The 110076-nt window shown below is 66.7% G+C and carries 113 protein-coding genes and 3 tRNA genes (2 of these 116 cut by a window edge); 47 read left to right on the top strand and 69 right to left on the bottom strand.

All coding sequences use genetic code 11. The annotated features are described in order from the left end of the window. From rpsA to FHY05_RS05655, 5 genes are all read left to right on the top strand, one after another. Window positions 1-1468: the 3' portion of a 30S ribosomal protein S1 gene (gene rpsA, locus FHY05_RS05675; RefSeq protein ID WP_183943404.1), read on the top strand. The gene continues 239 nt to the left of window position 1, outside the view; the window shows 1468 of its 1707 coding nt (coding positions 240-1707); the start codon falls outside the window, past its left edge; it ends in the stop codon at window positions 1466-1468. 194 nt (window positions 1469-1662) lie between these two features. Further along, a complete protein-coding gene (locus tag FHY05_RS05670) occupies window positions 1663-1947 on the top strand; it encodes an integration host factor subunit beta (protein WP_183943403.1) in 285 nt (94 codons plus the stop codon). A gap of 49 nt (window positions 1948-1996) precedes the next feature. After that, a tRNA-Leu gene (locus tag FHY05_RS05665) sits at window positions 1997-2080 on the top strand. A 179-nt stretch (window positions 2081-2259) separates the two neighbouring features. Continuing rightward, window positions 2260-3540 (top strand): ABC transporter substrate-binding protein, encoded by a 1281-nt coding sequence (locus FHY05_RS05660; RefSeq protein ID WP_311732376.1) that lies wholly within the window; start codon window positions 2260-2262, stop codon window positions 3538-3540. Between the two features lie 5 nt (window positions 3541-3545). After that, window positions 3546-3968, top strand: coding sequence for a DUF4112 domain-containing protein (locus FHY05_RS05655; RefSeq protein WP_183943402.1), 423 nt, complete (start codon window positions 3546-3548; stop codon window positions 3966-3968). Between the two features lie 2 nt (window positions 3969-3970). On the opposite strand, the gene FHY05_RS05650 is transcribed toward FHY05_RS05655, so the two are convergent. Beyond that, complete coding sequence (locus tag FHY05_RS05650) at window positions 3971-5065, bottom strand: anhydro-N-acetylmuramic acid kinase (RefSeq protein ID WP_183943401.1); 1095 nt, start codon at window positions 5063-5065, stop codon at window positions 3971-3973. Between the two features lie 94 nt (window positions 5066-5159). On the opposite strand from FHY05_RS05650, the gene rimO reads away from it, so the two are divergent. Together rimO and FHY05_RS05640 are read left to right on the top strand one after the other, a co-directional pair. Continuing rightward, window positions 5160-6497: a 30S ribosomal protein S12 methylthiotransferase RimO gene (rimO, locus tag FHY05_RS05645; RefSeq protein ID WP_183943400.1), complete on the top strand. Its 1338-nt coding sequence runs from the start codon at window positions 5160-5162 to the stop codon at window positions 6495-6497. A gap of 52 nt (window positions 6498-6549) precedes the next feature. Continuing rightward, window positions 6550-6626: transfer RNA gene (locus FHY05_RS05640), tRNA-Met, on the top strand. Window positions 6627-6735: 109 nt separating this feature from the next. Here FHY05_RS05640 and FHY05_RS05635 read toward each other — a convergent pair. Together FHY05_RS05635 and FHY05_RS05630 are read right to left on the bottom strand one after the other, a co-directional pair. Next, entirely contained in the window at window positions 6736-7263 is a 528-nt protein-coding gene (locus FHY05_RS05635; RefSeq protein ID WP_183943399.1) for a 2'-5' RNA ligase family protein, read from the bottom strand. After that, window positions 7260-9182, bottom strand: a complete 1923-nt coding sequence (locus FHY05_RS05630; RefSeq protein ID WP_183943398.1) for a potassium transporter Kup — start codon at window positions 9180-9182, stop codon at window positions 7260-7262. The genes FHY05_RS05635 and FHY05_RS05630 overlap by 4 nt, the downstream gene beginning before the upstream one ends. A gap of 134 nt (window positions 9183-9316) precedes the next feature. On the opposite strand from FHY05_RS05630, the gene FHY05_RS05625 reads away from it, so the two are divergent. Next, entirely contained in the window at window positions 9317-9538 is a 222-nt protein-coding gene (locus FHY05_RS05625) for a DUF3072 domain-containing protein (RefSeq protein ID WP_183943397.1), read from the top strand. 16 nt (window positions 9539-9554) lie between these two features. On the opposite strand, the gene FHY05_RS05620 is transcribed toward FHY05_RS05625, so the two are convergent. The 6 genes from FHY05_RS05620 to guaB all read right to left on the bottom strand — a co-directional run bounded on the left by FHY05_RS05620 (window position 9555) and on the right by guaB (window position 14696). Further along, window positions 9555-10196 (bottom strand): hypothetical protein, encoded by a 642-nt coding sequence (locus tag FHY05_RS05620; RefSeq protein WP_183943396.1) that lies wholly within the window; start codon window positions 10194-10196, stop codon window positions 9555-9557. Then, a complete protein-coding gene (gene ccmE, locus FHY05_RS05615) occupies window positions 10196-10633 on the bottom strand; it encodes a cytochrome c maturation protein CcmE (RefSeq protein ID WP_183943395.1) in 438 nt (145 codons plus the stop codon). The genes FHY05_RS05620 and ccmE overlap by 1 nt, the downstream gene beginning before the upstream one ends. Window positions 10634-10730: 97 nt before the next feature. Continuing rightward, window positions 10731-11456 carry a heme ABC transporter permease CcmC gene (ccmC, locus tag FHY05_RS05610; RefSeq protein ID WP_183943394.1) on the bottom strand — a complete coding sequence of 242 codons (726 nt, stop codon included), beginning with the start codon at window positions 11454-11456 and terminating at the stop codon, window positions 10731-10733. A gap of 72 nt (window positions 11457-11528) precedes the next feature. Continuing rightward, entirely contained in the window at window positions 11529-12050 is a 522-nt protein-coding gene (locus FHY05_RS05605) for a M48 family metallopeptidase (RefSeq protein WP_183943393.1), read from the bottom strand. 33 nt (window positions 12051-12083) lie between these two features. Further along, complete coding sequence (locus tag FHY05_RS05600; RefSeq protein WP_183943392.1) at window positions 12084-13238, bottom strand: RsmB/NOP family class I SAM-dependent RNA methyltransferase; 1155 nt, start codon at window positions 13236-13238, stop codon at window positions 12084-12086. Beyond that, window positions 13239-14696 (bottom strand): IMP dehydrogenase, encoded by a 1458-nt coding sequence (gene guaB, locus FHY05_RS05595; RefSeq protein WP_183943391.1) that lies wholly within the window; start codon window positions 14694-14696, stop codon window positions 13239-13241. A 131-nt stretch (window positions 14697-14827) separates the two neighbouring features. Between guaB and FHY05_RS05590 the strand changes: the two genes are divergently transcribed. Together FHY05_RS05590 and FHY05_RS05585 are read left to right on the top strand one after the other, a co-directional pair. After that, the gene (locus FHY05_RS05590) at window positions 14828-15790 is read left to right on the top strand and encodes an SPFH domain-containing protein (protein WP_183943390.1); all 963 of its coding nucleotides are present in this window, start codon (window positions 14828-14830) and stop codon (window positions 15788-15790) included. Further along, window positions 15787-16236, top strand: a complete 450-nt coding sequence (locus FHY05_RS05585) for an NfeD family protein (protein WP_183943389.1) — start codon at window positions 15787-15789, stop codon at window positions 16234-16236. The genes FHY05_RS05590 and FHY05_RS05585 overlap by 4 nt, the downstream gene beginning before the upstream one ends. Window positions 16237-16468: 232 nt before the next feature. On the opposite strand, the gene FHY05_RS05580 is transcribed toward FHY05_RS05585, so the two are convergent. The 13 genes from FHY05_RS05580 to rpsB form a co-directional block, all read right to left on the bottom strand. Next, entirely contained in the window at window positions 16469-16792 is a 324-nt protein-coding gene (locus FHY05_RS05580) for a PilZ domain-containing protein (protein WP_183943388.1), read from the bottom strand. 36 nt (window positions 16793-16828) lie between these two features. Then, on the bottom strand, window positions 16829-17059 hold the full coding sequence (gene rpmE / locus FHY05_RS05575; RefSeq protein ID WP_183943387.1) for a 50S ribosomal protein L31: 231 nt from the start codon (window positions 17057-17059) through the stop codon (window positions 16829-16831). A gap of 233 nt (window positions 17060-17292) precedes the next feature. After that, window positions 17293-17802, bottom strand: a complete 510-nt coding sequence (gene fabZ / locus FHY05_RS05570) for a 3-hydroxyacyl-ACP dehydratase FabZ (protein ID WP_183943386.1) — start codon at window positions 17800-17802, stop codon at window positions 17293-17295. Next, window positions 17799-18455, bottom strand: a complete 657-nt coding sequence (locus tag FHY05_RS05565) for an OmpH family outer membrane protein (protein WP_183943385.1) — start codon at window positions 18453-18455, stop codon at window positions 17799-17801. Before FHY05_RS05565 ends, fabZ begins: the two co-directional genes overlap by 4 nt. Next, a complete protein-coding gene (bamA, locus tag FHY05_RS05560; RefSeq protein WP_183943565.1) occupies window positions 18455-21121 on the bottom strand; it encodes an outer membrane protein assembly factor BamA in 2667 nt (888 codons plus the stop codon). The genes FHY05_RS05565 and bamA overlap by 1 nt, the downstream gene beginning before the upstream one ends. A 124-nt stretch (window positions 21122-21245) precedes the next feature. After that, entirely contained in the window at window positions 21246-22379 is a 1134-nt protein-coding gene (locus FHY05_RS05555) for an RIP metalloprotease (protein ID WP_183943384.1), read from the bottom strand. Further along, window positions 22376-23533: a 1-deoxy-D-xylulose-5-phosphate reductoisomerase gene (locus FHY05_RS05550; RefSeq protein ID WP_183943383.1), complete on the bottom strand. Its 1158-nt coding sequence runs from the start codon at window positions 23531-23533 to the stop codon at window positions 22376-22378. The genes FHY05_RS05555 and FHY05_RS05550 overlap by 4 nt, the downstream gene beginning before the upstream one ends. Continuing rightward, complete coding sequence (locus tag FHY05_RS05545) at window positions 23530-24342, bottom strand: phosphatidate cytidylyltransferase (RefSeq protein WP_183943382.1); 813 nt, start codon at window positions 24340-24342, stop codon at window positions 23530-23532. The genes FHY05_RS05550 and FHY05_RS05545 overlap by 4 nt, the downstream gene beginning before the upstream one ends. A 10-nt stretch (window positions 24343-24352) precedes the next feature. Beyond that, window positions 24353-25084, bottom strand: coding sequence for an isoprenyl transferase (locus FHY05_RS05540; RefSeq protein WP_183943381.1), 732 nt, complete (start codon window positions 25082-25084; stop codon window positions 24353-24355). A gap of 28 nt (window positions 25085-25112) precedes the next feature. Next, complete coding sequence (gene frr, locus FHY05_RS05535) at window positions 25113-25670, bottom strand: ribosome recycling factor (protein ID WP_183920028.1); 558 nt, start codon at window positions 25668-25670, stop codon at window positions 25113-25115. Next, window positions 25657-26400, bottom strand: coding sequence for a UMP kinase (pyrH, locus tag FHY05_RS05530; protein WP_132907758.1), 744 nt, complete (start codon window positions 26398-26400; stop codon window positions 25657-25659). Before pyrH ends, frr begins: the two co-directional genes overlap by 14 nt. A 328-nt stretch (window positions 26401-26728) precedes the next feature. Next, the gene (tsf, locus tag FHY05_RS05525; RefSeq protein WP_183920024.1) at window positions 26729-27664 is read right to left on the bottom strand and encodes a translation elongation factor Ts; all 936 of its coding nucleotides are present in this window, start codon (window positions 27662-27664) and stop codon (window positions 26729-26731) included. A gap of 144 nt (window positions 27665-27808) precedes the next feature. Further along, a complete protein-coding gene (gene rpsB, locus FHY05_RS05520) occupies window positions 27809-28594 on the bottom strand; it encodes a 30S ribosomal protein S2 (RefSeq protein WP_183943380.1) in 786 nt (261 codons plus the stop codon). A gap of 328 nt (window positions 28595-28922) precedes the next feature. On the opposite strand from rpsB, the gene FHY05_RS05515 reads away from it, so the two are divergent. Then, window positions 28923-29153: a hypothetical protein gene (locus FHY05_RS05515; protein ID WP_221191011.1), complete on the top strand. Its 231-nt coding sequence runs from the start codon at window positions 28923-28925 to the stop codon at window positions 29151-29153. Here FHY05_RS05515 and FHY05_RS05510 read toward each other — a convergent pair. Genes FHY05_RS05510 through FHY05_RS05500 form a run of 3 tightly spaced genes read right to left on the bottom strand, consistent with a single transcriptional unit; the run spans window position 29089 to window position 31048 of the window. Further along, window positions 29089-29901 carry a phosphatidylcholine/phosphatidylserine synthase gene (locus FHY05_RS05510; RefSeq protein ID WP_183943379.1) on the bottom strand — a complete coding sequence of 271 codons (813 nt, stop codon included), beginning with the start codon at window positions 29899-29901 and terminating at the stop codon, window positions 29089-29091. The genes FHY05_RS05515 and FHY05_RS05510 overlap by 65 nt on opposite strands. Before the next feature lie 2 nt (window positions 29902-29903). Continuing rightward, window positions 29904-30626 (bottom strand): phosphatidylserine decarboxylase, encoded by a 723-nt coding sequence (locus FHY05_RS05505; RefSeq protein WP_183943378.1) that lies wholly within the window; start codon window positions 30624-30626, stop codon window positions 29904-29906. Between the two features lie 59 nt (window positions 30627-30685). After that, window positions 30686-31048, bottom strand: a complete 363-nt coding sequence (locus FHY05_RS05500; RefSeq protein WP_183943377.1) for a hypothetical protein — start codon at window positions 31046-31048, stop codon at window positions 30686-30688. Window positions 31049-31239: 191 nt separating this feature from the next. Between FHY05_RS05500 and FHY05_RS05495 the strand changes: the two genes are divergently transcribed. Further along, window positions 31240-32460, top strand: coding sequence for an NADP-dependent isocitrate dehydrogenase (locus tag FHY05_RS05495; protein WP_183943376.1), 1221 nt, complete (start codon window positions 31240-31242; stop codon window positions 32458-32460). A 43-nt stretch (window positions 32461-32503) separates the two neighbouring features. On the opposite strand, the gene FHY05_RS05490 is transcribed toward FHY05_RS05495, so the two are convergent. Continuing rightward, the gene (locus FHY05_RS05490) at window positions 32504-32977 is read right to left on the bottom strand and encodes a hypothetical protein (protein ID WP_183943375.1); all 474 of its coding nucleotides are present in this window, start codon (window positions 32975-32977) and stop codon (window positions 32504-32506) included. A gap of 140 nt (window positions 32978-33117) precedes the next feature. Between FHY05_RS05490 and FHY05_RS05485 the strand changes: the two genes are divergently transcribed. Continuing rightward, window positions 33118-34893 carry a cation:proton antiporter gene (locus FHY05_RS05485; RefSeq protein WP_183943374.1) on the top strand — a complete coding sequence of 592 codons (1776 nt, stop codon included), beginning with the start codon at window positions 33118-33120 and terminating at the stop codon, window positions 34891-34893. Between the two features lie 55 nt (window positions 34894-34948). After that, window positions 34949-36127, top strand: a complete 1179-nt coding sequence (locus FHY05_RS05480) for a glycosyltransferase family 1 protein (protein WP_183943373.1) — start codon at window positions 34949-34951, stop codon at window positions 36125-36127. Window positions 36128-36227: 100 nt separating this feature from the next. Here the strand turns inward: FHY05_RS05480 and FHY05_RS05475 are convergent, their stop codons facing one another. Together FHY05_RS05475 and FHY05_RS05470 are read right to left on the bottom strand one after the other, a co-directional pair. Next, complete coding sequence (locus FHY05_RS05475; protein ID WP_183943372.1) at window positions 36228-36518, bottom strand: DUF2218 domain-containing protein; 291 nt, start codon at window positions 36516-36518, stop codon at window positions 36228-36230. Beyond that, complete coding sequence (locus tag FHY05_RS05470; RefSeq protein ID WP_183943371.1) at window positions 36515-37120, bottom strand: PadR family transcriptional regulator; 606 nt, start codon at window positions 37118-37120, stop codon at window positions 36515-36517. The genes FHY05_RS05475 and FHY05_RS05470 overlap by 4 nt, the downstream gene beginning before the upstream one ends. A gap of 120 nt (window positions 37121-37240) precedes the next feature. On the opposite strand from FHY05_RS05470, the gene FHY05_RS05465 reads away from it, so the two are divergent. The 5 genes from FHY05_RS05465 (at window position 37241) to FHY05_RS05445 (ending at window position 41667) form a co-directional block, all read left to right on the top strand. Next, window positions 37241-38557, top strand: coding sequence for a replication-associated recombination protein A (locus tag FHY05_RS05465; RefSeq protein WP_183943370.1), 1317 nt, complete (start codon window positions 37241-37243; stop codon window positions 38555-38557). After that, a complete protein-coding gene (locus FHY05_RS05460; protein ID WP_183943369.1) occupies window positions 38541-39902 on the top strand; it encodes a serine hydrolase in 1362 nt (453 codons plus the stop codon). The genes FHY05_RS05465 and FHY05_RS05460 overlap by 17 nt, the downstream gene beginning before the upstream one ends. Beyond that, on the top strand, window positions 39899-40762 hold the full coding sequence (locus tag FHY05_RS05455; protein ID WP_183943368.1) for a hypothetical protein: 864 nt from the start codon (window positions 39899-39901) through the stop codon (window positions 40760-40762). Before FHY05_RS05460 ends, FHY05_RS05455 begins: the two co-directional genes overlap by 4 nt. A 17-nt stretch (window positions 40763-40779) precedes the next feature. Continuing rightward, window positions 40780-40855, top strand: a tRNA-Thr gene (locus FHY05_RS05450). Window positions 40856-41196: 341 nt separating this feature from the next. Further along, window positions 41197-41667, top strand: a complete 471-nt coding sequence (locus FHY05_RS05445) for a Panacea domain-containing protein (protein ID WP_183943367.1) — start codon at window positions 41197-41199, stop codon at window positions 41665-41667. A 545-nt stretch (window positions 41668-42212) separates the two neighbouring features. On the opposite strand, the gene FHY05_RS05440 is transcribed toward FHY05_RS05445, so the two are convergent. The 3 genes from FHY05_RS05440 to FHY05_RS05430 form a co-directional block, all read right to left on the bottom strand. Further along, window positions 42213-46745: a thermonuclease family protein gene (locus tag FHY05_RS05440; protein ID WP_183943366.1), complete on the bottom strand. Its 4533-nt coding sequence runs from the start codon at window positions 46743-46745 to the stop codon at window positions 42213-42215. Continuing rightward, window positions 46742-47782, bottom strand: a complete 1041-nt coding sequence (locus FHY05_RS05435; RefSeq protein WP_183943365.1) for a hypothetical protein — start codon at window positions 47780-47782, stop codon at window positions 46742-46744. Before FHY05_RS05435 ends, FHY05_RS05440 begins: the two co-directional genes overlap by 4 nt. 86 nt (window positions 47783-47868) lie before the next feature. Beyond that, the gene (locus tag FHY05_RS05430; RefSeq protein WP_183943364.1) at window positions 47869-48732 is read right to left on the bottom strand and encodes a hypothetical protein; all 864 of its coding nucleotides are present in this window, start codon (window positions 48730-48732) and stop codon (window positions 47869-47871) included. Window positions 48733-48940: 208 nt separating this feature from the next. Between FHY05_RS05430 and FHY05_RS05425 the strand changes: the two genes are divergently transcribed. After that, window positions 48941-49138 (top strand): hypothetical protein, encoded by a 198-nt coding sequence (locus tag FHY05_RS05425; protein ID WP_183943363.1) that lies wholly within the window; start codon window positions 48941-48943, stop codon window positions 49136-49138. A gap of 597 nt (window positions 49139-49735) precedes the next feature. On the opposite strand, the gene FHY05_RS05420 is transcribed toward FHY05_RS05425, so the two are convergent. The 4 genes from FHY05_RS05420 to FHY05_RS05405 all read right to left on the bottom strand — a co-directional run bounded on the left by FHY05_RS05420 (window position 49736) and on the right by FHY05_RS05405 (window position 52780). After that, window positions 49736-50662 (bottom strand): hypothetical protein, encoded by a 927-nt coding sequence (locus FHY05_RS05420; protein ID WP_183943362.1) that lies wholly within the window; start codon window positions 50660-50662, stop codon window positions 49736-49738. A gap of 85 nt (window positions 50663-50747) precedes the next feature. Continuing rightward, entirely contained in the window at window positions 50748-50930 is a 183-nt protein-coding gene (locus FHY05_RS05415; protein ID WP_183943361.1) for a hypothetical protein, read from the bottom strand. A gap of 91 nt (window positions 50931-51021) precedes the next feature. Beyond that, complete coding sequence (locus FHY05_RS05410; RefSeq protein ID WP_183943360.1) at window positions 51022-51921, bottom strand: phosphatase PAP2 family protein; 900 nt, start codon at window positions 51919-51921, stop codon at window positions 51022-51024. 253 nt (window positions 51922-52174) lie between these two features. After that, window positions 52175-52780 carry a hypothetical protein gene (locus FHY05_RS05405; protein WP_183943359.1) on the bottom strand — a complete coding sequence of 202 codons (606 nt, stop codon included), beginning with the start codon at window positions 52778-52780 and terminating at the stop codon, window positions 52175-52177. Between the two features lie 788 nt (window positions 52781-53568). Between FHY05_RS05405 and FHY05_RS05400 the strand changes: the two genes are divergently transcribed. After that, window positions 53569-53727: a hypothetical protein gene (locus FHY05_RS05400; RefSeq protein ID WP_183943358.1), complete on the top strand. Its 159-nt coding sequence runs from the start codon at window positions 53569-53571 to the stop codon at window positions 53725-53727. A gap of 32 nt (window positions 53728-53759) precedes the next feature. Here FHY05_RS05400 and FHY05_RS05395 read toward each other — a convergent pair whose 3' ends face one another. Together FHY05_RS05395 and FHY05_RS22860 are read right to left on the bottom strand one after the other, a co-directional pair. Next, a complete protein-coding gene (locus tag FHY05_RS05395) occupies window positions 53760-54269 on the bottom strand; it encodes a hypothetical protein (RefSeq protein WP_183943357.1) in 510 nt (169 codons plus the stop codon). A gap of 892 nt (window positions 54270-55161) precedes the next feature. Then, the gene (locus FHY05_RS22860) at window positions 55162-55413 is read right to left on the bottom strand and encodes a helix-turn-helix transcriptional regulator (RefSeq protein ID WP_183943356.1); all 252 of its coding nucleotides are present in this window, start codon (window positions 55411-55413) and stop codon (window positions 55162-55164) included. 431 nt (window positions 55414-55844) lie between these two features. On the opposite strand from FHY05_RS22860, the gene FHY05_RS05385 reads away from it, so the two are divergent. The 4 genes from FHY05_RS05385 to FHY05_RS05370 are packed head-to-tail and all read left to right on the top strand — an operon-like array spanning window position 55845 to window position 57116. After that, entirely contained in the window at window positions 55845-56381 is a 537-nt protein-coding gene (locus FHY05_RS05385) for a hypothetical protein (protein WP_183943355.1), read from the top strand. After that, entirely contained in the window at window positions 56378-56698 is a 321-nt protein-coding gene (locus FHY05_RS05380; RefSeq protein ID WP_183943354.1) for a helix-turn-helix domain-containing protein, read from the top strand. The genes FHY05_RS05385 and FHY05_RS05380 overlap by 4 nt, the downstream gene beginning before the upstream one ends. Then, window positions 56695-56949: a hypothetical protein gene (locus FHY05_RS05375; RefSeq protein ID WP_183943353.1), complete on the top strand. Its 255-nt coding sequence runs from the start codon at window positions 56695-56697 to the stop codon at window positions 56947-56949. Before FHY05_RS05380 ends, FHY05_RS05375 begins: the two co-directional genes overlap by 4 nt. After that, window positions 56946-57116: a hypothetical protein gene (locus FHY05_RS05370; protein ID WP_183943352.1), complete on the top strand. Its 171-nt coding sequence runs from the start codon at window positions 56946-56948 to the stop codon at window positions 57114-57116. The genes FHY05_RS05375 and FHY05_RS05370 overlap by 4 nt, the downstream gene beginning before the upstream one ends. 289 nt (window positions 57117-57405) lie before the next feature. Here FHY05_RS05370 and FHY05_RS05365 read toward each other — a convergent pair whose 3' ends face one another. Both FHY05_RS05365 and FHY05_RS05360 read right to left on the bottom strand, forming a co-directional pair. After that, entirely contained in the window at window positions 57406-57792 is a 387-nt protein-coding gene (locus tag FHY05_RS05365) for a hypothetical protein (protein WP_183943351.1), read from the bottom strand. Between the two features lie 59 nt (window positions 57793-57851). Continuing rightward, the gene (locus FHY05_RS05360) at window positions 57852-58373 is read right to left on the bottom strand and encodes a hypothetical protein (protein WP_183943350.1); all 522 of its coding nucleotides are present in this window, start codon (window positions 58371-58373) and stop codon (window positions 57852-57854) included. Window positions 58374-58850: 477 nt separating this feature from the next. Here FHY05_RS05360 and FHY05_RS05355 point away from each other — a divergent pair, with 477 nt between their 5' ends. The 4 genes from FHY05_RS05355 to FHY05_RS05340 all read left to right on the top strand — a co-directional run bounded on the left by FHY05_RS05355 (window position 58851) and on the right by FHY05_RS05340 (window position 62411). Further along, window positions 58851-60341, top strand: coding sequence for a recombinase family protein (locus FHY05_RS05355; RefSeq protein ID WP_260181230.1), 1491 nt, complete (start codon window positions 58851-58853; stop codon window positions 60339-60341). A gap of 639 nt (window positions 60342-60980) precedes the next feature. Further along, window positions 60981-61598 (top strand): hypothetical protein, encoded by a 618-nt coding sequence (locus FHY05_RS05350; RefSeq protein WP_183943348.1) that lies wholly within the window; start codon window positions 60981-60983, stop codon window positions 61596-61598. Between the two features lie 51 nt (window positions 61599-61649). After that, window positions 61650-62066: a hypothetical protein gene (locus tag FHY05_RS05345; protein WP_183943347.1), complete on the top strand. Its 417-nt coding sequence runs from the start codon at window positions 61650-61652 to the stop codon at window positions 62064-62066. 117 nt (window positions 62067-62183) lie between these two features. After that, window positions 62184-62411 (top strand): hypothetical protein, encoded by a 228-nt coding sequence (locus FHY05_RS05340; RefSeq protein WP_183943346.1) that lies wholly within the window; start codon window positions 62184-62186, stop codon window positions 62409-62411. Window positions 62412-62562: 151 nt separating this feature from the next. Here the strand turns inward: FHY05_RS05340 and FHY05_RS05335 are convergent, their stop codons facing one another. The 9 genes from FHY05_RS05335 to FHY05_RS22775 all read right to left on the bottom strand — a co-directional run bounded on the left by FHY05_RS05335 (window position 62563) and on the right by FHY05_RS22775 (window position 68014). Next, complete coding sequence (locus FHY05_RS05335; RefSeq protein WP_183943345.1) at window positions 62563-62763, bottom strand: DNA-binding transcriptional regulator; 201 nt, start codon at window positions 62761-62763, stop codon at window positions 62563-62565. A 249-nt stretch (window positions 62764-63012) separates the two neighbouring features. Continuing rightward, window positions 63013-64221, bottom strand: a complete 1209-nt coding sequence (locus tag FHY05_RS05330) for an AAA family ATPase (protein WP_183943344.1) — start codon at window positions 64219-64221, stop codon at window positions 63013-63015. Then, on the bottom strand, window positions 64211-64729 hold the full coding sequence (locus FHY05_RS05325) for a hypothetical protein (protein ID WP_183943343.1): 519 nt from the start codon (window positions 64727-64729) through the stop codon (window positions 64211-64213). Before FHY05_RS05325 ends, FHY05_RS05330 begins: the two co-directional genes overlap by 11 nt. 25 nt (window positions 64730-64754) lie before the next feature. Next, window positions 64755-65102, bottom strand: coding sequence for a hypothetical protein (locus FHY05_RS05320; protein ID WP_183943342.1), 348 nt, complete (start codon window positions 65100-65102; stop codon window positions 64755-64757). Further along, the gene (locus FHY05_RS05315) at window positions 65099-65299 is read right to left on the bottom strand and encodes a hypothetical protein (RefSeq protein ID WP_183943341.1); all 201 of its coding nucleotides are present in this window, start codon (window positions 65297-65299) and stop codon (window positions 65099-65101) included. The genes FHY05_RS05320 and FHY05_RS05315 overlap by 4 nt, the downstream gene beginning before the upstream one ends. Further along, window positions 65296-65487, bottom strand: a complete 192-nt coding sequence (locus tag FHY05_RS05310; RefSeq protein ID WP_183943340.1) for a hypothetical protein — start codon at window positions 65485-65487, stop codon at window positions 65296-65298. Before FHY05_RS05310 ends, FHY05_RS05315 begins: the two co-directional genes overlap by 4 nt. A 209-nt stretch (window positions 65488-65696) precedes the next feature. After that, window positions 65697-65939, bottom strand: a complete 243-nt coding sequence (locus tag FHY05_RS05305; RefSeq protein ID WP_183943339.1) for an AlpA family transcriptional regulator — start codon at window positions 65937-65939, stop codon at window positions 65697-65699. Window positions 65940-66008: 69 nt separating this feature from the next. Beyond that, the gene (locus tag FHY05_RS05300; protein WP_183943338.1) at window positions 66009-66641 is read right to left on the bottom strand and encodes a hypothetical protein; all 633 of its coding nucleotides are present in this window, start codon (window positions 66639-66641) and stop codon (window positions 66009-66011) included. Then, the gene (locus FHY05_RS22775) at window positions 66638-68014 is read right to left on the bottom strand and encodes a site-specific integrase (RefSeq protein WP_183943337.1); all 1377 of its coding nucleotides are present in this window, start codon (window positions 68012-68014) and stop codon (window positions 66638-66640) included. The genes FHY05_RS05300 and FHY05_RS22775 overlap by 4 nt, the downstream gene beginning before the upstream one ends. 300 nt (window positions 68015-68314) lie before the next feature. On the opposite strand from FHY05_RS22775, the gene FHY05_RS05290 reads away from it, so the two are divergent. Next, complete coding sequence (locus FHY05_RS05290) at window positions 68315-69964, top strand: tyrosine-type recombinase/integrase (protein ID WP_183943336.1); 1650 nt, start codon at window positions 68315-68317, stop codon at window positions 69962-69964. A 121-nt stretch (window positions 69965-70085) separates the two neighbouring features. Here the strand turns inward: FHY05_RS05290 and FHY05_RS05285 are convergent, their stop codons facing one another. The 5 genes from FHY05_RS05285 to FHY05_RS05265 all read right to left on the bottom strand — a co-directional run bounded on the left by FHY05_RS05285 (window position 70086) and on the right by FHY05_RS05265 (window position 76406). Next, a complete protein-coding gene (locus tag FHY05_RS05285) occupies window positions 70086-70397 on the bottom strand; it encodes a hypothetical protein (RefSeq protein ID WP_183943335.1) in 312 nt (103 codons plus the stop codon). A gap of 84 nt (window positions 70398-70481) precedes the next feature. After that, the gene (locus tag FHY05_RS05280) at window positions 70482-70805 is read right to left on the bottom strand and encodes a ribonuclease E inhibitor RraB (protein WP_183943334.1); all 324 of its coding nucleotides are present in this window, start codon (window positions 70803-70805) and stop codon (window positions 70482-70484) included. Window positions 70806-71029: 224 nt separating this feature from the next. Then, window positions 71030-72913, bottom strand: a complete 1884-nt coding sequence (locus tag FHY05_RS05275; protein ID WP_183943333.1) for an AAA family ATPase — start codon at window positions 72911-72913, stop codon at window positions 71030-71032. A 234-nt stretch (window positions 72914-73147) separates the two neighbouring features. Beyond that, the gene (locus FHY05_RS05270; RefSeq protein WP_183943332.1) at window positions 73148-74932 is read right to left on the bottom strand and encodes a hypothetical protein; all 1785 of its coding nucleotides are present in this window, start codon (window positions 74930-74932) and stop codon (window positions 73148-73150) included. An 889-nt stretch (window positions 74933-75821) separates the two neighbouring features. Beyond that, window positions 75822-76406, bottom strand: a complete 585-nt coding sequence (locus tag FHY05_RS05265; protein WP_183943331.1) for a recombinase family protein — start codon at window positions 76404-76406, stop codon at window positions 75822-75824. A 664-nt stretch (window positions 76407-77070) separates the two neighbouring features. Here FHY05_RS05265 and FHY05_RS05260 point away from each other — a divergent pair. The 3 genes from FHY05_RS05260 to FHY05_RS05250 all read left to right on the top strand — a co-directional run bounded on the left by FHY05_RS05260 (window position 77071) and on the right by FHY05_RS05250 (window position 78292). Continuing rightward, window positions 77071-77583: a PEPxxWA-CTERM sorting domain-containing protein gene (locus FHY05_RS05260; protein WP_183943330.1), complete on the top strand. Its 513-nt coding sequence runs from the start codon at window positions 77071-77073 to the stop codon at window positions 77581-77583. Window positions 77584-77802: 219 nt separating this feature from the next. Next, window positions 77803-77970 carry a hypothetical protein gene (locus FHY05_RS05255; protein ID WP_183943329.1) on the top strand — a complete coding sequence of 56 codons (168 nt, stop codon included), beginning with the start codon at window positions 77803-77805 and terminating at the stop codon, window positions 77968-77970. A gap of 142 nt (window positions 77971-78112) precedes the next feature. Beyond that, window positions 78113-78292 carry a hypothetical protein gene (locus FHY05_RS05250; RefSeq protein WP_183943328.1) on the top strand — a complete coding sequence of 60 codons (180 nt, stop codon included), beginning with the start codon at window positions 78113-78115 and terminating at the stop codon, window positions 78290-78292. Window positions 78293-78318: 26 nt separating this feature from the next. On the opposite strand, the gene FHY05_RS05245 is transcribed toward FHY05_RS05250, so the two are convergent. Then, window positions 78319-78474, bottom strand: a complete 156-nt coding sequence (locus tag FHY05_RS05245; protein ID WP_183943327.1) for a hypothetical protein — start codon at window positions 78472-78474, stop codon at window positions 78319-78321. A gap of 174 nt (window positions 78475-78648) precedes the next feature. On the opposite strand from FHY05_RS05245, the gene FHY05_RS05240 reads away from it, so the two are divergent. After that, complete coding sequence (locus FHY05_RS05240) at window positions 78649-78876, top strand: hypothetical protein (protein WP_183943326.1); 228 nt, start codon at window positions 78649-78651, stop codon at window positions 78874-78876. Window positions 78877-78889: 13 nt separating this feature from the next. Here the strand turns inward: FHY05_RS05240 and FHY05_RS22240 are convergent, their stop codons facing one another. Next, entirely contained in the window at window positions 78890-79141 is a 252-nt protein-coding gene (locus FHY05_RS22240) for a hypothetical protein (RefSeq protein WP_221191010.1), read from the bottom strand. A 219-nt stretch (window positions 79142-79360) separates the two neighbouring features. Here FHY05_RS22240 and FHY05_RS05235 point away from each other — a divergent pair, with 219 nt between their 5' ends. Then, the gene (locus FHY05_RS05235) at window positions 79361-79564 is read left to right on the top strand and encodes a hypothetical protein (RefSeq protein ID WP_183943325.1); all 204 of its coding nucleotides are present in this window, start codon (window positions 79361-79363) and stop codon (window positions 79562-79564) included. A 6-nt stretch (window positions 79565-79570) separates the two neighbouring features. Continuing rightward, entirely contained in the window at window positions 79571-80308 is a 738-nt protein-coding gene (locus FHY05_RS22855) for an HNH endonuclease signature motif containing protein (protein ID WP_183943324.1), read from the top strand. A 1181-nt stretch (window positions 80309-81489) separates the two neighbouring features. Here the strand turns inward: FHY05_RS22855 and FHY05_RS05225 are convergent. Continuing rightward, window positions 81490-81729: a hypothetical protein gene (locus FHY05_RS05225; protein ID WP_183943323.1), complete on the bottom strand. Its 240-nt coding sequence runs from the start codon at window positions 81727-81729 to the stop codon at window positions 81490-81492. Between the two features lie 479 nt (window positions 81730-82208). Here FHY05_RS05225 and FHY05_RS05220 point away from each other — a divergent pair, with 479 nt between their 5' ends. The 7 genes from FHY05_RS05220 to FHY05_RS05190 all read left to right on the top strand — a co-directional run bounded on the left by FHY05_RS05220 (window position 82209) and on the right by FHY05_RS05190 (window position 86871). Next, window positions 82209-82523 carry a hypothetical protein gene (locus tag FHY05_RS05220; protein WP_183943322.1) on the top strand — a complete coding sequence of 105 codons (315 nt, stop codon included), beginning with the start codon at window positions 82209-82211 and terminating at the stop codon, window positions 82521-82523. A 462-nt stretch (window positions 82524-82985) separates the two neighbouring features. Further along, the gene (locus tag FHY05_RS05215; protein WP_183943321.1) at window positions 82986-83627 is read left to right on the top strand and encodes a hypothetical protein; all 642 of its coding nucleotides are present in this window, start codon (window positions 82986-82988) and stop codon (window positions 83625-83627) included. A gap of 8 nt (window positions 83628-83635) precedes the next feature. After that, window positions 83636-84625 (top strand): hypothetical protein, encoded by a 990-nt coding sequence (locus tag FHY05_RS05210; protein ID WP_183943320.1) that lies wholly within the window; start codon window positions 83636-83638, stop codon window positions 84623-84625. After that, the gene (locus FHY05_RS05205) at window positions 84622-85542 is read left to right on the top strand and encodes a hypothetical protein (protein ID WP_183943319.1); all 921 of its coding nucleotides are present in this window, start codon (window positions 84622-84624) and stop codon (window positions 85540-85542) included. Before FHY05_RS05210 ends, FHY05_RS05205 begins: the two co-directional genes overlap by 4 nt. Then, window positions 85542-86276 carry a hypothetical protein gene (locus FHY05_RS05200; protein ID WP_183943318.1) on the top strand — a complete coding sequence of 245 codons (735 nt, stop codon included), beginning with the start codon at window positions 85542-85544 and terminating at the stop codon, window positions 86274-86276. Before FHY05_RS05205 ends, FHY05_RS05200 begins: the two co-directional genes overlap by 1 nt. 145 nt (window positions 86277-86421) lie before the next feature. Beyond that, on the top strand, window positions 86422-86646 hold the full coding sequence (locus FHY05_RS05195) for a hypothetical protein (RefSeq protein WP_183943317.1): 225 nt from the start codon (window positions 86422-86424) through the stop codon (window positions 86644-86646). Window positions 86647-86700: 54 nt separating this feature from the next. Continuing rightward, window positions 86701-86871 carry a hypothetical protein gene (locus FHY05_RS05190; protein ID WP_183943316.1) on the top strand — a complete coding sequence of 57 codons (171 nt, stop codon included), beginning with the start codon at window positions 86701-86703 and terminating at the stop codon, window positions 86869-86871. 238 nt (window positions 86872-87109) lie between these two features. On the opposite strand, the gene FHY05_RS05185 is transcribed toward FHY05_RS05190, so the two are convergent. Together FHY05_RS05185 and FHY05_RS05180 are read right to left on the bottom strand one after the other, a co-directional pair. Continuing rightward, window positions 87110-87292, bottom strand: coding sequence for a hypothetical protein (locus tag FHY05_RS05185; RefSeq protein WP_183943315.1), 183 nt, complete (start codon window positions 87290-87292; stop codon window positions 87110-87112). A 183-nt stretch (window positions 87293-87475) separates the two neighbouring features. Then, window positions 87476-87616, bottom strand: a complete 141-nt coding sequence (locus FHY05_RS05180) for a hypothetical protein (protein ID WP_221191009.1) — start codon at window positions 87614-87616, stop codon at window positions 87476-87478. Window positions 87617-87862: 246 nt separating this feature from the next. On the opposite strand from FHY05_RS05180, the gene FHY05_RS05175 reads away from it, so the two are divergent. Together FHY05_RS05175 and FHY05_RS05170 are read left to right on the top strand one after the other, a co-directional pair. Then, entirely contained in the window at window positions 87863-88576 is a 714-nt protein-coding gene (locus FHY05_RS05175; RefSeq protein WP_183943313.1) for a hypothetical protein, read from the top strand. 219 nt (window positions 88577-88795) lie between these two features. Next, the gene (locus tag FHY05_RS05170; protein WP_183943312.1) at window positions 88796-88963 is read left to right on the top strand and encodes an antibiotic biosynthesis monooxygenase; all 168 of its coding nucleotides are present in this window, start codon (window positions 88796-88798) and stop codon (window positions 88961-88963) included. 302 nt (window positions 88964-89265) lie between these two features. Here the strand turns inward: FHY05_RS05170 and FHY05_RS05165 are convergent, their stop codons facing one another. The 6 genes from FHY05_RS05165 to FHY05_RS05140 all read right to left on the bottom strand — a co-directional run bounded on the left by FHY05_RS05165 (window position 89266) and on the right by FHY05_RS05140 (window position 95715). Further along, window positions 89266-89733 (bottom strand): hypothetical protein, encoded by a 468-nt coding sequence (locus tag FHY05_RS05165; RefSeq protein WP_183943311.1) that lies wholly within the window; start codon window positions 89731-89733, stop codon window positions 89266-89268. Window positions 89734-89911: 178 nt separating this feature from the next. After that, the gene (locus FHY05_RS05160; protein WP_183943310.1) at window positions 89912-90343 is read right to left on the bottom strand and encodes a BLUF domain-containing protein; all 432 of its coding nucleotides are present in this window, start codon (window positions 90341-90343) and stop codon (window positions 89912-89914) included. A 9-nt stretch (window positions 90344-90352) separates the two neighbouring features. Beyond that, window positions 90353-91936, bottom strand: coding sequence for a bifunctional diguanylate cyclase/phosphodiesterase (locus tag FHY05_RS05155; RefSeq protein WP_183943309.1), 1584 nt, complete (start codon window positions 91934-91936; stop codon window positions 90353-90355). A gap of 116 nt (window positions 91937-92052) precedes the next feature. Continuing rightward, window positions 92053-93834: a GGDEF and EAL domain-containing protein gene (locus FHY05_RS05150; protein ID WP_183943308.1), complete on the bottom strand. Its 1782-nt coding sequence runs from the start codon at window positions 93832-93834 to the stop codon at window positions 92053-92055. Between the two features lie 73 nt (window positions 93835-93907). Next, on the bottom strand, window positions 93908-94303 hold the full coding sequence (locus tag FHY05_RS05145) for a hypothetical protein (RefSeq protein ID WP_183943307.1): 396 nt from the start codon (window positions 94301-94303) through the stop codon (window positions 93908-93910). After that, complete coding sequence (locus FHY05_RS05140; protein WP_311732375.1) at window positions 94303-95715, bottom strand: methyl-accepting chemotaxis protein; 1413 nt, start codon at window positions 95713-95715, stop codon at window positions 94303-94305. Before FHY05_RS05140 ends, FHY05_RS05145 begins: the two co-directional genes overlap by 1 nt. A gap of 512 nt (window positions 95716-96227) precedes the next feature. On the opposite strand from FHY05_RS05140, the gene FHY05_RS05135 reads away from it, so the two are divergent. Both FHY05_RS05135 and FHY05_RS05130 read left to right on the top strand, forming a co-directional pair. Continuing rightward, window positions 96228-98579, top strand: a complete 2352-nt coding sequence (locus FHY05_RS05135; RefSeq protein WP_260181225.1) for an EAL domain-containing protein — start codon at window positions 96228-96230, stop codon at window positions 98577-98579. A 147-nt stretch (window positions 98580-98726) separates the two neighbouring features. Then, window positions 98727-99860: a GGDEF domain-containing protein gene (locus FHY05_RS05130; protein WP_183943304.1), complete on the top strand. Its 1134-nt coding sequence runs from the start codon at window positions 98727-98729 to the stop codon at window positions 99858-99860. Between the two features lie 1466 nt (window positions 99861-101326). Here the strand turns inward: FHY05_RS05130 and FHY05_RS05125 are convergent. From FHY05_RS05125 to FHY05_RS05105, 5 genes are all read right to left on the bottom strand, one after another. Continuing rightward, window positions 101327-104200: a TonB-dependent receptor gene (locus FHY05_RS05125; RefSeq protein WP_183943303.1), complete on the bottom strand. Its 2874-nt coding sequence runs from the start codon at window positions 104198-104200 to the stop codon at window positions 101327-101329. A gap of 59 nt (window positions 104201-104259) precedes the next feature. Further along, window positions 104260-106404 (bottom strand): endo-beta-N-acetylglucosaminidase, encoded by a 2145-nt coding sequence (locus tag FHY05_RS05120; protein ID WP_183943302.1) that lies wholly within the window; start codon window positions 106402-106404, stop codon window positions 104260-104262. Between the two features lie 710 nt (window positions 106405-107114). After that, window positions 107115-108092 carry an SGNH/GDSL hydrolase family protein gene (locus FHY05_RS22405; RefSeq protein ID WP_183943301.1) on the bottom strand — a complete coding sequence of 326 codons (978 nt, stop codon included), beginning with the start codon at window positions 108090-108092 and terminating at the stop codon, window positions 107115-107117. Window positions 108093-108211: 119 nt separating this feature from the next. Further along, window positions 108212-109837 carry a cation acetate symporter gene (locus FHY05_RS05110; RefSeq protein WP_311732374.1) on the bottom strand — a complete coding sequence of 542 codons (1626 nt, stop codon included), beginning with the start codon at window positions 109835-109837 and terminating at the stop codon, window positions 108212-108214. Then, window positions 109834-110076: the 3' portion of a DUF485 domain-containing protein gene (locus tag FHY05_RS05105; RefSeq protein ID WP_183943300.1), read on the bottom strand. Its footprint extends 72 nt past the window's final position; only the last 243 of its 315 coding nucleotides appear in the window; its start codon lies beyond the right edge, outside the window; the stop codon is at window positions 109834-109836. Before FHY05_RS05105 ends, FHY05_RS05110 begins: the two co-directional genes overlap by 4 nt.

The raw sequence follows: 110076 nt of genomic DNA, 5'->3' as shown, positions 1-110076 counted from the left end.
CGACCGCGTCGAGAACATGCACGGCGAGGCGATGCTCAGCCGCGACCGCGCGCGCCGCGAGGCCGCCTGGGACAAGCTCGAGCTCGAGTTCAGCAAGACCGCGCGCGTCGAGGGCGTGATCTTCGGCCGCGTCAAGGGCGGCTTCACCGTCGACCTCAACGGCGCCGTGGCGTTCCTCCCCGGCTCGCAGGTCGACATCCGCCCGGTGCGTGACGTCACGCCGCTGATGGACATCCCGCAGCCGTTCCAGATCCTCAAGATGGACCGCAAGCGCGGCAACATCGTGGTGTCGCGCCGCGCGGTGCTGGAAGAGACCCGCGCCGAGCAGCGCTCGGGCCTGATCCAGTCGCTCCACGAGGGCCAGATCATCGACGGCGTGGTGAAGAACATCACCGACTACGGCGCCTTCGTCGACCTGGGCGGGATCGACGGCCTGCTGCACGTGACCGACCTCAGCTACAAGCGCGTCGGCCACCCGAGCGAGATGATCAACATCGGCGACACCGTGCGCGTCCAGATCATCCGCATCAACAAGGACACGCAGCGCATCTCGCTCGGCATGAAGCAGCTCGAGAGCGATCCGTGGGACGGCGCGTCGTCCAAGTACCCGGTCGGCGCCAAGCTGTCGGGCCGCGTCACCAACATCACCGAGTATGGCGCGTTCGTCGAGCTCGAGCCGGGCATCGAGGGCCTCGTCCACGTCTCCGAGATGTCGTGGACCAAGAAGAACGTCCATCCGGGCAAGATCGTGTCGACCTCGCAGGAGGTGGACGTGGTGGTGCTCGAGGTCGACGAGGACAAGCGCCGCATCTCGCTGGGCCTGAAGCAGGCGCAGGCCAACCCGTGGGAGGCGTTCGCCGCCGCGCACCCGATCGGCTCGACCGTCGAGGGCGAGGTCAAGAACGCGACCGAGTTCGGTCTCTTCATCGGCCTGGACAACGATGTCGACGGCATGGTCCACATGTCCGACATCGCCTGGGGCGTGTCGGGTGAGGACGCGCTCAACCTGCACCGCAAGGGCGAGACCGTCCAGGCGGTGGTGCTCGACATCGATCCGGAGAAGGAGCGCATCTCGCTCGGCATGAAGCAGCTCGAGCGCGGCGGCCCCGTCGCGGCGGGTGCGGGCGACCGTCTGGGCAAGAACCAGGTCATCACGGTCACCGTGCTCGAGGTCCGCGACGCCGGCCTCGAGGTGCAGGCGGGCGACGACGGCGCGACCGGCTTCATCAAGCGCACCGACCTCGGCCGCGACCGCGACGAGCAGCGCCCGGAGCGCTTCCAGGTCGGCCAGAAGTTCGACGCGATGGTGACGGGCTTCGACCGTTCGAAGAAGCCGACCTTCTCGGTCAAGGCGATGCAGATCGCCGAGGAGAAGCAGGCGGTGGCGCAATATGGCTCGTCCGACTCGGGTGCGTCGCTCGGCGACATTCTCGGCGAGGCGCTCAAGGCGCGCGACACCAAGAAGTAAGCCATCGTCGTCACCGCGAGGTGAGTTCGAGGGGATCGGCCGCGAGGTCGGTCCCCTTTCGCGTTCGGTCGCAGCGCTGCAACCGTCCGTCATTGACCCATAATGCGTAAAAGCGACCAGATCGGTGCTATCGCACGCCGGGCCTTATCTGTATCAACCCGGCTTGTTTGGTATACGCCGGAAGTGGACGCAGGATGATACGCTCTGAGTTGGTGCAGCAGTTGGCCGCCGGTAATCCGGAGCTGGCGCAGCGCGACGTCGAGGCGATCGTGGCCACCTTCTTCGACGAGATCACCGCCCGACTCGCCGACAACGGCCGGGTCGAGCTGCGCGGCTTTGGCGCTTTCTCCACGCGGGGGCGCGGCGCGCGCGTCGGCCGCAACCCGCGCACCGGCGAGACCGTCGAGGTCGACGCCAAGCGGGTGCCCTTCTTCAAGCCGGGTAAAGAGATGCGCGTCCGCCTCAACGTCGGCGAGTGACGCGCCGGGTTGACGCGGTCCGTCGCAACCGCTTCGTGGGCGGCGATGGGCGGACGTGGCGGAATCGGTAGACGCTGGGGACTTAAAATCCTCTGCCATCGGCGTGCGGGTTCGAGTCCCGCCGTCCGCACCATCCTCGGGCGAGCGACCGCGACGGCGCTGCTGCTGACCACCGCCGGCTGCGGCCGGCGCGCCGACGTCGGGCCCGTCGTCGTCAGCGTCATCGGCGGCGCGCCCCAGCTCGCCGGGCGCGCGCGCGCCACGCTGACCGAGCCCGATCGGCTGCTCACCGACTCTCTCGCCGAGGGCCTGGTGCGGCTCGACGCCACGGGTCAGGTCGAGGCCGGCGTGGCCGAGCGCTGGATCGTCACCGACGAGGGACGCAGCTATATCTTCCGCCTGCGCGACGCGCACTGGGCCGATGGCGCGCCGGTGCGGGCGGCCCAGATCGTGGCGCTGCTGCGGCGCGAGATCACCGCCCGCTCGGGCAACCGGCTGGCGCCGTATCTCACGGCGGTGTCCTCGATCGTGGAGATGACCCCCGAGGTCATCGAGGTCGAGCTGGCGCGGCCGCGTCCCGACCTGCTCAAGCTCTTCGCTCAGCCCGAGCTCGCGCTGGTGCGCGACCGGCCACGCCCGCCCGGCGGCGCGGGCCCGTTGCGCCGCCGGGCCGAGCGCGGTGGCGGACTGCTGCTCACCCCGGCGCTCGACCCCGACCGCGACCCTGAGGAGCCTGGCCCCACGCCCGAGGACGAGGTGCTGCTGCGCGGCGAACGCGCCGCGACCGCGATCCTGCGATTCGTCGAGCGTCAGTCCGACCTCGTCGCTGGCGGCACGATCACGGACTGGCCGCTGCTGCGTGCCGCCAATCCCGCGCCGATCAACGTCAAGCTGGATCCCGCCGCCGGGCTGTTCGGGCTCGCGGTGGTGCGCCGCGACGGCTTCCTCGCCGACCCGGCGAACCGCGGCGCGGTGGCGATGGCGTTCGACCGCGGTGACCTGGTGGCGAGCGTCTCGAGCGACTGGGCGGCACGGGAAACCTTGCTGCCCGAGCAGCTCGACTCGGCCGCGCCGCCTGCCAATCCAGGGTGGAGCACCGTGCTGCCCGAGCAGCGCCAGGCCGCGGCGCGCGCGCGTGTCGGGGCATGGCGGCTCGCCAGCGGCGCGGCGCCGTCGCTGCGAGTGGCGCTGCCCGGGGGGGCGGGCGGCACCTTGCTCTGGGCACGACTGGCGCGCGACCTCTACGCCATCGGTGTGCGCCCGGTCCGAGTCCCCGCCGACGCGCCCGACGCCGACCTGCGCCTGGTCGACGAGGTCGCGCCCTATGACAGCGCGCGCTGGTATCTGTCCGAGGCCTGTGTCGCCTGCTCGGACCCGGCACGCGCGGCGATCGAGGCGGCGCGGCTCGCCGACACGCTCGACGCGCGCGCGCGCGCCAGCGCCACCGCCGATCGGCTGCTGACCGAGGACGTCGCTTTCATTCCGCTGGCGCGACCGTTCCGCTGGTCGCTGGTGGCGCTGCGGCTGCGCCAGTGGCAGCCCAACGCGCGGGCCTGGCACCCGTTGAACCGCCTGCGCGCCGACACCAACTAACGTCCATGAACGCTCGCCCCACCCCGCTGACCGCGTCGCTGCTCAACTCACTGCCGACCGGCAGTGACCCCGCCTCGGTGCGCCGCCGAGTCGAGGCAATGGAGCAGCTGCTGGAGGGGCTGTTCGTCATTCCCGGCCTCAATCGTCGCGTCGGGCTCGACGCCGTCATCGGGCTGGTCCCCGTGGTGGGCGACCTGGTCACCGCGGCGATGGGTCTGTGGATCGTCTGGGAGGCACGCAACCTGGGCATGAGCCGCGTCGCGCTGCTGGGCATGACCGCGCGGATCGGCTTCGACACCGTACTCGGCGCGGTCCCGCTGATCGGCGACGCGGCCGACCTGATGTATCGCTCGAACACGCGCAACGTGAAGCGGATCAAGCGTTATCTCGACAAGCACCACCCCGCGACGGTGACCGTTACGCGCTGACCTCAGCGCGAGCGGGGCCGGAACACGGTACCGCCGCACAGCGGGCGCGATGCGCCGGTGGTGCCGGGGAAGCTGATCGGCAGCCCGCGCAGCGTGCGCACCGCCATGAAGGCGAAGCCCTCCGCCTCGAGCGAGTCACCGTTCCAGCCCAGCACGTCGACCGGCTCGGTGAGTAGCCCGGTCTGCTCGGCGATCATCCGCATGAGCGTCGGGTTGAGCCGCCCGCCGCCGCCGACCAGCAGCCGCCGCGGCACGCGCGGCAGCAGCCGCAGCGCCACCGCGACGCTCGCGGCGGTGAAGGCGGTCAGCGTCGCCGCGCCGTCCGCCAGGCTCAGCCCACGCGCCGGCTGGATCGTGAAGTCGCTGCGGTCGAGCGACTTGGGATAGGGCGCGTCGAAGAAGGGGTGGTCGAGCATCGCGCCGAGCACGCTCTCGTCGACTCGACCGGACGCGGCGGTGGCGCCGTCGCGATCGAAGCGCTCGCCCGCTTCCTGCTCCATCCAGCTGTCGATCAGGCCGTTGGCGGGGCCGGTGTCGAAGGCGGCGAGCGGGGCGCCGTCCGCCACGAGCGTAATATTGGCGACGCCGCCGAGGTTGAGCACCGCCACGGGCTCGTCGAGCGCGGCCGCGCGCGCGGCGTGATAGACCGGCAGCAGCGGCGCGCCCTGTCCGCCCGCGGCGACGTCGGCGGAGCGGAAGTCGCCGACGGTCGTGATACCGGTGACGTCGGCGAGCGTCTGCCCGTCGCCGATCTGCCAGGTCCAGCCGCGGTCGGGGCGATGCGCGACGGTCTGACCGTGGAAGCCGATGACGTCGACCTCGCCCGCCGTCACCCCGGCGTCGCGCAGCAGCTTCTGCACCGCGAGCGTGTGCGTCCGCGTGATCAGCTCGGCCGCGGCCACGAGCGGCGGGCTGGCGCGCGGGCGCTGGAAGCCGAGCGCGAGCTGGGTCGCGGCGGCGAGCTGCGCGCGCGCCGGATCCGAATAGGGCTCGCCGCGGAACGCCAGCAGCCGCGCGGCGCGCTCGCCGTCGGTCTCGATCAGCGCCGCGTCGATGCCGTCGAGCGAGGTGCCCGACATCAGCCCGATCGCCAGCATCCTGTCTGTCTCCCGCCCGTTCACTTCGCGTTCCTATCGCTACGTCAGCGGTGCTGGCAAATCGGGCCGTCGCGCATTATGTGCGCGGCGTCTCATGGCAACTTTACTCCCCTCCCCGCCGCGCGTCGGCATGGTCTCGCTCGGCTGTCCGAAGAATCTGGTCGATTCCGAGCGGATCCTGACGCAACTGCGCGCCGACGGCTACCAGATGTCGCCCGACTATGCCGGCGCCGACGTCGTGCTCGTCAACACCTGCGGCTTCCTCGACTCGGCGAAGGAAGAGAGCCTCGAGGCGATCGGCGAGGCGATCGCCGAGAACGGCCGCGTGATCGTCACCGGTTGCATGGGCAAGGAAGCGGAGGCGATCCGCCGGCGCTTCCCCGACGTGCTCGCGATCACCGGCGCGCATGAATATGAGCAGGTGGTCGAGGCGGTCCATGAAGCCGCGCCGGTCGCGATCAGCCCCTATGTCGACCTGATCCCCGACGCCGGGCTCAAGCTGACCCCGCGCCACTACAGCTACCTGAAGATCTCGGAGGGCTGCAATCACCGCTGCTCCTTCTGCATCATCCCGTCGCTGCGCGGCGACCTCGTCAGCCGCCGCCCCGACGCGATCCTGCGCGAGGCGGAGAAGCTGGTCGCGGCGGGGACGCGCGAGCTGCTCGTGATCAGTCAGGACACCTCCGCCTACGGGATCGACATCCGCGACCAGCCGCGGCGCTGGAAGGACCGCGAGGTGCGCCCACACATGACCGACCTCGCGCGCGAGCTCGGCCAGATCGCGCCCTGGGTCCGGCTCCACTACGTCTACCCCTACCCGCACGTCGATCAGGTCATACCGCTGATGGCGGAGGGGCTGGTGCTCCCCTATCTCGACATCCCCTTCCAGCATGCCGCGCCCGCGGTGCTGCGCCGCATGAAGCGGCCGGCCAACGACGCCAAGGTGCTCGGCCGTATCCGCGCCTGGCGCGAGATCTGCCCCGATATCGCGATCCGCTCGACCTTCGTGGTCGGCTTCCCGGGCGAGACCGAGGCCGACTTCCAGTATCTGCTCGACTGGCTCGACGAGGCGCAGCTCGATCGCGTCGGTGCTTTCCGCTTCGAGCCGGTCGCGGGCGCCTCGGCGAACGACCTGCCCGACCCGGTGACCGAGGCGGTCAAGGAGGAGCGCTACGCCCGCCTCATGGAGAAGACCGCGGCGATCTCGACCGCCAAGCTCGCCGCCAAGGTCGGGCGCACGCTCGAGGTGATCGTCGACGCGGTCGACGCGGCGAGCGGCGGCGCGACCGCGCGCTCGCAGGCGGACGCGCCCGAGATCGACGGCGAGGTACAGCTGCGCGACGCCGGTCATCTCGTCCCCGGCGACATCGTGCGGGTGGCGATCGAGGATGCCGACGAGCATGATCTGTACGGCGTGCCGGTTGCCGCTTGACGGCACCGCGCGCCCTGCTAAGAGGCGCCCTCGCTTCGGCGAATGCCCGTGGGGCGGAGTAGCTCAGCTGGTTAGAGCAGCGGAATCATAATCCGCGTGTCGGGGGTTCAAGTCCCTCCTCCGCTACCAACACGATCGTCCATGACGTCGGTTCCTCCCGTCGGCAGTCGTCACGGTCTGCGGCGGGTCGTGAGACGTCGTGACGTGATGCGACGGCTTCTCTGGCATCGATCCGCGCTCAGCCGTCGAACAGGTGGCGCGACAGCGGCTCCCACGGACCACCCCGGTACCAGTGAGCCGCAAGCCCGGCGATCGTCACCGGCCGCGCGACGAACGCCGCCTTGAGCCGCTCGAGCAGCGCGCGCGCCTCGCTCGGCTCGACCTTGTTCTGCACCGTCACGTGCGCGCGCCAACCGGACTGGTCCTGTGGTGTCAGGAGCCCGCGGAACGACTCGGCAAGGCGCGCGCGGATCGCCTCCAGCTCGGCGCTCTCGACGCGATAGGCGACGCCGCGTCCGAGCGATATCACACCCGCCAGCCGCGCGCGCGGCGGCGGCACGCCGCGGGTCTCCGTCACCAGCCGCTGGCGCAGCTCGGCCGCGCCGCTTGGCGGCAGATGGTGGAACATGGTCAGGTGCGCGGCGAGCTGGTTGCGCTCGGGCGGGAAGAAGGCACGCCGCTGCGAGTCGAGGAAGTCCTGGTCCGCCGCGCCGAACAGAGCGGTGACGATGATCGGTGCCGGAAGCGGGGCGGCGTGCGCGCTCAAATCTCGATCTGACTGCCGAGCTCGACCACGCGGTTGGTCGGCAGGCGGAAGAACTCCATCGCGCTCTCGGCGTTGCGCAGCATCCAGCTGAACAGCTTCTCGCGCCAGATCGCCATCCCCGGCCGGTCCGAGGCGAGCAACGTCTGGCGGCTGAGGAAGAAGCTGGTGTCCATCATGCGGAACTCGGCCCCGCAGCCGTCATAGGCGCGCAGGTGCGCCGGCACGTCGGGCTCCTCCATGAAGCCGTAGCGCAGCACCACCCGGTGGAAGCCCTGCCCGAGATCCTCGTGGAGGAAGCGATCCTCCTCCGGGAAGTAGGGCATGTCGGTGACTCGCACGGTCAGCAGGATCACGCGCTCGTGCAGCACGCGATTGTGCTTGAGATTGTGGAGCAGCGCGTGCGGCACGCCCTCGGGGGTGGAAGTCATGAACACCGCGGTGCCCGGCACGCGCGTCGCGGAGGTCGCGGCCGAATCGATGAAGATCTTGATCGGCATCGCCGCCTCGCGCATCCGCTCGAGCATCAGCTTGCGGCCCTGCGACCAGGTGGTGAGCAGCACGAAGACGATCACCGCGACCAGCAGCGGGAACCAGCCGCCGTCGGGCACCTTGGTCAGGTTCGACGCGAAATAGAGTCCGTCGATCGACAGGAAGGTGATCTCGAACAGCGCGGTCGCCCAGATCGGCCAGTGCCACACGCGGCGGATCAGCACCCCGACCATGCAGGTCGAGATGAACATCGTCCCCGTCACCGCGATGCCGTAGGCGGCGGCGAGGTTGGACGACTCGCCGAACCCGAACACCAGCAGGAGCACCATGATCATCAGCGCCCAGTTGACCGCCGGGATGTAGATCTGGCCTGCCTCCGAGGCGCTCGTATGCGTGATGCGGATGCGCGGCATCAGCCCGAGCTGCACCGCCTGCTGCACCACCGAATAGGCGCCGGTGATCACCGCCTGGCTCGCGATCACCGTCGCCATCGTGGCGAGGATCACCAGCCACAGCCGCCAACTCTCCGGCGCCATCAGGAAGAAGGGATTCTCCGCCGCGGCCGGGTTCTCCAGCAGCAGCGCGCCCTGGCCGAGATAGTTGATCATCAGCGCGGGCAGCACGAAGCCGAGCCAGGCGTAGGAGATCGGCTTGCGCCCGAAATGCCCCATGTCGGCGTAGAGCGCCTCCGCGCCGGTGACCGCCAGCACCACCGAGCCGAGCGCGAGAAAGGCGAGCGTCCCGTCGTTGGCGGCGAAGCGGACCGCGTACATCGGGTTGAGCGCGTAGAAGATGTCGGGCCGCTCGACGATATGGATCCCGCCCATGACCGCGAGCACGATGAAATAGACCAGCATGATCGGCCCGAACAGCCGACCCACCTTCTCCGTCCCGATCGACTGGAGATAGAAGAGCGCGATCAGGATCGTCACCGCGATCGGCAGCACGAACGAGTCGAAGCCCTGCTCGACCGTCGCCAGCCCCTCGACCGCGGACAGCACGGAGATCGCGGGCGTGATCATACAGTCGCCGAAGAACAACGCGGTGGCGAGCACGCCGAGGATGACGAGGCTCGGACCCCAGCGTTTGCCCGCGCCCGAGCGGCGCTGGATCAGCGCCAGGAGCGCGAGGCTGCCCCCCTCGCCGTTGTTGTCGGCGCGCAGGATGATCAGCACGTATTTGAGGGTCACGATCAGCATCAGCGACCAGAAGACGAGGCTGATCACGCCGAAGATATGGAGCGGGTCGACCGCGAGCGGGTGATGCCCGACGAACACCTCTTTCATCGCGTAGAGCGGGCTCGTGCCGATGTCGCCGTACACCACGCCGATGGCGCCGAGCGCGAGCCGCGCGAGCCCGTCGCCGCTGCCGTGATGGTGACCCGACTGGGCCTGCGCCCGGACCGCCGGGTCGTCGGTGTTCACGCTCATGCGTTGCCGACCGTGCTCAAGGCGTCGCCCGCGTGTCTACCCATCGTGCTGGCGCGCCTAGCACGCGCGTCGGGGGCCGGCAACGCGGAACAGAGATGGAACAGCGGGGTTATAAACACGGTAAGGAGATGGTGATGAGCGACGACAACCCCAAGACCCACCCCTTCTCGAACGCGGAGAAGGATCCCGACGACTGGACCACCGGCGACGAGCCGATGACCGGCGCGCAGGCGAGCTATCTCAAGACGCTCAGCGAGGAGGCTGGCGAGTCGTTCGACGACACGCTGACCAAGGCCGACGCGTCGAAGAAGATCGACTCGCTGCAGGAGCAGACCGGGCGCGGCAAGGCCGACTGAGCCGATCGCGCGGGCGTCACCCCCCGTTCGAGGGGGCGACGCCCGCCGCGATGAACTGGTCGAGCACCAGCACGCGCCGCACCAGCTCGCGGCGATAGTCGGTGCCCGGCGTGGAGAGCGCCACCGCGCGCAGCCACAGTGCGCGCGCCTGGGCGAGTTGGCCCGCCTTCAAATACGCCATGCCGAGGTAATAAGGCGGCGCCGGATGCTCGGGCGCGAGCCGCGCCGCCTGGCGGAAGGCGAGCAGCGCCGGCGGCGAGAGTCGATCGCCCGCGTCGGCCGCGAGCGTCACGCCCGCCCAGGTCCACAGGATGAAGCTCTTCGGAAGCTTCGAGAGGCCCCCCACCACCACCCGCGCGGCGGCGCGACTGTTGCCGCTGCGGGTCATGGCGTCGGCGGCGACGAGATAGGCGGTGTCGGCGGTGTAGCGGCCGAGCAGGCTGTCGCGCAGCGCGATCTCGTCGGGGTCGATCGGCGCGGTCTCGGTGCGCGGCGACGCCGGCCGCGCGCCGAGCAGCGGCGAGCCCTGCCAGGCATAGCCGGCGCCGCCCAGGCACAGGGCCGCGGCGAGCAGCGTCCACAGCGCCCGCTCCGCGCGCAGCAGCGCCAAGGCACCGAAAGCGCCGGCGCCGAGCAGCAGCAGCGCGACGAAGCCCATCACTGCTTCTCCAGCGTGCGGGTCTCGTGCATCTTCCCCGCCATCTGCGGCGGCATGTATCTCTCGTCGTGCTTGGCGAGCAGGTTGGTCGCGCTGAACGAGCCGTCGGGGTTGAAATGCCCCTCGGCGACCACGCCGGAGCCCTCGCGGAACAGGTCGGGCGCGATGCCGCTGAAGCGCACCGGCGTCGTCGCCTGCCCGTCGGTCACCGTGAAGGCGATCGACACGCCGTCGCCCGCGCGTCGGATGGAGCCGCGCTCGACCATGCCGCCGAGCCGCACCGCGCGGTCCGGCGCGGGCAGGGCGCCGCGCACGTCGCTCGGCGCGTAGAAGAAAGCGGCCTGCCCGCGCAGCCCCGACAGGGCCAGCAGCGCGGCCGCGGCGAGCGCGACGAGGCCGAGCACCACCAGCGTCATCCGCTGCGACTTGGGCGTCACTTCTCGTGCTTCCGCATCGCGCGGTAGCTCAGCCAGCCGACCATCGCGCCCGCGCCGAGGACCAGCACATACGCCGCGGTGACGAAGGGCCAGGGGTTCACGCCAGCGCCCTCCGCCGCAGCCGCGCCTCGGCCTTGGCGGCGGCGAGGATCGCGCGCATCCGCATCAGCACGATCGCGCCGAACAGGCAGGAGAAGCCGATCAGCATGATCGGCAGCGGCCACAGCAGCGAGCGGTCGATCGTCGACGAGGTCAGCCCGATGCTCGCCCCCTGGTGCAGCGTGTTCCACCACACCACCGAGTAGCGGATGATCGGCAGCAGCACGGTGCCGGCGATGCCGTAGATCGCGGGCACGCGCCCGTCGCCGCCGCGCTCGCGGTCGGCGTTGGAGAGCGCGATGAAGCCGAGATAGACGAAGAACAGCAGCAGCATCGAGGTCAGCCGCCCGTCCCACTGCCACCACGTCCCCCAGGTCGGGCGCCCCCAGATCGCGCCGGTGACGAGGCACAAAGCGGCGAAGGTCGCTCCCGGTACCGCGGCCGCGCGCGCGGCGACCTCGGCGAGCGGGTGGCGCCACACCAGGAAGGCCGCGCTGGCGATCGCGATCGCGCTCCACCCGCCCATGCCGAGCCACGCCGCCGGCACATGGACGTAGAGGATCCGCACCGTCTCGCCCTGGAGATAGTCGGGCGGCGTCTGGGTCAGCCCGGCCCAGCTGCCGAACGCGACCAGCGCCACCCCCAGCCACCACAGCCAGGGGGTGAGCGGGCGCGCGATCCGCAGGAAGCGGGCGGGGTTGGCGAGGGCGTGAAGCGTCGGCAAGAGGCGGTCAGACGTGTGATTAGGCCAGGTGATGCAGCAGCTTAGCGACTCTCACCCGGCGACGCGAGCGGGTCAGTCGTGCGAGGACGGCGGCGCCGCGGGCGGCACGGTGCTGGGCGCGCTGACCTGCGCGGTGGTGACCGGCGGGCCCTTCGCGATCACGCCGGCGAGCTCGGTCGCCTGCGTGCACTGGCCCTGGCACAAGCTGCGCACGCGCGCGAGATTCTGCTTGGCGCGCTCCACCGCGCCTTTCGCGACCATCGCCTCGCCCTGCCCCGCCAGCGCGGCGATATCGTTGGGCTCGAGCAGCAGCGCCTCGCGATACAGCCGGATCGCCTTGCCCGGAAGCTGACGCGCCTCGGCCACCTGGGCGAGCGCGATGAAGGCCTGGCGGTTGCGCGGATCGACCGTCACGGCGCTCTCGAACAGGTCGGTGGCGCCGTCGAGGTTGCCCGCGGCGCGCGCCGCCTTGCCCTGCTGGAGCAGCGCCAGGCTGCGCGGATCGATCTGGTCGTCCGGGCGCTGGCCGTGCAGCGAGGTCGAGATCGACACCAGCGCCAGCGCCGCCGCAGTGGCGACCGAGGTGAAACGCATGAACGGCTCCAGCTTCGACACGATCGCCGTCGCCTAGCATGGTGCCCGCAGCCGCGCGACGAAAAAACCGTCGGTGCCGTCGTGCGCTGGGGTGAGACGGACGCCGGGACCGCGCGTGCGCCCGAACGGCAGCGCGAGCGGCTCGGCGGCCCACCCGCGATGGTCGGCGAGGAAACGCTCGACCTGGTCGGCGCCCTCGGCGTCGAGCAGCGAGCAGGTGACGAAGACCAGCGCGCCGCCGGGACGCACCGCCGACGCCCCGAGGGCGAGCACGTGGCGCTGCATCGTCGCGTAGCGCTCGAGCCGCTCGGGGGTGAGCCGCCAGCGCGCCTCGGGGTTGCGCCGCCACGTGCCGCTGCCCGAGCAGGGCGCGTCGACGAAGACGACGTCGGCGCTGACGTCGGCGAGCGCGGCGGCCTCGCGGCCCCCGTCGAGCAGGCGAGTCTCGATGATCGTCACCCCGGCGCGTTCGGCACGCGGCGCGAGCCGGGCGAGCCGAGCGCGGTCGACGTCGCTGGCGATGATCCGCCCCTCGTCCGCCATCGCGGCGGCGAGCGCGAGACTCTTGCCTCCGGCTCCGGCGCAGAGGTCGAGCACCGTCATCCCCGGCGCGGCACCGGCGGCGAGCGTCACCGCCTGGCTGCCGGCGTCCTGCGGCTCGACCAACCCGGCGAGCGGCGCGAGGTCCGTGCCCGCGGGTAGCCGCAGCGCGTCCGGGAGGCCGGCGATCGGTGAGGCGCCGTCGATCACGGGCGCCTCTCCGCGCCGCCGATTGACGCGAACGTCGAGTGGCGCGCGCTGCACCAGCGCGGCCTGCTCGTCGTCGCCGAGCCCCGATGCCATCAACCGCTCCGCGAGCCAGCGCGGCAGCACCCCGGGCGCCGCCGCGGGCTCGTCGCCGATCGGCGCAGGGCCGTGCGCCGAGCCGTCGAAGGTGGCGGCGAGCGCCGCGTCCTGGCGGGCGAGCGCGACCAGCGCCGCTCGCCCGCTCGCCGGCCGCTCGCCGAGCGCGCGGATCGCGGCATAGACCAGCTCACGCACCGCGCGGCGGTCCTTCGATCCGGCGTAGCGCCGCGCGGCGAAATAGCGCGCGATCAGCGTGTCCGCCGCGGCCCCGCCCTGTTCCGCGGCGATGACGATCGAGTCGAGCAGCTCGATCGCCGCCTGGGTGCGCGCCGCGGGAGTCACTCAGCGGGTCGGGTAGTTGGGCGCCTCGCGCGTGATCGTGACGTCGTGGACATGGCTCTCCTTGAGCCCCGCGCCGGTGATCTGGACGAAGCGCGCGCGCTGCTGCAGGTCGCGGATCGTCGCCGAGCCGGTATAGCCCATCGCCGCCTTGATGCCGCCGACCAGCTGGTGGATCACGTCGCGCGCCGGGCCCTTGTACGGCACCTGCCCCTCGATTCCCTCGGGGACGAGCTTGAGCTGGTCGCGCACCTCGCCCTGGAAATAGCGGTCGGCCGACCCGCGCCCCATCGCGCCCACGCTTCCCATCCCGCGATAGGACTTGTACGCACGCCCTTGATAAAGGAAGGTTTCTCCCGGCGCCTCCTCGGTGCCGGCGAGCAGCGAGCCGACCATGCAGGTCGACGCGCCGGCGGCGAGCGCCTTGGCGAGATCGCCCGAGGTGCGCAGTCCGCCGTCGGCGATCACGGGCACGCCCGCGACGGCGCCGGCCTCGGCGCAGTCCATCACCGCGGTGAGCTGGGGCACGCCGACGCCGGCGACGACTCGCGTGGTGCAGATCGAGCCCGGGCCGATGCCGACCTTGATGCCGTCCGCGCCGGCGTCGATCAGCGCGCGCGTCGCCTCGGCGGTGGCGACGTTGCCGGCGACGACCTGGACCGCGTTGGAGAGCTTCTTCACCCGCTCGACCGCGCGCGCGACGTCGCGGTTGTGGCCGTGCGCGGTGTCGATGACGATGAGGTCGCACTCGGCGTCGACCAACGCCTCGGTGCGCGCGAAGCCCTTGTCGCCGACGGTGGTGGCGGCGGCGACGCGCAGGCGACCGGCGGCGTCCTTGGTCGCCTCCGGGTACATCACCGCTTTCTCGATGTCCTTCACGGTGATCAGCCCGACGCAGCGATAGGCGTCGTCGACCACCAGCAATTTCTCGATGCGGCGCTGGTGGAGCAGCCGGCGCGCCTCTTCCTTCGCGACGCCGGTCGAGACGGTGACGAGGTTCTCGCGCGTCATCAGCTCGGCGACGGGCTGGTTGGGGTTCTCGGCGAACCGCACGTCGCGGTTGGTGAGGATGCCGACCAGCTTGCCGTCGCGCTCCACCACCGGGATCCCGCTGATCCGGTTGGCCTTCATCAGGGCCTGCGCCTGCGCCAGCGTCGCCTCGGGCGCGATCGTGATCGGGTTGACCACCATGCCGCTCTCGAAGCGCTTGACCTGGCGCACCGCGGCGACCTGCTCGTCGACGGTGAGGTTGCGGTGGAGCACGCCCATGCCGCCCAGCTGCGCCATCACGATCGCCATGTCGGCCTCGGTGACGGTGTCCATCGCCGAGGACAGGATCGGGATGTTGAGCGCGATGTCGCGCGTCAGCTTCGTGCGCGTGTCCGCCTCGCCGGGGAGCACCGCGGACTCGGCGGGCGTCAGCAGCACGTCGTCGAAGGTGAGGCCGAGGCGGATGTCCATGGGGCGCCGAATCCTTGGGAGCGAGGAGTGGCGCGCCATGTAACCGCGTTCCCCGCATCTCGCTAGGCCCCCCGCCCCGCACCGGCTATGATGGCGGCGTGAACCTGGTTCGATCGAGGGGGAGAGAGACGGTGACGGTGACGCTGGCCTTGTTGTTCCTGGCGCTGGTCGTCTTCTACCTGCTGACGAGCATCAAGATCGTCCGCCAGGGCTACCAATACACGATCGAGCATTTCGGCCGCTACACCGGCACCGCCGCGCCCGGCTTCAACTTCTACCCCGCCTTCTTCTACCGCGTCGGCCGGCGCGTCAACATGATGGAGCAGGTGATCGACATCCCCGGGCAGGAGATCATCACCAAGGACAATGCGATCGTCTCGACCGACGGCGTCGTCTTCTTCCAGGTGCTCGACGCCGCCAAGGCCGCCTATGAGGTGTCCGACCTCTATGTCGCGCTGCTCCAGCTGACGACCACCAACCTGCGCACCGTGATGGGGTCGATGGACCTCGACGAGACGCTGTCGAAGCGCGACGAGATCAACGCGCGGCTGCTCTCGGTGGTGGATCACGCCACCGTGCCCTGGGGCGTCAAGATCACCCGCGTCGAGATCAAGGACATCCGCCCGCCCGCCGACATCGTCGCCGCGATGGGCCGCCAGATGAAGGCCGAGCGGGAGAAGCGCGCCAACATCCTCGACGCCGAGGGATCGCGCGCCTCTGAGATCCTCCGCGCCGAGGGGCAGAAGCAGGCGCGCATCCTGGAGGCCGAGGGCCGCCGCGAGTCGGCCTACCGCGACGCCGAGGCGCGCGAGCGGGCGGCGGAGGCCGAGGCCAAGGCGACGCAGGTGGTGTCGGACGCGATCGCCTCGGGCGGGACGCAGGCGATCAACTATTTCGTCGCGCAGAAATATGTCGAGGCGGTCGGAAAGTTCGCGACCAGTCCGAACGCGAAGACCATCCTCTTCCCGGTCGAGGCGACCCAGCTGATCGGCACCCTGGGCGGGATCGGCGAGCTGACCAAGAGCGTGCTCGCGCCCAAGGACTCGCCCGAGCCGCCGCTCGACCTGCCGCGCTCCGCACTCGACCCGCGGTGACGGGCTGGGACTGGCCGGGCGACCCCGGCGCGGCGTGGCTCGCCGCGGCGCTGGTGCTCGGCATCGCGGAGCTGGCGGTGCCGGGCGTGTTCCTCGTCTTCCTCGCGCTCGCGGCGGCGGTGACCGCGGCGATCAGCTACGCGCTCGCGCCGCTGCCGCTCGCGGCGCAGCTCGTCTGCTTCGCGCTCTGGAGCGGGGTCGCGGTCGTGGTCGGGCGGCGTTGGTACCGCGACTATCCCGTGGGCGGCGGTGACGAGCGGCTCAACGACCGGGGCGCGCGACTGGTCGGCGAGGTGACCCGGCTGGAGCGCGCGATCGTCGATGGCCACGGTCGCGTCGCGGTGGGCGATGGCAGCTGGCCCGCGAGCGGTCCCGACCTGCCAGCGGGCACGCGGGTGCGGATCGTCACCGTGCGCGACGGCGTGGTCATCGTGGAGGAAGCGTGAGCGCTTCGGCGCGAGCGCACCTTATGCCGCGCCCGCTCCCCGCGCCGCGGAGGAGCAAGCAGTGACGTCGGCGTCTTCCTGGACCCGCTTCAGCATCCGGGACGCTGCTGGACCAGCGGCGGGAGGCGCCCGCGGTCCCGTGGGCGCTGCGACGAGTTCAGGATCACGCCAGAGAAAGCCGTCGCGCACTGACGCGAAGGCCGGGCCGCTCACTCGCGGCCCGCACCGCACCTCAGTGCGGCAGCCCGTAGCGAGTCACCAACGCCTCGAAGGTCTCGTCGGTCAGCGGCGAGAGGAACTGGCAGCCCGCCACCAGATCGTCCGCCCAGACCACGATCGCGGCGACCACGCCGAGCCCGGGGATCGTCAACCAGATCGACTCGTCGCGGGCCATGGCAGAGAAGGTCAGCAGCCGGCAGCCGTGCAGCGACAGGTCCATGACCTTGCACAGGGTGCGCGCCATGCCGCTCTGCTCGACCGGCGCCTGGACGGCGACGGGGGCGCGGCGTCCGCGACGGACGGGGCGCTCGGCAGGGGCATATTCGGCAGCGAACATGGCGGCGATGCTACGCCGCCATGCCTAACAACAGGTTTACTTACGCAGCGTGAGACCGCCGCCGAAGCGCTTGTTGAAGCGGGCGACCTGACCACCCTGGTCGAGCATCTGACCCTTGCCGCCGGTCCAGGCCGGATGCGCGAGCGGATCGATCTCGAGCGTCATCACGTCGCCTTCCTTGCCCCAGGTGGAGCGAGTCTCGTACACGGTGCCGTCGGTCATCTGCACCTTGATCATGTGGTAGTCGGGGTGGGTGTCTTTCTTCACGGTCACGCTCCTGTGCGGCTGGTTCCGACCAGCCTGGTATAGCAAGCCGCGCGCCCTACAGCGCGCGCGCAACAAAGTCAAAGCGCGGCAAGGCGGGCGACCGCACGATCCAGCGCGATCGACCCGCCACCATGCTCCGGCCGGAGCAGGAGCCCGAAGCCGCGAGCATCGTCCCCCACCGCCCTGCGCTCCGGCGTTCGCTGGGTCGCGGTCCGGATGGGAGGGATCGGCCGCTAGGCCGCCGGCGGGTCGGCGATCATCGCGGTGAAATTGGCCTCCGCGGCGACCGCGCCGTCGATCTTCGCCACGCCGGCGAACTTGCACACCGCGCTGCGCTTCTGGACGAACTCGACCTCGAGCGACAGCAGCACGCCCGGCTCCACCGGCTTGCGGAACTTGGCGCCCTCGATCGCCATGAAATAGACCAGCTTGCCCGAACCGGCGAGGCCGAGGCTCTCGACCGCGAGTACGCCCGCGGCCTGCGCCAGCGCCTCCACGATCAGCACGCCCGGCATGATCGGACGACCGGGGAAGTGCCCCTGGAAGAAGCCCTCGTTGATCGATACCGCCTTGGTGGCGCGGATCGAGCGGTCGCGCACCAGCGTCTCGACCCGATCCACCAGCAGCATCGGATAGCGATGCGGCAGCAGCGCCATCACTCGGGTGACGTCGAGCGGGCCGATCGGCCCGCCCGACTCACTGCCCGCCCCGCCGGGCGACTGACCGAGCGGGGCGTCGCTCATCGGCCGGTCGGCGCGCGGTTGTTGGTCGCGGGAGCGGCGGCGGCCGGCGCGGCAGCGGCACCGCCGTCCTGCTGCCCCGGCTGCCAGTTGGCCGGCGGCGTGATGCCGACGGTCGGCACGGTACGGTCGAGCTCGGCGGTGATCGCCGAGGTGATGTCCGCGGTCGGGTTGGCGAACAGCGCCGCGTTGGGGCGCAGCAGCAGGCTGACGTTCTTGGCGCGCGCCGCGGCGCTCACCGCGTCCTGCAGCTTGGCCGAGATCTGCTCGATCGCGTACGACTGCGCGCGCGAGGCGGGCGCGGTGAGGCGCTGCAGCTCGGCGTTGGCGGTCTGCTCGCGGGTCTGGATCGCCTGCGCCTGGGTACGCAGCGAGGCCTCGGTCGCGCCGGGGGCGGCGGCGGCCTTCTGATAGGCGGCGACGAGCGGCTGCAGCTCGGTCTGGATCGCCTGGCGGCGCGTGTTCGCCTGATCGAGCTGCGCCTTATACTGGGTCTGGATCTGGGTACGCGCGGTCGCCCAGGCCTTGGAGTTGGCGACCGCGGCCTCGGGATCGGCGACGGCGACGCCGCCGACCTGCGCGGTCGCGGCCGGGGCGGTCAGGGCCGCCGGCGCGACGAGCGCGGCGGCGAGCAGGAGGTGCTTGAAGGTAGTCATCAGAACTGAGTCCCTACGTTGAAGGTGATGAGCTTCTTGTCGTCGCCGGGCTGGGTCACCAGCGCCTTGGCGAGATCGATGCGGAGCGGTCCGAACGGCGAGTTCCAGTTGACGCCGATACCCACCGAGAGACGCGGACGCGCCGAATCGCCGAGGAACGTCTCCTGGAACGGTTGCGACGCGATCTGCGCCGTATTGGGCACCACGCCGTTGCACGCGCCGTTGGCGCCGGGGATGCCGGCGGCGCAGGTGGTGGAGACGCTGAGACCATCGGCATTGGTGTAATAATAGAGCGGAATCTTGTCGGTGCCGTTCGTGTACACTGGCAGCGGCAACACCACGGTGTTGCCGTTCGCGTCGGTCGTGGTCGGGAACACCGCGGTCGGCAACGGGCGGGTGATGTTGAAGAGGCTGCCGACCTGAGCGTAGATCGACGGGCGCAGGCCGAGCTCGCGGGCGCCCGAGCCGAGCGGGATCTCGATCTCGAACCGGCCGAGATAATAAGCCGTGCCGCCGAGCGCATCGTCGATCACCTGATCGCGGTCGGTGACGAGCACCTGTGCGCCGTTCGCGTCGGTGGTGTAATATTGACGCTTCACCCGCGGGCCGACGCCGCGGATGTCGAAACCGCGGAACTGCGGCTCGCCGAGGTAGAAGCGGTCGGTGATGCGCACCCGGTCGACGCCCTCGCCGCGCGACTTCTCGAGCGAGCGGATATAGCCGCCCTCGCCCACGATCGAGGCGATGAACCCGCCCCCGATGTTCCAGAACTTCGACCCCTCGACGCGGCTGCGGATATAACGCACCGAGCCGCCCAGTCCGGCGAAATCCTGGCTGAAGACGAAGCGCTGGCCCGCCGTCGGGCGCAGGCGGCTGTTGAGGCTGTCGTAGATCAGCGAGTAGCCGACCATCGAGGTCAGGCGGTTGCCCAGCGCCTCGCAGAGGTAGCGCCCGGCCTTGAGCGGGTCGCACGCGCCGTTGGTGAAGAAGGAGTTCTCGTCGAGCCCCACCTTGTCGTAGGAGAAGGTGTAGCGGCCGGCGAGCTGCCAATATTCGGTCAGCGGCACGCCGGTGCGGATCTGGAAGCCGGTGGAGACCTGACTGTAGGTGGTGCGGCGATCGGTGCCGTAGAAGTTGAACGAGTTGTAGTCGCGGCGGAACAGGTCGACGCCCAGCGCGATATTCTTGTCGAACACGTAGGGCTCGGTGAAGCCAAGCTCGATCGACTTGGAATAGCTGGAATAGTTCACGCCGGCGCGGAGCGTCTGCCCCTTGCCGCGGAAATTGTTCTGCGTGATGTTGGCCTGGATGATGAAGCGTTCCAGGCTCGAGAAGCCCGCCGAGAGCTGGAGCTCGCCCGTCGATTTTTCCTCGACGTTGGCCTCGAGCACGACCCGGTCGGCAGCGCTGCCGGGCGTCTGCTTGATCTCGAACTTGTCCTGGAAATAGCCCAGGCTGTTGATGCGATCCTGTGACCGCTTGACCTGGAAGCTGTTGAAGGCGTCGCCCTCGGCGAGGCGGACCTCGCGGCGCACCACCTTGTCCTGCGTCTGGGTGTTGCCCGTGATGTCGATCCGCTCGACGTAGGTGCGCTGCGCCTGGCCGATGTGGAAGTTGATCGACATCGTGTGCGCTTCGGAGTCGCGCTGGAAGTCGGGCTGCACCTCGGTGAAGGCATAGCCGAACAGACCGGCGGTCTCGCTGAGATGCTCGACCGTGTCCTCGACCAGTTTGGCGTTGTACCAATCGCCCTTCTTGATGCCGAGCGTGGTCGCCATCTTCTTGCCGTCGAAGTCGCGGATGTCGCTGTCGACCGTGACGTCGCCGAACTTGTAGCGCTCGCCTTCCTCCACCACGTAGGTGATGATGAAGTCCTTGCGGTCGGGCGTCAGCTCCGCCACCGCCGAGGTGACGCGGAAGTCGGCGTAACCCTCGGTCAGGTAGAACTGTCGCAGCTTCTGCTGGTCATAGGCGAGCCGGTCCTGGTCGTAGGACGTACCCGAGGAGAGGACGCGGAAGAAGCGCGCCTCCTTGGTGGCCATCTGCGCGCGCAGCTTGCCGTCGTCGAACACCTTGTTGCCGATGATGTTGATCTGGCGGACCTTGGACTTCGGCCCCTCGCTCACCTCGAAGATCACGTCGACGCGGTTCTGGTCGAGGCTGACCATCTTGGGCTGCACCGTCGCGGCGAAGCGGCCCTGGCGGCGGTACAGCTCGATGATCCGCGCGACGTCGGCGCGCACCGCCGAGCGGGTGAAGATCTGGCGCGGCTTGAGCCGGACCTCCTTGCCGATCTTATCCTCCTTGAGGCGCTTGTTGCCCTCGAAGATGACTCGGTTGATGATCGGGTTCTCGCGCACGCGGATCACGATGTTGCCGGTCGCGGCGCCGTCGATCGTCACGTCGGCGAACAGGTCGCTGGCGTAGAGATCCTTGATGGCCTGATCGAGCGTCTCGTTGGTATAGGGCTGGCCCTGGCGCAGCTTGGTGTAGCTCAGCGCGGTCTCGGGCTCGATCCGCTGCGTCCCCTCGACGCGCAACGTGGTGATCGTGCGCGCCGCCTGCGGCGCCGTGGTGGCGGCGGACGGCTGCGCCGGGGTCGCCGGGGTCGCGGCGGCGGCGGGGCGGGTCTGCGCCGCGGCGGCGAGCGGCACGCCGGCCAGCATCGTGCAGCCCAGCAAGGTCGCCGAGGCACGCGCCCGCGAAGTTGAAACGTTCAGCACCGTCACCTAAATCCCACCCGAGAGTAACCGCCGCGCGTGCGGGCCGCGCCGCCCTGCCCCACCTTGCTCACCCGATCAAGCCGGCCAGCTGCTGCCACAGCCCGCGGTTGCTGAGGTCGTTGAAGGTCACCAGCAGCATCAGCGCCAGCACCGCCGCCAACCCGCCGCGGAACGCCCATTCCACCAGCTGCGGCGGCGCCGGTTTCCGCCGCACCGCCTCGATCGCGTAGAAGAGCAGGTGACCGCCATCGAGCATCGGCACTGGCAAAAGATTGATGAACCCGAGATTGATCGACACGAGCGCGATCAGGAAGACGAACTCGTCGGGCCCCAGCGTGAGCTGCTCGCCCGAGGCCTTGGCGATCGAGAGCGGCCCGCCCAGCTCCTTGACCGAGCGCCGCCCGGTGACGATCTGGCCGATCGTCTCGACCATCATGCCGACGATCTGCCCGGTGCGTCGCACCGCAACGACCGGTGCCTCGAACACGCCGACTTCGGTGATGACCGGCGTGGTCGGCGCGATGCCGAGCAGGCCGACGCGGTATTCGTTGCCGAAACGGTCGCGCTGCAGCTGCGTACCGATGGTCGCGTCCACCGCGGCGGCGCGGTCGGCGCGGACATAGTCGACGCGGACGCGCTCGCCGGCGCGGATCTTCACGTAGCGGACCATGTCCTCGAACGTGTCCATCTCGCGCCCGCCGAGCGCGGTGACCCGGTCACCCGCGCGCAGGCCGGCGGCCGCGGCGGCGGTGCCGGGCAGCGCCTCGCCCACCACCGCGGGCGTACGCGCGTCGCCGTACGCCAGCGCGAAGCCGGCGAGGATCAGCACCGCCAGCGCGAAATTGACGATCGGCCCGGCGGCGACGACGATCGCGCGCTGCCACACCGGCTTGGCCTGGAAGGTGCGCGCGCGCTCCTCGGCGGGCAGCGCGAGCCACTCGGGCCCGGGCTGGCTCGCCGGGTTCATGTCGCCGGCGAAGCGGACGTACCCGCCGAGCGGCAGCCACGCGAGCTTCCACCGGGTGCCGCGGCGATCGGTCCAGCCGGCGATCTCGCGCCCGAAGCCGATCGAGAAGGCCTCGGCATGCACGCCGAACCAGCGGCCGGCGAGATAATGGCCCATCTCGTGGACGAAGACGAGCGGGCCGATCACCAGGACGAAGGCCAGAGCGGTGATCAATACGCCAGGGGTCTGGATCAAGCGACGCAATCCTTCACGCGCTCGCCGGCTCTCCTTCGCGCTTCCGCGTCGATCGCGAGCACCGCGTCGAGCGTCTCCGGCGCGGCCGGGTCGTAGCGTTGTAGCGTATCGTCCACGATTGCGGCGATTTCAAGAAAGCCGATCGCCCCGGCCAGGAAAGCGGCCACTGCCACCTCGTTCGCCGCGTTGAGGATCGCCGGCCGCGCCCCGCCCGCCTCGGCGGCATCGCGCGCCAGCGTCAGCGCGTGGAACCGCAGCGCGTCGGGCGCCTCGAAATCCAGCCGGCCCAGCTTGACCAGGTCGAGCGGCGCCATCGGCGTCGCCATCCGCTCGGGCCAGGCGAGGCAGTGCGCGATCGGCACGCGCATGTCGCTCGGGCCGAGCTGCGCCAGCATCGAGCCGTCCACGTAGTCGACCATGGAGTGGATCACCGACTGGCGGTGGATCACGATCTCGATCCGTTCGGGCGGCACCGGGAACAGCCGCGCCGCCTCGATCAGCTCCAGCCCCTTGTTCATCATCGTCGCGCTGTCGACGGAGATCTTGGCGCCCATCGACCAGTTCGGGTGCGCCACCGCCTGCGCCGGCGTCACCGCCGCCATCTGCTCGAGCGTCCAGTCGCGGAACGGTCCGCCGCTCGCGGTCAGGATGATCCGGCGGACGCTCTCGGGCCGGGTCGGGTCGAGGCACTGGAACACCGCATTATGCTCGCTGTCGGCGGGCAGCAGCGTGGCGCCGTGCGTCGCCGCGGCGGCGGTGATGATGTCGCCGGCGGAGACCAAGGGCTCCTTGTTGGCCAGCACCACCGTGCCGCCGCGCTCGATCGCCGCCAGCGTCGGCCGCAGCCCGGCGCAGCCGACGATCGCGCCCATCGTCCAGTCCGCGCCCGAGGCGGCGGCATCGCACACCGCCTGCGCCCCGCCGGCGACCGCCGTAGCGGTGTCGGCGAGCGCGTCGCGCAGCGCGGGCAGGCACGCCTCGTCCGCCACCACCGCCAGCTCGGCACCGGTGCGGCGCGCCGCCGCGGCGAGCCGTTCGACGTCGCAGTTGGCGGTCAGCGCGAGAACGCGGAAACGGTCGGGCTCGCGCTCGACGAGGTCCAGCGTCGAGGTCCCGACCGAGCCGGTCGCCCCCAGGATCGAGACGGTCCTCACCCGAACGCGCCGAGCGCGACGACCAGCAACGCCGCGACCGGCGCCACCGGCACCAGCCCGTCGAGCCGGTCGAGCACGCCGCCGTGGCCCGGCAGGATGTTGCCCGAGTCCTTCACGCCGGCGCGGCGCTTGAGCCAGCTCTCGTAGAGGTCGCCCGTCTGCGCCAGCACCGCGAGCAGCGGCGAGGCGAGCGCCAGCACCAGCGGCAGCCCGGCGGCCGCGTGCAGCAGCGCGCCGAGCAGCGTCGCCGCGGCGGCGCCGCCGATCAGGCCGGCCCAGGTCTTGTTGGGGCTGAGCCGCGGTGCCAGCTTGGGCCCGCCGATCGAGCGGCCGGCGAAGAACGCGCCGATATCGCAGGCCCACACAAGCGACATCGCCCAGAAGGTCTCGAGCAGTCCCTCGCCCTGCCGCCGCAGCACGACCAGCGCCAGCACGGGCAGCGCGCAATAGACCACGCCGAGCGCGAGCTGCGGCAGCCGCGTCACGATCGCGACGAAGAAGGCCGCCCCCGCGATCAGCCCGAGCGTGAAGAAGGGCCGCGGCTCGATGATCAGCCACGCCGGCGCCATCGTCGCCAGCGGCACGCTCAGCGCGAACTGCGCCAGCCGCTTGGTCTTGGCGGGCACCTTCTCCAGGTCGGCCCATTCCGCCATCATGAACAGCGAGATCACCACCGCGAGCAGCCAGAAGGCGATGTCGCCCAGCACCAGCGCGACACTCGCCACCGCGATCATCGCGACACTGGCGATCATCCGCAGCCGCAGGTTGGACGGGGTACGCAGCTTGGCGTCGGGGGTCGGCTCGGTCATGCCGTGACGGTCACAGCCCGCCGTAGCGGCGCTGGCGCTTGCCGAACGAGTCGAGCGCGGCGGCGAGCGCGGCGGCGTCGAAGTCGGGCCACAGCGTGTCGACGAACAGCAGCTCGGCATAGGCCGCCTGCCACAGCAGGAAATTGGACAGGCGCTGCTCGCCCGACGTGCGGATCAGCAGGTCGAGCGGCGGCAGGTCGCGCGTCTCCAGCTCGGCCTCGATCGCGGCGGCGTCGATCGTCTCGGGCACGAGCCCGTCGCGCGCGGCGCGCTCGGCGAGGCGGCGAGCGGCGGCGACCAGCTCGGCCTGTGCGCCGTAGTTGAGCGCGATCGCGAGGATCGGCCCGGTGTTGGCGGCGGTGCGCGCCAGCGCGTCGTCGACCAGCTCGACCACGTCGGCGGGAAAACGGCGATAGTCGCCGAGCACGCGCAGCCGCACGTTCTCGCGCACCAGCTCGGCCAGGTCGTTGCGGATGAAGAACTTCAGCAGCTTCATCAGCGCGCCGACCTCGTCCTCCGGGCGACGCCAGTTCTCCGAGGAGAAAGCGTAGAGGGTCAGCGCCTCCAGGCCCATCGCGCGCGCCGCGCGGGTGACCGAGCGCACGGCCTCGACCCCCGCGCGATGCCCGGCGGCGCGCGGCAGGTGGCGCTGCGCGGCCCAGCGACCGTTGCCGTCCATGATGATGGCGACGTGGCGCGGCAGCGCCGCCGGCGCCTCGCGCGGCATCGCGGCGGTCGCCATCACCCCTCCCCCCCAGGCGCGAGCGACGTCACTTGTTGAGGATTTCCTTCTCCTTGGCGGCCGAGACCGAGTCGATGTCGGCGATCGTCGCGTCGGTCAGCTTCTGCACCTCGGTCTCGAGCCGCTTGCGCTCGTCCTCGGAGATCACGCCCTTCTTCTCGTCGGTCTTGAGCGCGTCCATGCCGTCGCGCCGGACGTTGCGCACCGCGATCTTGGCCTTCTCCGAATATTGCCCCGCGAGCTTGGCGAGCTCCTTGCGACGCTCCTCGGTGAGGTCGGGGATCGGCAGGCGGAGCGTCTGGCCGTCGTTGATCGGGTTGAGCCCGAGCCCGGCGGAACGGATCGCCTTCTCGACCGGGCCGACGTTGGTCTTGTCCCACACCTGCACCGACAGCATGCGCGATTCCGGCACCGACACGGTCGCCACCTGGTTGAGCGGCATGTGCGCGCCATACACCTCGACCGTCACCGGGTCGAGCAGCGAGGTCGAGGCACGGCCGGTGCGCAACCCGCCGAGATCCCCCTTGAGCGACTCCACCGCGCCGTGCATCCGGCGCTCGAGGTCGGCCTTGTCATACGCGGGCATCGGTCGTCTCCACTTCCTTCTGCACCACCGTCGAGACGCCCTCACCGCGCAGCACGGCGGCGAAATTGCCGTGCTCGCGGATGTTGAACACGACGATGGGAATGTTCGAGTCCCGGCACAGCGCCACCGCGCTGGCGTCCATCACCTTGAGGTTCTTGGCCAGCACCATGTCGTAGCTGACCGTCTCGTAGCGGGTCGCCTGCGGGTCCTTCTTCGGGTCGGCGTCGTAGACGCCGTCGACCGAGGTGCCCTTGAACAGCGCGTCGCAGTTGAGCTCGGCGGCGCGCAGCGCGGCGCCCGAGTCGGTCGTGAAGAAGGGCGAGCCGACTCCGGCGGCGAAGATCACGACGCGCCCCTTCTCGAGGTGGCGCTCGGCGCGGCGACGGATGAACGGCTCGCACACCGACTGCATCGGGATGGCCGACTGGACGCGCGTGTCGACGCCGATCTGCTCGAGCGCGTTCTGCACCGCGAGCGCGTTCATGACCGTGGCGAGCATCCCCATGTAATCGGCGGTGCCGCGCTCGAAGCCCTTGGCCGCGGCGGCGAGCCCGCGGAAGATATTGCCACCGCCGACGACGATGCACAGCTCATAGCCCTGCGCCTTCACGTCCGCGATCTCCTCCGCGACGCGCGCGGTGACCGCCGGATCGATCGCGAGACCGCCCTCGCCCATCAGCACTTCGCCGGAAAGTTTCAGCAGGATGCGTTTGTAGCGGGGCTGGGTCATCGGGTCTCGTGATATAGGGGAGCGGAGCGGCGCGGACCCTAGGCGGCGGGTCGGCGGCTGGCAATGGGTTGACACAGTCGGGGAGACGAGTGGGAGAGGCCGTCGCGCCCCCAAGATTCTCCCCGCTCACGCGGAGGGGGACCATGCGCAGCATGGTGGAGGAGGGCTATCCGCGAAGGCCGCGCTGCGTGGAGAGCCCCCTCCACCACCCGGCTGCGCCGGCCGGTCCCCCTCCGCGTGAGCGGGAAGAGTTCGCCCAAAACGCCAACCGCCGCCCCGGCACGTGGGCCGGGGCGGCGGCGCATTGTCCTAACCGGACGGTCCGGCGTCAGACCGGCTGCGGCACGCCCGAGGCGGCGGCGACTTCCGCGGCGAAGTCGGAGACCTCCTTCTCGATGCCCTCGCCGAGCTGGAAGCGGACATAGTCCACCAGCTTGATCTCGGCGCCGGCGTCCTTGCCCGCCTTGGCGACGACGTCGCTGATCTTGGTCTTGCCGTCCATCACGAACAGCTGGCTGACCAGCGCATGCTCCTTGCGGTACTTGGCGATCGAGCCCTCGACCATCTTGGCGATGATGTCGGCCGGCTTGCCCGACTCACCCGCCTTCTCGGCCGCGATCGCGCGCTCGCGCTCGATCTCGGCCTCGTCGAGGTCCTCCTCGTTGAGCGCCTTGGGGAAGGCCGCCGCGATGTGCATCGCCAGCTGCTTGCCGAGGCCCTGCAGCACCTCGTCCGACGCCGCGCTCTCGAGCGCGACGAGCACGCCGATCTTGCCCAGGCCCGGCGCCTGCTGGTTGTGGACATAGGCCACGACCGCGCCCTGGCTCACCGACAGCGAGCGCGCGCGGCGGATCGACTGGTTCTCGCCGATCGTCGCGATGTTGTTGGTCAGCGCCTCGGCGACGGTGGTGCCCGACGGCATCTGCGCCGCCTTGATCGCCTCGACGTCGCCGCCGCTGGCGAGCGCGATCTGGGTGACCTCGCGGACGAAGTTCTGGAACTGCTCGTTCTTGGCCACGAAGTCGGTCTCCGAGTTGACCTCGACCGCGGCGCCCTTGGTGCCGCTCACCGCGACGCCGACCAGGCCCTCGGCCGCGGTACGGCTCGACTTCTTCTGCGCGGCCGCGAGGCCCTTGGTGCGCAGCCAGTCCAGCGCGGCGTCCATGTCGCCCGAGGTCTCGCTGAGCGCCTTCTTGCAGTCCATCATGCCCGCGCCGCTCTTCTCGCGCAGGTCCTTGACCATCGCTGCCGTGATATCGGCCATCGTCTTGTCCTCAGCTGTTTTTGCATCGACGCGCGACGATCGGTGAATCGCCGCGCGCCGAGGGGAAATGAGGGAGGCCGCGGCTTAGGCAGCCTCCGTGACAATCGTGCGTCCGCGCGAGGGCTGCCCGCGCGGACACCCGGGTCAGGCGGCGGCGGGCTCGGCCGCGGGCGTCTCGACCGTGAGCGCCTCCTCGGCGGGCGGCTCGCTCATCGCGCCCAGGTCGACGCCACGGCCGGCCTGCTGCTGCTGGCTGCCGCGCGTCGCCGCGATCGCGATCGCCTCGCAGTACAGGCGGATGGCGCGCGCCGCGTCGTCGTTGGCGGGCACCGGGAAGGCGATGCCGTCGGGCGACACGTTCGAGTCGAGGATCGCGACGACCGGGATGCCGAGCGTGTTAGCCTCCTTGATCGCGAGCTCCTCCTTGTTGGCGTCGATCACGAACATCACGTCCGGGATGCCGCCCATGTCGCGGATGCCGCCGAGCGACAGCTCGAGCTTGTCGCGCTCGCGGGTGAGCTGCAGCACCTCCTTCTTGGTGAGGCCGGCGGTGTTGCCCGACAGCTGCTCCTCGAGCGCCTTGAGGCGCTTGATCGAGTTGCTGATCGTCTTCCAGTTGGTCAGCATGCCGCCGAGCCAGCGGTGGTTGACGAAATGCTGGCCGGCGCGGCGCGCCGCCTCGGCGACCGGCTCCTGCGCCTGGCGCTTGGTGCCGACGAACAGCACCTTGCCGCCCGAGGCGACCGAGGAGCTGACGAAGTCGAGCGCGCGCGCGAACAGCGGCACGGTCTGCGACAGGTCGATGATGTGGACGCCGTTGCGCTCGCCGAAGATGTAGGGCTTCATCTTCGGGTTCCAGCGGTGCGTCTGGTGGCCGAAGTGAGCGCCGGTCTCGATGAGCTGCTGCATCGTGACGACAGGTGCCGCCATAGTCTGTGTTCCTTCCGGTTAAGCCTCTGGGGAGCGAGTGACGCGGCCTCGAAGGCAGCGCACCGGTGGCTGATGCTCCCCATGCGGGGTTGAGGGGCGCGCCCTAGCCGATCCTTCCCGTCGCCGCAACCCCGGAACAAAGGCTTGACAGCTGCGAACATAGATGGAACAAGACGTAGGAACACAGAGTGAACAGCGACGACACACCACCGTCGTTTCGGTACCGGTTCGGACCAGTACCGATCTGACGCTGATCCCGGAACCCTCTGGAGTCGGAGAGGTTCTACTGGCCAGGTCGCGGAACGGGAGTCGAACGATGATGAATGTGATGACCTTCGCGATCTTCGCCGGCGCGCTCTCGACCGCGAGCTACGCGCTGCACGCGACGCTGGCACCCAATCTCGAGAAGATCCTCGGCGCGCTGCGCGGCGAGATGGCGCCGGCGCGAGCAGCCCCGCTCGCCGCGCTGGTGCGCGCCGAGCGCCGCATCGCGGTCAGGCGCTGGGCGGGTGCGGCGGCGCCGGCAGTGGCGCCGCTCCGCCAGCGCGGAGCCGCCTGACCCGCGCGTAGCTGGCGACGCTGAACGGCATGGCGAGCAGATAGGCGATGCCCGCCGCCGCCGCGGTCTGCCACGGCGCGCTCACCGCGGCGGCACCCACCGCCACCACGACCGCGATTGCCTCGAAGCGGATGTTCGGGCGCAGCCGCAGCGACGTCCAGGAGAAGGTCGCGAGGCTGGATACCATCAGCAGTGCGATCAGCACGGTCCATGGGGCGACCAGCCGCGGATCGCGCAGCAGCGGCGCGTCGGTGACGAACCACAGGAACAGCGGCAGCATCGCCAGCCCCGCGCCCGCGGGCGCGGGCACGCCGGTAAGGAAGCCGGCGGACTTGTGCGGTTGGTCGTCGGCGTCGATGTTGGCGTTGAAGCGCGCCAGTCGCAGCGCGCAGAACACCGCCAGCACCAGCGCCGCCATCCAACCGAACCTCGGCAACGCGTGGAGCGACCATAGGTACAGGATCAGCGCGGGCGACACGCCGAAGGAGATCGCGTCCGAGAGCGAGTCGAGCTCGGCACCGAAGCGGCTCTCGCCGTGGAGCATGCGCGCGACGCGCCCGTCGAGCCCGTCGAGCACGCCCGCGAGCAGCACCATCGTCACCGCCAGCTCCCAGTGGCCGGAGATCGCGAACCGGATCCCCGACAGGCCGGAGCAGAGCGCCAGCGCGGTGACCGCGTTCGGCGCGACCGCCCGCAACGGTAGTCCGCCGGGCGGGCGACGCAGCGGGCGGCGGACGGGGCGGCGCATGATTATTGCGCGACGCCGCTGACGCGCTCGGCGCCGAAGCGCGCCAGCACCGTCTCGCCCGCGATCGCGCGCTGGCCGAGCGCCACCTGCGGCGCGTAGCCCTCCGGCAGGTAGACATCGACGCGGCTGCCGAAGCGGATCAGGCCGACGCGCTGCCCGGCGGCGACGATGTCGCCGATCTTGGCGAAGCCGACGATGCGGCGTGCCACGAGGCCCGCGATCTGGGTGAAACCGACGCGGCGCCCGTCGAAGCCCTCGACCACGAAATGCTGGCGCTCATTCTCCTCCGACGCCTTGTCGAGGTCGGCGTTGAGGAACTTGCCCGAGATGTACACGACCTGGCGGATCGTCCCCGCGATCGGCGAGCGGTTGATGTGGACGTCGAACACCGACATGAACACCGACACGCGCACCATCGGCATCTCGCCGAGGTCGCCGATCAGCTCGCGCGGCACGGGGACTCGCTCGATCATCGTGATCAGCCCGTCGGCCGGGGAGACGATCAGGTCGTCACCGATCGGGGTGGTGCGCACGGGATCGCGGAAGAAGGCGGCGACCCAGAGGGTGAGGCCGAGGAACGGCCAGAAGAACACCTTGGACACGATCGTCATCAGCAGCGTGATGCCGAAGGCGATCGCGGTGAACTTCTGTCCCTCGGGGTGGACGGCGGGAAAGCGCCACTTCACGGTCGTGGTGACGACCGGCGGCTTGTCGAGCGAAGTCATCGCTTCGTCCTATCGACCGGCGCGCGCGGTGACAACGCGCTTGCTGGCCGGCGTCACCGTCACAGGTTAGTCGTCCGGCACCAGCGGTAGTGCGCGCCGGCGCGCAGGTCGGTGTAGCTGGTGCGGCTGTCGACGCGGATCTTGAGCCGCTCGGCGGCGCGGTACTGGCGTGGGCCGCCATATTGCACGCAGCTCTGCCGAAGCGTGTAGCGCTGACCGATGCGGGCGAGAACGCGCGCGTGACACTGGCCGGCCTTGCTCGAGCCGATCCCGTCGCCCTGATAGTCACGCAGCGCCACGTTGGGGGCGCCGCGGCACGGCGTGCCGCTCTCGACATAATAGCCGCGCGTGAGCGGCAGCGTATCGGCGAGCGCCGGCGCCGGCAGCAGCGCGAGGACAGCGGGGTAGCGGATCGTTCGCATCGCGACACGAACGGCGGCGCGGGCGAAAGGGTCCCGCGCGCCGCGGCCGGCCCCTCCTGCCTCCTGGCTCGGGCGACATCCTCGCCCTCCCCGGCGAGAGGCCATCGGCGACCTCTCTCCCCGCCGCCGGTTGATCCCCCGCGCCCTTGCCCCTATCGACCGCGGCAACGCTTCTCAGCAAGGACACCGGCATGGCCAAGATCAAGGTGAAGACGCCCGTCGTGGAGATCGACGGCGACGAGATGACTCGCATCATCTGGGAGTGGATCCGCGAGCGCCTGATCAAGCCGTACCTCGACATCGACCTCGACTATTACGACCTTGGCATCGAGCATCGCGACGCCACCGACGACGCCGTCACGGTGGAGAGCGCCAAGGCGATCCAGAAGTATGGCGTCGGCGTGAAGTGCGCCACCATCACCCCCGACGAGGCGCGCGTCGAGGAGTTCGGCCTCAAGAAGATGTGGCGGTCGCCCAACGGCACGATCCGCAACATCCTCGGCGGCGTGGTCTTCCGCGAGCCGATCGTGATGAAGAACGTGCCCCGCCTGATCCCGGGCTGGACCCACCCGATCGTGGTCGGCCGTCACGCCTTCGGCGACCAGTACAAGGCGACCGACTTCAAGGTGCCCGGCAAGGGCAAGCTGACGATGAAGTGGGAAGGCGAGAACGGCGAGACGATCGAGCACGAGGTGTTCGACTTCCCCTCGGCCGGCGTCGCCATGGGCATGTACAACCTCGACGAGTCGATCCGCGACTTCGCGCGCGCCTCGCTCAACTACGGCCTCGGCCGCAACTGGCCGGTGTACCTCTCGACCAAGAACACCATCCTCAAGGCCTATGACGGCCGCTTCAAGGACATCTTCGCCGAGGTGTACGAGAGCGAGTTCGTCGACCAGTTCAAGGCCGCGGGCATCGTCTACGAGCACCGCCTGATCGACGACATGGTCGCCAGCGCGCTCAAGTGGAACGGCGAGTTCGTCTGGGCCTGCAAGAACTACGACGGCGACGTCCAGTCCGACCAGGTCGCGCAGGGCTTCGGCTCGCTCGGGCTGATGACCTCGGTGCTGATGACTCCCGACGGCAAGACGATCGAGGCCGAGGCGGCGCATGGCACCGTCACGCGCCACTATCGCCAGCATCAGCAGGGCAAGGCGACCTCGACCAACCCGATCGCCTCGATCTTCGCCTGGACCGGCGGGCTCAAGTATCGCGGCAAGTTCGACGGCACGCCCGACGTCACCCGCTTCGCCGAGACGCTGGAGCAGGTCTGCGTCGAGACGGTGGAGAGCGGCGACATGACCAAGGACCTCGCGATCCTGATCGGCCCGGACCAGAAGTGGATGACCACCGAGCAGTTCTTCGAGGCGGTGCGCGTCAACCTCGAGAAGAAGATGGCCAGCTGGGCCTGATCTGCGTGGGGGCGGTCGAGCGTCGCCCCCATGCAGCGCCGCTTCAGCGCCGTCGCAGTTCCACGATCAGACCGGCGTCGCCGCGCAGTACCGTCGCGGCGGCGTCCGGCATCGGCACCGTCTCGCGCAGCTCGATCGTCCTCGCGCCGCCGCAGGCGCCTTCGCCCGGACGTACCCAGCGGGCCGTCACCGACAGCGAGGACGCCTCACCCGATCCCTGCGGCACGAGCTGAACGCTCACCTCGTTCTGCGCGGCATAGGGATAGGCCGCGGCGCGCGGACAGGCGACGGGCTGGGCCTCCTGGATCGACTGGCGAAAGCTACTGATGTTCCGCGCCGACACCCACAAGGTCCCGTCCCACATGGTCGTGTTCCCCGCGCGCATCACAACGCCGAGCCGGACACGCTCACCGTTGCCCCTCCCGCGCTCGCGCTGCGGCTCGTCGATCATCACGTAGACGGGCGGGGGCGGCGGGGCGGTCGCGAGCACCTGCGCGACGAGCAGAAGCGAGAACATGGGAGCGATCCTTCCGGCGAAGCCGTCGGTCCTGGCCCAGCGCCGCTTAAGGAAGCGTGACCGGGCACGCGCCCCGGCGACTCACTTTTTCTCCGGGCACGACGCGACAAGCGCGCTCCATCCCGCTTACAACCCCTATCATGGCAATCGGACTTCAGAATGAGGGCTTCAGCGACGCGCTCGTGATCCTCGGCGCGGCGGGGCTCGTCATCCCGGCGTTCGCGCGCTTTCGCATCAGCCCGGTGATCGGCTTCATCCTCGTCGGCGTGCTCGTCGGTCCCGCCGGGCTCGGCGCGCTCGTGCCGCGCGCGCCCTGGCTCTACTACCTCACCATCTCCGATCCAGAGGCGATCGAGCCCTTCGCCGAGTTCGGCATCGTGCTGCTGCTGTTCTCGATCGGGCTCGAGCTCTCGTTCCGGCGCCTCTGGGCGATGCGACGCCTCGTCTTCGGCACCGGGCCGATGCAGCTGCTCGGCTCGGCGCTGCTGATCGGCGTCACGCTCCACTATCTCGGCCAGAACTGGAGCGGCTCGGCCGGGCTCGGGCTCGCACTCGCGCTGTCGAGCACCGCGCTGGTGCTGCCGCTGGTCGGCACGTCCAGCCCGGTCGGGCGCGGCGCTTTCGCCATCCTGCTGTTCCAGGACCTCGCGCTGGTGCCGATCATCTTCTCGCTCGGCGCGATGGCGCCGACCGCGGCGGCAGGCTGGGTCGGTATCGCCGGCGTGGCGCTGCGCGGCGCGCTCACGGTGGTGGCGATGTACGTCGGCGGCCGGCTGGTGCTGCCCCGGCTGTTCGCGCAGGCGGCGCGCACCAAGAGCCCCGAGCTGTTCCTCGCCGCCTCGCTGCTGGTGGTGATCGTCGCCAGCGTGGCCACCACCGCGGCCGGGCTGTCGCCGATCGTCGGCGCGCTGCTCGCCGGGCTGCTGATCGCGGAGACCGAGTATCACAGCGAGGTCGAGGTGATGACCGCGCCGTTCAAGGGCCTCGCGCTCGGCGTGTTCCTGATCACCGTGGGGATGAGCCTCGACCTCAAGCTGATCCTCGCCAACTGGGGGTCGCTGCTCGCCGCGGTGATCGGGGTGGTGAGCGCCAAGACGATGGTGACCTACCTGCTGCTGCGGGTCGCCAACGCGCGCCGCGGCATCGCGCTGGAGACCGGCCTGCTGATGGGCAGCCCGTCGGAGACGACGCTGATCGTGCTCGCCACCGCGGCGCAGGCGCAGCTGATCCTCGGCTCCACCGCCGCCTTCTGGCAGACCGTCACCGCCATCGGGCTGACGATCACGCCGCTGCTCGCCAAGCTGGGTCGCGTCGTGTCGCGCCGGATCGAGGGACGCGACCCTCTGCCCGACGCGGTCTCGGCCGAGCAGGGCACGCGCGCGGTGGTGTTCGGCTTCGGTCGCGTCGGTCAGCTCGTCGCCGACATGCTGGCGCGCCACCAGCAGCCGTTCGTCGCGGTGGAGGCCGATATCGACGCGGTCGCGGAGGCGCGCGCCGCGGGCTATCCCGTGGTGTTCGGTGACGTCTCGCGCGCCGAGCTGATCGATCGGCTCGATCTCGCCAGCGCGCGCGCGCTGATCCTGACGATGGACGACCCCGTGCTGACGGTGCGGCTGGCGCGGCGGCTGCGCGAGGCTTTCCCCGAGCTGCCGATCATCGCGCGCGCGCGCGACACCGTCCATGCCGCCGAGTTGTACAAGGCCGGCGTCACCGACGCGGTGCCCGAGACGCTGGAGAGCTCGCTCCAGCTGTCCGAGGCGGTGCTGGTCGATCTCGGCGTGGCGATGGGTCGGGTGATCGCGTCGATCCACGACAAGCGCGACGAGCTGCGCCAGACGATCCGGCGCGTCGCGATGCTCGATCGCGAGCCGCGCATCCGCCGGCTGCGGCGCAGCGACGAGATCGAGCCGGCCTGACCCGCGATGCCGATCAGCCGCGATTTTGCCGCAGAATCGGGCTAGCGGGCGCGCGATGAGCTCGCCTCCCGCCCCCTCTGCCGCCGACGGCAGCGCCCCGTCGCCGCGCGTCGCCTTCTTCAGCGGAAACTACAATTACGTCCGCGACGGCGCCAACCAGGCGCAGAACCTGCTGGTCGGCCACCTGCTCGACCGCGGCGTGGCGGTGCGCGTCTACTCGCCGACCACGCCGACCCCGGCGTTCGAGGCGCGCGGCACCGTCGTCGACGTGCCCGCCATCCCGATGCCCGGCGGGCGCGGCGAATATAAGCTCGGGCGTGGCCTGCCCGCGCGCCCGCGCCGCGACCTGGAAGCGTTCGCGCCCAATATCGTCCATGTCTCGTCGCCCGAGTTCCTCGGCCACGCCGCGGTGACCTGGGCGCGGCGGCACGGCATCCCGGTGGTGTCGGCGGTGCACACGCGCTTCGAGACCTATTTCGAATATTACGGCCTCGCCGCGGTGCAGCCCGCGATCAAGTGGATCCTGCGCCGCTTCTACGATCGCGCCGACCGCGTGCTGGTGCCGACCCCGTCGATGGCGGAGGTGATCCGCGGGCTGGGCGTGACCACGCCGGTCTCGCTCTGGGGTCGCGGCGTCAACCACCGCCGCTTCCATCCTTCCGCGCGCGACCTGGCGTGGCGACGCTCGCTCGGCATCGCCGACGACGAGCTGGCGATCGGCTTCCTCGGGCGGCTGGTGCTGGAGAAGGGGCTCGGCGTCTTCGCGGACGTGCTGGCGCGGCTCGACGCCATGGGGATCCGGCACCGCGTGCTGATCGTCGGCAAGGGCCCCGCGCGCGACTGGTTCGCCGAGCGCGTGCCGCAGGCCGCGTTCGCCGGCTTCCAGAGCGGCGACGACCTCGGCCGCGCGGTGGCGTCGATGGACCTGCTGTTCAACCCGAGCGTCACCGAGACCTGGGGCCAGGTGACGTCGGAGGCGATGGCGGCGGGCGTGCCGGTGGTGGCGGCGCGCGCGACCGGCGCGGTCGACCTGCTCGACGACGGCGTCACCGGGCTGCTGGTGACGCCGCGGGACGTCGAGGGCTATGCCGCCGCGATCGCGACGCTGGCGCGCGACCCGGCGCGGCGCCGCGCGATGGGCGCGGCCGCGCACGAGCACGCCAAGAGCTTCCGCTGGGACACCGCCAACGAGGCGGTGCTCGACGTGTATCGCGAGCTGCTCGCGGGGCGGTGAGGTGATTTGAGGCCCGTGTTCCTGCGCACGCAGGAACCCAGGGCCGCGGACGTCACGCTCGCTACCCTGGGCTCCTGCGTCCGCAGGAGCACGGCTGATCTCACCCCTCGTGCCAGTCGAAGGTGAGCGGCGCCTCGCGGAAGGCGAAGCGGTCGAGGTGGCTCGACACCACCTCGCGCATCCGCGCCACGTCCTCGCCCTCGGGCACGGTGAGCACCACGTCGAGCGTGTCGCTGTCGGCGCGCATCGCCAGGCGCGCGCCGTTGGGGAAGTCGATCTCGCCCGCTTCCGCCGAGTAGCGGACCGTCATCTTGTGGCTCCAGTGCTTGGCGAGCTGCTGGAGATAGCGGCTGGCCGAGTGCGTCGGCACGCGCGCGACCGAGACGCTCACTTCCGCCGCTCGATCGTCTGCGCCAGCTCGTCGATCAGCGCGGCGACCTGGAACATCTCCTCCTCGTCCGGCGCGCCGTGCAGCCGGTTCTGCACCGCGTAGCGCAGGTTGTGGAGCGCGCGCCGCACCGGGGCGTGGTCGCCGCGCGAGCGCTCGGCGCCCAGCCCGGCGAGCCGCTCGAGCAGCGCGGTTACCTGCGCCTCATGCTCGGCGAGATGCGCGCGCCCGGCCGCGGTGGCAGCGAAACGCTTGCGCGCGCCCTCGCTCGCCTGCTCCTCGATCTGCTCCATCTCGGCCAGCATCGACAGCGCCGGATAGACCACGCCCGGGCTGGGCGCATAGGCGCCGCCGGTGAGATCCTCGATCGCCTTGATCAGCTCGTAGCCGTGGCGCGGCTCGTCCGCGATCAGCTTCAGCAGCACGAGGCGCAGCTCGGCGCCGTCGAACATCCGCCGCCGCCCGCCGCCGCCGCGCGCGGCCTCGTCCCAGCGCGTCGCGAACTCCGCCGCGACCCGCTCCCAGCCGCCGCCGCGGCCACCGCGCGGCCCGCAGCCGCGCCCCATGCCGCCGTGGCGGCCGTGCCCATACATATGTCCGAACATCATCGACTCCTTGTCACGATGCCATCAAGATATATCGCAGTTCGCGGTCGTCAAGATGCTTTGCGATATATCTTGCGGTTGCGAGATGACGCGTCGGCCGCGTGCCCCTACATGCGCGTCATGGCCGACCTGTTCGCCGGGCTCGACCCGGCCGCTCCCCCTGATCCGCCCGCCGACGCGCCGCTCGCCGACCGGCTGCGCCCGCGCGCGCTCGACGAGGTCGTCGGGCAGGACCATCTCACCGGCGCGGAGGGCGCGATCGGGCGGATGGTGGCCGCGGGTCGGCTCTCGTCGATGATCCTGTGGGGGCCGCCCGGCACCGGCAAGACCACGATCGCGCGGCTGCTCGCGCAGGCGGTGGGGCTGCGCTTCGCCGCGATCTCGGCGGTGTTCTCCGGTGTCGCCGACCTCAAGAAGGCGTTCGCCGAGGCGCGCGATCACGCCCGGCTGGGCAAGCGCACCCTGCTCTTCGTCGACGAGATCCACCGCTTCAATCGCGCGCAGCAGGACGGCTTCCTTCCCTACGTCGAGGACGGCACGGTGACGCTGGTCGGCGCCACCACCGAGAACCCGTCGTTCGAGCTCAACGCCGCGCTGCTCAGCCGCGCGCAGGTGCTGATCCTCCACCGGCTCGACCGCGCCGCGCTCGAGCAGCTGATCGCGCGCGCCGAGGCCGAGGTCGGCCGCCCGCTCCCGCTCGACTCCGCCGCCCGCGACGCGCTGGTGGCGAGCGCCGACGGCGACGGTCGCTTCCTGCTCAACCAGGTCGAGACGCTCTTCTCGGTCGACCTCCCTGTTCCGCTCGACCCCGCCGGCCTGTCGAGCTTCCTCCAGCGCCGCGTCGCGGTCTATGACAAGGATCGCGAGGGCCATTACAACCTCATCAGCGCGCTGCATAAGTCGATCCGCGGCTCGGACCCGCAGGCGGCGCTCTACTATCTCGCGCGGATGCTCACCGCGGGCGAGGAGCCGCTCTACCTGCTGCGGCGGCTGACGCGCGCCGCGGTGGAGGATATCGGGCTGGCCGACCCGCAGGCGCTGGCGCAATGCCTCGCCGCCAAGGAGGCCTATGACTTTCTAGGGTCACCCGAGGGCGAGCTGGCGATCGCGCAGGCCTGCGTCTATCTCGCCACCGCGCCGAAATCGAACGCGGTCTATGCCGCGCAGAAGGCGGCGTGGAAGGTGGCACGCGAGACCGGCTCGCTGATGCCGCCCGCCAACATCCTCAACGCGCCGACCAAGCTGATGAAGCAGATCGGCTACGGCACGAACTACGAATATGACCATGACAGCGAGGGCGGCTTCTCGGGCGCGAACTACTGGCCCGACGAGCTGCCGCCGCAGCGCTTCTACGCGCCGACCGACCGCGGCTATGAGAAGCGCGTTGCCGAGCGGCTCGCCTGGTGGGATGAGCGGCGGCATGCGCACCGCGACTAAGCTCCTCCCCTTCGCCCTGCTCGCCCTCCCCGCCGCGGCGCAGTCGCCGCAGTCGGTGCGGTACGACGACCACCAGCGCTACGCGCGCGCGATCGCGGCGGGGTACAAGGCCTATAACCTGTGCGACGGTCTGTTCACCGCGGGGCGCAGCGAGCGCCAGGTCGAGGCGCTCGAGCTGCGCGGCATCTACCCGGAATATGACTCGATCGTGCCCACACTGGCGGCGCGGGTCGATCGTCCCGGCCGAACGGTGAGCGTCGCCTTCGATCCCGCGCAGCCGCCGCGGCACGCCAGCTGGGCGGTGGGCGCGGGCTGCACGCTCGCGCCGATCGGTGCCGAAGCGGTCGCGCGCGCCCCCGCGCCCGGCCTGCCGCGCGCGCCCGGCCCCGACCCGCGGCGCTGGCCGCTCGGCGACGCGGGCATCGCGCCCCGCCCCGCGCCCGCGCTCGCCGCCGCGGTGGCGCGCGCGTTCGAGGGTGGGTACGGCCGCGGCACCGAGACGCTCGGCGTCGTCGTGCTGCGCGACGGTCAGGTGGTCGCCGAGCGCTACCGCGAGGGCTTCGGCCCCTATGTCCCCAACCGCACCTGGTCGGTGGCGAAGAGCATCACCGGCACGCTGGTCGGGATGAGCGGGGTCGACCCGCTGCGCCCAGCGACCGTGCCCGAGTGGCGCCGCCCCGGCGATCCGCGCGCGCGGATCACGCTCGACCAGCTGCTGCGGATGAGCTCGGGGCTCCACAGCGACACCGCCGGCAACCGCACCGACGCGCTGTATTTCGGCGGCACCGCGGTGACCGAGCAGGCCACCGGCTGGCCGTTGTCGGCGCGCCCGGGCACGCACTTCCGCTACGCCAACAACGATATCCTGCTCGCGGTGCGGGCGCTGCGCGCGTCGCTCGGCGAGGCGCGCTATCGCGCGCTGCCGGCGCGGCTGCTCGTGCCGCTCGGCATGCGGCACACGGTGGTCGAGAGCGACTGGCAGGGCAATTACCTGCTCTCCAGCGCGGTGTGGACCACCGCGCGCGACCTCGCCCGGCTCGGCCAGTTCTGGCTGCAGGACGGCGTGTGGCAGGGGCGGCGCCTGCTGCCCGCCGGCTGGATGCGCTACCTGACGACCCCGCGCCTGCCCCAGCCCGAGCGCGACGAGGGCTATGGCGCCTCGATCTGGCTGTTCGGCGCGCGCCAGGGGCTGCCAGCGGGGAGCTACTCGGCGCAGGGCAACCGCGGCCAATATGTCATGGTGGTGCCGTCCGAGCGGCTGGTGGTGGTCCGCCGCGGCGAGGACCCGACCGGGGCGCGCTTCGACGTCGCGCGCTTCACCGCGGACGTGATCGCGGCGCGGTGAGCGCGCCGCCGCCCGGCCGTTTCACCGAGTTCGTCGCGATCGACTGGTCGGGCGCGCGCGGGCGTCGGCATCGCGGCATCGCAGTGGCGCGCTGTGGCCCCGGGAGCGACGCGCCCGCGCTGGTCGCGCCGTCGAGCCGTGACTGGTCGCGCGCCGAGGTGCTCGACTGGCTCGTCACGCGCCGCGACCGCGCCATGCTGGTCGGGTTCGACTTCAGCTTCTCCGCCCCCTTCGTCGCGCGCGGCGCGCATCTGCCCGGCGAGACCGAGACGCGCGACGCGCCCGCGCTGTGGCGCTACGTCGACGCGGCGAGCGCGGACGAGGACCTCGGCGCCGCGTCCTTCCTCGAGGCGCGGCGCGGACGCCATTTCTACCTCGGCGCGGCCGACGGCGCCAAGCGCGACTTCCTGCACTGGCGTGTGTGCGAGGTCGCGCATGACGGCAGCACCAAGCCCTCCACCGTCTATGACGCGATCGGCGCCGCGCAGGTCGCCAAGGCGAGCTTCGCGGGCATGCGGCTGCTCCACCAGCTCGGCGGGCGTATCGCCGTCTGGCCCTTCGACCCGGTCCCGCCGGCAGGCGCATTGGTGGTGGAGATCTATACCGCGATCGCGGCGCGTGCCGCGGGGTTGCGCAAGGGGCGGAGCAAGCTGCGCGACGCGGCCGCGCTCGACGCCGCGCTGACGGCGCTCGGCAGCGCGCCCCATGCGCCGCTCGCGCGCTACGACGATCATGCCACCGACGCGATCCTCGCCGCCGCCTGGCTGCGCGCGCGGGTGGGCAGTGCCGCTCTGTGGCAGCCGCGCGGGCTCACCGCGGCGGTGGCGCGGAGCGAGGGCTGGACCTTCGGCGTCGCCTGACGCATGAGGGCCGCCGCGCCGGTTTAGCTCAGCTGGTAGAGCAGCGGTTTTGTAAACCGAAGGTCGCGGGTTCGATCCCTGCAACCGGCACCAAATTTCCGCGGTTTGAACCCTTTACACAGTGGGTGGTGAAGGCGCGTCGAGATCTGGATAAGCACCAGCTAAGCGCCGCGTGATTGGTCCTGCGGCTACTCTCTTGCCCAGCCAACTCGTGGGAGCGTTAGGGCTTCGGCGCCTCGGCCGCGATCTTAATGCCCTCCAAGGCCCGCTCGGTTGCATATCGGAGCCTCAGCTCGCTTCGAACCGAGCCGTCTCAGTTTGCAACGCGCGAATTGAGTTGAATGAGACCGATGTCAGTGCCATTTAGGCAGCCGCAGCGGCAGTCGCGTCGCGGCATCGCATGCCGGCAGCAGCGGCCGTCCTGGAGAGATAGGATGCCCTACAGCGCAGCGAAAATCGCCAACGAGATGCTTGCTATCGCGCGGGAGCGTGGCGAAGAGCTATCGCCGTTGAAACTGCTCAAGCTCGTCTATATCGCGCACGGATGGGCGTTTCCGCTCTTAGAAGAGCAACTGCTGGACGAGCAGCCTCAGGCTTGGCAGTACGGACCGGTCGTTCCCTCATTGTATCGAGCGATTTCGGGGTATAGAGCTGGTCCGGTAACACGACCCATTCCGGACCATGATCCTCAGCAGTTGAGCGCTGACGAGCACGCCCTGATACGAAGCGTGTACGACACATACTCGCGCTATTCAGCAGTCCAGCTTTCTAATTTGACACACCTTCCTGGATCGCCTTGGTACGAGGCTTGGAATGAGCGCGGTCGAAACGCTGTGATCGGAAACGATCGGATCAGCGAGCACTATCGACAGCTATGGCGTGAGCGTGGCGCGGCCGCCGCGTAGAGTACCGACGCAACTTCCGGAACCAAGAGCTTCCGAAGTTGAAGAAGGCTCTTCAGCAATAGCTGAGGCGAACGCTGTTGCGCGTGGCGTCGATCTGTCGAGTCGCCGGGATCTTAACCGAGTTAATCAACTTCAGCGCCGTGATCGAATGGACGAAAATGTCCACAATCTGCTTACAGCGGGGCTATGGATAATAGGTCTTTCCATAGTCGCTTTAATCGTCGTTATCTTTTGGAACATGGCAGCTCCGGAGGCGGCTAGGTTTCTGACGCTGGATGAGACTAACCGCTTAAAAGATTTCATATTTAGCGGCGCAATTGGTTCCGCATTAGTCGCGGCGGGTCGACGGGTTTCCGGCCGGGAGGATAACTCCGAAGACGTTTAAAACGTCCTCGGCAAGCTATCTTTGCATCTACATCCTTCTATTTTAGGCTAGCCTTGCGAGGCTGTCGACGGTGCTTAAGGTGCGCCCAGCGCCTGCACTTTCGCGTCAGCCGGAGTCGCCTTCATCAATGGGCTAGAGCGCGGGCCGTAGCGGAGGGCCATCACTGCACCGCCTCGAACCCCGCCCATTCGTCCACGTCCGCCTTCATCGGCGCGCCAAAGACATTGCGGCGCACTCTCGCCTTCGCCTCCGCGCGCGCCTTCTTCATGACCTTGCCGACTGCCTCCTGACGATCGTCATGCGACATGGACCGCCACGGCCGGGCTCGCACCAGCGTGTCGAGATCGGGCTTCGCAAGCTGCCCGGTGATCTCCTGTAGACGATCGTACTGCTCCGGCGTCCACTCCACGCGCTTGCCAGCGTCGTTGTAGGCGCGCTGCGGTCGGCTGATCGCCACGCCAGCCTCCGACAGGCCGGTGAGCGTCGGATCATTGCGCGCTGTGCCGGTCCAGATTGGCGAAATGATGTCGGGACCGATACCTCCCTCGGCTTCCATGACGCGTCCCATCACGTCACGACGGGGCATCAGGTCGTTCGAAAGCCCCGGCACGCGCGAGCGGATGCGGTCCATGGGGCCGCGCGCCTCGCGCAGGATCGGGTCCGTCTCACGAGTAGCCTGCGCCAGGATCGAAGGCACCGCGATGGCCCCAGCAGTACGGGCCAGGAAGTTGGGGAGGTAGCGGTCAGGGTCGTTCACCGCTTCGATCGCCGAGCTGAGACCCGACAGCCACGTCTTGGATGACAGGTTGTTGAGGATGGCAGCAGCGAGCATCGTGGCCGAGCCGTCCTTCTCCTCGTCGGTCATGCTGTTCGACAGCTCGTGCAGGTCTGCCGCGGTGCCGATCGTCGTCGAGAACGGATCGAGGCGGGCATAGCTGTAGTAGCGGTCGCCGATGCGCAGGCTGTACGGCTGCCAGCCGTTCGCCAGCAGCAGGGCGCGCTGCGCCGGATCTGCCGGGCCACCACCCGTGATCTGCCCGTCGGCTGCCATCTCGTACATGGCCGCGCCCATGCCCGTGCCCATCGCCATGCGGGCAAGCGCCAGGTCACGGCGAGCACCACCCGCAGCCACTTCCTTGCGCCACGACTTCATCACGGGCGCGACCGGTGAGCGTTCCGCTGCGAACTTGAGGAGGTTCATCGGCGTACGGACAAACGGCAGCAGCAGCTTCAGCTCAGGCCGGCGCTGGGTGGCTCGCGATACACCCGCCGCGAAGCTGTCGTGTGCCAGCGGCGTCTGGAACGTCAGGTAACGCGCGTAGTCGAACGACTGCTTCAGCATGTCGTCGGGCGGGTTCAGGACGAGGTCGGCCGCTCGATCCCGAGCCGCCCTGCCCTTCAGCCCCTCTGCCGAGGCTTGGCGGATCGCTAACCCGCTTAGCTCCATGCGGCGCGCTACACCTTTGAACAGCTCGTCCTCTGCCGTGAGCAGGCGCGTCGGCGTCCGGATGATGCTGCCGGCCATACCTGGAATGGCGTTCATCTGCTGCGACTCGACCTTGCTGGCGGCGTCAGCAGCGTCGCCAGAGAGGAGTGAGCGAGCCGCAGCCCTCATGCCTTCCTTGGCCCCGCTGATCATGCCAGCAGCACGTGCTCCGATCTCAGAGAAGAGCACGCGATCCGTGTCGGCCTGCCCTGGCAGCAGACGCCGGGCCGCTCCTACGCCGGCCGCGGCAGCGTGTTCAGGCAGCTGAGCCAGTGAGGTGAGTGTATTGGACAGGATGTTGACCGCATGCGTCTGCGGCCCGGACAGTAGGCTGTTGATGTAAAGCTCGACCGCCCGGTCCTTCCAGGTCGGCGAGAGCGCCTTGACGACGAAGCGGTTCAGCCCGCCCGGCGTGGTGCCGGCAGCCTCAAGATCAACGATGCGCTCCGCGACGTCCTTCAGGCGCCCGCTTCCGCCGAGCGTCTCGCCCAGAGAGGCGAGCACACGCCCAGCGTCGCGGCTGTCGGCGGTCTGGCGGAACTGCTGGAGCGCACGGCCAGCCTCCGCGGTCATGCCGGAAACCTGCTCCTGGATGGCGGCATGGCGCAGCCACGCCTCGCGGAAAGCGGCCTCGGCCTCGTCGCCAGCGTTCTCGGTACGCGCGATCCGCTTGGCCATGTTGACCAGATCGGTCGCCGAGCGAGCGAGGATCTGGCGGGCAGCCAGCGCTTCCTCTGCGTTGAACGCCTGTCCCTTGCGGCGCTTCAGCAAATCGTCCGCGGTCATGCCCAGCTCGGCAGCCAGGCTCTGCGTCTCTGCCTGGGTGATCCGGCCACGGCGAGCGGCGTCGAAGCCGCCAGCTACCTTGTCCGTCTGCGACAGCGCTCGCTTGATCGCCTGAGGGCTGTCGAGCTTGTCGAGGCGGATGTTGCCGGCGAGGTTCGGCGCGTTCTCGCCCCATTCTTCATAGGCCCGCACAGGCGGTACGTTGGCGTCGAGATCGTCCAAGCCAACAGGCTGGCTACGATCGGAAGTGAGCGGCGCCCCATCCGTCTGCGCCTGCTCAACGTCCCAGCGCTGTCGCCGAGTTGCGTTGAACGCCTCCACTTCAGGAAGATCGTCAGGTCGGAAAAGCCGCTCACGTCCCGAGTGCGTGCCTGCGAGCGCATCGACAAACTCGTTTATGCTCGGCGGCTCGGTGCGGTCGGGAAAGAAGCCAGCCTCCCATGCACGATCGGCGGCGTCGTCATAGGACAGGCCGTCCTCTGTCACGAGCGGGCCCAACCGATCGCCGCCTGTCAGGTCCATACCTTTGCGCGGCGCATTGGTGATGCCAAGGTGTTCAAGCTCGCTGCCGGTCGGCTTGATGCCACCTTCCATCCGCAGCCACGACGAGAGGTCTAGCGGCCCGCGTACGTTGATCGGGCTGCCGGTCCGGGCATGCGGGATGGCGCGAGAGGCCAGCTCTCCGGCTTCGTTAGGCGCACGCACCGTGTGATAACGGCCGCCCTCAATGCGAGCGGCTTCTTCAACGCCGTCGACCGTGTTGGCGGAGATCGGGAGGACGTCGCCGGACAGGAAGCGGTTGGCGGCGGCAAGCCGATCCGAGTTGGTGACAGGCGTGGCCGACGAACCAGTGGATGCAACGTTGATCACGTCCAGCGTGCGCGGCTCGTCGAAGTCCGGTGCGTAGATGGACGGCTGGTCGATCTCGGACGGCATCGCACGAGAGGCACCGTGGGCCATTGGAGCGCCGAAGCTATTCGGCGCTGGTAGGTCAAGCGCATCGTTGTTCCCGATCGCCTTGCCCGCATCGACAGCGCCCGACGCGAAGTCGTCAGCCGTACGCTCCCCAGCGCGACCCGTGAGACGCGAGAACGGGCGCCCGACAAGCTGAGCGACGCGCGGCGCCAACACGCCCGCACCAACGCCCAGAGCGCCACCAGCAGGCGCACCGATGGCGGCGCCCTGCGCACGTTCAGCCCAGCTCTCGCCCTGACCAGCGCCAGCCAAGCCGCCCTCGATGGCGCCAGCTAGGGCGAGGCGACCCACGAAAGCGCGACGAGCTGCCTGCTCAGCGGCATAGCGGCTTCCACCACCGCGCAGCGCTGCACGGGCCGCGTTGAAGCCGACGCCCTCGACCGACGCTCCGGGCAGGGCCAGCCCGCTCGCGAGCTGCCCGCCAAAGCGAGCCCACTCGTGCTGCTTCTCGTCGTTGTCGAGGATGGAGCGGTTCTGCTCCAGGTTGTTGGCGTACACGTCGCCGAAGCGCCGGTTGCTGCCCCAGACGTTCTCACGTTCGCTGCCCGGCAGCAGACTGTCGACCACGGCGCCAGCTTCGTCGAGAACGTTGAGCGGGTCCGCGAAACCGCGCAGCGCCGCGCCGGTCCGCCCGTCGCCCAGGTCGGTGAGCACGCGCGGACGCGCGGCGGTCGGGATGCCGTTGCCGCCTGCGTTACGGTCGCGGTTGCGCTTGGCGAACTGCGTAGCCGCTGCCTCGGGATCGACCTGAATGCCGTTTGCCTTGGCGTAGGCGGCGTAATCGGCAGGACCTTTGCTGAAGTCCTGCCAGATGGACATGAGCCCCTTCTCTTGCGCCTCAGGCAGCCCCTGCGACGGAGTTGGCTCGTCCCAGAACACCGCCTGCGCGTTACCGTACTCACCCGACTTCGGTCCCTGGTGACGGTAATCGGCAGGCGTCTGAAAGGTGCCTGCGAACGCACCGCGACGATTGAGCCGCGCCAGCCGCTCTTCCTGCATGTACCGCGCGAGCAGCGGCATGTTGCCCTTGAGGTACTCGGGCGTGGTCACCGCCATGCCGTCATGCAGGAGGCTGGCACCAGCATCGCGCCCGCCCATTGCCACAGAGGCGACCGGGCGACCGTACGTCATGGCACCCGTGGGCGTGACCGTGGCACCAGGTTGGACAAACGGCAGGAAAGCCGAGCGCGCCTGCTGCCCAAGCGGCACCGGTTGACCCGCGGCGTTGCGGCCCTGTTGGCTCAACTCGAAGGCATCAACACCGTACAGGCGAGCGTTGCGGCCATCCTGGAGGCGGAAGGTGTCACCATCGTGCGCCTGACCCGTTGCTCGCAGAGGCGCGGCAGGAGCGGCGGGGTGAGCAGCCGGCTCGAAGCCGGCCCACTCGTCAGCGGCAGGCTCACGGCGGACTTCGCGAAAGCCGCTCCACTCGTCACGATCGCTCACCGGCGCATCACCTTGCCCTGCGGGTTGCGGAAGTAGGTGCCAGCCGGAAGGCGCATGGCTTCATCGCGTGTCGTGACCGGCACGGGATTGTCGGCGCTACCCTGCTGCGCCTGTCCGCCCTTCGCCGCCCGTCGCGGGCGGTACATGCTCCACGCCTGCTGCTCGCCAGGCGTCAGCGCCTCACCGCGCGATACCTTCGCCAGGATAGGCGCCATGGTGCCAGCCATCGTCTGGCGAGGAGGCGAGCCATTCCCAGCCCGCGAAGCTGGCGAACGAGGGTGTAGATCTCGGTAGGTCGGCACACCGCGCATCTGCACGCGGTTGGCCTGTCGCACGCCTTCCAGCGCCTCGCGCCCGGCCATGGCGGTAGGCCCGCCGCTTCGCAGAACGAAGTCCTGCAACGCGGTGTCGTAGCCATCGTCGCCGGGCTGGAGACCAAGCGATCCGGCATAGGCCTCGTAATCCTCCGGGCCGTCATAAACGACCGAGCTGTCGCCCGTGGCGGGATTGTACTGCACGCGGTCACGGCCACTCATGAAGTATTGCGGCGCGTTCTGCCGCGCGTCGCGATCCTCGACCTGCCACTGGCGATCCTCGGCGCGCTGAGCATCCTGGCGGGCCCACGAGGCCTGCTGCTGCTGCTGTTCGAAGCGCTGCCGCTGCCGATCACCGAGGCGCTGGTAGATCGACTGCGCGCCCATCGGGTTGCCACCAGCATTCATCAGTGATGCGGCAAGGAGCTGGATGCGCTCTCCCCAGCCGCCGGGTTCGTTGAAGCCGGGGCCGCGAACCTTCGTCTTGCTGATGTCGAGCGGCGTTTGAAGGGCGGCGGTGTCCACCTGCGGGGTAGCAAACGACATAGGCTCAGCCCCGTCGAAGCCGGGTATGATCTCCGGCACGACACCTGGCGTGCGGGTGTCACCCGACATGGGCGCACCGAAGATCGGGCGCGACTTGCGCGATGCTAGGTCGACCCGATTGGCAGTGCTCAGCTTTGGCCCGCCAGGCGCTCCGGTCGGGTTGGCTGCCAGCGCCATTATCGCCGCGGGCGACATACCCTCCTCATCAGGCACGTTCACGGGCGCGAACCCGCCGCCCGGCTGTCGGCGACCAACAAGCATCCTCAGCAACTCCCCTCAGGTTCAACATATGTCAGCGTGGGCGGGAAGGCGGTCGCCGCCAGGGCCCGCACGTCGGCTGGCAGCTCATCCACCATGCGCAGGCACTCGACCGTCGCCGTTGCGTCACCGACACTCGACCACTCGTGCGCGATGGAGATCGCCTCAACGACCCACCAGGATCGCACCTCGGCAGTTTCGTGCGCATTGCAGGGATCGGTCGCCCGCACGAAAAGAACGTCGACAAGGCGGAGCGCTGAGCCGGGAGTGCCGCTCGCAGCGCCGAGGCGGGCATACTGCTCGGCCTCAACCAGACGACGAGCGCGGCACACCTCACCGCCGTTCAAACAGCCCCTAACCATCACGGCGATGGCGCCGTCATCCCCGTTAGCAGCGTCGTGGTGCAGACCTTCGATGGCCACCAGCAGCCTTGCCGTGTCGTCATCTGGCGGCGTGAACGCAGGGTCGCGCAGCACATCGACATACCGCTCCGCCGCCTCGGTGATCCCGCACTTGGCGGCATGGCCGAAGCGAGCTGCGGCTTCCTGAAGGTAGAGCGTCGCCGGCTCAGAGGCGCCGTGCTGGGCGGCTTCTATTGCGCGATCGAGCAGGAGGGTGCCGAGCGCCAGCGCTTCCGCCGCACCGCCCACGGCAGCGGCAAGGCGAGCGTACACGACTGCGGCAGCGATGCTCTCATCCGCGGATGCGCGCCCTTCCTGCGCCGCCTCAAGGCACATGTCACGAAGGATAGAGAGCGCAGCTGGCGAGCCGAACGCCTGTAGGTGCTCATCGCCCACGACAGGACGAGCCTTAAGCTCAACTTGGGGGAGTCCGCCTTCGCCGCTGTTCTCGATCACGCGCACCACCATTGTCAGGTTGTGTCGCGGTGTTCGAAGAATGGGCGAGAAGCTTCCTTCGTCTACCAGACAGGGCGCTGCTAACAGATCCTAGGCAGAAAGTCCAGAGAGGTCAGGACGTCGATGATGTACGATTGACCCAGATCTATGCGCAGATCGAACGGGAGACATACTCGTGTCGATGCGACTACCTCGCTGTGTTCCTGCCCGGGGACCCGCTATGCTTCGCCTCGCAACTAAGCGGCTCGCCGCACAAGGCAGTCACGCGGTCGCTCGCCTCGCCGCCATCCACGCCTCCATCGTGGCGCTGGATGACGAGGATCTGCTCGACATCGCTGACATCTTCCGCGAACGCCGAGATACGCCTCTGGCGGCTTATGCGTTCGCGGAGGTCGAGCGGCGAAGGCTAAGTCTTTGACACGAGTGGCAAGAGGCCACGCTTTGGTGGTATCGGTTGGGCCGCACGCTGAAGGGTGAGGACCAAACGTTTCGGGGAAGCCACATCGCAGCACTGCTGCCTGCCTTGAGCTTTCTACCCTCCTGCCAGCAGAGTCCGAAAACTTGCAGCGCGGGCGAGACTTCCGGACAGCTGCTTCTAGAGCGAGCCGCAGAAAGGATATTCGCACGGGCCGCGAGCCGTCATGAGCCAAACGGCTTTAACGCGCAGGCTATCAAAGCGGGTTGCTGTTCCGTCACCAAGAGGGCTCCCAGCATCACCGACCGCTCAACGTACCACGTCACGATCTACTGGCGGAACGAGCGGCGCAGCACGTCACATGGCTTTGAGCAGAAGCTGGATGAGTGCGGCGGTGTGCTAGACGAGCGAGGCTACTGAAGGCCGGAGATGATGCCTACCAAGCACGGGGCGCGCCACCGACGCGCTCCGCTGCCGCAGCCTTCAGATCATGGAAAGCTCCGCATCGCTTAGGCGAACCTGCCCGAGGTTGGGCCGGATTGGGTAGGCGATCAAGCACCAAACACCGCTACTGCCCGCTATAAAGTGTCGCAGACGCGATCACACAGTGTCGCTAGGCATCGGAATGGCGTCGTGCCAAACATCCAGCACAATTGAGCTCAGCACCCAGTACCTAAACGCCTCCTCGTGTTGGCGACCAAAAACATCCACGTACGTCACGATGACATTTACTCGAAGGTCGTTCTCATGAACGGCGCCGCGATCAGGTTTGCGAACCTCATATTTCCACCATCCTTTTCCAAATTCCACCTCAGCAGGAGGAGCCGACGACGAAACCGTCTCCGGATAGTGCGTAAGGGCATTACCAGCTGGCAGTCGAATTTGCGGTGTAGCAGCTACAGACGCAGTACACACAATCTTAGCTTGCCGGGCAGGAGACTGGCCGACATTCTTATATGTTAGCTTAGCACGCAGCTGAAGGTCAGAACTTATCAGGATGGAGACGCTTAAAACGGACAGGTATGCACGGACTTGCGCCTCTCCAATCCTCTGGGTCTCAAGTATCGACCTCTCAGCCGCATCGGCACTTCTTTTCGCCTCGTCTGCTGCCCGCTTAGCAAAAATAGCCGCAGCTGCCGCCGCTGCGAGTGTGTACAAACCTACGATCAGACCGAAGACGGTAGCCTTGGATTGCCACTCAGCGATCCACACGGCCGCGGCGGCGGCATCAGCCGCCCTGGTCTGCTGTTTAAGATCGTTAGTACTGATACGATGCTGCTCAATGAGCGCTGCGCATTCATCCTGTCGACGCGAGCGCTCATCGTCTGACTTGAGGCGCCGGAGGGCGCCAAGCTTACATGCCTCACCTCCTGGTTCGAAATCCGACTCGGAGGTTTGCTGCCAGCTATAGGTTGGGAGGCTAGGAGAGCCCGGCCAGAGCACCCATGCGATAGCCGATCCCGCAACCAAAACTGCTACCAGAAAACCGACCAGGAAGAATGCGACACGTCTTCTAATCGCAATCATCAAGCCGCTCCCGAACAAATCGAGCTTCCCTCACCAGCGGAGTTTAAGACCGGGTTCTGATAACCAGTGCCTCGCCTAACGCACGTCACCAAGCGCGAGGCACACCGCCGACCCGCTTCGCCGCAGCCTCCTCGACCTCGTTCAATTGAGCTTGCGTCAGCACGCCGGCTGCAAGCACCTTGCGCATCAGCTCGTCCAGCAACGCGGCAAGAAAGTGAACCTCGGCGCGCTCTGACTCGGTGTCTTCACCCTCAGCGTTAACCTGCATGCCGCGACTCCCTCGATCGTTGGATGCGATGACGGCATGATCACGGCGGGGATGACCGCGCAAGAGGGACGCTCCAAGGTGGATCAAGCTGTCACTTGCGAGCACATGCACGCGCAGCCATGATGGACGTGACCGCCACCAGGGCGCCTGCGGGCAAATCCACCAGGTAATGGCCGCCAACGACCAGCGCGGACGCAAACATCGCGACGTTGAGCGCGACCATAGGCCAAGCCCGGCGGCCGAACGTGAGGAAACCCCACCCGAGCATCGTAGCGGCGGCAGCATGGAAGCTTGGAAAGGTGATGATCCCGGTAAGGGCACCGATCCCCAACAGGCGCAGATTGCCGTTTCGTGCCCCTTTTAGCACGTCGACGAAGTCGAGCACGTAGGGCGGTGTGCCGAAGGCTGGGAATAGAGGAAAGATGGTGAGTGACAGAAACAGCGCTGCTCCCCACGCGGTGAGTAGCGTCCAGGCTCGATGGCTGCGCCTGCTTAGGAACAAGGCGCCGAGTAGCACGATGGGCTGGAGTGTGAGGCTATTGTAGATCAAACCCCAGCTGCGTGAGGCGGTTGACCTTGGTTCGAGCCACGATGCCACCACGATGCGATCGAAACCGAAGAGGTAGGCGTCGGCCCGACGTAGCGCATCATCGGCCAGCGGTAGGTTAGTAGATGCCATGACGACCGCGCAGAGCGGAGCCAGGATCGCGAGACCGCAGAAGATGGCGAGCGCTTCGACGAAGCCTGCGATGCGCGGAAAATCGGTGCGTCGCAGCAGCCACGCAAACGCCACCGAGAGCGCCCATACGCCTGCAAGATCAGTCGCCCAGCTCGCATCGAGAGAGAACCGGCCGGACAGGACCACAACGCCAACGATGCAGGTGAGCAAACCCGTGATCAGGTAGGCTGGAGCGCTCGCCGTGTCATAGAACGCGGGCTTAGCGCGCATTCGCGGACTCAGGGCTAGGCCGGTGGCGCTGAGCATGACCATGACGGTGCTCGTAGCCGAGGCTGGTTGAGCACGCGTTAAGGGGGATTGCGGGCAATGAAGCATGACCCGACACACCTCGCAGCCGCTGCACCCCGCAGACCTGCGCACGTGTCACGCAACGTCACGCGACTGTCCGCGGACAGTTCATGGACTGCACTGTAGCGCCACCGTGACGTAACGCGTGACGCTCCCTCAAAGCAATCCAGTGTTCCGGTAGAACGGCCAAGTAACTTGCCGCGGAAAGCTACATGTCTCAGTCGGCGGCTTGTGACCTCATACGCGCCAATCCAGAAGCAGTCGCGATCACGAAAGAGAGTGCGTACAGCGCAGTAAGGAGGTTGAGCGCTGTGAACCTTACTGGCAAACCTATCTGGGCTAAGCCCGCCCACGCCAGCAGTAGCGGGCCGCCCACGCGAGAAGTGCGGAGCGCGAGTTGATCGTTCCTAAGCCGGCGCTCGGCTGAATAGCCGCGCCTCATCAGGTGCTCGGCCGCTGTCGTGCCAACCACGGCTACGATCAGGATGGCAATCGCGATGTTCTGGCCAAGCGGACCACCCGGGTAGGCCGCTCCAAGCGCAATCAGCATTATTCCTGCCAGCAGCCCGCATAGGCCACCGAGCGCCATGTTGAGCCGACCACGTGCAGGGGTCGTGCCCCACGTTGTTGCCTCCTTGCTGAAAGCATAAAGCAGACTCGCAGCGCCTATAAGACAGAGGCACAACCCTACGAAGTTCGCGTCGGCTTGGCCGCAGCCGCACGGCCGTGCGAACACGGACACGTGAGACACTGCCGTTCCCAAGGCGAATGATGCCGCCGTAACCAGAATGGCGATGAGCAGCTGTTTCACCCACTTACGCATCAACCAACAACCCCTTGCTATGACGCACGCGGCGCATAGGAAGCGGCAGCTTACGATCGGGTTGACACCCTCACAGCGTGCTTCGCTACGGAGGTAACTACCAAGCCTCCGCCCGCAAGGCCTTGAGCAAGCCCGCCCTGAATGAGCACCTCGTCCGAGCCATCTCTAAAGAGTGCGGTGAAGCGGACAGGCGTCGACACCTGCACTCGCGAGCCTCGCGTGACAAACGTAACGGCGTTACACCGTTTCCGAAACGGAAGAGGCAACGAGGCGTCTTCGTTCCACTTCAGCCGACAGCGTCTCCCATTCTCGGTCACCAGCACAGGGCTCGCACTCGGATAAGGCCGCCAGAAGGTCGGAGTTGCGACGAGGCACGAACGCCTGCGTGCCACCTGGAGCGTCCACGAGGACATACTCGTAAGGTAAAAGCCGGCCGCGGCGCCTGCTTTCCGCGCGTATGGTCGTGACGCCAAGCGACACGCTTACGATTGACCGGCTGTCGGAGCCACCGAACACACTGTAGTGCCGAAGACGGGTCATCGAAACATGGAACGAGCGGAGCCTCCCGGCGTGGATGAGGGCGCCGCCGATAATCGACTGGATTGATGGGGATCAAGGATCTCGCCGTTATGCGTCCATAACGAGAAGCCATCATCTGGACCGTCGTAGGAAAACCGGGTCATTTTGGACCTATCTGGACACCGGCGTTTAGCTCAGGTTAAGCGGCCGTGCCGCACCGCTGCTTCGAGCCAATCGGGTCCGATGGAAAACAACGGCCGGGATGCAGCATGAATGACAAACCTACAATTGAAGATTGGGTCGCGCTTGCGGAAGCTGCGCTAGCCGCCGCCAAAAAAGCCACCAGCGAGGAAGAACGGCGGCATCTACTAGAGCGCGCTGCAATCTACGCGGAGCTTGCTGAACACGCTCGCTGGCCACGTGCCTGATTGCCATCTTCATAGCTTGGGATAGGTGGTAACTACCGATCGCCCAATCCGCCCATTTCCTTAATCCACCTTAGTATTTGGTCTGCGCACCCGCTCGCGCTCAGGCGCGTGTTATCGATCGAGAGTCGGTGATCGGCTCCGTCATCAAACAATCTTCGGCTCTCTCGCAGCGTTTGGATCACACTTGGATCCGTCATCTTCATCCGTGACTTGCGGTCTGCGGCAACCATCCTGCGGGCCTGCTCACCGGGCTCACAGTCCAGTGTTACGGATAGAAGAGGAACCTTCCGCTCGGTCGCAAGGGCACGAATGGCCTGCCAATGCTCAAATGCGTAGTCGCTTGGCCCTCCTGAAGCTAAAACGTTGGTGAGGATGATCGACACATCGCGGGGAAGCCGGGCAGCAGATCGAAATGCAGCCTTCCGCACGCCTTGGATCAGCTCATAGTAATCCGGGCTACCATACGCGAATAGCGCCTTCGCTGGATTAATCAGCGTGTGATTGTCTAGAAGCCGCGCATGTAGGCGAGTGGAAATCTTCATGCCGACTGTATGCTTACCGACTCCAGGCCACCCATTCAAACTGAGTATCACAGCAGCACCTCCAGCGCGTTACCTCCGCCCAAGTGGGATCTTGAGCCGCACCATGCCCCTGTTGCTGACAAAGCCGCCTACGCCCGCCTGCTCGGTCTCCGCAGCGAGCTTCGCACGACCACCTAGGATCGAGGTTTCAGCTTTCGGCAGCGCTGCTGGGTTCGAGTCATAGCGCTCTGGTATCGCTCGCAGCCGGAATGCCTCCTGGTCGGGAACACGACCACAAACCACCACCTCGCTCCCGGCTGCGACACTCTCGCAGGGACGAGCGGGCGGTCGAGGCTTCTCGAGCGCTGGACCTGCGATGGCCGCTTGTAGAACGAGCCACATCAGCATCGCTGCATCCGCTCCACTTGGCCGGTTGACGTCGAGAGCGTACCATTATGCAGCGCAGAAGCATATGCGTCAGTCAGGCGCCCTCCTTGCACTGCAACAAGGTCCTGCTGTGACCCGGCCCACGAGGCGGTGTGTGTTCGACCGCCCAGCTGGCGTGTTGCCGTTTGAAGGTCGCTCTGCACCGTAGACGATCCGGCGCGGTCTGACCCCGAACGTCCTTAGGTCCACCATCCCTGATGAGGTCGAAGGCGCAGCGCCGCTTTCCTCGACCGTCGTCACAGACCAAGTTACGTATGTGTAGGTCTGGCACGCCATCCTCTCCTGCCTGATACCAGAGAGATGCGAGCAAGCTGCCGTTGCCGATCCATGAGTTAACTTCGAGATCGTACCAGATCGCGGCTTGAAGCTCGCCCTTCAACGGCTCAGCAGACGGCTGCATGGAGCCGAGCGCAAGCGCGAGAGCTACCGGTAGGGTGAGCAACTATGTAGCCCCAAGCATGCAGCATCACGCCCGAAGACGGACACCGGGCCCCGCCGCCGACTTACCCGGCCGCATCGTTGCGCCAGCCTCTACAAATTCGACGCCGCCGGTCTCAAGCGCACCTTGGATCGCGATGCTCGTCTCAGCTCGGATTTCGGCGCCTGTCTCAAACCTACGGATCGTGGCGACCCCTATGGACGCGGCCTTCGCGAGATCCTCAGCGGTCCAGTCGAGAAGTGCTCGCGCGGCCTTACACAGGCGATCGTTGAATTGCATACGATAGGAATAATATCGAAAGGGGCTTGACGCAAGCAGCTTGCGCGATATGTTTCATATCACCGCTTGAAGCGGAAGCGGCTCGGTGAGGTGCTACCAACACCACCACCGAGCCTGATCGCAGACCCTCCGTCGAAGGGATACGACTATGGAACGTGCTATCACGTCCGGGCGTGCGGTTCTACGCGCCCTCATCATTGTCACCGCCTACATCGCTGGCGCCGCTGCTGCGGGTGCTGGCCTGGCTGTCGTCAGCGAAGCGCACGCCGCTCCGATCGTGGAGGGTCGCTGACATGGCCGCTACCAACCGCCGGCAGCTCCTCACCGGGGCTGCCGCATACGCCGCTGGCGCCGCTATCGTTGCCGGGGGCGCCGCCCTCGCCAGCGAGGCTAAGGGCGCCACTGTCGATCGCTCAGCGTGGGAGCGTGCCATGCGCGAGTACGAGCGAGCTGAGGCCGCCGTCGATGCGGCGGCAACCGCGAGCCGACCAGCGCATGACGAATGGCTGGCAAACGAGCCCAGCGGCGACAACGTCGCGATGGAGGTGTTCTTCCCTTATACCCGGAACCACGTCCTGGAGCGGCTCGATCCCGACGAGTTTGAGCACAACCTGTTCGCCAGCGTCGGTGAGAACTGGTTCCCGCTTGAGGCTGACAAGGCCAAGGCGCTTGCTCAGATCCAGACGCTGCGCGATTATCACGCGGCCAAGCAGGCGAACCGCGACCGCTTCGGGATCGACGCCACGTACCATCGAGAAATGGTGCTGGATGAGGCGCTGTGTGGCGCGATCGACGCGCTGCTTCAGATGCCTGCCCCCGATGCGGAAGCACTCGCCTGGAAGTTCAACGAGCTGTTCTCTCCGACTGGAACCGGCGAGATCGCGGGCTGGGATCACGCCTACGTCAAGCAGACCCTCGCCGACGCCATCCGGCTGGCGGGCGGCACGCCTTCGGGGGTGCTGGCATGACGGTCTCCGTCTACTCCGTCGCCACCCTTGCGGCGCGTTGGGGCTGTGGTACCGACACGGTCTACGCGCTGGTCCGCAGCGGCGAGCTGCGTCATTTCAAGCTCGGTGGAAAGCTAATCCGCATCCGAGCGGATGAGGTCGAGCGCTACGAACGCCGGGAGCCCTCACCCGCCAGCGGCATCGACCAGGACGTGCGAGCGGCCGAGGTCCAGGCGCGGAAGAGCGACGCCGCCGACCTTCGCCTCGAGCGTCTGATCGATCGGCCTAGCCGTCCGAAGCTGGTGCACTCTAGCTCACGTCGGCGAGGTGACGCATGACGGCGCTGCTCGACAAGGCGGCGGCCTCGACCGATCCCGCTTTCGACGCGGCCGCATGGCTGACATCGTGGCAGGCGCACGGCGGTACCGTCCTGCTCACGGGCGAGCGCCTGTGGCTCGGGCGTGCCGCTCCGGTCGATACGAAGGCCGCCAAGGCGCTGAACGCGCTCAAAGGCGCCCTGCACGCGCCGGGCGCCTCAAACGCGCTGGCTGACCTCCTGAGGGCAAATACGGGGGCGCCGAAGCTATGATCACTCGCTTCGTCATCGGCTTTGCCGCTCTCACCTCCCTGGTCGGCGTTGGCATCCTCCTGCTGCTGGCCTTTCAGCGCAGCCCAGGCGTGGCATACCTCGGTGTCATGCTGATCGGCATCGGTAGAGCTTCGCGGATCGCACTCGCCATTCACGGTGACGGGTGATGCGGCCCCGCTACTCAGACGGGAGGGCTTCGGCTCTCCCGCTCCATGTTCTGCTGTCGACCATCCCTAGCCCGCCTCGAGCGCTACTCGCCCACCGTCTCGGCCGACTCATCCATGTGCAGGCTGACAGGCCTCACCAGCGGGGCGCATCGTCGGCCTGCCCGTCGCAAGCAGGATTGACGAAGCCGGCGCAGCGAGGGAGCTTCGACGACACAGACTGGTGAGGTGTCCGACGTCACGCAAGCAGGTTAGCTTACCGCAAATGCAGCCGCGACCATCGTGTTTGCTCTCAAGCGCGCGTCCTTTTGGCCACAGAAACAACAATAGCGACCAGCATCACAATAAGTACGGTCCAGATGGAGGTCGGCGAGGCCATAAGCCCCCATCTATCAACATCATAATATCCGACCGCTACTGTTAGGACCCAAATGGCCCACGCAACTGAGGGTGCCCAACGCTGGCTGAATGCCGACGTCAACACAGCTGCGATTGCACCTGCCGAAAGCAGCAGGTGAACGGCTGCGCGCCAGGCCGGAAAATCGAAGTGCTTTATCTCGACGGGATAGCCTTCCATCGCGAAGGCGAGTGAATATCCACGCTCGATGTAGATCCATCCGCTTACGGCAAACCATGCGAGAGAAAGGCTAGCTGCGCCCGCAAGAACCATCCGCTTCATGCAAGGAGCATGACTCGCGGGCGCCGCTGTATCAATCCTTCGTGCGCACCTGGCCGGGCTCAGTCGTCGTGCTCGTCCGTGTCACGATCGCTGAGGCCAACGCCGTACTGAGCCCGCCTGAACTGCTCTGGCGCATCGACCTCGATCGTCCGCATGTGCTCGACCCATTCTTCCGGCGTCAGGTCGCTCTTGCGCAGCTCGTCTGAAGGCGGCTCGTCGGGCTCCTCTTCCAGCAAGAACGTAGGCGCGGCGTGAAACTCGCCCTCGAACGTGCCCAAGTCGGTGTAGCCGAAGCTGCCGGCGCCACGCAACTCGACACGCTGGCCGTCGCAGTCGCCCTCGATGACGATCTGGGCACGCGACATCTCGACCATGTCGGGCACCTTCGAGTCAGCCACCGAGAACGACCAGATCGGCGCGAGGTGGATGATGTCGCCGTCGCGGCCAGATATCGAGAGCGAGCGGCCCTCCATGTAATCGACGTCGCGCGTCTCGACGACAGCGCCACCGCCATCCTCTAGGAGCGCTACGACACGGGCGTTCGTGAGTCTGTAGGTGCGAAGGCTGCTGGCGAGGGTCATGAATGTGGCTCCCAAAGGCTCCGCATCCTGCGCGCCTGGGAGCGCGGAGCTAGAGGCTTGGGCAGCAAGTGCGCTGAAGCGAGTCCTTCCTGAGTCCGCCTGTTTGCAGAGGATCGTAAAGCTTGAGTTGCGCCGCGTTCAGCCGGTGCGGCGGCTCAACGCGAAGCGCGTCGCACGCAGTTCCTGAGTCGCGACCTGCGCATCGCGCCGTTGTCGTACGATCCTGTCAGCTCGCATTTCGCACTCAAGTGCCTCAAGCCGCAGGCGTTCTGCGTCGGGGCCTCGTCCGAACATGACCGCAATTCGGCGGCAGCGATCGGCCTCGCGACGGAGGCAAATAGGATCATCGATCAACATCAAGGCAGCCCATCGATCCGTGCTTACAGCCTTGCTAGCGGGTAGGAACGAAGGTGGCATAAAGGGGATTGCCAAACGGGGGCGGTTAACTTGCATCTAAGCAGCAATCAGCTGCGGAGGATGGGGTTGACGAGTCACGTCGAACAGGCGCCGGTCAGGGCGTACTCATACCAGCGATTTAGCAGCCCCTCTCAAGCGAACGGCGATAGCCTTGCCAGACAGACCGCTCTGGCGAGGGCCTACGCTGAGCAACACGGCTTGCGCTTGGACGATGAGCTTACCTATCGCGATCTAGGCGTATCGGGCTTCCGCGGCAAAAATGCCGCTCATGGCGAGCTGGCTTGCTTCCTTGAAGCCGTTCGAACCGGTCAGATACCCGAGGGCAGCTTCCTGCTCATTGAAAGCCTGGATCGGCTCAGCCGCGACAACATACTTCGGGCACAAGCCATCCTCACAAACCTGGTGGTTTCGGGCATTAACGTTGTCTCACTGGCCGACAACCGCCTCTACTCAGAGGAGAGCCTGTCGGAGGATCCACTAGGTCTCATCTACGCTCTGATCGTCTTCATACGAGCAAACGAGGAGAGCGCGATCAAGTCCATGCGCGCGCGACAGGCATGGACGCGAAAGCGCGAGGCTGTTCAATCAAAAGTGCTAAGCACCAATCTGCCTGACTGGCTGACCTTCGAGAACGGACGCATCGTTCCCGTTCCTGAGCGAGCCGAGTTGCTCAGGCGCATCTTCAGCGATGCAGAGCGGGGTCAGCCGCCGCAGTTGATCGCAGAGGCGCTCAACATGGGGAATGTGCCTCGCTGGAGGATCGACGGTCCTTGGGAACGCACCACGATCGCCGCCTTGATCAATAATCGTCGCGTGACCGGCGCGTTGCCGCTGCATGAGTTTGTCTACAAGCGCAACGTGCAGCACCGGCTGCCGATCGGCGTTGTCGCAGGCTACTTTCCAAGGATCATCGAGCCTGAGACCTTCCTTCGAGTATGGTCCATTTGTAGCAATCGCCGCCGCGGAGGGAGCGCCGCGAAACGCAACGTCTTCGCCAACCTCCTGCGATGCGCCGACTGCGGCGCCGACATCCGACACAAGCCCATCGGCGAGGAAGGGAAAGGTGTTCTCGTCTGCGCAGGCGCCAGCATCGCGCATCGGTGCAGCGCTCCTGAGTACTCGTACGCTGCCCTGGAGAGCGCGATGCTGGCCCGCCTGGGGCCTTGGTCTGCTGAGGGCATCCTGTGGATCAGAAATGCTGACCCACGGGGCTGTCGCAATTCCCGCGGCGCTCCTTATCGGCTCCTCGGCAACGAGGCACTCTCATGGCATCACGATCGTCTCAGCAGCGACTTAGCCAAGCGCTTTCCCGAGAGGTCCGGGGAAGCACCGAGCTTGGCGGATTACCTGGTCACATCGAGCGGGCGCCGCTACCTAGTTAACGACTGCTCCACCTTGCTGACATCGGCTGAGACCGGCCTCACGACCTCGCGCAGGCGAGCGGACACGAACGCTGCGCTACGACGCATGTTCAACGACGGCATTGTGGACTTGAGAACAGGAAGATGCACCCTATCGTGCGGAGCGGCGGGCTCTGTCGAAATCAGTTAGTCCGCTTCGGTCAGTAGCTGGGCAAGGGAGTCCTTAACCGGTGATCGATAAAGACGAGTAAGTCAGAGCTGAACCGCTGACACGCTGCGCCGGCGGACCTCACGAAAGATGCCGGCGCAGCCCCTTCTAAGCGCGCCATCGCTCATCCGTTGGATCGGCTACCGACCCTTAGGTTCGAAGGGCCTCACGTCGGGATGCAGGTGAAGCCACTTACGAGCGCATTCACTTGCGGCGTAGCTTGGCGGGCTTGCGGGTAGCATGACGACTTTGCGGCCGTTGAAAACGCCTCGAACAACGCTTTGTCGAGGGTACTTACAAGCGAGCGCCGCACCCTCAAACCGCGTCAACGACAGTGGTGGCCCATACACTATCGTGGGAAGGGGGCTGTAAATCGTGGTGAGTACCAACAGGACCATCACTCAGACCTCCTCAACGGCAACCGCCCTTCGGTGCGCAGTCCTTGGTCGCTCCAAGTGGCAAGCGCTTCGGGCGTGAACCGGGGCGAGGCGTCGAGCATTGGTGAACGATAGAGCGGTGTGCTCGGCCGACAAGCATGTAGGTCGCTGCGAAGCCGTGCTCGCTTCATCCTGAAGCTTCCGCGGCACCGGTGGTAAGCCCGGCGCCGCGGGCGAGCGGGCGATGCGTGTGGAAGGAGGCGCCGCGCTGATCTCCGAGTCGCACGCCGTCGCGTGCAGATCAAGCCTGTTTGTTCCTGCTACGTTCCTGCACCATGGTTGCATGGTCGGCCCACCTCAGACGCTTCAGGACCTCCGCCGAGTCGAGGGCGCGGTGCGCGTGACCTGCCGCGTGTGCAAAGCGGTGAAGCAGTACGACCTTGAGGAGCTGATCATCGACCGCCGCTTTCGTCGACTATCGATGGAGTGGGAGGCGGTGCGGTACACGATGCCCTGCCGCGAGTGCGACTCGACCGACACGCGGGTGGACGGTGTGCCGTTCGGCCAGGACGACCGCGAGCGCCGCGAGCGCCGATCGCAGGCGTTATTGATGAACTTGGCGCTTGCCGTGCTCGACGATGCCAGCCGGCGTGCGCGGGACGAGGACGTCTGTGTGCCAGCCACCCGCCTGGCCCTGCGCGTGCTGCGCGCGTACCTGCCCGACCGCGAGCTGCTGGTGACCTTCTGGAGCGCAGCGGAGACCGGCCGTGGCAAGCCGCACGGGCCCGCGCTCCAGGCGATGCGGTGGATCGTCACTAAGCTGGTGGATGCTGGGCACCCGGTGTGGGCGGAGTTTCGGTGAGAGCACGCAGCCGTCGTTGGACATCCGCGCGCCACGTTCTATCGTTCGATCATGGCGACGAGATTGCAGTCCGGTTTGCTCGCGATCAGCCTGACGCTTGGTCTCTCTGGCTGCTGGAAGTTCGAGACGCCATACGTGCAGACGATGCTGCTTGGGATGACAGCGCCTGAGAAGGCGGCCTTTGAAGCACGTCTTCGTTATTTCGACTGCCTTCGACCTCACGCGGATGATGCGCTCGCCGGACCGCCGCTGACCGACGAGCAAGTCGAGCGGCTTGGGTATGCCTGCCCGACCGAGCTGCGGGAGGCGGCAGTCATCACGGAGCGCTATAATCGGACGCTACCGGCGGAGGAGTTTGACGAGACGCTATTCGGCGGGCGAACCGCCGAGGAGCGGGTGGGCAAAATCGAGCGGGAGCTGGCCTCGGCCAAGTGGTGCGACTTCAGGGATTGCGGACCTGTGATGTAGTCGCCCCCATGACGCACGGACACCTGCGCGATAACGAACCTTCTTCAAACGCACTGGCCTGCTGTCCTCCTGCTCGGTCGTGGGTTATGCGCGAAGCAGGCACATGCGAGACTGCACATGGAACGAGAGACCGACCGCTTCACAGTCCGCGCGGAGGACGGCCGGGCTTGGGTGTTCCGAAAAATGCAGAACTACAGGGCATTTCAGGGGCAGCATCTGCCAGGATCCTACCGGTACGAAAGCCTGGACGACGATGACCGCTATCACCTCGTCGAGGCCGGAGGGGGCTTTGCAGTGCGCGACTTCCGAGCGGATGGGCCGGACACCCCTGTCAGCCGGATTTGATCGAGCGAGGCGGTGCGGCTTGGACCGAGGCTCGCGTACTCTTCTCTAAAATAATCCGGGCCTCCCGTACTGCCGGACACTCAGGTTTGAGCCTATAGATATATACCTTACGCGCACGTGCGCGGTCTGCGTGTAAACGGCGGAGCCCCCGCTATTCCCCACCCCAGCGCTCTTCCGCTGCCTGAGCCGCCTTCGCCATGAAGAACGGATCCATGTCGATCGCCGCGACCAGCACCTTGAACGCCGGATGCGGGCTGTGCCGCCCCTGCTCCTGATCCTTCAGCATCGCGAGGCTGACACCGTACCGTTCGGCGAAGACCTCCTGGCAGACCCGCAGCTTGCGGTGTCGCATGTGGCCAAGGTCATGCGCGAACGTCGTCCTGTCCCTCATCTCCGTTTTCTCCCCCGTTTGTCGACCTGATATCGCTGTCGGTACACTAGGGGTATGTGGCGCCTTGAGCGCCCACCACCCGCCACCCGTCACCGGGCCCCCTTCTTCCACCACCACCCCCCCCACCCCCTACGGGGGAGGGGGGTGGTGGAAGGTGCGGAAGTCCACCACCCGCCACCGGTACACCACCCTTCTTCAGCCGGTGGTGGGTCATCCGTTGATGGCCCACTCGCCAACCCTGTAGATCGGCCGATGCTTGTAGTTGGTGCTAGCGTTCTTGATCGTGTCGACCACGAGAGCGCCGTTGGCTTCCCAGGTCGTGAGGAGTGACGAGGCACGCAGCCGATCGGCTTTTCGAGAGGCGTCGAGGCCGAGCACGCTGATCACCACGTCTCCTGCCCACGGCTGGCTTTGCTGGTCCTTCCGGTACTCACCTTGCGCAAGCAGATCCTGGACTGCCCTAAGGTGCGCGGCGGTGACGCCGTCGAAAGTCTGCGGCGGTGACCAGGGCACTACCACGGGGAGGCTGTCACCTCCATCAGCTCCGTTGCCGAGCGAGACGCTGTGCAGCCGATACCAGTCCGACTTGTCAGAGGGTGGTGCGCGGTTGTTCTTGTCGTCGTAGACGCGGAAGAAGCGACGGCGCTCTTCGCCTTCAATGCCGAACTTGGCGGCTTCCTCGTCCGACATGCGGTTGAGCGTCGGTACCGAGCGAGCCGCAGCGATGAGTGCGCTGGCGCCACGGGCCGTCTCAGCGCTCACCTCTCCGCCGGCCAGCTTGCGCGCATGATGCACCAGGACGATCGCACAGCCCGCTTGAGAGGCAAGGCGCGCCCACTGCTTGGCCACCATGTCGATCGCGCGGTTGTCGTTCTCGTTGACGCTGTGAGACGACACGAACGGGTCAACGATGAGCACGTCGATCTGCTCGTCCCTGAGCTGCGTCATCAGCGCTCCAACGACGGGAACGTTGATCTTCGTGCCAGTAGGCGTTTCAAGCGCCGTCTTCAGCTCGACGCCATCCATGCCGCTATCGACATAGAGACGGCCGCCGAGATCGTCCGGCTTGATGCCCCAGTGGATCGCGCCTGCCTGTACGCCGCGGGCCAGTTCGTCGCTCGCATCCTCCAGATTGAACAGCCACACACGCTTAGGGCCATGCCATACCTTGGGCCCGAGAAGGTTTCGCCCGGTAGCCAGCGCCATGGCTGTGCCGATCATCAGCGCAGTCTTGCCGGTAGCGCCGGGGGCGACGACGACCGTCAGGGAGCCGCGCAGCAGCATGTGGCCGTAAACCCACGCACGAGGCGGAATGCTGGCGGGGTCACGCCACTGGTACGGCGTCGCCTTGATCGCCGTGCTGATCGCCGGGTGCGGCACAGGCTCGTCAGCGATCATGGACGCGAGGTCACGCGACATGACGCGCCTCCATGGTCCTAAGTCTCGGCGCGCGGGTCGACTTGTTCAGTGCGCGCCCAAGCGACGCTGCGACCATGTCGTTGCCGCAGTCGATCTGAGCAAAGCCGCGGAGCCAGGTTAGATCTGGGCTGTCCCAGTCGAGCACGACGCCGCCCACCGCGTCAGCACGGAGCCAGTCGAGTGGCGTGGCGTGCAACCGAAGCCGATCGCCATCCCAACGGCTGGCGAAGCAGCTATCCGCATTGAGCAGCCAGCCAAGCCCATTCACCAGCCCCCAACGCATCGGCGACCCAGGCCGCCACGCTACAAGGTCGATCAGCTCGTGGTGCTCGACGATAGGCTGCACGACGTGCGCGCCACCTTCGCCAAGGAGAAAGCGACCACCGGTCTCCATCTCGCCACTGAGCACGCCGAAGGCAGGATAGGACTGGCCTATGCGGGCGATGGTATCGGGCCGCACCCCGACCGCACTTAGGCGATCGAGGTGGCCCTGGCTGACGGCGGCCACAGCAGCGGCGTATAACCTCTTGAGGTCACTTCCCCTCATACGCCACGCCTCCCTTGTGCTCGACCGGGCCGGCGAACTGCGGGAGAACCCAGACGATAGACGCGATGCCTGCTTCGCTTGGTCGGCGGTGCCGGCTGTCCATGATGCGGCCGAGCTTGCGCAGCTCTGCCGTCCGCGGGCGAACCCGGAACTTGTCCCAGCCGAGCTTGGCGGCGATCTCATCTCCAGTAGCGCCAAGCGGCCCAGCGCAGGCGATGACCTCGCTGACCAGCGCCTGAAGCTTCGGCAGCTGCGGCGTCATCAACTCGGCAGCTTCGACGCTGCCGCCGATGCCAAGATGCCCTGCGGCGTGTGGATAACGATCATTGTTCATGCGTCGCCTCCATTGGCGAGAGGGGGGAGACCAGCGCGCTCGACTAATTTCGAGAACCACGTACGCTGCTTCTCGGAGAGCGGCTGATCGGGCGCGACCGCGATCTGGCCGCAGAAGCCGCCAGCCTTTTGGGTCAGAGGTGCCGTGCCGTTACGGTGCGCGTCCAGGAGCGCCCAGGCGGTATCCTCGCGGGTCATGCCTGCACCTCTCCGGTCTCGTCGGTGAGAGGGAAGCCGCGATGCAGCGCGACCCCACGGGCGAACGTACGTGCGATGGCGTAGCTGTGGCTGGCCTTGTTAAAGTCGAAGCCGGTTACCTCGGGCTCAACCGACACGCGGTATTCGCCGTTGACCCGGCGCAGGTAGATCGTGTGCTGAGTATCCATCAGCGCTCTCCCCAAACGAGAGCGGCAATCAGATAAGCGCTGTGACCAGACGCGCCGAGGCGCATCAGCCGTTGCAGGCGAAGGGTGATCGCGCTATCTGAGGTGTCGCTGTTGCTACGAATGTTCAGTTTCGAATTGGGTCGGCCCGCCAGCCGGCCCTTTTCATTTCTGGGCTGCGGCGCCCGAGCCGTTGCTGATGCCATGAGCGCTCACGCGGCAGCCCGCTCGCTGGTGCTGGAAAGCACCTGCTTCGATGCCCAAGCATCCAAATCAGAAATAGCGTAGGTGATGATCTTGGAGCCGAGCTGGCGGAACCGCGGTCCACTGCCGTCGATCCGCTTCCGCTCTAGCGTGCTCCGTCCGACCCCCAAGTATTTCGCGGCTTCTGGTGTCCTAAGGTATCCCTGCACTTTCTTTCTCCTGTCGCGGTGACAAGAGAGGAGATGCGACATGTTGCGGCGACTTGCGATTTGTGCATGATTGCGCCGTATTGCGCCGATGACGAAAGCGGCGCGATTGCGCTATTCGGCTGATCTTGGCCCTGGACGGATTGTGCGCCCCCGCGCAGCGGCGCATTTTCTATATTCCTCTCGCACCCAGCCGCGATTGACCTTTTTTGGCGCGTGCGTCGTAATTAGCTGCCTTACGGTTTCAGCTTGAGTGAACCCCTTGTCAAAAAGTTCCCATGTTTGGCGCTCAATAACACTTCGGCCGACGCTTACCTGCTTGACAGGTTGTGGCGTTATTCTCAGCTCTGCCGGGCAGACGCTAAGAAGAGCATCTCGGTCAAATCGCAACCCGGACCATCGTTGCCCGTGCACCTTCAGACTTCCGAGCGGGTACAATCCGTCGGACCCAAATTGGCCTGCTTCAAAGGCGAGAGCTGACACTTCAACCAAGCCATCCTTGGGGTCGCGTATGCCAACTGCGCCGACCCTTCCTTCTGCGGCATAACCAAGAAGCGCTCGCCGCGCCTCTTCACGGGTCTGAGCGTCGATCATTTCGCTCAATTCTATCCATGCTGCGGCCACGGAAAGGTAATCTCCTCGCACGCGCCCAGGAGTATCCGCTGCAATGGAGGCAATATGCGCGGTCAGAGCTGCATCACGTGTTGCGATCCAGGTCACGGCTTCCACTAAGAGCATCCGGGTCATGCGCGCCGCTCCAGTACGACAACATTGCTGGCCGCAGACTTGCCGGTGATCGCCTCCATGACGTGCCGAGCCCACGCATCCAGTGCAGAGCGCTTCTCCGTCTCATAGCGATAGGTTTGGTACACGCCGACGATCCCGGCACGCGTGCCGCTGACGTGATTGATGACCGCCTCCGTGACCTCCACCGGGAAGCCGAGTCGCTGACAACCAGCGGCGAGCGTGCGGCGCAGGTCGTGGAGCGTCCACGGCTTGACAGACAGGGCGGCAAGCTCATCCTCACCTGCCCCGGCGTCCGCCGCCTCATGCTTCATCAGGTCCAGCATCGACGCGTCGAGTCGTGCCTTCACCTTGGAGAACCCCGACACCGGCGTCTCGCCAGTGGTCGTGAATAGCAGCCGCGGATCGGGGCGCTTGTCGCCGGTCTCACGCACCGCCCTGATGACGGGGAGGTCTGTGACAATCGACATCGCCGGGTCGCTGAGCGGCACCAGGTTGGGCAGCCCGTTCTTCGATCGCGCGCCGGGCAGCAACCATTGCCTCGCCTCCTTGTCGACCTCGACCCACGACATGCCGGCGACCTCGTCGCGGCGCTGGCCCGTCAGGATGAGCAGCCGGACGATCGGACCGAAGGGCCACCCGAGCCCGCCTGCCGCCAGCCACACGAGCCGCAGTTCGGCATCGGTCAGCGTCCGGTCTCGCTTGCCCATCTTTGCGGGCGGCTTGATCCCAGCCATCGGGTTCTTTCCTGCCGGAAAGTGGCGACGTTCTTTGTCGATGGCATACGCGAAGATCTGCCGTAGCGCCTTGTAGCCCTTCAGAGCGGCAGAGGGGCCACGTTCGCCCAGCGCCTCCAGCAGCTCGACCACGTCGGCATCCTCGATCGCTGTCAGCGGCGTGGTGCCAAACCGAGGGACGAGATCACGATTGATGACACCCTCGGTCTCGCGCCAGCTCTTCGCCTGATGCACCTTGGCGTACTTGTCGACATACCGACCCGCGAACGTCGAGAAGGCCAGCCTTTCAGAGATCACCGCCGAAGCCGTCGCCTTCGCCCTCGCCTCGCGATCGGCCGCTACCTTCGCCTTGGCCGCATCGAACGGATCGTCCTGCCGGCGCACCTGTTCCAGCAGCTCAGTGGCGCGCTTACGTGCTGTCTCGGCCGTCCAGGGAGAGCCATGCTTGCCGATGGTCACGCGGCGCGTGGGAGAGCCCCTGCCGCCAATCCGATACTGGACGATGTAGGAGCGAACGCCCCTGTCGGTCACCATCACACCGAAGCCCTTCAGACGCTCGTCCCAGAGGTGCTCACGCTTCCCTGCGGCCGGCAACGGCACCGCCTCCACGGAAAGCTTCGTCACCTTACCGACAGCCACGCTCTACACCTCCTAGATAAGCACCGGGATAACACGCAAGCAGCAACGTGGGAATACGCGCGAGGACTCCTAGCGAGACAAAGTGAGTACAGCGACGGATTTGCGCGGCTTGCGGCGATGTAGGATTGCCGCCGAGGCTATGTAGCACGGACTTTGTAAACCGAAGGTCGCGGGTTCGATCCCTGCAACCGGCACGTTGACGTCTCCGAAGCGCAGATTTCCGCGCTTTTGGCGGTTTTCCGTCACTTCCGGCCCTGGAATGGGTACATCGGAAGGTACACAACCGCTATGTCCCTGGTGATGGAAAACACCCGCACGCTGGCTTCTGGGCGCGTCATCTACCGCCGCGTCTATCCAGCGAAGCTTCGGCCATTCGTCCCGAAGCAGGCACGAGAGTTCAAGGTCTCGCTGGGGCGCAAGGATGCCGGGATTGGCGCTCGGTGTGATGCGGCCAAGCGGAAGTACGAGGCCATTATCGCCGAGGCGAAAGCACGGCTATCCGGTGCTCTTACGGCCCTCACTCCGCTCCACGCCACTAGCCTCGGAGAGTGGCTCAGGGCCGAAATGCTGTCGGACGACGAGGAAGCTCGGTGGGACCAGACCGAACGCAACCTCTACGACTCGGTCGCTAGCCAACTCGACGCCCTTGGTGTCGACTACAAGGCCGGTTGGAGCGGCAGGAGCAAGTTCCGTTGGAGCGAGAAGGCGGCCGCCACCGTCTCGGGCAACCTAGAGGTCCTCAAGCGCTACCGGGCCACCGGGGACTTGGACGCGATCGTGGAGACGTGGGGGCAGGAGGCCACGGAGCTTGCGGCCACGAAGGGCTTTGAGGTTCGCGCTGACGATGAGCAGAGCCTCGCCATCGTCTGTCGCGCTCTCAACGATGCAGCGATCCGAGCTGGAGAGGACCGGCTGCGTCGCATGGCTGGCGAGGATGTGCCTACCCCCGCTTTCCCGGACCTGGTCCTGCCAATGCGGGAGGTGGAAGCTCGACCGGCGCTCGGCCTGCTAGCAATTTTCGACGGCTACGCTGCGGCCCAGGGGATCAGCGCAGGCGTGCGGAACGAGTGGCGGAAGGCCGTCGAGCGCCTGGTCGAGTTCCTCGGCCATGACGACGCCTCCAAGCTGACGGCGGCCAACCTCCGCGACTGGCGAGACGCTCTGCTCTTGGAAACGACAGCGAAGGGCTCTCTCCGCACGCCTCGGACCGTTCGGAACAAGTATCTCACCCCGGTCAAGGCCGCGCTCAAGTGGGCCGTGGACGAGCAGCGTCTTGAAGCGAACGTCGCGAGCACCGTGGTCGTCAGGGTCCCGAAAGCCGCCAAGCTGCGCGAGAAGAGCTACACGAACGAGGAGGCCACTCGCGTCCTTAAGGCAGCGCTTGCTCCGTCGTCTGAGCGTTCGTCCGCCAAGTCCGCCCTTGCGAGACGATGGGTGCCATGGCTCTGCGCCTACACCGGGGCTCGCGTAAACGAGGTCACACAACTCCGCCGTGAGGACGTGATACAGCAAGATGGCGTCTGGCTGATCCGCATCACGCCTGCCGCTGGCCGAGTGAAGACGAACGAAGCCCGCCTAGTTCCCATTCACGAGCACCTGGTCGAGCAAGGCTTCCTCAGGGTTGTCGAGACGGCAGTAGCCGGACCATTGTTCTACGACGAGGCCCGGCGGAGGGTTGGGGAGGACACGGAGAGCCGGCAGCACAAGAAGATCGGGGAGCGTCTAGCCGCTTGGGTAAGGAACGAGGTCGGCATCGTCGATCCAGGCATCAAGCCCAACCACGCATGGCGCGACACCTTCAAGACGATCGCGCTGGAGGCCGGCATCCAGGAACGCGTCATCGACGCCATGGAGGGACACGCCCCAAACACCGTTGGCCGTACCTACGGTCACGCATCTGTGAAGACGATGGACGACGCCATGAAGCGCTTCCCTCGTTTCAACGTATGATGCCTTTGTCACCCCCTGCCCTGCCAGCTACCCTCAGCCCGCTCCTCTCAGAGCATAGCGCTAGGACCTCGTCGGAGGCTTGGGGCCGTAGCAGCGGCCAGGTGAGCCCCACCGCTCTCCCTCATCCTGTCAGGCCCATCCACATGATCTGCATGAAGGCGGTTGCCGTAAAAGCGATGACGCTTCCAAGCCGGGGACGTGACATCGCCGTCGATACGAAGCTCGCAAGGACGCAGATCGCCGCGACAGCGAATTCGGCGGCTGGAAAGGTGAAGAACGGCGTAGAGGCGTGCTGAAGGCTGTCCTGAGCCTCGAACCAACCCTGCAACCGCTTCGTCTCAAGCATGGTCCAGAGCAGCCAGATGGCGCTGAGGACGGGCAGCACATACCGAAGAAGGTGGCGGCCAGCCGTTGTCATGCGCGAGAACGTCATGTCCCCTCATAGCGGAGGGTTCACGGCAAGCCATCGGGTCCGTTCGTCGGCAGGCGCTAGGCCGTGAAGATGAACCGCGTACGCTCAGTCTCGGAAGAAGCCCCAGCCGTCTGCTCGACCCCGATGCGCTTGGGCCAGAGTATGCAGAAGCTCCTCGGTGACAGTGATGTTCTCACAGGTCGGCACCATGTCCTTGGAGGCCGTGACGTCCCAAGGTTCCCCTTCCCGATCAACCTTTTCGACGCTCACGGAAAAGCCTCGCTGCTTGGCCTCGCGGGCGAAGGCGTCAGCGCAAGCTCGGTCTGCAAAGACGTGTGAGAAGTCCACAGAGCGAGATGGGCCGAGGTCGCTCCCATCGGCTTCCATGTTCCGAAGGATGGCAGCATTCTCTTCGAACAACGTCAACACCGCCAACTTCCTCGGCATGATCCAACTCGCCTCCCTCTTGCAACGGGCCTCATGAGCCGTCGAGAGCCTAACGCCGTCGCTGAGCCGAGCGCTGGGACGAGCATGCCCTACAAGCCCCTCAGGGACTCACCAGACTCGATCGGGCCGCGCGAGCTACCCAGGTGGCCTGAGGGTCGCGGATCGCGTCCAGCGGGCTCCTGAGGCGCGGCAGACACCCTAGCCGCTTAACTGGCATCTAAGCGCGAGACAATCCAATCTGCGATCGGGTGGAAGGCCTTTTCTGTTTCAGCATACATGCGGTCCTTTTGTGATAGGGCCTCCTCCTGAAAGAAAAGTGCCAATTGACGCTTTGTCACTTCACCCACACCAAAATGAGCTGCGGACGCAGACCTTAAATCGCCCTTATATATTGCCTCACTAGTGCAGTTTTCAAGCGATCTATCTATATCACCTAATGTCGCGACCTCGTCGTCCTTCAGCATAAGTTCGTCAACATAGCGCTTTTTAGACCGTCTACCCGCCTGATCATCATCAAGAATCACAACAAACTTAACGCCCCAACCCCTAAACAACGATATAAGCGCCGGCAGCGAAGATGCGCCATTTGCTGGAAACAACTTTATGTCGCTGTCTCCTTTGATCCTACGGTAAAGATAATAGAAGGGGTGATAGTCGTACTTTCCCTCAACGATGACCGCCTTGGAAGCGCCGAGCAGCGGACTGATCGGCACCTCAAGTGCGTCAAGCACAGGCTGGAAATATGTGGTTTTGGTTGAATTATTGCCAACGAAGGTTCGGTACTTTACCGCACGAACATCAGTCTTTTTCGTAGAGAATGCATCAACATCATCTTCGTCATCATAGTTATTTGCAAGGTTTTCTATGATGTAGCTTTTCTCCAGCCACAAAGGATTGACCATGTAGTGGGAGTGCGTTGAGTAAATAATGTGGGTATCGCCATGCGCGATGCGTGCGAAGCTTTCCAGCAGTTTCATCTGAGCTCTACTATGCAGGTTCGCCGCAGGTTCATCAAACAAGAATATAGTACCGCCTTGATCCGCTCTATTTTTTCGAAACTGCGTGAATAGAAGAAATGAGAAGAACCATCGAAATCCTAGGGAGCGCTCAGATAGGCTGTATTTTGACTGCCCATCTACAATGTAGACTTCAAGGTAAGGAACGTTGTCGCGCTCGGCATCAAGAAGCCAATCTACCTGAACCCTTTTTCCGGAAAAATTTCGCCCAAGAATTTGGTTCCAGGAACCGAAAATGACGCGGCTCATTTCGTTGCTTGCTTTTTGCAAGACAGCATCAACTTGCTTCTTTTCGTCTCTACCGAAAACGAAAGCCATAAATGTGGCGACCGTGGGATGCTCTGACTTCAAGGCGGCTATACGTTGGATTATGTGCCTTTCAACATTGAGGCCTTCGCCCTGACTGTCTAAGACATCCTGGATGACCTGAACGTAATAGTCGTTTATCTCGCTGTCCTGATCGGTTAGGTATATCCTATCTGGGAAATCAAACAGAAAGGTTGGGAAATATACTATCTTAGGAATGTACGAAGACAAAAAACGAATACCGCTAAGCCAGATAGCGCGTTTGTCAGCATCCCCCCTTCCGCCGTCGTAGTTAGTGAATTTCTTCTGGCGCTTTCCTCTTAAATCAAAGAAGATCGTCCAAAATGTGCTTGTGTCAAGATGCTTACTGTCGGCGAATTCATATGACCTTGCGACCGTGATAGTCTTGTTAAAGGCACTTTCATCTAACACCAAGCCATAAGCCTTGGAAAAATGCTCAGCCAAAGACCTCACTTCGCTCTCATCGAAGGTGATAGTGGCTCTAATCGAAACATGCCCAGTAAAGGCGGCCTTTCTGTCTTTAGGTATAAGGTCCTGAAGAGCAGATTTTTGCTGTACAGTACTTACAAGATTGGCGGTGTCCTTGTCTTCAGTGATAAAGTGTGACAGAGCCTCTAAGATCGTGGTCTTGCCGCTTTCGTTCAATCCAATCAAAGTCGAAACGTTTCCGGGTGCAGCTTCGGTTATGTCAATCGATGTTTTAGATATGCCCTTGAAGTTAAGGATATCAAATTTACGAAGCTCCACGGAGTCCTCCCCCAAACCTTAAAGACGTTCAATAGCGGCTTTTCGGCCGATGTCGTTGAGGATGATGCCCACAGCCGCAGGGGACGGCAAGCGGGACCGAGTACCCAACGCCCGTTACGGCGGTGCCAAATTGACGTGTAGCCTACCGGTGAAGGGGTTGGGTCCAAAGCAGGCACGAGGTTGTAATTGGATACGGCCGTTCAGACGCGAGGAGCGCAGAGGCCGCAAAGCTCGCTACGCTCCAAGGTCTTCGATCAAGAACCCTCCGCCAGGAAACGGCTCGAACGACGGCCGTCGGACCGTGAAGGTGCTGTGAGCCTCCTCGATCCCGAGAACGTCGAGCGCCTCCTGGACCGCTCCGTCAGCCAGTATCTTCGGCAGCGCTGGGGGCTTTATCCCAACCGCGTGCGTGACTTCCTTTTTCCGGACTACGGCGTCGCGATCAGCCTCGAAGCGCTCGGCGAGATAGTGGACCACCTGGCCCTTACGCCCGCTCAGGCCGACCGAACCTTTCGGCATCCACTCGCGCCGATGATAGCCGGGGAAGCAGTCGTCGAGCACCGCCTCAAGGTCCGAGCCGGCCGAGATGCACAGATAGACCCTACAGCCCCCGGCGACACCGTTGCGAGCCACACGGGCCCGCGAGCGACACACGGCCTGGAGGAGGTTGTGGGCTATCTCGCCCTTGCGCAGCGCCAAGCGCTCACCGTCGGTTAGCTCCGGGACCTTGCCATCACCGATCGCCGCTGCCGCTATCGCCTCATAGCCATGGTCCCCGTAGTCGGGCTGGCCAACGACGATGATGTTGGGAACGTGGGCGAAGGCATTCGTGCCGTGATGGCGCCCCCACGTCAGTCCATGTATGCGGTTGGCCACCTCGGGATCGAGCTTGAGGCGGACCTCGGGCAAGAGGGTGGTGGCGTCCTTGTAGTGGACGATCAGCCACTCTTCGCCCGGCCGCTGGCGAACGGTCCCGACGATTGCCTCCACGATCGCCCGTCGCGCCTTCGCGTCCGCCAGGGTCCTCCGACCCGAAGCGTGGCGCCAGACGTGGACAACCATGTCGCTGTAGTCGTTGTGGGCGGACGGTAACCGCGTCAGCGATCCCGTGCGCTCCTCCCAGAGCCGATAGGCCTTCCGGACCCTGCCAGACGCATCGAGCACGATGGCGGGCGCGAAGTCGGCGGGGAGCGTCGGAGAGGCACCAGCGAGCCGAACGTCGCCATGGATGTTGACCACTCGCGCCTCGTAGCCTGCCAGTGCCGATAGCTCCGCAGCGCCCACGAAGTCCGCAGCCTTGCCCCAGCTACCGCCGAGGTCCTCAGGGATCGTTAGGACGCTGCCTGGAGCGGCCTGCCACGCGTCGATGATGGTGGACTGGACCAACGTCGCTACGGCCTTCTTTGAGGCCCTGAGAGGCCCCAGGAGAGCGCCAAGATCATCGACCTTCACGACCTGCTGAGCGCCGGGGAGGATGCTCTCATCCCAAATCCGAAGAGCCCTGGGCGCACCTCGGTAGAAGAAGGCCGGCAGGGCGCTCATCGTCGCCTTCGCACCACGCGCCGCGAGACGCTGCTGCGTCGTGAACATGACGGGCGCTTGGTCGTGAAGGGCCTCAGGGGCTCCAAGCGCATTGAGCGTCGGCTCGCCGGTAAGGACCGCAACCTCATTCCGGTCGAGCCCCGCTGCCGCCAAATAGGTCTCTATCTCCGCGAGGCGGGACACGAGCACGAGGACACCACTGGCCGGGAGGAACCCGGAGGCCTTGTAGGCCCGGAGGAACATGGCGACCGCGAGGGACTTGCCGGTCCCTGGGTCGATAGCGGACAGATAGAAGGAAGGTGGCAACTCGCCCCGCAAGCCGGACTCCATGGCCGTGAGAACGGCGAACAGAGCCTTCTCTGCGTCAGGCGACAGGCTGGAACCGTATGAGCTTAGGGTGGACTTAAGGTCCTTGAAGGCCCTTTCGGCTAGGACCGATCCGCTGCCAGGAGCGAGAGGCTCGTTGAAAGTTGGCATTATCATCGTCGTGGATTACCCTATAAGGGCTTTTTGCCAACTTCAAGGCTGAAGGCTCGATAGTGGTTGATCATCATGGTCCAACCCCGAAGGGACCGTAAGGAGCTAAACGGCCTTTAAGTGTCCCACTCCGTCCTTGTCTCGTCGGCGTCCTCAAGCCCGACCACACCACAGCGCAAGGGGTGCTGAAGACTTGGAAAGCCGCAGAAACGCGCCCGTTGAAGGCAATACGTCGCCCGAATATTCTCGGAGCGACCGGCCGCCATTATCGGGGTGAAAAGACGCGCGCGCCCCCGTCGGAGCGGACTGAGCCCGGAAGACCCATAGGCTTGCGGATGCAGGTGTCCGCGACACTCTGGAAGGTTCGAAGCCTGAGATTGGCAACGTCCAATCGACCAGTCTGAGCATCGGCGAACGACACCCAACTCGCGACGGTTCCCTCCGCTGGCAGAGGTGCGCTAGAAACCGTCGAGGCAAGGTCGCTGGACAGGAGCGGCTTCATGCACGCAAGGATCGCCGCCCTTGTTGCGTCTGGGTCCAGCTCGGATGGCAGAACTGAACGGCCCGTCACCAAGCCGGCTGCGAGTTCCTGCGGCACGGACACCGGAGAGAGCTTCGACACGATCTCGACAGCCCAACGCCGGCTAGGTGGCGAGCTTTCCTTCTGCGACAGGATGCTCATCGCCAACGCGACATAATCCTTGTTCGTCGCCGATCGTGCCGAACTCCAGGAGATTGCCGCAGCAATCACCGACGCGAGGGCGGCGATCGAGCTGGCTATGACCGCGCCCCAAACCGCCAAACGTCGAGCGGTCGCCCCGCCACTCATTTTCCTGCGCCCTCCTGTGGCCTTCGGCCGCTCGGTGGCACACGGGGCGAGGAGGAGCAATCACCCCGAGTACGAGCAGTATCGCGTGACCGTAGCCTTGCTGATCCCAAAGCGCTCCATGGTCTCTCGGATGCTCGCGGGCCCGTTAGCCGCCCTCCAGGCTCGCACCTCAGCAGCATCAGCCGCCACCGGCCGACCAAGGCTCACCTTGCCGTGATGCGTCCTCCCGGTCGCCTCCAGCGCCGCGCGGGCCGCCTGGCGCCCGCTCTCGCAGCGCTCCTTGATCCGCTGGCGCTCCATGTCCGCCATCTGGGCGAGGACAGCCACGATAAGCTCTCCCACGCCGCGCCCAATCACTCCGAGGCCGCGCACGTCCAAGGTCACCCCCATGTCCATGAGGCGCCTCACGGTCGCCTGGACGTCAAGTGCGTCACGGCCGAGGCGATCGATGGCGTAGAGATGGAGCGTGTCACCCTCGCGGATGTAGCTGAGGAGCTTGGCGAACCCCGGTCGGTCCTCAGCCTTCACGGAGCCGCTGACGCCCACGTCATCAAACTCGCGGTCGAAGCCGCCGCCGAGCGCCTGCCGCTGAGCCTCGATCGACTGGTCGCCTGTGCTGACGCGGTAATAGGCGATGCGGCTCATGGTAGCGGCTCCGAGGCTCGAAAGGTACGCGCCCTTATTGAGGCGGCTTGAAACCGCCGTCCAGTATCTTTTGAGCCATCCTGGTGCGGGCCAAGAGGGGTGACTTGAAACCTACAACTTCTTAGCCATCGATTGGCTAGGGCGGTTGCTCTGCGGTCCTCGGGGTCACAGATGCCTTGCTGCTCATCGACCAGCTCATCCAGGCCACCAGTGACGTCGCTGACAATGTCGGGGGCAAGCACACCTAGCCGGCCTAAATGTCGCTGAGCGCCACGGCACGGGCCCAGTCGGCAAGGCAATGTCGCCGCTCGCGAGCAGGCCAGCCCTAGGCGCTGAGCCCCATGGCACGGCTCGCTCGACCCGCCCCCATCCGGCACCCGACCGCCGGGCGCCGTCGAGAATGCCGAATGCTCTTTACGGGTCCCTCCTAGCCAGATCGGATTATACTGCTGGGATCGAGCCGGGTCCAATTCGTGATCGACGCTTTCGCTGCGGCGCTTGTGCTGCCACTCGGACCTCCGTTTCATCCACGCGGGTCCTGAGAACACACGGTGCCGGCAACGACGGTTGGCCCGAAACGAGACTTCTCAACATGGTGCTCGAACGCTGTTTGGCTTTATCGAGCCTTGCCCCTCGCACATCGCGAAGGGCTTAGGGGGACTCAATGACGCGTTATATCGCTGCCGCACTTCTCGCTGGTACCAGCATCGCAGCACCCGCCTCCGCTGCGCCGCTCCTATTCGACTTTGTCGCGAACGATCCGTCTTGGGATGTCAGCTTCACCCTCGACAGCTCGCCATCGCCGACCGAAGCCAATCCGGTCGTCTTCCGCATCAGTGATGTTGAGATAAAGACGCTTCGTGGCGTCCAGCTCGCCGAAGTCTCATTCTACACCGCCGGCAATTTAGGCGGGTTCAGCGCTTATTGGGACAACAACATGCTCGCAAACACAACGGGCGTGCAGGTTTATAACGGTAACACGTCCAACCCTACCTTTGCTCCAGGCTCGTATACCTTGACCGGATACAATGATGAGACTGGAGGAACGCTCAACATCCGCAGCGTGAATGCCGCGGTTCCTGAGCCCGCAACATGGGCGATGATGATCCTTGGTATGGGCGTAATCGGTGTCGCCATGCGGCGGCAGAAGGTTGCGACAAACGTCCGCCACGCCTGACGTCTAGCCGACCTGTCGAGACTTGAGGACCGCCGGTTTACCGACTGGCGGCTCCTCTCGGTCGCGCGGTCACCAGAGGGGCGCTGAGGAGCTCTAGGCGCTAGCGCCCCCATGCCGTGCTCGACCCCTCCATGGGGCTCCCCGATCGGTGCTAGGCCCGCTCGTGACAAAGGGGTAAACGCTGTTTGCCGGTAGCACGCCTGCGCCTATCCGGCTCGGATGAAGGTGACGTACTGCCAGGATCGGCCAAAGAGGTTCATCCTCGAACGAGACGAGCCCGAGTTGCCGATCGTCGGCGACTTCGTCGAGCTGGAAGGCACACGGTACCTGATCCGCCGCGTAGAGCGCGTGGCCCGTGAGGCGCTCGCCTACGTCATTCGAGACTGAGCGCCGTACCGACCCGAAAGGCTTTAAGTCGCATCGATTGCCCGGCAACGCTCGTCCCGCCGTGCGAGAGTGGCCGCTCGCGGTGGCTGAGGTGGACATGAACATGCCATCGGATCATGGCCGGCGCGAGGGAGTATGATCCATGCGAAGGCCGCACGTGTTCAATGTGACCCACCACGGGGAGGAGATAGTCGTCGACATCGAAGCGCCAAGCGGGACGTGCAACCTCACGCTTACACGCGAGGAGGCGAGCCTCCTGATAGCCGCTCTAGTCACGGCGACGCGGGATTTCAGCAAGGACGCGGCCAGCAACGACCGCTAGAGGAGCCGGGGTGGTCGCGGGGACAACTAAGCCCGCATGAGGCGCTTGGCGAACTTATGGGCCTCAAGCTCGCTGTGGAAGAGGAAGTCGAGCCAACGACCCTCATCGGGCAGGTAGATGCCCCACGTCATCTTCGGGTGAGCGGACCGGAGCTTCGCGATGATGGTCGGGTTCGAGGGCATGTGGTTGGTGTAGCGGCCAAGGGTTGAGGATACGCCAACAACTCGCTGGCGCCGTGGTCCAGCGAGGCGCCATGTCCTATACAGCGCCCGGCGAGAAGCCACATCGATGATGGTCGATGGAGACTACTGACGGCGAGAGGGTCTACAGATCACGGGAAGGTTGAGATTGAAAACATGACAATCGTGAAAACCATCGCCAGTAAGGACGGTAAGCACCTTCTCGACATCGGTGTCAGTTCACTTGGGCTCTATCGCTATACCACCTTCAAAGAGATGTATTGGCCGGCCCCTGATCTTCATGACTCGCCCGAGTGGACACCCGATGAGTTCTCGGGGTTATTCGAGACAGCGGACGAGGCCGAGGCTGATGCCAGAGCTAAGCTTGATTGGCTGCGCGAATAATAGTGATTGAGGCCTAGGCCAGCTCCGCCGTCGCAGCGCCCCTCACGGCCTCGAAGGCCCTCTCGACGCCATGCCGGCGCCCTATGTCCACCTCGGCTCTCAACGCCTCCCAGAAGGCCGTGAGCAGCGTCCTGTCCACGCCCAGGCCCATGAGGCACCTGAGGGCTAGGCGTAGCCCCGCGTCCTCCTCGGGCCTGTGCTCGATCGCTTCTCGCAGGATGTCGGGGGATAGCTCAAGGACGACTCGGCGGGACCTGGGGGACATAACGCCTGAGAGAACACACCGGGAACGATGTAGGAAAGAGGTGAGGTGACGGCTCGTCCTGCTCGGGCTATCAGGGCCGGCGAGAGTCGTGGGGGCTCAGGGGGTTGTACCGTGATGTTGAGGAAGAGCTTGCTGTGCGCTGCGTGTCTCACGGGCACTCTCGGGCTGTCAGAGGCCGCGATGGCGCAGGCAGGGCCGGTAGGAGGCTCGGGGCGTTACGTGATCGTGCACAGCCCTCACGTCCAAAAGGATACCATCCTCCTCGACACGGCCACAGGAAAGACCTGGCAGCTAGCAATCGACGGCTCGCGCGGTGATGCGGTGTTCTGGACCCCTTTGGCCCGCCAGGACAACGAGGCGGAAGTTGCGGCTTGGCAGTTGGTCAATCCGAAAGCAGTCACTCCGGTCGTCCCGGGCCGGTGAGAGAAAGTGTCTGGGAAAGGGTATCGAGGTAAGCCCTGCGCCTACTGTGGCAAGGAGGGAGCCTCTTCGACGGCCGATCACGTCGTTGCCCGATCTTTCTTTTTCCCGGAGGACAGAGACAACCTTCCGCAAGTGCCGTCGTGCAATCGCTGCAACAACGACAAATCGAAGCTTGAGCATTACGCTGCGTCAGCCCTTGTGGCGGGTTCAAACCATATAGAGGGCGATCGCTTCCGGACTCAGATGGTACGCCCCAGGCTGAAGAGGAACCGCAAGCTCGGCAGAGAGCTGGGGATCGAGCAGTCCTCCCCCGTCTGGCTTAACGTCAACGGCGTTTTTCAACCCATGTTCACTCTGAAGGTTGACGCCCGAAAGCTTCGAAGCCTCGTCGCCTACGTCGCTCGTGGCCTATTCTGCCATCACATCGGTCGCCCGCTATCGTCTGATTTCGCGCCAGACGTCAGCATGTGGAAACCAATGAGCGAGCCTGCATTATGGGCTAGTTTGGCCGAGTACTTCCCTCCCGAAAGCTTTCGATGCGTAGCCGACCTAGGCCGCGGAAGTTTCATTTACGAAGGTGCTCAGAGCATAGTGCACCCTGACTTCTCGGTGTGGCGAATGTCGTGGCATGGAGTGCGATTGCACGGGCGTGAGAGCCCTCCCGAAGGCATTGGTACATGGTGGGCTATCACGAAGCCCACCCCGGCGGCTTTGAGCGTCTCGGGGAAGTCTGCGGATTGCTAGTCGCTGCCGCTCTTCTTCCCTGGCCCGAACTCTACCCGCACGCCCACGCCAAAGCCCACGGCAGCTACGGTCACTCCAGGCGCGAGGTGGAAACGGAGCGGCGTGCTCAGGATGCTCTTGGGCTCGGGAAGGTCTGGCAGAGGACGTAGGCGGAACTGCTCCTGATCGGCCCGGCCGCACACGACGACCTCGCCGCTCGCGGTTGGTGGACACGGCGACGACGTGGCCTTGAGCCTGTCGGGGACCTGAAGAGGGCCAGCAGGCCTCGTCAGGTCTGAAGGCGCCGGAGCGGCAATCTCGGTAGCGACTTGCTGTGCATCCATCACGCATCGTCTCCCGAGCGGGAGGATGAAGCCTGATTGTGTCCGGTCGATGGCGGTGAGCGCGATCAGGCGGGCCTAATGTCTCCAAACGGCGGACGAACGACCTCGGCTCGAAGCCAATGTCCCCTCGCCACGCACAGCCCCTCCAGCACCCCACGTCACCACGAGGGACGACCTGGCCTCGGTTCGACCCGAAAGCCCGCAACCCCGCAGAAATCCTAGGGAAATGCGAATGCTCACGGGTCCCTCTGGGCGGCGGGGCGTGGTCCCAGCGGCGCAGGGCCGGGCCCAATTCGCAACTGACGGCTTCGCTGCGCCCGCCATGCTGCCGCTCGGAGCTCTACTGTTGATCCGGCAATTCTACATGGCAGTTGAGTGTACGGGTTCGAGCCTAGCTTATAGCGCCCCCGAATTAGACTGCCGCCACAGGTGCGATGTCCAGCCAAATATTCGACGACTTACTCTCCGCCGCTTTGAAGAGATCCGCCTGAGTTGGGGTCGACACTGACACCACCGCCGGCACCTGACATCCCATAGCCTGGATCACCTTCCCCTGAGCCCGGCTCCTTGATTTCTGTCCCGAATTCTTGTCGCCCCCACCAAGACGCGATCATGCCAGCAAGTCCTCCGGCCGCAGCCCCAACGAGGCCACCAACCATTCCTGCAAACCACTCGCCACTCGGGCCCCCTTTAGAGCCCAAATACTTTCCGCCCTCAGTTCCAAATGCTTCCCCGGCTTGCTCCCAATCCGATGGGTCTTGGAAGGCTGTTTGCAAACGTGGCGGATCATCAGACATGGTGCACCTCGCAAAGGTTGAACGACGGATTAGAGGTAGGCCCTATCGTTGGAGTGCAGACCTAGTCCTCTGGCTGTGCGTCTTCCCCAAGACTAATATCTCCATCGACCCACTTGCCCTTGAGGCATAGCATTCGTCGGCCGCGCACCTCAGCATAGCTCATGTGCGGATACCACTCGCCACCCCAGAAGCACTCGTTGCTACTGGTCGGTATATCAGGGCTCTTCTCTGCCACCTTCCACCGGATTTCTTCAAGATCGGGATGGTGGCCGTCCTCTGACGGATGCTGATCGTCGGCCATCAGCGACTCCATGCTACACTACAGGATTTTGCTCCTGCAATTCTTCGAAGTCAAACTTAACCGAGCGCGACTGTAAAAGATTGTATGAAAACTCCGCTTGTCGACGCATTCTATCGTCTCTCACCTGGGAACATGTCCGACTTAGTGGAAGTGGCATTGAGCCGCGAGAGCAACGCCCCGAGCGTGTTTGGCACCACAGCCTTCCGACGAGCCATACGGACCTGAAGAGGGAGGACCCTTCGACCGTTGCAGAACACGGTCCGTTGAGGTTCCAAACTTCGTAGATTGGCGAAGAAGGCGTGCATCGCCAGCATTCCAAGGTCGGAGCTGACAGTTGGGTGACCCTCCACACGTGGCGACAATCGCCATTAGTGCTGACTAGAGGACAGGGCCCCCCTCGAACACGACGAAGGTGGTCGCCAGTGAACCCTAAGTAAGAGACCTCAATGACCCCTCCACCCGCTCGACCCGGTGGCGGCGTGCTGCCGTTCCCCGGCTACAGCGTTCGCTACACCGTCGACCCCGATGGCACCGCGTGGCTTGTCGCACGTGACGTGCTCGCCATCCTTGACCTCGACGTGTCAAAGCATCCTGGGCGCTGGCTCAACAGGACGCCGGATGCCGAACGCGCCTATCGCCACGTCCCGTCAGTCTCGGGAACTCAGCGCTACTCGGTCGTCTCAATCCCGGCCGCTCTGGCGCTGACGAAGCGCCGCCGTAAGCGACCGATCGACGCGACTGTCCGCGCCTTTTTGAACCGTGAAGCGGTACACTTGGTGCGACGTGCTGATTGAGGTCGAGGAGGTCGACTTCGGAACGGCATCCTACCCGCGAGCCACCCTCGGCGGCCTTCCCGTTCCAATCGCTGTCCTGGATGGCAAGCCGTGGTTCTCTACGTCGCACATCCAGTTCGCGCTCCAAGGCCGCTTCGACCCTGTAGCCTGCGCCTGCTTCTCCTCGGCTCACGTCGGCGCTCATCGTTTCCCGTTCGACCCAGAGGACAACGCCTCGCACGTCATCTCCGCGTGGGCCGCTCGGGCTCTCGCTGAGACCCGGATGACCTGTTGGTCCAATCGGCGTCTGCGTGGCTGGTTGCTCCAGCAGGACAAGCGCCTCCGCACCGGGCTTCCTGACTCGCCCGGATCGCTCTTCGTCGACGCTGCGGCCGTAAGGTCATTCAGGACCGATGGGGGCCTGGTAGCGGAGGAGAAGCACCTGTGGGCCGAGCGGGCCGCATCCTCTCTCCTTGAACATACATGACAGAACAAACCCTACATTTCGGCAAGAAGCCCATCCGCATCGTCATCATGGACGGCGAGGTCTGGTGGGCCGCTAAGGACCTCTACGCCTCGCAGAAGGCGCTCACCGACAAACGGCACCTATCGTGCTTCGATCGGCAACACCTCAGGCTCCACACCTTCAATGCGAATGCCACTTCCGAGCGGCTGACCATCGTGTCCACGCTCGGCGCCTTGACAATCGCGACGCTCTTCCGGACTCCTGGCGACCGAATGGTGGACGGATGGGTCCGCAAGCAGGTCGAGCAACTCGGCTTCGTACGTCCTCCACTGGCCCTGTGTGCCGATGGAACGCTGCCCGTCCGGCCCAAGGCCTCGTGGATGGCCTACGAAGCGTGGGACGATCTTGCCCGCGCCCATCCCGGCCTGAAGCGAAACCCTGAGGCGTTCGACCTACCGGAACTCGACGACGACGATGACGGCAAGCCACCCGTTCCCACGCCCGAGCAGGTCGAGGCTGATCGGCAAGCGATGCTCAACAATGAAGCGGAAGTGCTTGCCGACGAGCCGTGCGGAACTCGACCAGCGACCAAGCGCGGCCGAGTAGCCGTCACTACTCGCTCTCCCCGAACCCGTAAACGCAGCGCTAAGCGCGCATAGGAATGATCATGGGCCTCTTCTCAGGCTCCAGCACGACCAAAACGAACGAGAAGTTCGACACAGGGCCTAGCAGCTTCCAGGCTCCCTACCTCAACAACGCTTTCGGCTCCGCGAAGGACATCTACGGCTCATCCAAGGGGACGCCCTACTACGAGGGCAAAACCTACGCAGCCATGAGCGCTGGTGCTCAGGACGCGCTCGCGAAGCTGAAGGCCTACGCCTCGGGGCAGGGGCTCAACACGGCCACCACCCTCGGGAACCTGGGGTCCCAGATGGCCGGCTATGGCGCGAAGGCGGGCTCTACGCTCGATCAGTTCGCCGCCATGGCCGGACAGGACCCGACGCAGGCGAACATCGCCGCCGCGACCGCCTACGCCAACAATCCGGCCATCCAGGGGATGATCGACGCGAACGCGCGTGACGTCACCCGGAACCTGTCTGAGAGCATCCTCCCCGGCATCGACCGCGCCGCTTCGGCCACGGGCAACATCAACTCCTCGCGAGCTGGCGTTGCCTCGGGCATCGCGCAGCGAGGCGCGGCGGATCGCATCGGCGACATTTCGGCTCAGATCAGAGGCGACGCCTACGATCGCGGCCTCTCGCTCGCGCAGTCGGATAGGTCCACCAACCTGTCAGCGCTCGGCCAGGCCGCCAGCTCCTACGGGAACCTCGCGTCCTTCGGGGTCGATGCGCTCGGCAAGTCCAACGACGCGGCCTACGGCGCCTTCGACGCCATCAAGGGCGCGGACGCCGCCGACCAGGCGGACCGTCAGGGCCAGCTCACCGCCGACTTTCAGAAGTGGCAGGGGCAGGACAGCCGCGCGACGGACCTCCTCGACCGCTACGCCAAGATCGTCGCCGGGAACCAGTGGGGCCAGTCGGGCACCAGCTCGGGCACCACGAAGAGCACACAATCCGGCTCAATCCTTAGCCAGCTCGCAGGCGCGGCGGCGGCCGGCGCCAGCATCTACACCGGGCTTAGCCCCAAGCAGTCATGAACACCTACAACTCCAACATCTCACCGCTCGCGGGCGGCTGGCTCAGTGAGCCTCCAAAGCCCCGCTCGTCGGCCTTCGCCCCCCTCGTAGAGCCGTTCGGCAGCTCTCAGTCCTACGCTCCAGTCGATCCTCCTCCGCTCCCTCAGCCGCCGCCGACCAAGAAGCCGACCCCGTGGGACAAGGCGCACATCTCGGAGACCCTGGCAGGCATCGGGGCAGGCTTCCTCTCCAGCCAGAACTTCGGCGATGGTCTTGGCGCCGCTGCTCAGTCGATCGCAGGCCGACAGCGCCAGCTCCGCGAGGAAGAGCGACCGGACATCAGCTACGGCGGGCCGGGCGACCAGTTCGAGATTACGACCGACCGCCGCACAGGCGCCAAGTCGTACCGAGAGGTCCCCGAGTTCCGAGCAGCCGTGGACCGAAATGCTACCCTGAAGGCACAGCCGGACTTCAAGACCATCGCGGACATGCGGTCCCGTGCGCTCGCTGCTGTGGCCCAGATGCCTCTTGAGCAGCGGCCGGCGGCGTACCGCAGCCTCCTCGCTCACGCCCGCGCGTACGGCGTAGACATCACAGGGATGCCGGCCGAGTGGGATGAGACCTATGGGGCACTTGGTGGCGCCATGGGGCTCAACGTCAACCAGGCGCACACCCAGGCTCGGCAGGACGACCTCGCGGAGTCGCTCAAGGATCACCGGAAGGTCCAGGAGGCGCACAGCGCCGCTCGTGTGGAGCAGGGAGCCGCTCGTGTGGCTCAGGGTGCCGCAAGGGTCGCTCAGGGCGCCTCCAGGCTTCGCACGCCGCCGGCCAGCGTCAGCAGGGGTGTCAGCACGCCCAAGAGCAAAGCTCAATTCGATGCCCTGCCTAGCGGGGCGAAATTCATGGCCCCTGATGGGTCTATAAGGATCAAGCCATGATGGCAGACGACAACTGGTGGGCCTCCTCGCCCTTCGCGACGGCGGCCTCGGCCCGAACGGCCACAGCGGCGCCCGCACGCGCCAAGACGACCGCACAGGATATGCAGATCCTCAGGGACTCCTCGGCGCTTGCGGAGTCGGAGCGAGATGCCAGGCGAACGTATTCAGGTACGAGAGCGGCGGTCAAACGCATGGGTACCGGAGCCCTTAAGGCCAACTTCCTCGACTCGATCACGCCCGAGGAAGACGGCACCCCGGTCCTTGATCAGGTGGGCGCAGCTCTCGGCCTTCTCGCCCGCCCCTTCATCAGCGACAGTACCTGGACCTCTCGCGACCAGTTGAAGACTGTTGGGGCTCAGATCGCGTTGGCGGCGGCCAAACAGCAGAAGGGCACGGCGTCCAACAGCGACATGGCGTTGATGCGTATGTCCGGCGTGAACCCGTACAAGTCGGTGACGGAGAACCTCCGCATCCTCGACGAGGCGGAGCGCCAAGGCGCCTTCGCGCAGCATCGAGCTACGCTCAAATCTCAGTGGATCAGTCGCTACGGCAGCATCTCGCAGCCTGGTCCGCGAGGCATGTCCTTCGAGCAGGTAGCAGCCGCGCAGGACAAACAGGTCCAGCAGGCTCTCGACGTCCGCACGAGGGGCCTGCCTCCCGCCCCGCCGTCCGTTCGACGTGGTTCAAGCCGGGGTCGCACGGTTATCGACGTCAACGGCAATCGCGTTCGTTAAGGACGCGGCGGCAGTAAGCGGCATCCTGAGGCGCACATGGCGGGCGCCGCTACACGAGCGGTAAGACTAACGACGCGCGTGAAGCCTCCTCGTGCGCCTCTCTTAACAATACGCCCGCAGATTGCGGAGCGATAAGGTACTCTACATGAAACAACCTTCGATCAATCTCTTCCACATGCTTCGTGATAGCGACGACCATCCGACGCTGGACGCATTCTACAACTGGGTCGATGGCTCGGTCCTGCCGAGCATCCTAGCTACTGGCGGCTACGTGTTGCGGGAGGAGTACCGGACCTTCGCCTCCGCTGACGATTTGGCCCTGATGCCTCTACCCGCAGCAGCGAAGCCGTCTACGCGTCCTCGCACCTAGAACCGCCGGTTCTACGAGGACGCCGCTGAGCCCGCTCCAGTTTACGGCGCAGCCTTGTTCCGCCAAGTGCCGGCTCTGCGCGACCATCCGGCCGTGAGGGGCCTCGACGACCGCGTGGACTCGCTGGTCTTGCCGGCGCTGTTCGCCCACCCAGGCGCCATGGTGCAGCTCCCCGCCATCCTCGCGGCGGCGACAGAGCCCGATGGTGGCGTCCTCGACATCTAGTTGCCATGCCCTGCCCCTTGAGCCCTCCCAGGCCCGAGGGGCTTTTTTCTCGTCAAGGCTCTGGATCGGCCGGGCGGCACGGAACGACCCCGAGCGGATCGGGTTGAGAGGAGGACTGATGTTCCTCAAGCACATCGGATCACTCGGCGCCCCGTTGCTCCCCCAACCCCCCGATGTGGCGGGGCGCCACTTCCCTCTCAGCTACCCCCGCTTCCACAGCGAGGCTGAGCTGCGTCCGTCAGGCGGTGGCCTCCAGCTTCTTCGCCTTGGACTTGAGGTACGCCTCGCCGCGCTCCGCCATTCGGTCCCACGACGCGGCGGCCTGGAGATGACGAGCTTTAACCTGGGCGAGTGTGGTTGCGGCGGCGGCAGAGCGCTCGACTTCAGCCCGCTCACGGCAGGCTACAGGGTCTTCCATCATATCTTGTTCCTCCCGCGTCACAAACGCGTGAGCCGAGTGGATGGATGCTGAAGGGCTCGCGAGACGCGAGAAGGGCCCCGGTTTGACTCGGAGCCCTTCCAGTGACGATGCGGGGTCCTTCCGCTCGTCGCCCAACCTTGGCGGCCTAGTTGCAGCTCGCCGCCTCGGTCGCGTGTCCTAGTGTCAGAGCGCCGCCATGAGCGCTTCAAGGTCCGACAGTTGCAGGACGACGCTCTTGACCTCTCCGTCATCAGCATCGCGCTGCATTACCACGACCACACCACACCCCATGCGTACCGCCTCCCCATCCGACAGGCGGATCACATCCCCTTGCTCCATCGTGCGTCTTTCCCGTGCCATGTGTGAAGTCGTTCGCGCTTCTAGGCGGCGCTGCGACCTAATTGAGGTACTACTAACAAAAGGTTCCCGCAAGCAAATTGATGCATTGTCCACAGGTGTGGAAACTCCACGATTGTAGAATGTCTTGAGGGTACTCATTTTGGTACTCACGATCCACTTGCCGTCATCACCAGCATTGTTCAAGAACGGACCCTTGAAGGGGGATGAACGATGGACAATGAGCGGTCGACGACAAAGCGGAAGAAGCAGATCACCTTGAGCGAAGCCGTCGCGCACTTCGTGACCAGGGACGATGCTCGGCTTACGACCAAGGGCAGCGCGAGCCTTATCCAAGGCTCCAGCCTCGGCCGGGTGAAGCTGCACCACCTCAAGACCAGCGCCATTCGGGCATGGGCCGAGAGGAGATTGGAGTTCGTTCGCCTAGCACGCGTCATGCAAGACCTACGCTTGATCCGGTTCGCCTACGAGGCCGCCCGTCATGATTTCGGGCTCACTCTCCCGGACAATCCCGCGATGGGCTTCACGCTCAACGAACGACGCAGGCATCTAAGCGCCGCTGAGTTGTCTTTCATATGCCAGGCGCTCGAAGATGAGCCCGCCCTCCACGCCATGGTTGTCGTCGCCGCCGAGACCGGCCTGAGCCGTGGAGCGCTCTCCAACCTTCAATGGCGCGACGTCGACCTGGACGCTGCCACTGCCAAGCTCCGCGACCGCTCCGCCGGACCGATCGTGCGTGAAGTACCTCTGAGCCCCACGGCCATAGAAGCGCTCCGGCCGCTCAGCCGAGGCTCACACCGTGTCTTTCCGGTCCGAGTCGATCGCGTGAAATGGTCGTGGATGGCGGCATGTCGCCGAGCGGGCGTGAAGGGCGTGAGGTTCTATGAGGCGCGACACGTCCTTCAGTACGAGGGGCGGCGAAGGTGACGCTTGCCGTTGTCGGAAAAGAGGTACAAAAAGGAGTACACAACGACCGCTTCTCGGACCCGAAAAGTGGCGGAAAACCGTTAGTTCTGGTTGTGGGGGAAGGTCCCTGCAACCGGCACGCGCCTCCCTTCCCCTCCGCCTGGATCGCCGTTCTGGACCATAAGCTCAGGGAGGGTGACCACTTGTCCACGGTCCCAGCCACGCGCATCCCCACCATCGATGACGATGCTTGAGGGGGCCGGCGTGATCGTGATGGTGGAGGCATGGGCGGATCAGGCGGCACTTGATGCCCATGCTCGGGCCGCCGCCTTCACCAGCCTCGCCGCCCGCTTCGACGAGCTGCTCGCCGAACCGTCTGCCATCGAGCGGCTGCGCCGCATCGACTGACGTCGGTCATCTCAGCCGGCGCGCATCGTCCGGCGCACGACCTGGGGCGGCCGGCGATGATGGCGCACGGAAAGCCTCGCGCCTGCGGCGCGAACGTGTCGCTGCGCGCGAGGTTGATCGCTTGCCGCTGGAGATCCTGCGTCGACACGAGCGCGAGGTGCTCACCGCGGCCGAGCGGGCCGATGAGGCCCGCGCCCGCCGTGGAAATCCGGTCGTCCGTTCGTCTCCGCGTTCAAGCCGATCGGGCGCTTAGCATCGCTGTCCGGCCGACCCGTTCGGGACGAAGAGAGACACACGACCGGTCAGAAGGGGGCGGGCGGCTCGTAAGTCATCGTCACTCGCTCGATGCTGCCATCGATGTTGATAAGAACCTCGATGTTCCAATACAGCTGCCCCAGCCCTGTCGGCGCATATGCAAGCCGAAACCGCTGAGGCAGCCGGGTGTCCGCGGTGAGGCGCTCGATGTTCCAGACGTCACCAAAAGGTAGCTTCAGGAAGGCATCGCGGGGGGAGAGCCTTGCCATGGCATCGGACGCCAACGAACCAGACAATAGGAAAAAGGGCAGGTCTTCTCCTTTGGCAAGATCGGTCTGAGCTGTCTTGAGCTTGAAAAGGAGAGCGTCGGCGTCGGCTAGCGAGAGACGGCTTAGCTGACGTTTCGCCGGCGTAGCGATAAAGCCTTCCGATCTGGCGCTTGTCGAGAAAGACGATCCGAGTAGGAGGGCTGTCAGCGCCGTGGAACGTAGCAGCATCGCCGGATCATCCAGCATCCCGCGAGTGGCCGCAAGTGGGCGCTGCGCCCCGCCCGTCTCGTGGCGAGGACCGACAAGCGGCCATCCAGCACGCGCTACTCCGCCCTCAACGTCTGCCGTTCGCCCGCCTCGAGCGTACCGAGCCAAGATGCCAAGGCACGAGAGACGGCTTCATCGGAGCGACGTCGAGGGCAGCTTACGCGGCTGCGCGCTCTTCTTCGATCGCGAGCTCCAGCAGGAGCTGATGAAGTTCATCGCCGTCGAAGCGAGACAGGTCGAAGCCGCTCGCCGCGCCGAACGAGGCGTAGCGTTCGACGTCGGCGGCCGACGCGCCGACGAAGCCCATCGCCCAATTCGGGAAGCTTCGGCCGGCGATCGGCTCGAGCGACAGAAGGGACACCTCACCGTGGCGCTCGTCCTGCTGGATCCGCTCGAACGCCGCTTCGACTCGCTCCAGCGGCCCTTCGAGCACCTGAGCGAAGCACCCGGCATTGAACATGAGCGCGCCCGTGATCTCGTCGCGAATGTTGTTCTCACGGCTCTTCGCTAGAATGTCAGCCAGCTCGCTGGCGAGGACGTCCAGCGCCACATGGTTGCGGCTGTAATAGACCAGTCGGTAGATCGGCATCGTGCTTCCTCACGCTCGCTCGGACAAGAAACCGGCGACCTGCGCCTGCGCCATCGGACGGCCGGTCAGGTAGCCTTGAACATGGGTGCAATGCTGCTCCCGGATGCGCGTGAGCTGCTCCATGGTCTCGACGCCCTCGGCGGTGATTGCCATGCCGAGGTTGGAGCCGAGTCCGGACACTGCGCGCAGGATCGCCTCGCTGTCGGCGTCGTCGCCCGAGACAAACGAGCGATCGATCTTGATCTTGTTGAAGGGGAACTTCTGCAGATAGCTGAGGGACGAGTAGCCGGTGCCGAAATCATCCATCGAGATCTTCACGCCGAGTGCGCGCAAGGCGTGAAGGGTTGCCAGGACGTTGTCGGTGTCGGCCAGAAGCGCGCCCTCGGTGATCTCGAGCTCGAGCCGGTCGGGCGCCAGTCCGGAGCGCGCCAACGCCGACGAGACCGTCTCCAGGAGCGTGTCGGCCTTGAACTGGAGTGGCGACACGTTGACCGCCACGATGAGGTCCCCCGGCCACCCGGCAGCTTCCATGCAGGCGGTGGTCAGCACCCACTCGCCGATCTTGACGATCAGGCCGTTCTCCTCCGCCACGCCGATGAAGCTGAGCGGGGGGACGTTGCCGCGGGTCGGATGGTTCCAGCGCAGCAAAGCCTCGAACCCGATGACAGTGTCGGTCTCGAGATCCACGAAGGGCTGATAAGCCAGCTGAAACTGTTTGAGGGCGAGCGCGCGACGCAGATCGATCTCGAGCTCGCGCCGTTCGTGAAGCTGCGCGTCCATACCGCTCTCGAAGAAGCGGTACCGGCCGCGCCCCGCGCGCTTGGCCTCGTAGAGGGCGAGGTCGGCGTTGCGCAACAGGTCGCGCGGCTGGACAGGGCCGCTGACGATGGCCACGCCGATGCTCACACCCACGTTGATCGTATGGCCGCTCAGCACATAGGTCCTGCCGACCAGGTCGACCAGGCGCCCGGCGAGTTTCTCCGCGTCCTCCGCGCCGGCGATCCCCCTCTGCAGGATGACGAACTCGTCGCCGCCGAGTCGGGCGATCACGTCTTCCTTCCGGCAGGCCGCGCGCAGACGGTCTGCGACTTTCTTCAGCAGCTGGTCACCGATCCCGTGACCCAGCGTGTCGTTGATCATCTTGAAGCGATCGAGATCCAGGCACAGCACGGCGACGTGCCGCGGCTCCGCCGTGCCCACGGCTGCCTCGAGCGCGGCCATGAAGGGGTTGCGCAGCGCTAGGCCGGTGAGATCGTCCTGGTACGCAGGCACCGAGTGAGGAGAAGTGCCGGAGCCTGGCCAAAGGCTGATGCACGTGCTGCCGCCGCCGAGTGGGTTGGCCAGTGCGTCGAAGCTCTCCCCCTGCCGCGTGGTCAGCCGCAGTGACGAGGGCGCATCCGCGTTGAACGTGGAATGCAGGACGTCGGGGAAGATGTCCGAGAACGACAATCCGACGATCCAGCCGCCCAGATGCGCGGCGGCCGCGGCGTTGGCGTAGCTTAGGTCGCCGCCGGCATCGATCACGATGACCGGGTTCTGCAGCGACTCAAGGACGCGCGCGGAAGACTCTGGGGTAAGGTCGGAATATGGCATCTGGTCTGGCCCGGCGCGATTTGTCGGACCGCATCTAGGAAGCCATTCAAAACAAAGCGTTAAGTGCGCCAAGGTTCGCGCGGGAGCACGGCAGGGCTAGCGCCTCGGCACATTGCTCAGCCCGCGTACCGGCGCCGGCCGTCAGCAGAGCGCATCCAAGAGGCGAAGACGTCCTCCTCCATCGGGCGGGCGAACCAATAGCCCTGCGCTTCCTCGCAGCCCAGCGCCGCGACGATCTCGGCGGCCGAGCTCGTCTCGACCCCCTCCGCGACGACGCGATGGCCGAGCTTGTGCGCCATCGCGACCATCGTCTCGAGGAGCACGTAGTCGGCTCCGCCGGCGTCGGTCAGCGAGCGCACGAAGGCCTGGTCGATCTTCACGACCTGCGCCGGGATCTGCTGCAGGTAGGCGAGACTGCTCTGCCCCGTCCCGAAATCGTCGATGGCGAGGCAGATGCCGGCCGCGGCGAGCTCGCGCAGTACCCCGATCGCCTGCTCGGGATGCTCCATGATCGCGCTCTCGGTCAGTTCCAGCTCGAGCTGCTCGGGCAACAGTCCTGCCCGCAACAAGCCGGCCTGAACGCGGGCGACGAGGTCGGGCTCGCTCAGGTTGACCGCGGACAGATTGACCGAGAGCCGGAACGTCAGGCCGCCGCGGTCCCAGCGGGCGAGCTGCGCCATGGCGGCGTCGAGGACCCACCGCGTGGTGGACAGGGCAAGCGACGTCTGTTCGATGATGGGGATGAACTCGGCGGGGGACACGTCGCCGAGACGCGGGTATCGCCACCGGAGCAGCGCTTCCGCACCGATGCACCGTCCCGTCGCGAGGTCGATCCGCGGCTGATACACGAGCCGAAGCTGGTCTCTCGCGGCCAAGGCGGCGGCGAAATCCTGCATCAGCACGTACTGCCGCTGGTGTGCCCGGTCGCTCGAGGAAGAATAGAGCGAGACCGATCCTGACACGCCGCGAGCATCCTGCGCGGCCGCAGCGGCGCCGCGTAGGAGGTCGTCGGGCGAGACCTCGCCGAGCGCGAACGGGCGAACCCCGATGGCCAGACTGGTGACGAAGCGGACGGAGGACGATGCTCGTATCGCCGCGGAGCCGGAGCGGAGATCCGCGGTGTAATCGTGCGGATCGGCGCCAGCCGGCGCGAGAAAGGCGAACTGGGCAGCACCGACGTGGTACAGCCGACGATCCCCGTCGAGGGCGGCGCGAAGCGAACGGGCAGCCTCTCGTATCAGATCGTCGACGCGCGCGCCGCCGAGTGCCCGACTGATCCGGCTGATCTGCTCGTCGCGCGCGATGTCCACGAAGACCACGATCTGCCGCTCGCCGTGGCGCTCGCGCGCGAGATCGAGCAGGTCGTCGCGGAATTGGCTGCGCATGGGCAGGCCGCTGACGGGGTCGATCCGGCCGAAGGCATGCTGCAGTTCGATCTGCGCCATCACCATGGCGGCCAGATCGACAAGCGCGGACAATTCCGCCGGCGCCGCCCGGCGCGGTTCGGTGCCGAGCACGCAGAGCGCGCCGAGCCCGTAGCCTTCGCTGGTGATCAGCGGCGCCCCCGCATAGAAGCGGGTACCGGCATGGGCGAGCACGCTCCCGGCATAATGCGGGTGGTCGAGCAGATCCTCGATGACGAGCGGCTGCCCCGCCTCGGCGACGCGCGCGCACGGCGCACCGTCGCGCGGGATGCTGGAATGATCAACGCCGACGCGGGACTTGAACCACTGGCGATCGCGATCGGTCAGCGATACCGCGGCGACGGGCAGCCCGAAGATCAGGCTGGCCATGCGGGTGATGCGATCGAAGCTCTCGCTCGCCGGCGTATCCAGCAGCTTGAGTTGAAGGAGCGCGTCGAGCCGCGCCTCTTCGTAGTTTGGCGACAGCGAGCTCATCGGCGGACCCTACAGCCAGGTTCTTAATGGATTGTTCCACATCCCTCGCAGCGCTGAAAAGCGCTCGACACCTCTACGCCACGGCTGGGCTGTCGAGCGAACATGGGTGCGTATGGGCCTGCCCGAGGTACGCCTCGGCGGCCGCCAGCGTCAGGAACACGTCAGTGTAGGAAGGATCATGCGAGCGCTTCGTCTCATGTTTCCGGGTTGAGTCGCGAACCACGACCGCGACGCGGTCTCTGGCGCGGTATAGGACCGGAAGAACCCGCTCGATGTGAGATGCGACCTCCGGCGGATGCGGCGTGGCGGCGCGAAGATCGATCAGCAGCCGCACGCCCCTTGTCGTTCGTCGCTCCGCGACCAGCAGCGATGAGAGCTCGCGGAAGTGCCGCTGAGCGTCGGCAAGGCTCGCCAGGCCGCTGCCATGAACGAGGATATGGCCAGGTCGCCGCTCGATCTGAAGGGGCATCAGAAGGCCGCCCAGTCTTCCTGCGCGGTCTGCCGCAGCGCCGCCACCCGCGGCGTCGGTCGCACGATCTGGAGCCGCTTGCTATCGTGCCCGGGCCGCGCGTGCTGCCGTCGATCCGTTCGATCGGTGCCCTCCTCCGCCAGCGTGAAGAGCGCGACCTCCTCCGCCAGCTTCTCGGCGTCCGCCGCCAGGCCGCGCGTCGCCGCCGTCGCCTGCTCGACCATCGCGGCGTTCTGCTGCGTCACGCCGTCCATCTCCGAGATGGCGGTGTTGACCTGCTGCAGTCCGACCGCCTGCTCCTTGGCCGAGGCGGCGATCGTCGTGACGATCGCGCTGATCTCCTCGACGCGCCCGTTGATCCCGCGCAACGCGACACCGGTGGCGTTGACCAACTCGACCCCCACCTCGACCTGGACGGTCGAGGCGGCGATGCGCGCCTTGACGTCCTTGGCGGCATCGGCGGAGCGCTGCGCGAGCGCGCGAACCTCGGAGGCAACAACGGCGAAGCCTCTGCCGGCGTCACCCGCGCGGGCGGCCTCGACGCCGGCGTTGAGCGCCAGCAGGTTCGTCTGGAAGGCGATGCCATCGATGACGCCGATGATGTCGGCGATCTCGGCGGACGTGCGCTCGATCCCGCCCATCGCGCTCACCGCGCGCTCGACGATGTCGCCGGAGGCCTGCGCCTCACCTCGGGCCTGCGACACGAGCTCACGGGCCTTGGCCGCGCCATCCGCGGTCTGGCGCACCGTCGTCGTGATCTCTTCCATCGCGGCGGCGGTCTCCTCCAGCGCTGCCGCCTGCTGCTCGGTGCGCCGCGACAGGTCGTCCGACGCCGCGCGGATGTCGCTGCTGCCGCTGTTGATGCCCGATGCCACGACCGACACCCTGTTCAACGTCGAGGCCATCGACTCTCTGGCAGCGTTGAAGTCGCGTCGGACCGTCTCGAACTGCTCCGCGAACGGTGTGACGATCGCTGCCGTCAGGTCGCCGGCAGCCATGCGCCCGAGACCCGCCCCCAATGCCTCGACCATCACCTGTGAGTCAGCGCTTGCTCGCCTGATCGTCTCCGCATTGTTTCGGAAGACCTGCATCGCGCGCGTCATGCGTCCCACGCAGTCGCGATGATCGGAGTAGAGGATAGCGCTGTCGAGATCGCCCGCTGCCAGCCCCTCCATGCGAACCACGGTGGTGACATACGGGTCGCTGATGAGCTTGCCGCTGTACCAGGTGAGGAGCACCGGCAGCGACGCGAGGGCCGTGCCGCACAACATGATGCGCGACAGCTCGGTGGCCGGCGACACCGCTGCCAGATAGATCAGCCCGAGGCTCAGCGCGGCTACCGCGATCTGGAAGGCGACCACCACGCGGAATTTGACGCGGATCGGGGCATTGTTGCGAAACCAGCTGACCATCTTTTTACTCCTGATGGCCGCCAAACTGGCGAACGAGAGTAAAGGTCCGCTGGCCCTACAGATTATAAAATTCATTTTGTTGATCGACACAGTGATATCGCATACGATTAACCTTCTGACGTCTACATTAATCTTGCTACCGCCATCATTCCGAGGGGACGGGACCGGCATATCTCCGTAAGGAAATCTGTACGTTCATGCTTTATGGGTTATTCATATTCCCGCCCAAGAATGCACGAGATCCACTTCTTTAAGCGACGTTAAAGCTCTTTCCCGCCCTGCGTCCGAATGTAAAATAGAAGCGTTTCCACATTGAGGATTGTCACCGGCGCCGGGCAGCGGTCGAGCTTCCTCGCGTTTCACAAGCCTCCTTCTCGGCTTGCTCTAGATCAGGTGCGAACCTTCGTTCTGCTGATCTTACGTTAAGACGAGCAGCCTAGTCCGGGCGCATGGGTGTCTTGCAAGCAATCGCGCACTGCATCGCGCATGGCCACGATCGCTGGCTCGTCAGCATGGCGGCGCTGGTCTGCGCCGTCGGCGTCTATGCGAGCTTCGCCATCGCCCGACATGCGGCGCGCGCGAACGGGACCACGCGGCGGCGATGGGCGGTTGTAAGTATCGTCGCGGGCGGCTGCACCGCCTGGGCGACCCATTTCATCGTACTGCTCGCCTTCCGGCCCGGCGTGGACGCCGCCTTCGATCCGGCAATCACGGTCGTGTCGCTGGTGTGCGCGATCCTTGGGATCGGCGCCGGCATGCTCGTGTCGATGCGATCACGCCGGAGTGCCAGGCAATTCGTTGCAGGGCTCATCATCGGTGTGGGCATCGCCGGGCTCCACTACATCGGCCAGTCCGCCTACCTGGTTCGGGGCTCGGTCAGCTGGAACCCTGCGCTCATCCTCTTGTCACTGCTTCTCGGTGTGCCGATCGCCGGGGCGGGCATGATGACGCTCTCGCATCGCCGGCACCGCGTCCGGCGTGCGGCGCCGGCTCTGCTTCTGCTCGCCATCGCCGTGCTGCACTTCTGCGGCATGGCCGCGATGACGCTGCGGGGCGACCCCGCCGTCGTCTTCCCCGATGACGCGATGTCGCCCGAGATGGTGGCACCCTGGGTCGCCGGCGTCTCCACGGCACTGCTTACGCTGGCGGTGATCGGGTGGCGCTTCGACCTCGCTGCGAAGGCGAGAGTTCGTCAGGACCAGCGTCGCATCCGCGAACTCGCCGACGTGGCGCTGGAAGGCCTACTGATCTGTCGCGGCGACGCGATCGTGACGGCCAATCGCAGCGTCGAGCGGCTCTCCGGCCACGCCGTCGGCGGTCTCGTGAGTCGATCCCTCAGCTCGCTGCTTCCCGGCGTCGAGTTCGACAGCCTGCCAGAGCGGGAGGAGCGCGAAGCACTATTGCTCAGCGCGGACGGCACGACGATCCCGGTTCGCGTCCTTCGCTCGCAGGTCACGCTCGGGCATAAGCTGCAGACCGTCATCGCCGTGCGCGACCAGCGCGAGCGCCTGCGCACCGAAGCACGGATGCGCACGCTCGCGTTCAACGACTCCCTCACCGGCGTGGCGAACCGGGCGCGCTTCTTCGACCTGCTGTCGCTGCACAGCGCGTCGCGGCGCGATCGCGACCGTTCCTTCGCGGTGCTGATGCTGGATCTGGACCGCTTCAAACCGGTCAATGACACACTGGGGCATGCCGCAGGAGACGTCATTCTGCAGATGGTCACGGAGCGGCTGCAGGCCACGCTGCGCGAAGGTGACGTACTGGCGCGGCTGGGTGGCGACGAGTTCGCGGTCCTGCAGGTCGCCGCGGATCACCTCGACTCCGTCGCCATCCTCTCCGAGCGTCTGGTGAGAACGATCGGTGATCGCCCTTTCCTGTATAGCGGGCAGGCGGTGCACCTTGGCGCGAGCCTCGGCTTTGCCTGGGCGCCAGACGACGGTGACGATCCCGCTGAGCTGCTGCGCAACGCCGATCTCGCGCTCTACGCGGCCAAGTCGGATGGGCGCGCCACATGGCGCCGCTACGATCCGGTGTTCGATGAGCAGACGCAGGAACGCCGCAGGCTCGAGATCGGCCTGCGCCACGCGATCAGCGTGGGCGAGCTCGAGCTTCATTATCAACCGCTGGTCGACGCCAAGACAGGTGAGATCACCGCGGCCGAAGCGCTGGTCAGGTGGAACCACCCTGAGCGCGGCCTCGTCTCCCCTATCGAGTTCATCCCGCTCGCCGAGGAGACCGGACTGATCCTGCCGCTCGGCGACTGGGTGCTGCGCACCGCGTGCGCGCAGGCGGCGACCTGGCCATCGCATATCGGCGTCGCTGTAAACCTGTCGCCGGCTCAGTTCCGCGATCCCGCTCTGGGCTCGATCATCCTCTCCGCGCTTCGATCATCCGGCTTGGGCGCGGGTCGGCTCGAACTCGAGATCACCGAGGGTGTCCTGCTCAGCGACGAGGCCAACACGCTGGCGACGCTGAAGGAGCTCAAGGCCGCCGGCATCCGCATTGCCATGGACGATTTCGGCACCGGCTACTCGTCGCTGAGCTACCTTCGCAGGTTTCCCTTCGACAAGATCAAGATCGATCAATCGTTCGTACGGCAGCTGCCCGACGATCTCGAGAGCGCCGCCATCGTTCGAGCGATCATAACGATGAGCGCGTGCCTCGGCATCGCCACGACCGTCGAGGGCGTCGAAACGGACGAGCAGCTTGCCTTCTCGGTCGCCGAGGGATGCGACACGATCCAGGGCTACCACATCAGCCGACCGCTGACCGGGGCTGCCTTCGACCAGGTCCTAGACCTTACGCAGGCGTGCAGGCCGCTCGCGGGAAGCTCGAGCTGGCGTAGATTCGAGGCAGTTTAGCCGTGACGCCATGCTCAGCGCGCCTGAGCGATCATCAGCGGCGTCGCATCGTCCCGCGCGGCTGAGCGGGTGCGCACCGCCGACCACGCACCGCAGACCCGCCGGTTCTCACGATCTTAATATGTCACGGTCAACGTCGAGCGCGACATGCTAGCTGCGCTGCCAGAACACATCCCGGAGCAGAGGGACCCCTATGCCGAGCGGGTCGCGAGCCTGTTCGCGACGAGGATGCCGGCGACCATCATGAGTGCTCTGTTCCTGCTGGTCGCCGCCCTGGTATCGCTGAGGTCGCACGATGGCGTCGTCGTGATGCTTTCCTTCACCGGCACGGGAGCCAGCGGCTGGCGGTTAGCGCTGCTCTATCGCGGCCGCGCGCGTTGCGCGTCAGCAGCCCTGACAAGGCTTGATGCCCGCGCGTTAGAGCGACGGTTCGGCGCGTCCTACCTTGCCTTCGCCGCGCTGTTCGGCTGCTTCGCGGCGCGCGCGCTGGTCCTGCCTGTGCCATCGCTCCATCTAGCCGTCGCGGTCCTCGTCGTCGGCTATGCCGCAGGTGCGGTCGCCACAACGGCATTGCGACCTTTCATCGCCGGGGGAAGCGTCCTTCTCGCTGTCCTGCCACCCGCCTGGATCCTGGGCGCCGGCGCCGACGCCGATCGTGCAGTCGCCGCGCTCTGCCTTGTCGCGCTGCTGGCCGGCGGGCTACGCAGCCTTGCCAAGCGACATATCGCGCAGGAGCGGCAGTCCGTCACCAGCACCGCGATCGCCGCCCTCGCCCGCCGCGACCACCTGACCGGATTGATGAACCGCTTCGCCCTCGCCGAAGCTATCGCTGACTCGGAACGGATCGGCGCGAGGGCAGGCGGCTACGCGCTCCACTATCTCGATCTCGACGGCTTCAAGCAGGTCAACGATCAGCTCGGCCATGCTGCCGGCGACGCGCTTCTCTGTGCTGTCGGCGAGCGATTGGCCCTCTCTGCCGCGCGCGGCGACGCGGTCGCGCGTCTGGGCGGAGACGAGTTCGTCGTCATGCAAGCTGGAGCGCCGTCACCGGACATCATCTCCGCCCGGGCGAACGACATCGTTCTCCGGCTGAGCGCTCCTTATTTTGTCAACGAACAGGCGGTCAGCGTCGGCGTCAGCCTTGGTTCGAGCCGCTTATCCCGCTGCGCCGGTGAGATGAACCTTCTCCTTGAGGAAGCGGACGCGGCGCTCCGGCGACAAAAGCTGGCTCGCCCCGCGCCGGCATGGGCGCGCCGCACGAGGCGCTCGGCCCACGCCTGAGCTTCTGAAGACTCAACCGACGGTCTCTCAAGGCGCCCTACCCGCCGCCCGGCTCCGGCCACTCGTCCTATCGGTGCCCGAGCCCTTCGAGCGTGCCGCGGAGCGCTCGAGTTGGCTTGGTGTGGGAGGATAGCAGACAAACAGAGTCATACTCAGATATATTAAAGTTTCGCTGAAAACGGTGCCCCCAGCAGATACCATTATTAATGTCTAAGATAAACCGGCGTCTACTTAGTTTATGCTTTCACCACTGCTATCGCATACAACAAAATATATAGATTTCACGATGCTTGAGGACAGAACGTAAACTGCTGACCTACCACCTGCTCGCCTGCGCTGCATGTCGAGCAATACGCGTCATCCGAGATACCGACACTGAAATCTGAAACCGATTCGAAACGGGTCGCTGCGTCACTGACGACGGGTGTCAGGGCTTTGCCAGTAGCGGGAACAACACCTACGAGATCGAGGTGTGCACCTCCGAGATCGAGCGGTTAGATTATCGGAGACACCCTGTCCTAATCTCCCGAAACCGACGGGTTTTCGGGTTCGATGGATTCTCGAACGATGCTGACGAAGACGAGTGATAAGCGCCGTTAAGAGTTGCCGAGAGAGCTTCTTCGCGAAATGCTCTTCGCTCCCGAACCTTGGGTCGACGCGATGGATCAGAACAGGCCGAATGACGCATGCGCCTACTGCAAAGAGCCAGTTGAGCCAGGTAATAGGTTGTGCGAAGATTTGCTGGGCGATGTTCGACGATGACAACTCACCTCGATTGCTACTGACTGTGTCGATCGCGCGGGCGACCGGCCAACATGCCAGCAGGGACGGGTGATCCAGCGCCATCGTCGCAACAATTGCTAGAATTGCGCATCCATTTTGCCGCCGCAACGGCAACTGCAGTCCCCATCGGTCAGTTATCTTCCAGGCGCGTCCGGTCGTCGCTGCACTTCAATCCGCCGCGGCGCTTTCCCGCGACGAGCTGACCGCGTCGAATGGTCAAAACCCTCACGGGCTCAAGAAGTCACGCGGCGAACATGTCGCGATGCCGGTGCGGAACCAGCGGGAACCGACGCGGCGATGAACGTGCGACTTCACGATCGGAGCCGGTCGCTGCGTCCGTAATCCGATCGAGTTCTAACGAGCGTCTCATGCAGCTGTTGTGGCGATATCTAGGGTACTTGCGCGAACGTTCTATGAAAATCATCGTCAGCACGAGGATTGATGTCGATCCCATAGCTGCAACCGGCACCACGGCCCCGTCCGGTCGCATTTCTCGTCGTGCTTCGCCGACAAGACCACTCGAGGCCTGTGTCATCTGCGCTGCCGTCAGCCAGGGCAGGTGAACGCCGGCAGAGGCAGGCCCTGCCGGCGTTCACCTGCCACACCCGGCCGCAAAGGCGGCCAGGCGAACGGCCGTCGCAGGCCGGCGCATGTGCGCGCCGGTGGACGGAGCGATCCCAACGTCAGAAGCGGAGCCGCGCACCGGCGTTGACCCGGCGATAGTTGAGGCTGCGGTCGATGAAGCGCGTTGCCACCCCGCCGTAGATCAGGCTGTCGGCGTCGCCCAGGTTCGTGACGTCGGCGAACAGCTGGAACGACGGATCGAGATCGTAGCGCAGCGCCACGTCGACCTGACCGTAGGCGGCATGGACCTGATCGACTCCGGGACCGTTCCAGTCGCATGCCATCGTCCAGCGCGAGCGCCAATTGTACGAGGCGCGCAGCTCGAGCCGGCCATCGTCGTAGAAGCCGCTCGCATTGTACGAGTCGGGTGAGATGCCGGTGAAGCCGCACGCGCCGGCGTCGCCGAGTGTCCTGGCGGTGACACGCGTGTAATTGGCGCTCGCACCCAGGCCGGAGAGCCAGCCGAAGCGATCGTCGAGCGTATATTGCGCCGCCACCTCGATGCCGTCGACGCGCCCGCGCGCGCGATTGACGGTCTGGGTGACGAACACGCGCTCGGGCGCGAGCGGCAGCGTCGCCTGGATCGTGCGCGACTGGAACAGGTCGGCGAGATCCTTGCGGAACCCCGCCACCGCGACGTAGCTCACCTTCGACACGTAATATTCGAGCGACAGGTCGTAGTTGGTCGCGAACTGGGGCTTGAGCGCCGGGTTGCCGAGCGCCAGCGTCAGCCAACCAGCCTGCCCGCCCCACGACTCGCCGTAGCGCAGGTCGTTGAGATCGGCGCGGCTCAGCGCTCGTCCGACCGCGCCACGCAGCAGCAGCTCTGGCGTGATCTCGAGAGTCAGATTGCCCGACGGCAGCACCGCCGCATAGCGCGCCGCCCGGGCCTGCGGACCCGCGGCCGAATAGGTGAACACGTAGGTGTTTCCGCCCTGCGGCAGCACGATCCCGGTGACGGTGGCGCCGTAACCGCGCGACTCCGTGTCGACACGGACGACGCGCGCGCCGACATTGCCCGACAGCACGCCCGTCGACAGCGTCGCGTCGGCATAGCCGGCGGCGACCCGCTCGCGCGTCGCGAAGCTGCCGCCCGGATCGTACACCAGCGCCAGCGGGCCGCCCGGCATCTTCGGGTCGGACTCGATCAGCGCGCAATCGCCGGTGCAGTTGGTCGTCCCGTCGGCGGCGCGCGTCGGCAGGTAGCTGCTGCTGTACTGGCCGCGCCGGTCGAGCTGCGCCGGCTGCGACAGCCACGCGATCAGCCGGCGCGGATCATAGCCGAAAAACTGGCGGCTCGGCGGCCGCACCGCGCCGCGCAGGAAGTCGTTCCCCAGGGTCATCGGCCGCAGCAGCGACGGGTCGACCGGGAAGGTCAGCGTGTCGTAGGGGTCGGAGCGCGAGCTGTAATTGTCCTGCCCCTTGGTGCGGTCCTGATAGTCCGCGCCGACGCTGATCGCGATCGGCGACCCGCTCGGGCGCCAGCGCGCGCTCAGCTGTCCCTCGGTGAGGCGATCGACGATCGTCTCGCCCCAGTTGCCCGAGTAGCCGAGCCGGATGCGCGCCGGATCGGTGAACACCGGGTCGCTCGTCGCGACCTGCGGGTTGCCGTCCCGGAAGGCATAGCGGACGTCGTTCGCGGCGGTGTTGCCGATCAGCACATAGGGGTCGAAGCGCTTGTCACCGGTGGCGCGGCCATGGGAGAGGTCGGCGGTGACGGTCAGGGCGTCGCTCGGCCGCCACACCGCGTTGGCACCGAGGTCATAGCTCTCGGCGAGCCGGTCGCGCGACCGGATCACCGAGAGATCCTGCGGCTGCGCCACCTTGCTCCCCGCGAGCGCGGCGGCGACCGCGGGCGCGCTCAGGAAGGCCTGGCCGGGATAGCGGCCCGCGGTGACGATGCCGTTCCGATCGACGGTCGGATCGATGATCGTGTTGCCGAACACGAGGTTGACGATCGAATCGCCGATCTTCTGGTCGAGCCGCGAATAGAAGCCGTCGGCGCTCAGCGTCAGTCGGTCGCCCGGCGCGACCTGGAGCGCGAGGCTGCCGAACGAGCGCCTGGTGCCGCCGTCATAGACACCGTAGCTCGCCTGCCGCGGGGCGTTGAGCTGCTCCGACGTGGTCACCGGTGCGGTCACGCTGCCGCGGACGACGTTGAAGGCGGCGGCGTCCCATTGGTTGATGCGGGCATAATCGCCCGACATGCGGAAGTCCGCGTAGGAACCGGACACCAGCACGCCCACGGTCTTGGCCGGATTGACCCAGGAATACAGGCCGCTGACATTCGGGCGGACGGTGTGGACGCGCTCCACGACCATGCCGCTGAGCGAGAGCGCGCCATAGCTCCTGCCGATCGTCAGCGGGCGCGGGGTGAGGATGTTGACGGTGGCGCCGATGCCGCCCTCGGTGAGGCTCGGCAGCATCGTCTTGTTGACGTCGATGCGCGAGATCATGTCGGCGGGCAGCACGTCGAAGTTGAAGCTGCGCCCGCGCCCGCCGCCGTCGGCCGACCAGGCGCCGGTGTCCGACGGCAGCGTGCGGCCGTCGAGCAGCACGTTGGTGAAGTCGGGCCCGAGCCCGCGCGCGGCGATCTGCTGCCCCAGGCCGAAGCCGCGCACCACCTGCACGCCGGGCACGCGCTGGAGCGACTCGGCGACGTTCACCTCGGGGAACTTGCCCGCGTCCTCGGCGGAGATGCTGTCGATCACGTTGGCGGCGCGCCGCTTGGCGGAGAGCGCCGAGGCGAGGCTGGCGCGGATGCCGGTGACGACGATCTCCTGCGCGCCCGTCTCGTCGCCCTGCGAGGAAGGTGAGACGTCCGCCGCCGAGGTGGTCGCCGGGGCGGCGGGCTGCTGCGCCGCGGCCGCGGGCGACAGCAGGGTCAGCGTCGAAACGCTCGCCAGAAGCGCGAGCCGCGGCATGATGGTCATGTCGTTTTCCCCCTCTCGATTGTGGTTGCCCGTCGCGCGTGGGCCGCGGCTCGCCGGGATCAGACGCGAAGCAGCGCCGCGCCGCCGCGCTGCGCGCCGTCGATCGCCTGGACCTCGACGAGCGCCGACGCCGTCCCCGCCGGCAGCGCGGCCGGGCCGTAGAAGCACCGGCCGTCGATGCGCCCGAGCCAGCGGCGCCCGCCGCCCCGCGAGTCGACGTGGAAGACGTCGAAGCGGCCGTCATCGTCCCAGCGCAGCCCCAGCCCGATCGCGCCGGTCGCGGCGTCGGTGACGCGGCGGTCGAGCCGCAGCCCGCGCGGCGCCGCGAGCGCCCGATCTTCCTGGCCGGTGATCGCGAGGCGGCCGACGCGCAGGTCGAGCGGGGTGGCGCCGCCCTCGCCGGGCTCGAACCCGAGGAGGATGCAGGCCACGCGGCGGCCGACGAAGCGGGCGAGTCCGAGCCGGCTGAGCGTCCAGCCGCCCTCGCCCGCGGCCGGCCGGCCGGGCGGCAGCGGCCGCCACTCCGGCTGGTCCGGCCGGTCGGCGAAGATCAGGCCGAGGCGAGTGCGCGCGCGGTCCGCCGCGCTGGCGAGCGTCACAACCTCGACCGCCGTCGCGCCCGCCACCGCGATGTCGCTCTTGAACAGATGGACCCGCGTCGCCGCGCCGGCGCCGAGCAGGCCGTGCACGCGCAGCGACGAGCCGCCGTCGTAGGCGGTCGCCTGATCGAGCCCGACCTCGAGCAGCCCCGGCGCCGCGGCAGCGCGATCGGTCAGCCCGTCGAACGGGGCGCGCCACCATTGCCAGGTCGGCAGCACGTCCTGGATGCCGAGGTTGAACCAGGCGGCGTCGGCGACGCGCCGGCCCTCGACGAAGAAGGCCCGCCCCTCGCCCTCGTTGAAGTGCGTGACGAATGGCGCCGCGCCGATCACCGAGCGCTCGGCGATGAAGTTGGCCACGCCGTAGGTGATCGGCAGATCGGCCTGGTCGGGGCGAAAGCGCGCCGGCGCGCCGTCGGTCGTCGCCCATTCGGACAGATGGTAGAAGGTGGTGCCGCCCCAGCTGAGCCGGCCGCTCTCATACACCGCCTGCTGCGCGGCGCTCGGCGCGTTGGACAGCGCCGGGTTCTGCGTCTGGCCGCTGTAGACCAGCCGCTCGACTGTGGCGACGTCGACGCCGTCGTCGAGGAAGGCCGCGCCGCGCCCCGCCTGGCGCGCGCGCCACAGGTTGAGGCAGCCGTCGTCGACCGAGTAGAGCTGGAGCCCGCCGCCGCGCGCGGTGCCCCCGTCCGGGCTGATCACGCGCGGCGCCGCGGCGCCGATGAAGCCCGGCCCGGGATAGAGCTGCAATCCGAAGAAGACGTGCTCGGGGGCACGGCGGTAAGCACTCGCCCCCGCGGCGAGCGTCGTCGGGTCGGCCGGCCAGCTGGAGCAGCAGCCGCCGGGTCCGTTGTAGCCGCTCCAGCCCTGGTCGACCATCACGGTGTCGGCGGCCGGCGCGCCGCTCGCGTCCGGCGCGAACAGGTCCCTGAGGTCGCCGTGTCCGTCGTAGTGCTGGAGGTGGAAGGGGGCGAGACGCGCCCGCCGCGCGGCCGCATGCATCGCCGCCATCAGCCCCGCGACCAGCGTCTTGGTCTGCGCGGCGCCGAGCTCATGATTGACGAAAAAGCCGTCGAAGCCGAAGTATCGCGCCAGCCCGACGAGCTTCTCCGCGACCTGCTCGGCCGGCACGACGCTGCCGTCGAACAGGCGCGCGTCAGGCTGCCAGATCGTGCCCAGGCAGAGCGCGCCGTTGCGATGCGCCGCGTCGGTCAGCGCCGGGTTGGGAACGATCCCGGTACCGCTCCACTGCACCACGATGTCGTGTACGCCGAGGCGGCGCGACACCTGCACGCCGCCGGCCGGCGTGGCCGCGTGCCGCACCGCCCGCCAGACGTCGGCGGCACCGGGCGCGATCGTCCGGTTGGTGGTGGCGAGCGTCGCGGCGCCCGCGCGCGGGTCGAGCCGCGGGTGCGCCTGGGTCGCGGCGAAGGGCGTGATCCGCGGCGCGAGCGGCACGGCCGAGCGGAAGTACACCGCATCGCGGTCGGTCGCCGGATCATAGGCCATCAGCCGCTCGAAGGCGTCCGCCGTGCCGCCGGGCAACAGCGGCAGGATCGGCGCCACCCCGGACGCGGCGTCGATGAGCACCGGACCGGCGCTCATCGATCTCACCCCTGTCCCACCCGCTTCCGCACGAGCGGCCGCGCTATCACCGCCGTCGCAGCCGGAGAGGAGCGCGGCGCTGCTCGCGCTGGCGAGGAGGGCCAGGCCAGCGACGACGACCTCGCGGCGCGCGACCGCCCGCGTGCCCCCGCCGCCGGGCACGTCGTCAGCGCCGCTCGAGCACGTGTCTCCCATCGCCCGTCATCCCCTCCGGCCGCCCCTCCACCGTTCGGCACCGCGCTGACGCGCTGCCGGGCAGGACGTGCTCGATCGAACTGAGCCTATGGTAGGAAGAGGCCGCACCGCTCGCGGCCATGCGTTCGGTTATTTTCGACCGATGCTGCGTACAGACGAGAGCAGGCGGTCGCGGACGTCCCTGAAGACAACTGACAAGGGGGAGCCGCTCGGTCTTATCATGACGGATGCGAGTTGCGCATGGGCGCGGCGCCGTCCGAGCGGACGATCCAGCGCGCCCGGGTCAGCGGCGACCTCGGCGCGGTGACGGGCAGCGAGCTGTTCTCCCCCCACGGCGCCCAGCGACCTCGGACGGATCTACGGCACCGCTCCCTGCGGCGGCGCTACGGCGACATCTGCCATCCCGTTCGGAGCCGCTGGCATCGGCTCGCGCCGCGCCGACGTCGTCCCGGCGGGGCCGGGACGAGCTCTCTGGTACGCCGGCGTGTCGGTCGCGAGCGAGAGGTGGCCCGATGTCAGGCTGTCGTGTCGGCGGCGCGGCGGCGCCGGCCGAGCCGCAACGTCGCGCCGACCAGGCCGAACCCCAGGATCAGCATCGCCCAGACCGAGGGCTCGGGCACCGCACTGGTCAGACCGAAGCGCTGGTCCATGTCGCGGAAGCCGGCGGCCTGTACCGCGCCGGTGACGTGGACGCCGTCGAAGGAGAAGAACCCTTTGCATCCGCTCGCCTGCGCGTTCGCCGCGACGCAGCTGGTGTCGGCGCGCAGCGGCGGCAGCCCGAACTGGTCGGGATGCTGCAGCACGCGCAGGTTGAAGTCGCTGAGGCTGTAGAAGTACAGGTCGGTGCCGGCGCTGACGCTCAGCCCGCTCAAGGCGGTGCGCAGGTAGCCGTTGGCCTCGACGGTCAGCGGATCGATCGCGTTCGGAAAATCGGTGAACAGGATGTTGCGCGCGCCGCGGTCGTTGAGCGCCTTGATCCCCGCGACATATTGGTTGGCCGCCGCCTCGAGGTAGCTGCTCACGTCGGGGTAGTTGCCGATCGCACCGACCTGGCCGAACACGCCCTCGGCGCCGAACACGTCGTTTCCGCCGAAGTTGAGGATGTACAGGCCGTTCGGATCGACCGGCTTGCCCGAGGCGGCGAAGGTGCTGAGCTGCGCGCCGAGGTCGGGGATGGCGTCGCCGGTATCGACCACGCGCGCGCCGCCGAACGCGTAGTTGCTGCCACCGGCGAGCGAGGGCTTGGTTGGCGCGCCGAAGAGCTTGAGGGAGATCAGGTCGGGATAGTCGAAGCCGTCGGTGAAGCGGTTCTGGAAATAGCCCTGGCTCGGGTCGGGGCGGGTGCCGCCGTTGGCGATATAGAGGTTCCCGGCATCGACCAGACTGTCACCAAACACCGTCACCGAAGTGAACTGCGCCGTGCTCCGGTCCGCACTCGCCGGCAGCGCCGCGAGCAGCCCCAGCGCGCCGAGCGCCAAGGTCCATTTCTTCATCGTAGGTCTCCCTAGTCGCCGACATGGCGCACCACGCGATGGACCGTGCCGCAGAAACGATGATCTGACTAGGGGTGGTTAACGCTATGTAAAGATTCTTTGCCGCCGGTCCGGTCGGATCAGTGACCGCTGGCCCCCGTGGCGCCGATGCCCGTCTCTGACCGGACTCGCTGCGCGACATAGCCGGCGCGGTCCACCGCCGCGCGTCCGCTGCGATCCAGCCGCGAGACGAGCCAGATCGTCGCGAACGCCGCGGGCATCGAGAAGAGCGCGGGCGAGCCGTACGGGAAGATCGCCGCGGCGTGCCCCAGCACCGCCACCCAGATCGCGGGCGACAGGATGGTCAGTCCGAGCGCGAGCGCCAGCCCGACCGCCCCGCCCGCGACCACGCCGCGCGTGGTGCAGCCACGCCACAGCAATGACAGCAGCAGGACCGGGAAGTTGGCCGAGGCCGCCATCGCGAACGCCAGGCTGACCATGAAGGCGACGTTCTGCTTCTCGAACAGGATGCCCAGCGCGATCGCGACCAGCGCGAGCACCACGACGGTCACGCGCGAGACGCGCAGCTCCGCCGCCTGGTCGGCGCGGCCGCGACGGAAGACGCTGGCGTAGAGGTCGTGGCTCACCGCCGAGGCGCCCGAGAGCGTCAGCCCGGCGACCACCGCGAGGATGGTCGCGAACGCCACCGCCGAGACGAAGCCGAGGAACAGGTCGCCCCCGATCGCGTGCGCGAGGTGCACCGCGGCCATGTTGCCGCCGCCGCGCAGCGCGCCCGCGGCGTCGAGGTAGCGCGGGTCGGTGCCGACCAGCACGATCGCGCCGAAGCCGATCACGAAGGTCAGCAGGTAGAAATAGCCGATCCACCCCGTCGCCCACAGCACCGAGGTGCGCGCCGCGCGCGCGTCGGGCACGGTGAAGAAGCGCATCAGGATGTGCGGCAGCCCGGCGGTGCCAAACATCAGCGCGAGCCCGAGCGAGATCGCCGAGACCGGGTCCTTGATGAAGCCGCCCGGCCCCATGATCGCGCGACCCGCGGCCAGCGCCTCGGGGGGCGTGGCGCCCTTGGCCGCGGCGGCGGCGGCCTTGGCCTGCACCGCGCGCGCGAACAGCGCCTCGGGCGAGCCGAACTGCCACAGCACCGCCGCCGCCATGAAGCTCGCCGCGCCGAGCAGCAGCACCGCCTTGACGATCTGCACCCAGGTGGTCGCGAGCATGCCGCCGAACAGCACGTACAGCGTCATCATCACGCCGACGATCGCCACCGCGTAAGGATAAGGTAGGCCGAACAGCAGCCGGATCAGCTGCCCCGCCCCGACCATCTGCGCGATCAGGTAGAACAGCACGACCAGCAGCGTCGACAGTGCCGCCAGCGTCCGCACCGGCGTCTGCGCGAAGCGGAACGAGGTCACGTCGGCGAAGGTGAAGCGGCCCAGGTTGCGCAGCCGCTCCGCCATCAGGAACAGCACGATCGGCCATCCGACCAGGAAGCCGATCGAGTAGATCAGCCCGTCATAGCCGTCGGCGAAGATCTGCGCCGAGATGCCGAGGAACGACGCCGCCGACATGAAGTCGCCCGCGATCGCCAGGCCGTTCTGGAAGCCGGTGATGCCGCCGCCGGCGGCGTAGAAGTCGGCGGCGGTGCGCGTCCGCCGCGCCGCCCAGCGCGTGATCGCGAGCGTCAGCAGCACGAAGCAGCCGAACATCGCCAGCGCGGGCCATCCGGTGCCGCCGCCCGCGCCGGTCACCGCCGCGCCTCGGCGACGATCGCGGCGAGCTCGGCGTCGAACTCGCGGTTGGCGCGGTACACGTAGATGCCGGTCAGCGCGATCGCGAGCAGGATCACGCCCAGCCCGAGCGGGATGCCCAGCGAGGTCGCCCCGCCCGCCAGCGACCGCGCGAGCAGCGGCTTGTCGAAGGCGACCAGCAGCACGAAGCCGAGATAGGCGACGAGCATCACCGCGGTCAGCGCCAGCCCGAGCCGCCC

It is taken from the genome of Sphingomonas sp. BK580 (assembly GCF_014194975.1).
Lineage (GTDB): Bacteria > Pseudomonadota > Alphaproteobacteria > Sphingomonadales > Sphingomonadaceae > Sphingomonas.
Note: the sequence above shows the minus strand (reverse complement) of the source record. Positions and strands in the feature narration are given on the sequence as shown.

Excerpts from the sequence above, each read along its gene's own strand:
- FHY05_RS05165 (WP_183943311.1), bottom strand. The coding sequence starts at position 89,733 with ATGCTGGATGATCCGGCGATGCTGCTACGTTCCACGGCGCTGACAGCC.
- FHY05_RS05350 (WP_183943348.1), top strand. The coding sequence starts at position 60,981 with ATGCGTGTGGAAGGAGGCGCCGCGCTGATCTCCGAGTCGCACGCCGTC.
- FHY05_RS05240 (WP_183943326.1), top strand. The coding sequence starts at position 78,649 with ATGACAATCGTGAAAACCATCGCCAGTAAGGACGGTAAGCACCTTCTC.
- FHY05_RS05315 (WP_183943341.1), bottom strand. The coding sequence starts at position 65,299 with ATGACCCGCGAGGATACCGCCTGGGCGCTCCTGGACGCGCACCGTAAC.
- FHY05_RS05410 (WP_183943360.1), bottom strand. The coding sequence starts at position 51,921 with ATGGTCATGCTCAGCGCCACCGGCCTAGCCCTGAGTCCGCGAATGCGC.
- FHY05_RS05250 (WP_183943328.1), top strand. The coding sequence starts at position 78,113 with ATGCGAAGGCCGCACGTGTTCAATGTGACCCACCACGGGGAGGAGATA.
- FHY05_RS22240 (WP_221191010.1), bottom strand. The coding sequence starts at position 79,141 with ATGTCCCCCAGGTCCCGCCGAGTCGTCCTTGAGCTATCCCCCGACATC.
- FHY05_RS05340 (WP_183943346.1), top strand. The coding sequence starts at position 62,184 with ATGGAACGAGAGACCGACCGCTTCACAGTCCGCGCGGAGGACGGCCGG.
- FHY05_RS05500 (WP_183943377.1), bottom strand. The coding sequence starts at position 31,048 with ATGCGAACGATCCGCTACCCCGCTGTCCTCGCGCTGCTGCCGGCGCCG.
- FHY05_RS05395 (WP_183943357.1), bottom strand. The coding sequence starts at position 54,269 with ATGAAGATTTCCACTCGCCTACATGCGCGGCTTCTAGACAATCACACG.
- FHY05_RS05200 (WP_183943318.1), top strand. The coding sequence starts at position 85,542 with ATGGCAGACGACAACTGGTGGGCCTCCTCGCCCTTCGCGACGGCGGCC.
- FHY05_RS05425 (WP_183943363.1), top strand. The coding sequence starts at position 48,941 with ATGCTTCGCCTCGCAACTAAGCGGCTCGCCGCACAAGGCAGTCACGCG.
- FHY05_RS05380 (WP_183943354.1), top strand. The coding sequence starts at position 56,378 with ATGACGGTCTCCGTCTACTCCGTCGCCACCCTTGCGGCGCGTTGGGGC.
- FHY05_RS05140 (WP_311732375.1), bottom strand. The coding sequence starts at position 95,715 with ATGGTCAGCTGGTTTCGCAACAATGCCCCGATCCGCGTCAAATTCCGC.
- FHY05_RS05150 (WP_183943308.1), bottom strand. The coding sequence starts at position 93,834 with ATGAGCTCGCTGTCGCCAAACTACGAAGAGGCGCGGCTCGACGCGCTC.
- FHY05_RS22405 (WP_183943301.1), bottom strand. The coding sequence starts at position 108,092 with ATGAAGAAATGGACCTTGGCGCTCGGCGCGCTGGGGCTGCTCGCGGCG.
- frr (WP_183920028.1), bottom strand. The coding sequence starts at position 25,670 with ATGCCCGCGTATGACAAGGCCGACCTCGAGCGCCGGATGCACGGCGCG.
- FHY05_RS05155 (WP_183943309.1), bottom strand. The coding sequence starts at position 91,936 with ATGCCATATTCCGACCTTACCCCAGAGTCTTCCGCGCGCGTCCTTGAG.
- FHY05_RS22860 (WP_183943356.1), bottom strand. The coding sequence starts at position 55,413 with ATGCAATTCAACGATCGCCTGTGTAAGGCCGCGCGAGCACTTCTCGAC.
- FHY05_RS05460 (WP_183943369.1), top strand. The coding sequence starts at position 38,541 with ATGCGCACCGCGACTAAGCTCCTCCCCTTCGCCCTGCTCGCCCTCCCC.
- FHY05_RS05125 (WP_183943303.1), bottom strand. The coding sequence starts at position 104,200 with ATGACCATCATGCCGCGGCTCGCGCTTCTGGCGAGCGTTTCGACGCTG.
- FHY05_RS05320 (WP_183943342.1), bottom strand. The coding sequence starts at position 65,102 with ATGAACAATGATCGTTATCCACACGCCGCAGGGCATCTTGGCATCGGC.
- FHY05_RS05655 (WP_183943402.1), top strand. The coding sequence starts at position 3,546 with ATGAACGCTCGCCCCACCCCGCTGACCGCGTCGCTGCTCAACTCACTG.
- FHY05_RS05625 (WP_183943397.1), top strand. The coding sequence starts at position 9,317 with ATGAGCGACGACAACCCCAAGACCCACCCCTTCTCGAACGCGGAGAAG.
- FHY05_RS05580 (WP_183943388.1), bottom strand. The coding sequence starts at position 16,792 with ATGTTCGCTGCCGAATATGCCCCTGCCGAGCGCCCCGTCCGTCGCGGA.
- FHY05_RS05290 (WP_183943336.1), top strand. The coding sequence starts at position 68,315 with ATGGAAAACACCCGCACGCTGGCTTCTGGGCGCGTCATCTACCGCCGC.
- FHY05_RS05330 (WP_183943344.1), bottom strand. The coding sequence starts at position 64,221 with ATGTCGCGTGACCTCGCGTCCATGATCGCTGACGAGCCTGTGCCGCAC.
- FHY05_RS05375 (WP_183943353.1), top strand. The coding sequence starts at position 56,695 with ATGACGGCGCTGCTCGACAAGGCGGCGGCCTCGACCGATCCCGCTTTC.
- FHY05_RS05545 (WP_183943382.1), bottom strand. The coding sequence starts at position 24,342 with ATGACCGAGCCGACCCCCGACGCCAAGCTGCGTACCCCGTCCAACCTG.
- FHY05_RS05515 (WP_221191011.1), top strand. The coding sequence starts at position 28,923 with ATGACCTTCGCGATCTTCGCCGGCGCGCTCTCGACCGCGAGCTACGCG.
- FHY05_RS05210 (WP_183943320.1), top strand. The coding sequence starts at position 83,636 with ATGGGCCTCTTCTCAGGCTCCAGCACGACCAAAACGAACGAGAAGTTC.
- pyrH (WP_132907758.1), bottom strand. The coding sequence starts at position 26,400 with ATGACCCAGCCCCGCTACAAACGCATCCTGCTGAAACTTTCCGGCGAA.
- FHY05_RS05510 (WP_183943379.1), bottom strand. The coding sequence starts at position 29,901 with ATGCGCCGCCCCGTCCGCCGCCCGCTGCGTCGCCCGCCCGGCGGACTA.
- FHY05_RS05170 (WP_183943312.1), top strand. The coding sequence starts at position 88,796 with ATGACGATGCTTGAGGGGGCCGGCGTGATCGTGATGGTGGAGGCATGG.
- FHY05_RS05265 (WP_183943331.1), bottom strand. The coding sequence starts at position 76,406 with ATGAGCCGCATCGCCTATTACCGCGTCAGCACAGGCGACCAGTCGATC.
- FHY05_RS05565 (WP_183943385.1), bottom strand. The coding sequence starts at position 18,455 with ATGACTACCTTCAAGCACCTCCTGCTCGCCGCCGCGCTCGTCGCGCCG.
- FHY05_RS05260 (WP_183943330.1), top strand. The coding sequence starts at position 77,071 with ATGACGCGTTATATCGCTGCCGCACTTCTCGCTGGTACCAGCATCGCA.
- FHY05_RS05135 (WP_260181225.1), top strand. The coding sequence starts at position 96,228 with ATGGCGGCGCTGGTCTGCGCCGTCGGCGTCTATGCGAGCTTCGCCATC.
- fabZ (WP_183943386.1), bottom strand. The coding sequence starts at position 17,802 with ATGAGCGACGCCCCGCTCGGTCAGTCGCCCGGCGGGGCGGGCAGTGAG.
- FHY05_RS05490 (WP_183943375.1), bottom strand. The coding sequence starts at position 32,977 with ATGTTCTCGCTTCTGCTCGTCGCGCAGGTGCTCGCGACCGCCCCGCCG.
- FHY05_RS05360 (WP_183943350.1), bottom strand. The coding sequence starts at position 58,373 with ATGACCCTCGCCAGCAGCCTTCGCACCTACAGACTCACGAACGCCCGT.
- rimO (WP_183943400.1), top strand. The coding sequence starts at position 5,160 with ATGGCAACTTTACTCCCCTCCCCGCCGCGCGTCGGCATGGTCTCGCTC.
- FHY05_RS05385 (WP_183943355.1), top strand. The coding sequence starts at position 55,845 with ATGCGCGAGTACGAGCGAGCTGAGGCCGCCGTCGATGCGGCGGCAACC.
- FHY05_RS05495 (WP_183943376.1), top strand. The coding sequence starts at position 31,240 with ATGGCCAAGATCAAGGTGAAGACGCCCGTCGTGGAGATCGACGGCGAC.
- FHY05_RS05245 (WP_183943327.1), bottom strand. The coding sequence starts at position 78,474 with ATGCCCTCGAACCCGACCATCATCGCGAAGCTCCGGTCCGCTCACCCG.
- FHY05_RS05505 (WP_183943378.1), bottom strand. The coding sequence starts at position 30,626 with ATGACTTCGCTCGACAAGCCGCCGGTCGTCACCACGACCGTGAAGTGG.
- FHY05_RS05620 (WP_183943396.1), bottom strand. The coding sequence starts at position 10,196 with ATGGGCTTCGTCGCGCTGCTGCTGCTCGGCGCCGGCGCTTTCGGTGCC.
- FHY05_RS05130 (WP_183943304.1), top strand. The coding sequence starts at position 98,727 with ATGCTAGCTGCGCTGCCAGAACACATCCCGGAGCAGAGGGACCCCTAT.
- FHY05_RS05285 (WP_183943335.1), bottom strand. The coding sequence starts at position 70,397 with ATGACGTTCTCGCGCATGACAACGGCTGGCCGCCACCTTCTTCGGTAT.
- FHY05_RS05405 (WP_183943359.1), bottom strand. The coding sequence starts at position 52,780 with ATGCGTAAGTGGGTGAAACAGCTGCTCATCGCCATTCTGGTTACGGCG.
- FHY05_RS05540 (WP_183943381.1), bottom strand. The coding sequence starts at position 25,084 with ATGGCGACCGCCGCGATGCCGCGCGAGGCGCCGGCGGCGCTGCCGCGC.
- FHY05_RS05185 (WP_183943315.1), bottom strand. The coding sequence starts at position 87,292 with ATGATGGAAGACCCTGTAGCCTGCCGTGAGCGGGCTGAAGTCGAGCGC.
- FHY05_RS05605 (WP_183943393.1), bottom strand. The coding sequence starts at position 12,050 with ATGCGTTTCACCTCGGTCGCCACTGCGGCGGCGCTGGCGCTGGTGTCG.
- FHY05_RS05430 (WP_183943364.1), bottom strand. The coding sequence starts at position 48,732 with ATGGTGGTGCGCGTGATCGAGAACAGCGGCGAAGGCGGACTCCCCCAA.
- FHY05_RS05160 (WP_183943310.1), bottom strand. The coding sequence starts at position 90,343 with ATGCCGATCTACCGACTGGTCTATTACAGCCGCAACCATGTGGCGCTG.
- FHY05_RS05205 (WP_183943319.1), top strand. The coding sequence starts at position 84,622 with ATGAACACCTACAACTCCAACATCTCACCGCTCGCGGGCGGCTGGCTC.
- FHY05_RS05225 (WP_183943323.1), bottom strand. The coding sequence starts at position 81,729 with ATGGCCGACGATCAGCATCCGTCAGAGGACGGCCACCATCCCGATCTT.
- FHY05_RS05415 (WP_183943361.1), bottom strand. The coding sequence starts at position 50,930 with ATGCAGGTTAACGCTGAGGGTGAAGACACCGAGTCAGAGCGCGCCGAG.
- guaB (WP_183943391.1), bottom strand. The coding sequence starts at position 14,696 with ATGGACATCCGCCTCGGCCTCACCTTCGACGACGTGCTGCTGACGCCC.
- FHY05_RS05310 (WP_183943340.1), bottom strand. The coding sequence starts at position 65,487 with ATGGATACTCAGCACACGATCTACCTGCGCCGGGTCAACGGCGAATAC.
- FHY05_RS05215 (WP_183943321.1), top strand. The coding sequence starts at position 82,986 with ATGACAGAACAAACCCTACATTTCGGCAAGAAGCCCATCCGCATCGTC.
- FHY05_RS05120 (WP_183943302.1), bottom strand. The coding sequence starts at position 106,404 with ATGAGCGCCGGTCCGGTGCTCATCGACGCCGCGTCCGGGGTGGCGCCG.
- FHY05_RS05650 (WP_183943401.1), bottom strand. The coding sequence starts at position 5,065 with ATGCTGGCGATCGGGCTGATGTCGGGCACCTCGCTCGACGGCATCGAC.
- FHY05_RS05365 (WP_183943351.1), bottom strand. The coding sequence starts at position 57,792 with ATGAAGCGGATGGTTCTTGCGGGCGCAGCTAGCCTTTCTCTCGCATGG.
- FHY05_RS05465 (WP_183943370.1), top strand. The coding sequence starts at position 37,241 with ATGGCCGACCTGTTCGCCGGGCTCGACCCGGCCGCTCCCCCTGATCCG.
- FHY05_RS05630 (WP_183943398.1), bottom strand. The coding sequence starts at position 9,182 with ATGAGCGTGAACACCGACGACCCGGCGGTCCGGGCGCAGGCCCAGTCG.
- FHY05_RS05345 (WP_183943347.1), top strand. The coding sequence starts at position 61,650 with ATGGCGACGAGATTGCAGTCCGGTTTGCTCGCGATCAGCCTGACGCTT.
- FHY05_RS05420 (WP_183943362.1), bottom strand. The coding sequence starts at position 50,662 with ATGATTGCGATTAGAAGACGTGTCGCATTCTTCCTGGTCGGTTTTCTG.
- FHY05_RS05255 (WP_183943329.1), top strand. The coding sequence starts at position 77,803 with ATGAAGGTGACGTACTGCCAGGATCGGCCAAAGAGGTTCATCCTCGAA.
- FHY05_RS05145 (WP_183943307.1), bottom strand. The coding sequence starts at position 94,303 with ATGCCCCTTCAGATCGAGCGGCGACCTGGCCATATCCTCGTTCATGGC.
- FHY05_RS05435 (WP_183943365.1), bottom strand. The coding sequence starts at position 47,782 with ATGGCGCTGGCAGCCAACCCGACCGGAGCGCCTGGCGGGCCAAAGCTG.
- FHY05_RS05370 (WP_183943352.1), top strand. The coding sequence starts at position 56,946 with ATGATCACTCGCTTCGTCATCGGCTTTGCCGCTCTCACCTCCCTGGTC.
- FHY05_RS05270 (WP_183943332.1), bottom strand. The coding sequence starts at position 74,932 with ATGCCAACTTTCAACGAGCCTCTCGCTCCTGGCAGCGGATCGGTCCTA.
- FHY05_RS05300 (WP_183943338.1), bottom strand. The coding sequence starts at position 66,641 with ATGACCCGGATGCTCTTAGTGGAAGCCGTGACCTGGATCGCAACACGT.
- FHY05_RS05485 (WP_183943374.1), top strand. The coding sequence starts at position 33,118 with ATGGCAATCGGACTTCAGAATGAGGGCTTCAGCGACGCGCTCGTGATC.
- FHY05_RS05195 (WP_183943317.1), top strand. The coding sequence starts at position 86,422 with ATGAAACAACCTTCGATCAATCTCTTCCACATGCTTCGTGATAGCGAC.
- FHY05_RS05445 (WP_183943367.1), top strand. The coding sequence starts at position 41,197 with ATGCCCTACAGCGCAGCGAAAATCGCCAACGAGATGCTTGCTATCGCG.
- FHY05_RS05670 (WP_183943403.1), top strand. The coding sequence starts at position 1,663 with ATGATACGCTCTGAGTTGGTGCAGCAGTTGGCCGCCGGTAATCCGGAG.
- FHY05_RS05355 (WP_260181230.1), top strand. The coding sequence starts at position 58,851 with ATGGGGTTGACGAGTCACGTCGAACAGGCGCCGGTCAGGGCGTACTCA.
- bamA (WP_183943565.1), bottom strand. The coding sequence starts at position 21,121 with ATGCTGGCCGGCGTGCCGCTCGCCGCCGCGGCGCAGACCCGCCCCGCC.
- FHY05_RS05400 (WP_183943358.1), top strand. The coding sequence starts at position 53,569 with ATGAATGACAAACCTACAATTGAAGATTGGGTCGCGCTTGCGGAAGCT.
- FHY05_RS05305 (WP_183943339.1), bottom strand. The coding sequence starts at position 65,939 with ATGTCGCATCTCCTCTCTTGTCACCGCGACAGGAGAAAGAAAGTGCAG.
- tsf (WP_183920024.1), bottom strand. The coding sequence starts at position 27,664 with ATGGCCGATATCACGGCAGCGATGGTCAAGGACCTGCGCGAGAAGAGC.
- FHY05_RS05335 (WP_183943345.1), bottom strand. The coding sequence starts at position 62,763 with ATGCGACACCGCAAGCTGCGGGTCTGCCAGGAGGTCTTCGCCGAACGG.
- rpsB (WP_183943380.1), bottom strand. The coding sequence starts at position 28,594 with ATGGCGGCACCTGTCGTCACGATGCAGCAGCTCATCGAGACCGGCGCT.
- FHY05_RS05175 (WP_183943313.1), top strand. The coding sequence starts at position 87,863 with ATGGACAATGAGCGGTCGACGACAAAGCGGAAGAAGCAGATCACCTTG.
- FHY05_RS05470 (WP_183943371.1), bottom strand. The coding sequence starts at position 37,120 with ATGTTCGGACATATGTATGGGCACGGCCGCCACGGCGGCATGGGGCGC.
- FHY05_RS05480 (WP_183943373.1), top strand. The coding sequence starts at position 34,949 with ATGAGCTCGCCTCCCGCCCCCTCTGCCGCCGACGGCAGCGCCCCGTCG.